The 110,171-nt window shown below is 59.5% G+C and carries 116 protein-coding genes and 7 tRNA genes (2 of these 123 only partly in view); 78 read left to right on the forward strand and 45 right to left on the reverse strand.

All coding sequences use genetic code 11. The features are described 5' to 3' along the window. A protein-coding gene (locus tag ACJ8IM_RS04020; protein ID WP_072145088.1) for a YfcZ/YiiS family protein crosses the window boundary here: on the reverse strand, positions 1 to 247 show its 5' portion. It extends 50 nt beyond the left edge of the window; 247 of the gene's 297 nt are visible here — the first part of the coding sequence; the start codon lies at positions 245 to 247; its stop codon lies off the left edge, out of view. A gap of 405 nt (positions 248 to 652) precedes the next feature. Here ACJ8IM_RS04020 and fadL point away from each other — a divergent pair, with 405 nt between their 5' ends. Further along, positions 653 to 1,975, forward strand: coding sequence for a long-chain fatty acid transporter FadL (gene fadL, locus ACJ8IM_RS04025; protein ID WP_033653728.1), 1,323 nt, complete (start codon positions 653 to 655; stop codon positions 1,973 to 1,975). Positions 1,976 to 2,092: 117 nt separating this feature from the next. Here fadL and mlaA read toward each other — a convergent pair whose 3' ends face one another. From mlaA to ccmA, 10 genes are all read right to left on the reverse strand, one after another. After that, positions 2,093 to 2,851 (reverse strand): phospholipid-binding lipoprotein MlaA, encoded by a 759-nt coding sequence (gene mlaA, locus ACJ8IM_RS04030; RefSeq protein WP_033635394.1) that lies wholly within the window; start codon positions 2,849 to 2,851, stop codon positions 2,093 to 2,095. 28 nt (positions 2,852 to 2,879) lie between these two features. Further along, positions 2,880 to 4,094 carry a c-type cytochrome biogenesis protein CcmI gene (gene ccmI, locus ACJ8IM_RS04035; RefSeq protein WP_033653727.1) on the reverse strand — a complete coding sequence of 405 codons (1,215 nt, stop codon included), beginning with the start codon at positions 4,092 to 4,094 and terminating at the stop codon, positions 2,880 to 2,882. Next, entirely contained in the window at positions 4,094 to 4,561 is a 468-nt protein-coding gene (locus ACJ8IM_RS04040; protein WP_033635396.1) for a cytochrome c-type biogenesis protein, read from the reverse strand. Before ACJ8IM_RS04040 ends, ccmI begins: the two co-directional genes overlap by 1 nt. Further along, entirely contained in the window at positions 4,558 to 5,109 is a 552-nt protein-coding gene (locus ACJ8IM_RS04045) for a DsbE family thiol:disulfide interchange protein (protein ID WP_033653726.1), read from the reverse strand. Before ACJ8IM_RS04045 ends, ACJ8IM_RS04040 begins: the two co-directional genes overlap by 4 nt. Further along, positions 5,106 to 7,076 (reverse strand): heme lyase CcmF/NrfE family subunit, encoded by a 1,971-nt coding sequence (locus ACJ8IM_RS04050; RefSeq protein WP_033653725.1) that lies wholly within the window; start codon positions 7,074 to 7,076, stop codon positions 5,106 to 5,108. Before ACJ8IM_RS04050 ends, ACJ8IM_RS04045 begins: the two co-directional genes overlap by 4 nt. Continuing rightward, complete coding sequence (ccmE, locus tag ACJ8IM_RS04055) at positions 7,073 to 7,567, reverse strand: cytochrome c maturation protein CcmE (protein ID WP_033653724.1); 495 nt, start codon at positions 7,565 to 7,567, stop codon at positions 7,073 to 7,075. Before ccmE ends, ACJ8IM_RS04050 begins: the two co-directional genes overlap by 4 nt. Continuing rightward, positions 7,564 to 7,800, reverse strand: coding sequence for a heme exporter protein CcmD (gene ccmD / locus ACJ8IM_RS04060; protein WP_033653723.1), 237 nt, complete (start codon positions 7,798 to 7,800; stop codon positions 7,564 to 7,566). Before ccmD ends, ccmE begins: the two co-directional genes overlap by 4 nt. Then, the gene (locus tag ACJ8IM_RS04065) at positions 7,797 to 8,534 is read right to left on the reverse strand and encodes a heme ABC transporter permease (protein ID WP_033653722.1); all 738 of its coding nucleotides are present in this window, start codon (positions 8,532 to 8,534) and stop codon (positions 7,797 to 7,799) included. The genes ccmD and ACJ8IM_RS04065 overlap by 4 nt, the downstream gene beginning before the upstream one ends. A gap of 120 nt (positions 8,535 to 8,654) precedes the next feature. After that, on the reverse strand, positions 8,655 to 9,314 hold the full coding sequence (gene ccmB, locus ACJ8IM_RS04070) for a heme exporter protein CcmB (protein WP_025303731.1): 660 nt from the start codon (positions 9,312 to 9,314) through the stop codon (positions 8,655 to 8,657). Next, positions 9,314 to 9,946 carry a cytochrome c biogenesis heme-transporting ATPase CcmA gene (gene ccmA / locus ACJ8IM_RS04075; protein ID WP_033653721.1) on the reverse strand — a complete coding sequence of 211 codons (633 nt, stop codon included), beginning with the start codon at positions 9,944 to 9,946 and terminating at the stop codon, positions 9,314 to 9,316. The genes ccmB and ccmA overlap by 1 nt, the downstream gene beginning before the upstream one ends. A gap of 220 nt (positions 9,947 to 10,166) precedes the next feature. On the opposite strand from ccmA, the gene ACJ8IM_RS04080 reads away from it, so the two are divergent. Beyond that, positions 10,167 to 11,093 carry a formate/nitrite transporter family protein gene (locus tag ACJ8IM_RS04080; protein WP_033653720.1) on the forward strand — a complete coding sequence of 309 codons (927 nt, stop codon included), beginning with the start codon at positions 10,167 to 10,169 and terminating at the stop codon, positions 11,091 to 11,093. A gap of 129 nt (positions 11,094 to 11,222) precedes the next feature. Next, positions 11,223 to 11,297, forward strand: a tRNA-Arg gene (locus ACJ8IM_RS04085). A gap of 94 nt (positions 11,298 to 11,391) precedes the next feature. Here the strand turns inward: ACJ8IM_RS04085 and ACJ8IM_RS04090 are convergent. The 4 genes from ACJ8IM_RS04090 to ACJ8IM_RS04105 form a co-directional block, all read right to left on the reverse strand. After that, positions 11,392 to 12,666 (reverse strand): lactonase family protein, encoded by a 1,275-nt coding sequence (locus tag ACJ8IM_RS04090; protein WP_229601700.1) that lies wholly within the window; start codon positions 12,664 to 12,666, stop codon positions 11,392 to 11,394. Positions 12,667 to 12,686: 20 nt separating this feature from the next. Next, positions 12,687 to 13,487 (reverse strand): helix-turn-helix domain-containing protein, encoded by an 801-nt coding sequence (locus tag ACJ8IM_RS04095; protein WP_033635401.1) that lies wholly within the window; start codon positions 13,485 to 13,487, stop codon positions 12,687 to 12,689. A gap of 704 nt (positions 13,488 to 14,191) precedes the next feature. After that, positions 14,192 to 14,413 (reverse strand): hypothetical protein, encoded by a 222-nt coding sequence (locus ACJ8IM_RS04100; RefSeq protein WP_004936288.1) that lies wholly within the window; start codon positions 14,411 to 14,413, stop codon positions 14,192 to 14,194. Between the two features lies 1 nt (position 14,414). Further along, positions 14,415 to 15,383 carry a TIGR04086 family membrane protein gene (locus ACJ8IM_RS04105; RefSeq protein ID WP_101455542.1) on the reverse strand — a complete coding sequence of 323 codons (969 nt, stop codon included), beginning with the start codon at positions 15,381 to 15,383 and terminating at the stop codon, positions 14,415 to 14,417. Positions 15,384 to 15,610: 227 nt separating this feature from the next. On the opposite strand from ACJ8IM_RS04105, the gene ACJ8IM_RS04110 reads away from it, so the two are divergent. The 3 genes from ACJ8IM_RS04110 (at position 15,611) to dsdC (ending at position 18,892) form a co-directional block, all read left to right on the forward strand. After that, positions 15,611 to 17,107, forward strand: a complete 1,497-nt coding sequence (locus tag ACJ8IM_RS04110) for a helix-turn-helix transcriptional regulator (protein WP_033653717.1) — start codon at positions 15,611 to 15,613, stop codon at positions 17,105 to 17,107. A gap of 134 nt (positions 17,108 to 17,241) precedes the next feature. Next, positions 17,242 to 17,493 (forward strand): CsbD family protein, encoded by a 252-nt coding sequence (locus tag ACJ8IM_RS04115; protein WP_033648096.1) that lies wholly within the window; start codon positions 17,242 to 17,244, stop codon positions 17,491 to 17,493. Between the two features lie 469 nt (positions 17,494 to 17,962). After that, positions 17,963 to 18,892 (forward strand): DNA-binding transcriptional regulator DsdC, encoded by a 930-nt coding sequence (gene dsdC, locus ACJ8IM_RS04120; protein WP_033653716.1) that lies wholly within the window; start codon positions 17,963 to 17,965, stop codon positions 18,890 to 18,892. Between the two features lie 11 nt (positions 18,893 to 18,903). On the opposite strand, the gene ACJ8IM_RS04125 is transcribed toward dsdC, so the two are convergent. Then, entirely contained in the window at positions 18,904 to 19,206 is a 303-nt protein-coding gene (locus ACJ8IM_RS04125; RefSeq protein WP_033653715.1) for a hypothetical protein, read from the reverse strand. A gap of 213 nt (positions 19,207 to 19,419) precedes the next feature. Next, positions 19,420 to 19,710, reverse strand: coding sequence for a hypothetical protein (locus ACJ8IM_RS04130; protein ID WP_015378635.1), 291 nt, complete (start codon positions 19,708 to 19,710; stop codon positions 19,420 to 19,422). Positions 19,711 to 20,106: 396 nt separating this feature from the next. On the opposite strand from ACJ8IM_RS04130, the gene ACJ8IM_RS04135 reads away from it, so the two are divergent. Further along, positions 20,107 to 21,258 carry a porin gene (locus ACJ8IM_RS04135; protein ID WP_033635409.1) on the forward strand — a complete coding sequence of 384 codons (1,152 nt, stop codon included), beginning with the start codon at positions 20,107 to 20,109 and terminating at the stop codon, positions 21,256 to 21,258. Positions 21,259 to 21,314: 56 nt separating this feature from the next. Here the strand turns inward: ACJ8IM_RS04135 and mltB are convergent, their stop codons facing one another. After that, positions 21,315 to 22,403, reverse strand: coding sequence for a lytic murein transglycosylase B (mltB, locus tag ACJ8IM_RS04140; protein WP_033648101.1), 1,089 nt, complete (start codon positions 22,401 to 22,403; stop codon positions 21,315 to 21,317). 279 nt (positions 22,404 to 22,682) lie between these two features. On the opposite strand from mltB, the gene ACJ8IM_RS04145 reads away from it, so the two are divergent. Beyond that, entirely contained in the window at positions 22,683 to 22,826 is a 144-nt protein-coding gene (locus ACJ8IM_RS04145) for a hypothetical protein (protein WP_308317432.1), read from the forward strand. A 210-nt stretch (positions 22,827 to 23,036) separates the two neighbouring features. On the opposite strand, the gene ACJ8IM_RS04150 is transcribed toward ACJ8IM_RS04145, so the two are convergent. Next, positions 23,037 to 23,828, reverse strand: coding sequence for an XRE family transcriptional regulator (locus ACJ8IM_RS04150; RefSeq protein WP_072270396.1), 792 nt, complete (start codon positions 23,826 to 23,828; stop codon positions 23,037 to 23,039). 157 nt (positions 23,829 to 23,985) lie between these two features. Between ACJ8IM_RS04150 and ACJ8IM_RS04155 the strand changes: the two genes are divergently transcribed. The 46 genes from ACJ8IM_RS04155 (at position 23,986) to ACJ8IM_RS04380 (ending at position 58,767) form a co-directional block, all read left to right on the forward strand. Next, positions 23,986 to 24,282: a helix-turn-helix domain-containing protein gene (locus ACJ8IM_RS04155; protein WP_052463103.1), complete on the forward strand. Its 297-nt coding sequence runs from the start codon at positions 23,986 to 23,988 to the stop codon at positions 24,280 to 24,282. A 4-nt stretch (positions 24,283 to 24,286) separates the two neighbouring features. Next, complete coding sequence (locus tag ACJ8IM_RS04160) at positions 24,287 to 26,353, forward strand: Mu transposase C-terminal domain-containing protein (RefSeq protein WP_080437599.1); 2,067 nt, start codon at positions 24,287 to 24,289, stop codon at positions 26,351 to 26,353. A 12-nt stretch (positions 26,354 to 26,365) separates the two neighbouring features. Next, complete coding sequence (locus tag ACJ8IM_RS04165) at positions 26,366 to 27,262, forward strand: AAA family ATPase (RefSeq protein ID WP_060423247.1); 897 nt, start codon at positions 26,366 to 26,368, stop codon at positions 27,260 to 27,262. Positions 27,263 to 27,277: 15 nt separating this feature from the next. Then, entirely contained in the window at positions 27,278 to 27,550 is a 273-nt protein-coding gene (locus tag ACJ8IM_RS04170; RefSeq protein WP_060423244.1) for a hypothetical protein, read from the forward strand. Further along, positions 27,550 to 27,786 carry a hypothetical protein gene (locus tag ACJ8IM_RS04175; RefSeq protein WP_230202067.1) on the forward strand — a complete coding sequence of 79 codons (237 nt, stop codon included), beginning with the start codon at positions 27,550 to 27,552 and terminating at the stop codon, positions 27,784 to 27,786. The genes ACJ8IM_RS04170 and ACJ8IM_RS04175 overlap by 1 nt, the downstream gene beginning before the upstream one ends. 38 nt (positions 27,787 to 27,824) lie before the next feature. Continuing rightward, on the forward strand, positions 27,825 to 28,454 hold the full coding sequence (locus ACJ8IM_RS04180) for a DUF3164 family protein (protein WP_040175229.1): 630 nt from the start codon (positions 27,825 to 27,827) through the stop codon (positions 28,452 to 28,454). A gap of 1 nt (position 28,455) precedes the next feature. Beyond that, the gene (locus ACJ8IM_RS04185) at positions 28,456 to 28,653 is read left to right on the forward strand and encodes a hypothetical protein (RefSeq protein ID WP_060423238.1); all 198 of its coding nucleotides are present in this window, start codon (positions 28,456 to 28,458) and stop codon (positions 28,651 to 28,653) included. Between the two features lie 215 nt (positions 28,654 to 28,868). After that, positions 28,869 to 29,246, forward strand: coding sequence for a hypothetical protein (locus ACJ8IM_RS04190; RefSeq protein WP_154640435.1), 378 nt, complete (start codon positions 28,869 to 28,871; stop codon positions 29,244 to 29,246). Further along, entirely contained in the window at positions 29,243 to 29,461 is a 219-nt protein-coding gene (locus ACJ8IM_RS04195) for a hypothetical protein (protein ID WP_072270395.1), read from the forward strand. Before ACJ8IM_RS04190 ends, ACJ8IM_RS04195 begins: the two co-directional genes overlap by 4 nt. Beyond that, a complete protein-coding gene (locus tag ACJ8IM_RS04200; RefSeq protein ID WP_072270394.1) occupies positions 29,458 to 29,688 on the forward strand; it encodes a hypothetical protein in 231 nt (76 codons plus the stop codon). Before ACJ8IM_RS04195 ends, ACJ8IM_RS04200 begins: the two co-directional genes overlap by 4 nt. Next, positions 29,685 to 30,224 carry a hypothetical protein gene (locus ACJ8IM_RS04205; protein WP_308317433.1) on the forward strand — a complete coding sequence of 180 codons (540 nt, stop codon included), beginning with the start codon at positions 29,685 to 29,687 and terminating at the stop codon, positions 30,222 to 30,224. Before ACJ8IM_RS04200 ends, ACJ8IM_RS04205 begins: the two co-directional genes overlap by 4 nt. Before the next feature lie 176 nt (positions 30,225 to 30,400). Beyond that, on the forward strand, positions 30,401 to 31,027 hold the full coding sequence (locus tag ACJ8IM_RS04210) for an HD family hydrolase (RefSeq protein ID WP_230202068.1): 627 nt from the start codon (positions 30,401 to 30,403) through the stop codon (positions 31,025 to 31,027). Beyond that, complete coding sequence (locus ACJ8IM_RS04215; protein WP_060417735.1) at positions 31,024 to 31,272, forward strand: hypothetical protein; 249 nt, start codon at positions 31,024 to 31,026, stop codon at positions 31,270 to 31,272. The genes ACJ8IM_RS04210 and ACJ8IM_RS04215 overlap by 4 nt, the downstream gene beginning before the upstream one ends. Before the next feature lie 46 nt (positions 31,273 to 31,318). Continuing rightward, positions 31,319 to 31,441, forward strand: coding sequence for a hypothetical protein (locus ACJ8IM_RS04220; protein WP_268257841.1), 123 nt, complete (start codon positions 31,319 to 31,321; stop codon positions 31,439 to 31,441). Beyond that, positions 31,438 to 31,860, forward strand: a complete 423-nt coding sequence (locus tag ACJ8IM_RS04225) for a gp16 family protein (protein WP_040175216.1) — start codon at positions 31,438 to 31,440, stop codon at positions 31,858 to 31,860. Before ACJ8IM_RS04220 ends, ACJ8IM_RS04225 begins: the two co-directional genes overlap by 4 nt. Further along, positions 31,857 to 32,306: a Mor transcription activator family protein gene (locus ACJ8IM_RS04230; protein WP_040175214.1), complete on the forward strand. Its 450-nt coding sequence runs from the start codon at positions 31,857 to 31,859 to the stop codon at positions 32,304 to 32,306. The genes ACJ8IM_RS04225 and ACJ8IM_RS04230 overlap by 4 nt, the downstream gene beginning before the upstream one ends. A 100-nt stretch (positions 32,307 to 32,406) precedes the next feature. Next, positions 32,407 to 33,057, forward strand: a complete 651-nt coding sequence (locus ACJ8IM_RS04235) for a glycoside hydrolase family 19 protein (RefSeq protein WP_282677133.1) — start codon at positions 32,407 to 32,409, stop codon at positions 33,055 to 33,057. After that, the gene (locus ACJ8IM_RS04240; protein ID WP_060417809.1) at positions 33,045 to 33,329 is read left to right on the forward strand and encodes a hypothetical protein; all 285 of its coding nucleotides are present in this window, start codon (positions 33,045 to 33,047) and stop codon (positions 33,327 to 33,329) included. Before ACJ8IM_RS04235 ends, ACJ8IM_RS04240 begins: the two co-directional genes overlap by 13 nt. After that, on the forward strand, positions 33,301 to 33,921 hold the full coding sequence (locus tag ACJ8IM_RS04245) for a hypothetical protein (RefSeq protein WP_308317434.1): 621 nt from the start codon (positions 33,301 to 33,303) through the stop codon (positions 33,919 to 33,921). Before ACJ8IM_RS04240 ends, ACJ8IM_RS04245 begins: the two co-directional genes overlap by 29 nt. Next, positions 33,918 to 34,166, forward strand: coding sequence for a hypothetical protein (locus tag ACJ8IM_RS04250; RefSeq protein ID WP_060435865.1), 249 nt, complete (start codon positions 33,918 to 33,920; stop codon positions 34,164 to 34,166). The genes ACJ8IM_RS04245 and ACJ8IM_RS04250 overlap by 4 nt, the downstream gene beginning before the upstream one ends. A gap of 2 nt (positions 34,167 to 34,168) precedes the next feature. Beyond that, the gene (locus ACJ8IM_RS04255) at positions 34,169 to 34,396 is read left to right on the forward strand and encodes a hypothetical protein (RefSeq protein ID WP_040175205.1); all 228 of its coding nucleotides are present in this window, start codon (positions 34,169 to 34,171) and stop codon (positions 34,394 to 34,396) included. Continuing rightward, positions 34,396 to 34,899: a DUF1804 family protein gene (locus tag ACJ8IM_RS04260; RefSeq protein ID WP_040175202.1), complete on the forward strand. Its 504-nt coding sequence runs from the start codon at positions 34,396 to 34,398 to the stop codon at positions 34,897 to 34,899. The genes ACJ8IM_RS04255 and ACJ8IM_RS04260 overlap by 1 nt, the downstream gene beginning before the upstream one ends. Before the next feature lies 1 nt (position 34,900). Further along, positions 34,901 to 35,122, forward strand: coding sequence for a hypothetical protein (locus tag ACJ8IM_RS04265; RefSeq protein ID WP_308317435.1), 222 nt, complete (start codon positions 34,901 to 34,903; stop codon positions 35,120 to 35,122). After that, positions 35,115 to 35,336 carry a hypothetical protein gene (locus ACJ8IM_RS04270; RefSeq protein ID WP_308317436.1) on the forward strand — a complete coding sequence of 74 codons (222 nt, stop codon included), beginning with the start codon at positions 35,115 to 35,117 and terminating at the stop codon, positions 35,334 to 35,336. The genes ACJ8IM_RS04265 and ACJ8IM_RS04270 overlap by 8 nt, the downstream gene beginning before the upstream one ends. A 232-nt stretch (positions 35,337 to 35,568) precedes the next feature. Continuing rightward, positions 35,569 to 37,353, forward strand: a complete 1,785-nt coding sequence (locus ACJ8IM_RS04275) for a hypothetical protein (RefSeq protein ID WP_308317437.1) — start codon at positions 35,569 to 35,571, stop codon at positions 37,351 to 37,353. Positions 37,354 to 37,358: 5 nt separating this feature from the next. Then, positions 37,359 to 38,867 carry a DUF935 domain-containing protein gene (locus ACJ8IM_RS04280; protein WP_308317438.1) on the forward strand — a complete coding sequence of 503 codons (1,509 nt, stop codon included), beginning with the start codon at positions 37,359 to 37,361 and terminating at the stop codon, positions 38,865 to 38,867. Next, on the forward strand, positions 38,867 to 40,102 hold the full coding sequence (locus tag ACJ8IM_RS04285; RefSeq protein ID WP_308317439.1) for a phage head morphogenesis protein: 1,236 nt from the start codon (positions 38,867 to 38,869) through the stop codon (positions 40,100 to 40,102). The genes ACJ8IM_RS04280 and ACJ8IM_RS04285 overlap by 1 nt, the downstream gene beginning before the upstream one ends. Further along, positions 40,102 to 40,683, forward strand: coding sequence for a phage virion morphogenesis protein (locus ACJ8IM_RS04290; protein ID WP_308317440.1), 582 nt, complete (start codon positions 40,102 to 40,104; stop codon positions 40,681 to 40,683). The genes ACJ8IM_RS04285 and ACJ8IM_RS04290 overlap by 1 nt, the downstream gene beginning before the upstream one ends. A 207-nt stretch (positions 40,684 to 40,890) precedes the next feature. Further along, a complete protein-coding gene (locus tag ACJ8IM_RS04295; protein WP_308317441.1) occupies positions 40,891 to 42,027 on the forward strand; it encodes a phage protease in 1,137 nt (378 codons plus the stop codon). Then, complete coding sequence (locus tag ACJ8IM_RS04300; protein ID WP_094859841.1) at positions 42,027 to 42,953, forward strand: Mu-like prophage major head subunit gpT family protein; 927 nt, start codon at positions 42,027 to 42,029, stop codon at positions 42,951 to 42,953. The genes ACJ8IM_RS04295 and ACJ8IM_RS04300 overlap by 1 nt, the downstream gene beginning before the upstream one ends. Before the next feature lie 59 nt (positions 42,954 to 43,012). Continuing rightward, on the forward strand, positions 43,013 to 43,468 hold the full coding sequence (locus ACJ8IM_RS04305) for a hypothetical protein (protein ID WP_308317442.1): 456 nt from the start codon (positions 43,013 to 43,015) through the stop codon (positions 43,466 to 43,468). Positions 43,469 to 43,470: 2 nt separating this feature from the next. After that, complete coding sequence (locus tag ACJ8IM_RS04310; RefSeq protein WP_308317443.1) at positions 43,471 to 43,893, forward strand: gp436 family protein; 423 nt, start codon at positions 43,471 to 43,473, stop codon at positions 43,891 to 43,893. Continuing rightward, positions 43,887 to 44,354 carry a phage tail terminator protein gene (locus ACJ8IM_RS04315; RefSeq protein ID WP_308317444.1) on the forward strand — a complete coding sequence of 156 codons (468 nt, stop codon included), beginning with the start codon at positions 43,887 to 43,889 and terminating at the stop codon, positions 44,352 to 44,354. Before ACJ8IM_RS04310 ends, ACJ8IM_RS04315 begins: the two co-directional genes overlap by 7 nt. After that, positions 44,351 to 44,548, forward strand: a complete 198-nt coding sequence (locus tag ACJ8IM_RS04320; protein ID WP_060417720.1) for a DUF7210 family protein — start codon at positions 44,351 to 44,353, stop codon at positions 44,546 to 44,548. Before ACJ8IM_RS04315 ends, ACJ8IM_RS04320 begins: the two co-directional genes overlap by 4 nt. Continuing rightward, positions 44,545 to 45,291 carry a hypothetical protein gene (locus tag ACJ8IM_RS04325; protein WP_308317445.1) on the forward strand — a complete coding sequence of 249 codons (747 nt, stop codon included), beginning with the start codon at positions 44,545 to 44,547 and terminating at the stop codon, positions 45,289 to 45,291. Before ACJ8IM_RS04320 ends, ACJ8IM_RS04325 begins: the two co-directional genes overlap by 4 nt. After that, positions 45,291 to 45,764, forward strand: coding sequence for a DUF6631 family protein (locus tag ACJ8IM_RS04330; RefSeq protein WP_308317446.1), 474 nt, complete (start codon positions 45,291 to 45,293; stop codon positions 45,762 to 45,764). Before ACJ8IM_RS04325 ends, ACJ8IM_RS04330 begins: the two co-directional genes overlap by 1 nt. A 199-nt stretch (positions 45,765 to 45,963) precedes the next feature. Next, positions 45,964 to 49,680 (forward strand): tape measure protein, encoded by a 3,717-nt coding sequence (locus ACJ8IM_RS04335; RefSeq protein ID WP_308317447.1) that lies wholly within the window; start codon positions 45,964 to 45,966, stop codon positions 49,678 to 49,680. Beyond that, on the forward strand, positions 49,677 to 50,852 hold the full coding sequence (locus ACJ8IM_RS04340) for a hypothetical protein (RefSeq protein ID WP_308317448.1): 1,176 nt from the start codon (positions 49,677 to 49,679) through the stop codon (positions 50,850 to 50,852). The genes ACJ8IM_RS04335 and ACJ8IM_RS04340 overlap by 4 nt, the downstream gene beginning before the upstream one ends. Continuing rightward, positions 50,839 to 51,654: a phage BR0599 family protein gene (locus ACJ8IM_RS04345; RefSeq protein ID WP_060423175.1), complete on the forward strand. Its 816-nt coding sequence runs from the start codon at positions 50,839 to 50,841 to the stop codon at positions 51,652 to 51,654. Before ACJ8IM_RS04340 ends, ACJ8IM_RS04345 begins: the two co-directional genes overlap by 14 nt. A 9-nt stretch (positions 51,655 to 51,663) precedes the next feature. After that, positions 51,664 to 51,897: a hypothetical protein gene (locus tag ACJ8IM_RS04350; RefSeq protein ID WP_060423172.1), complete on the forward strand. Its 234-nt coding sequence runs from the start codon at positions 51,664 to 51,666 to the stop codon at positions 51,895 to 51,897. A gap of 10 nt (positions 51,898 to 51,907) precedes the next feature. Next, positions 51,908 to 52,111, forward strand: coding sequence for a hypothetical protein (locus tag ACJ8IM_RS04355; protein ID WP_308317449.1), 204 nt, complete (start codon positions 51,908 to 51,910; stop codon positions 52,109 to 52,111). Next, a complete protein-coding gene (locus ACJ8IM_RS04360; RefSeq protein ID WP_308317450.1) occupies positions 52,111 to 54,396 on the forward strand; it encodes a hypothetical protein in 2,286 nt (761 codons plus the stop codon). The genes ACJ8IM_RS04355 and ACJ8IM_RS04360 overlap by 1 nt, the downstream gene beginning before the upstream one ends. Positions 54,397 to 54,407: 11 nt before the next feature. Further along, positions 54,408 to 55,205 carry a hypothetical protein gene (locus tag ACJ8IM_RS04365; RefSeq protein WP_308317451.1) on the forward strand — a complete coding sequence of 266 codons (798 nt, stop codon included), beginning with the start codon at positions 54,408 to 54,410 and terminating at the stop codon, positions 55,203 to 55,205. A gap of 1 nt (position 55,206) precedes the next feature. Next, positions 55,207 to 57,381, forward strand: a complete 2,175-nt coding sequence (locus tag ACJ8IM_RS04370) for a hypothetical protein (RefSeq protein WP_308317452.1) — start codon at positions 55,207 to 55,209, stop codon at positions 57,379 to 57,381. Between the two features lie 10 nt (positions 57,382 to 57,391). Then, positions 57,392 to 58,336 carry a hypothetical protein gene (locus tag ACJ8IM_RS04375; RefSeq protein ID WP_308317453.1) on the forward strand — a complete coding sequence of 315 codons (945 nt, stop codon included), beginning with the start codon at positions 57,392 to 57,394 and terminating at the stop codon, positions 58,334 to 58,336. A gap of 155 nt (positions 58,337 to 58,491) precedes the next feature. Further along, positions 58,492 to 58,767, forward strand: a complete 276-nt coding sequence (locus tag ACJ8IM_RS04380; RefSeq protein ID WP_308317454.1) for a hypothetical protein — start codon at positions 58,492 to 58,494, stop codon at positions 58,765 to 58,767. Here the strand turns inward: ACJ8IM_RS04380 and pgaD are convergent. The 4 genes from pgaD to pgaA are packed head-to-tail and all read right to left on the reverse strand — an operon-like array spanning position 58,764 to position 65,005. Further along, the gene (pgaD, locus tag ACJ8IM_RS04385; protein WP_015378639.1) at positions 58,764 to 59,204 is read right to left on the reverse strand and encodes a poly-beta-1,6-N-acetyl-D-glucosamine biosynthesis protein PgaD; all 441 of its coding nucleotides are present in this window, start codon (positions 59,202 to 59,204) and stop codon (positions 58,764 to 58,766) included. The two genes, ACJ8IM_RS04380 and pgaD, sit on opposite strands and share 4 nt — an antisense overlap. Further along, positions 59,201 to 60,535: a poly-beta-1,6-N-acetyl-D-glucosamine synthase gene (gene pgaC / locus ACJ8IM_RS04390; protein ID WP_033653713.1), complete on the reverse strand. Its 1,335-nt coding sequence runs from the start codon at positions 60,533 to 60,535 to the stop codon at positions 59,201 to 59,203. The genes pgaD and pgaC overlap by 4 nt, the downstream gene beginning before the upstream one ends. After that, entirely contained in the window at positions 60,532 to 62,538 is a 2,007-nt protein-coding gene (pgaB, locus tag ACJ8IM_RS04395) for a poly-beta-1,6-N-acetyl-D-glucosamine N-deacetylase PgaB (RefSeq protein ID WP_033653711.1), read from the reverse strand. The genes pgaC and pgaB overlap by 4 nt, the downstream gene beginning before the upstream one ends. Before the next feature lie 10 nt (positions 62,539 to 62,548). After that, on the reverse strand, positions 62,549 to 65,005 hold the full coding sequence (pgaA, locus tag ACJ8IM_RS04400; RefSeq protein ID WP_072008403.1) for a poly-beta-1,6 N-acetyl-D-glucosamine export porin PgaA: 2,457 nt from the start codon (positions 65,003 to 65,005) through the stop codon (positions 62,549 to 62,551). A gap of 581 nt (positions 65,006 to 65,586) precedes the next feature. Between pgaA and ACJ8IM_RS04405 the strand changes: the two genes are divergently transcribed. Both ACJ8IM_RS04405 and ypdK read left to right on the forward strand, forming a co-directional pair. Then, entirely contained in the window at positions 65,587 to 66,024 is a 438-nt protein-coding gene (locus ACJ8IM_RS04405) for an antitoxin HicB (RefSeq protein WP_033648105.1), read from the forward strand. Between the two features lie 557 nt (positions 66,025 to 66,581). After that, positions 66,582 to 66,656, forward strand: coding sequence for a membrane protein YpdK (gene ypdK, locus ACJ8IM_RS04410; protein ID WP_099782600.1), 75 nt, complete (start codon positions 66,582 to 66,584; stop codon positions 66,654 to 66,656). 55 nt (positions 66,657 to 66,711) lie between these two features. On the opposite strand, the gene ACJ8IM_RS04415 is transcribed toward ypdK, so the two are convergent. From ACJ8IM_RS04415 to ACJ8IM_RS04425, 3 genes are all read right to left on the reverse strand, one after another. Then, complete coding sequence (locus ACJ8IM_RS04415) at positions 66,712 to 67,236, reverse strand: cytochrome b (RefSeq protein ID WP_033653709.1); 525 nt, start codon at positions 67,234 to 67,236, stop codon at positions 66,712 to 66,714. Positions 67,237 to 67,346: 110 nt separating this feature from the next. Beyond that, on the reverse strand, positions 67,347 to 68,576 hold the full coding sequence (gene alaC, locus ACJ8IM_RS04420) for an alanine transaminase (protein WP_033648107.1): 1,230 nt from the start codon (positions 68,574 to 68,576) through the stop codon (positions 67,347 to 67,349). Between the two features lie 119 nt (positions 68,577 to 68,695). Then, positions 68,696 to 69,235 carry a GNAT family N-acetyltransferase gene (locus tag ACJ8IM_RS04425; RefSeq protein WP_033648108.1) on the reverse strand — a complete coding sequence of 180 codons (540 nt, stop codon included), beginning with the start codon at positions 69,233 to 69,235 and terminating at the stop codon, positions 68,696 to 68,698. Between the two features lie 168 nt (positions 69,236 to 69,403). Between ACJ8IM_RS04425 and ACJ8IM_RS04430 the strand changes: the two genes are divergently transcribed. The 3 genes from ACJ8IM_RS04430 (at position 69,404) to ACJ8IM_RS04440 (ending at position 73,170) form a co-directional block, all read left to right on the forward strand. Then, a complete protein-coding gene (locus ACJ8IM_RS04430; RefSeq protein ID WP_033648109.1) occupies positions 69,404 to 70,648 on the forward strand; it encodes a DUF1479 domain-containing protein in 1,245 nt (414 codons plus the stop codon). Between the two features lie 99 nt (positions 70,649 to 70,747). After that, on the forward strand, positions 70,748 to 72,439 hold the full coding sequence (locus ACJ8IM_RS04435) for a sensor histidine kinase (protein WP_033635418.1): 1,692 nt from the start codon (positions 70,748 to 70,750) through the stop codon (positions 72,437 to 72,439). Next, positions 72,436 to 73,170 carry a LytR/AlgR family response regulator transcription factor gene (locus tag ACJ8IM_RS04440; protein ID WP_033653705.1) on the forward strand — a complete coding sequence of 245 codons (735 nt, stop codon included), beginning with the start codon at positions 72,436 to 72,438 and terminating at the stop codon, positions 73,168 to 73,170. The genes ACJ8IM_RS04435 and ACJ8IM_RS04440 overlap by 4 nt, the downstream gene beginning before the upstream one ends. Positions 73,171 to 73,174: 4 nt before the next feature. On the opposite strand, the gene ACJ8IM_RS04445 is transcribed toward ACJ8IM_RS04440, so the two are convergent. Then, positions 73,175 to 73,507, reverse strand: coding sequence for a DUF2502 domain-containing protein (locus ACJ8IM_RS04445; RefSeq protein ID WP_033653704.1), 333 nt, complete (start codon positions 73,505 to 73,507; stop codon positions 73,175 to 73,177). A 397-nt stretch (positions 73,508 to 73,904) separates the two neighbouring features. On the opposite strand from ACJ8IM_RS04445, the gene ACJ8IM_RS04450 reads away from it, so the two are divergent. Next, positions 73,905 to 75,134, forward strand: coding sequence for an L-lactate MFS transporter (locus ACJ8IM_RS04450; RefSeq protein WP_033653703.1), 1,230 nt, complete (start codon positions 73,905 to 73,907; stop codon positions 75,132 to 75,134). A 71-nt stretch (positions 75,135 to 75,205) separates the two neighbouring features. Here ACJ8IM_RS04450 and glk read toward each other — a convergent pair whose 3' ends face one another. Next, on the reverse strand, positions 75,206 to 76,168 hold the full coding sequence (gene glk, locus ACJ8IM_RS04455) for a glucokinase (protein WP_033653702.1): 963 nt from the start codon (positions 76,166 to 76,168) through the stop codon (positions 75,206 to 75,208). A gap of 310 nt (positions 76,169 to 76,478) precedes the next feature. On the opposite strand from glk, the gene ACJ8IM_RS04460 reads away from it, so the two are divergent. Then, the gene (locus ACJ8IM_RS04460) at positions 76,479 to 77,726 is read left to right on the forward strand and encodes an ion channel protein (protein ID WP_033648113.1); all 1,248 of its coding nucleotides are present in this window, start codon (positions 76,479 to 76,481) and stop codon (positions 77,724 to 77,726) included. On the opposite strand, the gene ACJ8IM_RS04465 is transcribed toward ACJ8IM_RS04460, so the two are convergent. Both ACJ8IM_RS04465 and ACJ8IM_RS04470 read right to left on the reverse strand, forming a co-directional pair. Then, positions 77,723 to 78,415 carry an aspartate/glutamate racemase family protein gene (locus ACJ8IM_RS04465; protein ID WP_033653701.1) on the reverse strand — a complete coding sequence of 231 codons (693 nt, stop codon included), beginning with the start codon at positions 78,413 to 78,415 and terminating at the stop codon, positions 77,723 to 77,725. The two genes, ACJ8IM_RS04460 and ACJ8IM_RS04465, sit on opposite strands and share 4 nt — an antisense overlap. A gap of 67 nt (positions 78,416 to 78,482) precedes the next feature. After that, positions 78,483 to 78,935 (reverse strand): multidrug/biocide efflux PACE transporter, encoded by a 453-nt coding sequence (locus ACJ8IM_RS04470; protein WP_033635424.1) that lies wholly within the window; start codon positions 78,933 to 78,935, stop codon positions 78,483 to 78,485. 99 nt (positions 78,936 to 79,034) lie between these two features. Here ACJ8IM_RS04470 and ACJ8IM_RS04475 point away from each other — a divergent pair, with 99 nt between their 5' ends. Then, positions 79,035 to 79,904, forward strand: a complete 870-nt coding sequence (locus ACJ8IM_RS04475; protein WP_033653700.1) for a LysR family transcriptional regulator — start codon at positions 79,035 to 79,037, stop codon at positions 79,902 to 79,904. On the opposite strand, the gene ACJ8IM_RS04480 is transcribed toward ACJ8IM_RS04475, so the two are convergent. After that, positions 79,901 to 81,562, reverse strand: coding sequence for an alpha-keto acid decarboxylase family protein (locus tag ACJ8IM_RS04480; protein ID WP_033653819.1), 1,662 nt, complete (start codon positions 81,560 to 81,562; stop codon positions 79,901 to 79,903). The two genes, ACJ8IM_RS04475 and ACJ8IM_RS04480, sit on opposite strands and share 4 nt — an antisense overlap. Before the next feature lie 189 nt (positions 81,563 to 81,751). Between ACJ8IM_RS04480 and mgrA the strand changes: the two genes are divergently transcribed. Together mgrA and ACJ8IM_RS04490 are read left to right on the forward strand one after the other, a co-directional pair. Further along, positions 81,752 to 82,741 carry an L-glyceraldehyde 3-phosphate reductase gene (gene mgrA / locus ACJ8IM_RS04485; RefSeq protein ID WP_033653699.1) on the forward strand — a complete coding sequence of 330 codons (990 nt, stop codon included), beginning with the start codon at positions 81,752 to 81,754 and terminating at the stop codon, positions 82,739 to 82,741. 224 nt (positions 82,742 to 82,965) lie between these two features. Then, positions 82,966 to 83,376, forward strand: a complete 411-nt coding sequence (locus ACJ8IM_RS04490; protein ID WP_049195598.1) for a DUF2502 domain-containing protein — start codon at positions 82,966 to 82,968, stop codon at positions 83,374 to 83,376. A gap of 41 nt (positions 83,377 to 83,417) precedes the next feature. Here the strand turns inward: ACJ8IM_RS04490 and ACJ8IM_RS04495 are convergent, their stop codons facing one another. Next, positions 83,418 to 84,653, reverse strand: coding sequence for an Nramp family divalent metal transporter (locus tag ACJ8IM_RS04495; RefSeq protein WP_033635427.1), 1,236 nt, complete (start codon positions 84,651 to 84,653; stop codon positions 83,418 to 83,420). 377 nt (positions 84,654 to 85,030) lie between these two features. On the opposite strand from ACJ8IM_RS04495, the gene ACJ8IM_RS04500 reads away from it, so the two are divergent. Next, positions 85,031 to 86,218: a NupC/NupG family nucleoside CNT transporter gene (locus ACJ8IM_RS04500; protein ID WP_004936373.1), complete on the forward strand. Its 1,188-nt coding sequence runs from the start codon at positions 85,031 to 85,033 to the stop codon at positions 86,216 to 86,218. Positions 86,219 to 86,336: 118 nt separating this feature from the next. On the opposite strand, the gene ACJ8IM_RS04505 is transcribed toward ACJ8IM_RS04500, so the two are convergent. The 4 genes from ACJ8IM_RS04505 to gltX form a co-directional block, all read right to left on the reverse strand. After that, positions 86,337 to 86,412 (reverse strand) — tRNA-Ala (locus tag ACJ8IM_RS04505). Positions 86,413 to 86,472: 60 nt separating this feature from the next. Continuing rightward, positions 86,473 to 86,548: transfer RNA gene (locus ACJ8IM_RS04510), tRNA-Ala, on the reverse strand. Between the two features lie 169 nt (positions 86,549 to 86,717). Further along, positions 86,718 to 87,071: a GNAT family N-acetyltransferase gene (locus ACJ8IM_RS04515; RefSeq protein WP_197413420.1), complete on the reverse strand. Its 354-nt coding sequence runs from the start codon at positions 87,069 to 87,071 to the stop codon at positions 86,718 to 86,720. A 149-nt stretch (positions 87,072 to 87,220) separates the two neighbouring features. Further along, positions 87,221 to 88,636, reverse strand: coding sequence for a glutamate--tRNA ligase (gene gltX, locus ACJ8IM_RS04520; protein WP_015378659.1), 1,416 nt, complete (start codon positions 88,634 to 88,636; stop codon positions 87,221 to 87,223). Between the two features lie 294 nt (positions 88,637 to 88,930). On the opposite strand from gltX, the gene ACJ8IM_RS04525 reads away from it, so the two are divergent. From ACJ8IM_RS04525 to ACJ8IM_RS04560, 8 genes are all read left to right on the forward strand, one after another. Further along, positions 88,931 to 89,006: transfer RNA gene (locus ACJ8IM_RS04525), tRNA-Val, on the forward strand. Between the two features lie 28 nt (positions 89,007 to 89,034). Further along, positions 89,035 to 89,110: transfer RNA gene (locus ACJ8IM_RS04530), tRNA-Val, on the forward strand. A gap of 38 nt (positions 89,111 to 89,148) precedes the next feature. After that, positions 89,149 to 89,224: transfer RNA gene (locus tag ACJ8IM_RS04535), tRNA-Val, on the forward strand. A gap of 7 nt (positions 89,225 to 89,231) precedes the next feature. Next, positions 89,232 to 89,307 (forward strand) — tRNA-Lys (locus tag ACJ8IM_RS04540). Between the two features lie 195 nt (positions 89,308 to 89,502). Beyond that, positions 89,503 to 90,510, forward strand: coding sequence for a Fe2+-enterobactin ABC transporter substrate-binding protein (fepB, locus tag ACJ8IM_RS04545; RefSeq protein WP_033649828.1), 1,008 nt, complete (start codon positions 89,503 to 89,505; stop codon positions 90,508 to 90,510). A 214-nt stretch (positions 90,511 to 90,724) separates the two neighbouring features. After that, a complete protein-coding gene (gene fepD, locus ACJ8IM_RS04550; protein WP_033635435.1) occupies positions 90,725 to 91,780 on the forward strand; it encodes a Fe(3+)-siderophore ABC transporter permease in 1,056 nt (351 codons plus the stop codon). Continuing rightward, positions 91,780 to 92,817 (forward strand): iron-enterobactin ABC transporter permease, encoded by a 1,038-nt coding sequence (gene fepG / locus ACJ8IM_RS04555; RefSeq protein ID WP_033635436.1) that lies wholly within the window; start codon positions 91,780 to 91,782, stop codon positions 92,815 to 92,817. Before fepD ends, fepG begins: the two co-directional genes overlap by 1 nt. Before the next feature lie 17 nt (positions 92,818 to 92,834). Continuing rightward, the gene (locus ACJ8IM_RS04560) at positions 92,835 to 93,641 is read left to right on the forward strand and encodes an ABC transporter ATP-binding protein (RefSeq protein WP_033655005.1); all 807 of its coding nucleotides are present in this window, start codon (positions 92,835 to 92,837) and stop codon (positions 93,639 to 93,641) included. A gap of 37 nt (positions 93,642 to 93,678) precedes the next feature. On the opposite strand, the gene fes is transcribed toward ACJ8IM_RS04560, so the two are convergent. After that, entirely contained in the window at positions 93,679 to 94,962 is a 1,284-nt protein-coding gene (gene fes, locus ACJ8IM_RS04565) for an enterochelin esterase (protein WP_033654979.1), read from the reverse strand. Between the two features lie 277 nt (positions 94,963 to 95,239). On the opposite strand from fes, the gene ACJ8IM_RS04570 reads away from it, so the two are divergent. Beyond that, positions 95,240 to 97,402: a TonB-dependent siderophore receptor gene (locus tag ACJ8IM_RS04570; protein ID WP_033654980.1), complete on the forward strand. Its 2,163-nt coding sequence runs from the start codon at positions 95,240 to 95,242 to the stop codon at positions 97,400 to 97,402. Positions 97,403 to 97,437: 35 nt separating this feature from the next. Here ACJ8IM_RS04570 and ACJ8IM_RS04575 read toward each other — a convergent pair whose 3' ends face one another. The 3 genes from ACJ8IM_RS04575 to budA all read right to left on the reverse strand — a co-directional run bounded on the left by ACJ8IM_RS04575 (position 97,438) and on the right by budA (position 101,664). Continuing rightward, positions 97,438 to 99,024: an ABC transporter substrate-binding protein gene (locus ACJ8IM_RS04575; protein ID WP_033654981.1), complete on the reverse strand. Its 1,587-nt coding sequence runs from the start codon at positions 99,022 to 99,024 to the stop codon at positions 97,438 to 97,440. Positions 99,025 to 99,166: 142 nt separating this feature from the next. Beyond that, positions 99,167 to 100,852: an acetolactate synthase AlsS gene (gene alsS, locus ACJ8IM_RS04580; RefSeq protein ID WP_033635442.1), complete on the reverse strand. Its 1,686-nt coding sequence runs from the start codon at positions 100,850 to 100,852 to the stop codon at positions 99,167 to 99,169. Positions 100,853 to 100,884: 32 nt separating this feature from the next. Then, a complete protein-coding gene (gene budA, locus ACJ8IM_RS04585) occupies positions 100,885 to 101,664 on the reverse strand; it encodes an acetolactate decarboxylase (protein WP_033635443.1) in 780 nt (259 codons plus the stop codon). A 451-nt stretch (positions 101,665 to 102,115) separates the two neighbouring features. Between budA and ACJ8IM_RS04590 the strand changes: the two genes are divergently transcribed. Further along, positions 102,116 to 103,018 (forward strand): LysR family transcriptional regulator, encoded by a 903-nt coding sequence (locus ACJ8IM_RS04590; RefSeq protein WP_033654982.1) that lies wholly within the window; start codon positions 102,116 to 102,118, stop codon positions 103,016 to 103,018. Here the strand turns inward: ACJ8IM_RS04590 and eutC are convergent. Together eutC and ACJ8IM_RS04600 are read right to left on the reverse strand one after the other, a co-directional pair. Next, the gene (gene eutC / locus ACJ8IM_RS04595; protein WP_033654983.1) at positions 102,997 to 103,788 is read right to left on the reverse strand and encodes an ethanolamine ammonia-lyase subunit EutC; all 792 of its coding nucleotides are present in this window, start codon (positions 103,786 to 103,788) and stop codon (positions 102,997 to 102,999) included. The two genes, ACJ8IM_RS04590 and eutC, sit on opposite strands and share 22 nt — an antisense overlap. Next, the gene (locus ACJ8IM_RS04600; protein ID WP_033654984.1) at positions 103,785 to 105,170 is read right to left on the reverse strand and encodes an ethanolamine ammonia-lyase subunit EutB; all 1,386 of its coding nucleotides are present in this window, start codon (positions 105,168 to 105,170) and stop codon (positions 103,785 to 103,787) included. Before ACJ8IM_RS04600 ends, eutC begins: the two co-directional genes overlap by 4 nt. Before the next feature lie 159 nt (positions 105,171 to 105,329). On the opposite strand from ACJ8IM_RS04600, the gene ACJ8IM_RS04605 reads away from it, so the two are divergent. Together ACJ8IM_RS04605 and ACJ8IM_RS04610 are read left to right on the forward strand one after the other, a co-directional pair. After that, positions 105,330 to 105,878: a nucleotidyltransferase family protein gene (locus ACJ8IM_RS04605; RefSeq protein ID WP_033654985.1), complete on the forward strand. Its 549-nt coding sequence runs from the start codon at positions 105,330 to 105,332 to the stop codon at positions 105,876 to 105,878. 52 nt (positions 105,879 to 105,930) lie between these two features. After that, positions 105,931 to 106,398 carry a FlxA-like family protein gene (locus ACJ8IM_RS04610; protein WP_033649835.1) on the forward strand — a complete coding sequence of 156 codons (468 nt, stop codon included), beginning with the start codon at positions 105,931 to 105,933 and terminating at the stop codon, positions 106,396 to 106,398. 1 nt (position 106,399) lies between these two features. On the opposite strand, the gene ACJ8IM_RS04615 is transcribed toward ACJ8IM_RS04610, so the two are convergent. Next, a complete protein-coding gene (locus ACJ8IM_RS04615) occupies positions 106,400 to 107,320 on the reverse strand; it encodes a LysR family transcriptional regulator (RefSeq protein ID WP_033654986.1) in 921 nt (306 codons plus the stop codon). 96 nt (positions 107,321 to 107,416) lie between these two features. On the opposite strand from ACJ8IM_RS04615, the gene ACJ8IM_RS04620 reads away from it, so the two are divergent. After that, positions 107,417 to 108,415: a bile acid:sodium symporter family protein gene (locus tag ACJ8IM_RS04620; RefSeq protein WP_033654987.1), complete on the forward strand. Its 999-nt coding sequence runs from the start codon at positions 107,417 to 107,419 to the stop codon at positions 108,413 to 108,415. A gap of 26 nt (positions 108,416 to 108,441) precedes the next feature. On the opposite strand, the gene ACJ8IM_RS04625 is transcribed toward ACJ8IM_RS04620, so the two are convergent. Then, positions 108,442 to 108,657: a DUF3820 family protein gene (locus ACJ8IM_RS04625; protein ID WP_033654988.1), complete on the reverse strand. Its 216-nt coding sequence runs from the start codon at positions 108,655 to 108,657 to the stop codon at positions 108,442 to 108,444. Beyond that, positions 108,657 to 110,171 carry the 3' portion of an NAD-dependent DNA ligase LigA gene (gene ligA, locus ACJ8IM_RS04630; RefSeq protein ID WP_033654989.1) on the reverse strand. 507 nt of this gene lie beyond the right edge of the window, so 1,515 of the gene's 2,022 nt are visible here — the last part of the coding sequence; its start codon lies beyond the right edge, outside the window; its stop codon occupies positions 108,657 to 108,659. Before ligA ends, ACJ8IM_RS04625 begins: the two co-directional genes overlap by 1 nt.

Genomic DNA, 110,171 nt, shown 5'->3' on the forward strand with positions numbered 1-110,171 from the left:
TAAAATCGGCCTCCAACTGCACGCCGCCGTCAACCGGTTTAATGCTACTGCTGATGTCACAAGGGTCGGATTCGACCGCGCGTGCCTTTTCGCTCAGGGCGGCCAGCATCGCCTCCGCATCTTGTTGATTGCTGAACACCTGGCTGTAGGACGCGGTGCAATCGGTGTTATCCATCACGGTGCCGACATCCACACAGCAACACGCGGCGGTTTCCTGGGCGCTGCATTTATTAATTGCATCTGACATGATTGGTTCTCCTCAAAGGCCTCGGTTATCAGCCCAAATTGCCGTTTTACTCACCGGCACAAAGCTACAAAATTCTGCAGGTATTTTACGCTTCCACGCCGGCAATCACTAGCACTTACTTTTAATGGGTGTTTTAAGTGATGGAAATCACAAATAAAAATGAGCGCCTGCTAAGGAATGGTAAGAATTTTGTTATTTACCGCTGGCGTTTTGTTAAGCAGATCTCTTTTTTGATATCAGGTTGGAAATATTTCAAAAACAAACTTGCAACATTTTCACAGGTCAGACCTATACTTCAGCCACTGGTCTGATTTGTCTGAACGATAACGGACCCTACAATCCCGCGCTCCTTGTTACCTCGTGTAACAATAGTTTAAATAATAAACACATAATGAGGTTTTGGTCATGAGCCAGAAAAACCTATTGACTAAATCAGCTCTCGCAGCTGCAGTGGCAATTATCTCTTCAAACGTGTCTGCCGCAGGATTCCAGCTGAATGAGTTCTCATCAGCTGGTTTAGGACGTTCGTATTCTGGCGAAGGCGCCATGGCGGATACGGCGGCCTCGGCAAGCCGCAACCCGGCGTTGCTGATGATGTATACCCGCCCGGAACTTTCTTTCGGCGCGGTCTTCATCGACCCGGACGTTGACATTACCGGTCAATCCCCTTCCGGCGCCAGTTTGGATTCGAAAAACATCGCGCCGACCGCCTGGGTGCCGAACCTGCATTATGTTCACCCGATTAACGATCAGTTCGCCTTAGGCGGCTCGGTCACCAGCAACTACGGTCTGGCGACAGAATTCAACGACGGCTATACCGCCGGCGCTTACGGCGGCAAGACCGATCTGACCACCCTCAACCTGAACCTCAGCGGCGCATACCGTCTGAATCAACACTTCAGCTTCGGTCTGGGCTTCGATGCGGTGTACGCCAAAGCCAAACTGGAACGTTACGCCGGTGAACTGCCGAAGCTCATCGCCGGTTCCGGCCAATTACCGCCGCAGCTAGCCGGCCCTGTTTCGCAGATCCCGGCAGATACCCAGATTTCGCACCTGAAAGGCGACGAATGGGGCTTCGGTTGGAACGCCGGTATTCTGTACGAAGTGGATGAAAACAACCGTTACGGCCTCACCTACCGCTCTGAAGTGAAAATCGACTTCGACGGTGACTACAAGAGCAGCCTGCCTTCAGCCTTCAACCCGCTGCTGGCCTCTCAAGGTCTTCCGTGGGGCACCAACGGCAACACCATTCCGGGTTCTCTGAGCCTGCACCTGCCGGAAATGTGGGAGCTGTCTGGTTACAACAAAGTGGCGCCGCAGTGGGCCATTCACTACAGCCTGGCCTACACCAGCTGGAGCCAGTTCCAGGAGCTGAGAGCCACCGGCAACAACGGCCAAACGCTGTTCGAGAAGCATGAAGGCTTCAAAGACGCTTACCGCATCGCGCTGGGTACCACCTACTTCTACGACGACAACTGGACCTTCCGTACCGGTATCGCCTTCGATGACAGCCCAGTGCCGGCACAGAACCGTTCGATTTCCATTCCGGATCAGGATCGCTTCTGGCTGAGTGCCGGTACCACCTATGCGTTCAACAAAGACGCGTCGGTCGACGTCGGCGTTTCCTACATGCACGGCCAGAAAGTCACCATCAAAGAAGGCCCTTACACCTTCAACTCTGAAGGTAAAGCCTGGCTGTATGGCGCCAACTTCAACTACCGCTTCTAATCTCGCCTGAGATGGATGCCAAAGCGCCCCGCGGGGCGCTTTTTCTTTGCCTGCCGCGTGCCGCCGGCATAAAAAACCCGCCTGCCGGCGGGTTTTTCATTGGCGTGACGCCCGTGATTACTGCGAGTCGATCTCGTCCAGTTCGCCCTGAATCGCCTTGGCGTTCGGGTTCTCTTCCGGCTTGAGCGAGCCGCCGTTGGCGATGAAGTCGTGGCGCTGGAAGTAAGCTTCGCGCACCATGATGTAAGGATCGGAGGAGTTGCGCAGCAGGCCGTCGGAATCCAGCAGCTGGGCGCGGGTTTCGATCCCCTCGACCACCCATTTGCCCGCCGACATCCAGAAGGTAAGGTAGCTAAGCATCGGATACAGCGTATCCGCAAAGTCGCCGCCGTCTTCACGCAGGGTGAAGCTGCCGTAGCCCGGCAGCATCACGTACGGGCCGTAACCCACATCGTAATGCCCCAACGTGCTGCCGAAGCGGTTCGGCTCTTCGCGCGCCAGTTTCGGGTTGGCCATGCCGGCCACGTCGATCAGGCCGCCCATCCCGAGCAGGGTGTTCAGGAAGAAGCGGTTGAAGTGAATCATCCCGCGGTAAGGGTCGCCCTTGAGGAAGGCGTTGACCATGCTGGCCGGCTCTTCCAGGTTGGAGGTGAAGTTGCTGATGCCGTTACGCGCCGGCATCGGCACGTAGTCACGCCAGGCCACCGCGACCGGACGCAGGATATAGGGATCCAGGACGTTGTAGTTGAAGTCGAACATCGTCCGGTTGAATCCTTCCAGAGGATCGGAACGCCCTTGCGGATCGTTGTCTGGCGCGCTGGCACAGCCCACCAGTAATACCGTTGCGAATGCCACCCCAGTCAGGCGAAAGTTCATATTTTTCTCCATAAAAACACGTTCGGTCTTATTTTTCAGTGACCTGCTTGTTTATCTGAACGCTAACCTGCTCTTTACCGCTGAATGTCTGCAGCGAGCTTTCGCCGAACCAGTCCCCCGGCTGCGGCGTGGCCAATCCGTCCTGTGAGAGGCGCACACGCACCTGCACCTGATGCTGCGCCGAGAGCAGACGCTCGGGCATCATGGCGTTGCCGTCATCCAGTGAGAAAGACAGCGGAAAACGGCTCAGCGGCAATTGTTTTACCGCCACCGGCACCGGGCTGACGCCGTCAGTGACCGAAATGACCAGCGTCCCCTGCGGCGGCAAGGCTTTCGCCGCCTGCGGTGACAGCGAAACGGTCACATTCAGTTTAACATTTTCTCCGCCTGCCTGGGCTTTTGCTTGTGCAATGCTGCGCTTTATCACTTCCGCGCGCGGATCGTTGGCCGGCAGCAGCTGCAGCATCACCTGCCAGGCGCCGATCGCCTGCTTGAAATCGCCCTGTTCGAAGGCATTGAACGCCAACAGGCTCAGCACCCGCGGATCGCCGTGGTTTTCCGCGATCATGCGCCGCAGCAGCTGCGTCGCCTGCTTGTTATCCTCCGGATCGTTGGAGCGCGTCAAGACCTCGGCATAGCCGAGCCGCACTTCCAGACTATTCGGATCCAATTGATAAGCATGAGCAAACGCCTGCGTGGCGGTGGTGGCGTTGTTCAACGCCATGCCGACGCGCCCCAGCATCATCCAGTCGTTGATGTTGCGATCGTCCTGCTGCAGCGCGGTGCGCAGCCCCAGCCCGAGGCGGGCGATCTCTTCCATGCTCAGCGGTTTGGCGCGCTCATTGGCAACGCGCTCGCGCAATTCCGGCATTTGCGCCTGCACCAGACGCCAGTCCAGCACCTGCGCCAATCCGCCGGTTTTCAGATAAAAGCCAACGGTCACCGCCAGCAATAACAGCACGCCCGGCACCAGCGCCCAACGATTGATCGGTTTCGCCTGCGCCGCTTGCTCGGCCGGGATGTCGTTCAACAGGTTCTGTTGCAGCTCTTTCACCAGCTCCGGACGCTCGGCCACCACGCCCTGCTGCTCGTCCTGCTCCAGCTCGCTGAGACGATCCTGATAAAAAGCCTTGTTCAACGCATCGCGCGTGGCGGCGCTCTGCTTGCCGTGGCGCATTGCCGGCACCACCAGCAACGCGGCGGCGCCGGCCAGCAACACGCAAATAATCAGCCAAAAAGCCATTAGGGTTTCTTCCTGTCAGTCTCTTGCAACAGCGCCGCCAGGCGCTGCCGTTCCCGTTCGGAGAATGCATCGTCCACCGCCGCGCCAGGCCGGCGCCGGGCGCGCAGGATCACCACCGCCCCGCCGATCAGCACGAACAGCAGCGGGCCGATCCACAAGATCAGCGTCGCCGGCGTTACCGGCGGCTCGTAGGTGACGAAATTGCCGTAGCGCGCCACCATGTAATCAATGATCTGCTGCTTGCTTTGCCCCTGCATCATCAGCTCGTACACCTTGGTGCGCATGTCGGCGGCGATGATGGCGTTGGAATCGGCAATGCTGTTGTTTTGGCATTTCGGGCAACGCAGTTGTTCGGTCAACTCGCGATACTGCTGCTCCTGCTCGACGGAGTTGAAGCGATAGGTATCGATCGCCGCGGCGGCGCTCCAGCTCAGCAGCGCGGCGCACAGCAGGACAATCAGCCTCATGCCTCACCTCCGTACTTTTTATACAGCGGCAGCACTTCCTGCTGCCAGACGCGCTCGTTCATATCGCCGGCGTGGCGATAGCGAATAATCCCCTGGCCGTCGATGAGAAAGGTCTCCGGCGCGCCGTAGACCCCGAGATCCAACCCCAGCATGCCGTCGCCGTCGTATAGGCTGAGGGCATAGGGATTGCCGAGGGAATTCAGCCAGGTCACCGCCTTGGCGCGATCGTCTTTATAGTTCAGGCCAACCACCCGCACGCCGCGCGCCGCCAGCGTATTGAGATACTGGTGTTCCGCGCGGCAGGTCGGGCACCAGGTGGCCCAGACGTTAAGCAATATCGGCTTGCCGTCGCGCAGCACCGCCTGATCGTAGGTTTTGCCGGGCTGATCCAGCGATTCCAGCCTGAAGGTCGGCACCGGTTTGCCGATCAGCGCCGATTCCAGCATGGTCGGATCTTCGCCGCCGGCGTTGCGCGTCAGTTGCACCATCAGCGCCGCCACCAGCAGCAGGAAGAGTACCAACGGGATAAACAGCAGCTTACGATTCATGGTTGCGCCTCCAGCTTGCCTTCGCGCTTGAGTTTTTTGCTCATGCGGTAACGCGGGTCGAGGATGCACAGCAGGCCGCCGATCGCCATAAAGACGCCGCCGAACCAGATCCAGCGCACAAAGGGCTTGTAATACAGGCGCACCGCCCAGGAACCGTCCTCCAGCTCTTCGCCCAGCGCCGCATACAGATCGCGGCTGAAACCGCCGTCGATCGCCGCCTCGGTCATCATGCTGCGCGCCACGCTGTAATAGCGTTTCTCCGCGCGCAGCGTCGCCTCCGGCTTGCCGTTGCGCGTGACGTCGATGATGCCGACGCCGCCGCTGTAGTTCGGGCCGCGAATGTCGTGCACGTCGCGGAACACGAAGTGATAGTTGTGGATATCCACGCTGTCGCCGGCCTTCATCCGCACGTCGCGCTCCACGCTGTAGTTCTGGCTGAAGGCGATGCCGATCACCGTCACCGCCACGCCGAGGTGGCCGAGCACCATGCCCCAGTGGCTGCGGGACAGCTGGCGCAGCCCGCGCCAGAAACCGTGACGGTGGGTGGCACGCTCATGCAGCTCCATCAGCGTCAGGATGATCACCCACAGCGCCATGATCAGGCCCACCACCGTCATGCCGGCGATGCTGTCCTGCAGCAGCCACGGCAGCAGAATCGACAGCGCCAGCGTCGCCAACAGCGCCACGCCGAGGCGGCGCCACAGCTTGCTCGGCTCATCGCGGCGCCAGCGCACCAGCGGGCCGATGCCCAACAGAAGCGCCAACGGCGCCATCAGCCAGGTGAACATGGTGTTGAAGAACGGCTCGCCGATCGAGATGCTGCCCAGCCCCAGCTGTTTGTGCACCAGCGGCAGCAGCGTGCCCAACAGCACCACCAGCATGGCGGCGATCAGCAGCACGTTGTTGCCCAGCAGGAAGGTCTCGCGCGAGAAGGTCTCGTGCTGCACCCGGCTGCGCACCTGGCCGCCCTTGACCGCGTACAGCAGCAGCGAACCGCCGATCACGATCACCAGATAGGCGAGGATAAACATGCCGCGCGCCGGATCGGAGGCGAAGGAGTGCACCGAGACCAGCACGCCGGAACGCACCAGGAAGGTGCCCAGCAGGCACAGCGAAAAGGCGGTGATCGCCAGCAGCACCGTCCAGGCTTTGAACGTGCCGCGTTTTTCGGTCACCGCCAGCGAATGCATCAGCGCAGTGCCGGCCAACCACGGCATAAAGGAGGCGTTTTCCACCGGATCCCAGAACCACCAGCCGCCCCAGCCCAGCTCATAGTAGGCCCAGGCCGATCCGAGCACAATGCCCAGCGTGAGAAACACCCAAGCGGCGGTGGTCCACGGGCGCGACCAGCGCGCCCAGGCGGTGTCGAGCCGGCCGGCCATCAGCGAGGCGATGGCGAAGGCGAAGGCGACCGAGAAGCCGACATAGCCCATATACAGCAGCGGCGGGTGGAAGATCAGGCCGATATCCTGTAGCAGCGGGTTGAGATCGCTGCCGTCGATCGGGAAATTCGGCAGCGTGCGGGTGAACGGATTGGAGGTCATGATGATGAACAGCAGGAAACCGGCGGTGATCATCCCCATCACCGACAGCACCCGCGCCACCGCATCCTGCGGCATCGCCCGACTGCACAACGCCACCGCCAGCGACCAGCAGCTCAGCAGCAGCACCCACAGCAGCAGCGAACCTTCATGCGCCCCCCAGGTGGCGGCGATGCGGTAATACACCGGCAGTTGGGTATTGGAGTTGGTGGCCACGTAGGCGACGGTAAAATCGTTGACCACGAAGGCGTGCACCAGGCACAGAAACGCCAGCGCTATCGCGGCGAACATGCCGTAGGTCAGCGGCCGGGCCACCGCCATCATGCGGCTGTCCTGCCGCGCCGCGCCCCACTGCGGGTAAATGCTCAGCAGCAGCGCGATCGCCAGCGCCAGGCACAGCAGAAAACTGCCCAGTTCCGGCATCATGACTTGGCGCCCTCCGCCTGCGGCGCGTTATACGCTTCCGCCGGGCCTTTGTGGTTCTCTTTCATCGCGTCGGCCACTTCCGGCGGGGTGTATTTCTCGTCGTGTTTGGCCAGCACCTCGCGCGCGTTGACCACGTTGCCCTCACCCAGCACGCCCTGCGCCACCACGCCCTGCCCTTCGCGGAACAGGTCCGGCAGAATGCCAGTGTAGGTCACGCCGATCGCGCCGCGCGCGTCGTAAATCTTGAAGCTGACCTGCAGCGTATTGGGATCGCGTTTCACCGAGCCGGGCATCACCATGCCGCCGATGCGCAGCCGCTGGCCGACCTCGGGCTTCTCATTATTTTCGCCCTTGCCCTGCAGGATCTCACCCGGGGTATAGAACAGATCGATATTGGAGCGCAGCGCGTACAGCATCAGGGTCGCGGTCAGCGCGATGCCGATCAGCACAACGATCGCCAGATAAAGGCGGCTTTTACGACGTGGATTCACAATGATTTCTCCCGCGGTGCGGCGGATTTTTGTTTTGATTGTTGCGCATGGCGAATGCGCCGCTCGCGTGCCTGACGGCGGCCGATCTCGGCGAGCAACTGCCGCCGTTGCCAGATGGTGTGCGCCACCAGCCCCAACAGCGAAATCAGCGTGGCGGCGACCGCCAGCCAAACATAGAAGGCGTAACCGCCCATGGCGAAAAACGCCGACCAGGAATCGAATGCGGCGTTCATGACTGACGCTCCTTATTCACCAGCCCGGCGACCCACGGGCGCTGGCGCTCCTGGAACAGGATCAGATTGCGCAGGCGCATCAGCGTCAGCGTGACGAACAGCAGCAGGTAACCGAGGATCGCCCAGCGCAGCGGGGTGCGCATGCTGGGCGCGATAGATTGCTGCATATTGGTCGAGCCCTGATGCAGCGTATTCCACCATTCGACCGAAAAATGGATGATCGGGATATTCACCACGCCCACCAGCACCAGAATCCCGGCGGCGCGGCCCGCCAGACGGCGGTCTTCAAAGGCGTTGTACAGCGCGATGACGCCCATATAAAGGAACAGCAGCACCAGCTCGGAGGTCAGACGCGCATCCCACACCCACCAGGTGCCCCACATCGGCTTGCCCCAGGCGGAGCCGGTCACCAGCGCGATAAAGGTGAACACCGCGCCGATCGGCGCCATCGCCGCCACCACGGTATCGGACATTTTCATCTGCCACACCAGGCCGATAAACGCAGCCACCGCCATCGAGGCGTAGATGCCCATCGACCACATGGCCGCCGGCACGTGAATATAAATGATGCGGAAGCTGTCGCCCTGCTGATAATCCTTCGGCGCGAAACCAAAGCCCCATGCCCAGCCAAGCAGCAGGCAAGCCGCCGCCGCCAGCCCCAGCCAGGGGACAAAGCGGCCGCAGACGTGATACAGCCGTTCAGGCCGCGCCAGTTGATGTAACCATTTCCACATTGTCGTCAGTGCTCACGGTAATTTTTATGCGTCGGCCGCCCCGAGCGATCGAAACGGCGAAAATCTTCTGCGGGGTACGCTCTTCTCGGCCTTGCCCCGTCTGTTCATTCAATACGTTAGCTAGTGCACGCTCACTCGCAGCGCCGCCGCGGTGGCAAACGGTGCCAATGTCACGCTGCCCGCCAGCATCGCGCCCAGTATCGCCAGGTAACCGTCGATCGGCATGCCCATCGAGGCGGCGTCGATCGCCCCGGTGGCGAAGATCAGCACCGGAATATACAGCGGCAGCACCAGCAGGCTGAGCAGCACGCCCCCTTTGCGCAGGCCGACGGTCAACCCCACACCGATAGCGCCGATCAGGCTCAGCGTCGGCGTGCCGAGCAGCAGCGTCCCCGCCACCGCCAGCCAGGTCTGCATATCGAGCGACAGCAGCAGCGCCACCAGCGGCGACAGGATCAGCAGCGGCAGACCCGTCACGACCCAGTGAGCACACACTTTGCCCAGCACCGTCATCGGCAGCGGCGTCGGCAGCAGCAACAGCTGCTCCAGCGAGCCATCGAGGAAATCATCGCGAAACAGCCGCTCCAGCGACAGCAGCGAGGCCAGCAGCGCCGCCACCCACACGATGCCCGGCGCAATGCGCGCCAGCAGCTGCGGCTCCGGGCCAATCCCCAACGGGAACAACGTGATCACTATCAGGAAAAACCACAGCGGGTTGACGATCTCCGAGCCTTTACGGCAGGCGATCTTCAGTTCGCGGCGCACCAGAGTCAAAAACATCACAAACTCCCCGCGTCGTGTTCCGCCAAACGAACTTTGCCCACCGTTTGGCCGACGCCGGCCAAATCCTGATGGGTGGTCAACAATACCATGCCGCCCCGCTGCGCATGTTGTTCAAAAAGGCTAATCAACTCGGCCACGCCCTGTTTGTCGATCGCCGTCAGCGGTTCATCGAGGATCCACAGCGGCGCCGCGCTGAGCCACAGCCGCGCCAGCGCCACGCGCCGCTGCTGCCCGGCGGAAAGCTGCGCCACCGGCAGATCTTCGTAACCCACCAGCCCCACCTGCTCCAGCGCGCGCCAGATGGCCTGATGCTCGGCCGCGCCGCGCACCGCCTGATAAAACTGCAGATTTTCGAAGGGCGTCAATACGGCTTTGATGCCGGGCTGATGGCCGATAAACAGCAAATCTTGCTGGTAATTCGCGCGATCGCGCAGCGTGTTGCGCCCGCGCCAGCACACCTCGCCGCCGTCCGGCCGCGCCAGGCCGGCGAGAATGCGCAGTAAACTGGTCTTGCCCGCGCCGTTCGGCCCTTCTACCTGAATGATATCGCCCGGCTGAACTGAAAAGCTTAGCTCGCTAAACAGGATGCGCTCATCGCGCACGCAACTCAGACTTTTGGCTTCCAGCATCGGGGAACTCATATTTTTCTTTGGGATAGCGAATCATAGCATAAGCCTTTCCCCGCACGCAGCCCGCGGCGGGCGCGCCGACGGGCCAATATGGCGAGCAGGATCAAGAATGCGTGGAAAAAATCGGCGGATCTTAACTCTTGTTACCTTTTTCTGTATTTCGCCGCATTTAACTACGCTTAATGACGTGAACTCACCCTTATGAAGCAGGAGCGACAGCATGAACGAACAGCGACGCCAGGAGCACGAGCCGGATGAGACGATGCAGGTAGAGAGCGAAGAACAGGAACAGGGCAAGCGCGAAATCGAAGTCAGGGAAGAAAATCTGCCTTCGCGTGCGGCGGCGGTGCATGAACAGATCCGGATGGAAGGCGAAAAAGAGCTGGAGCGCGACTGGCTGGCATTGCTGTGGTCGGCGATCGCCGCCGGGCTGTCGATGGGCGCCTCGCTGGCGGCAAAGGGCATTTTCCACGCCCGCCTGCCGGACGATCCCAGCCGCTTTTTCATCGAGAACCTCGGCTACACCTTCGGTTTCATCATTGTCATCATGGCGCGCCAGCAGCTGTTTACCGAAAATACCGTCACGGCGGTATTGCCAATCATGCATAAACCCACGCCGCGCAACCTGCTGATCCTGCTGCGCCTGTGGGGCGTGGTGCTGCTCGGCAACCTGATCGGCACCGGGCTGGCGGCGCTGGCGTTTACCCATATGCCGCTGTTCGACGCCGAGACGCGCGGCGCCTTCATCAGCCTGGGCGAAGAGGTGATGCGCCATACGCCGGGAGAAATGTTCGCCAACGGCATCCTGGCCGGCTGGATCATCGCCACCATGGTGTGGATGTTCCCGGCCGCCGGCGCGGCGAAAATCTGGGTGATCGTGCTGATGACCTACCTGGTGGCGATTTGCGATCTGACCCATATCGTGGTCGGTTCGGTCGAGATCCTCTATCTGGCGTTCAACGGCGCGATTGAATGGCAAGAATTCATTTACCCGTTCGCCCTGCCGACGCTGGCGGGCAACATCATCGGCGGCACCTTTATCTTTGCGCTGATAAGCCACGCGCAGATCCGCAACGATTTGAGCGCCAAAAATCGGGCGGCGCGCCTGCAAGAGGAAAAACGGCGCCACGGCGGGGAAAAACCGTGATCGCCGTCGGTTAGCCGAGGAAATTTCGGCATGAACTGGCGAGGTATTGAGCAAACGCGCCGCTAAGCGCTTATTCTGCGGGTAAAAAAAGGTATAATGCCCCGGCAGCTTCGGTTGCCGGCCCGCAGCGTCCCCGTAGTTAAACGGATATAACAAGCCCCTCCTAAGGGCTAGTTACTGGTTCGATTCCAGTCGGGGACGCCATTCTTTCTCATCCAGCCATTCCCCGTCATCTGCACGCGCAATCCGCCCTTTTCCCCCGTTCAGATTCGATTTCCCCCGAGCGTTATGATTGGCATTAATTAAAAAACTTAATATCCGTCGGAGTAGAAACCGTCGTCGCCTGCCCTCTGGCCTGCAACTCGCCCTTTTCATCATCGAAATCGAACAACATAACGGTATTGGTAAACACATTCGTCACATAGAGGTGGTTGCCGCCGCCATCGAAAGCGAGCGCACGCGGCTCAATGCCGCCGGCCTCATAGCGCGTCGGTGCGCCCGGCAGCCCATCCTCGCCAATTTTTAATACCAGCAGGTGGTTATCGGCACCGCGATTGGTGGCAATAAGATATCTGCCGCTCGGGCTGAGGATTATTGCCCCACCGCTTTTCGCCTCCGCTGAATCCTGCCCGCCGTTCAGTTTCACCTTCCCTTGCCGCGTCAATCGATGGTCGCTGACGGCAAACACCTCGATTTCACTCGCCATTTCAGTGATGACGTAGGCGTATTCCCCTTCTGGCGAGAACGCCATGTGCCGTGGGCCGGCGCCGGGTGCGAAGGCGACATCGCGCGAAGCATCCGCTTGCAAAGGCTGCGCGTTGTCCGAGCGATAGCGGTAGGCGCGCAGCTTGTCCCCGCCGAGATCCGCCGCGTACAGGTATTGGCCATCGCGGCTGAAGGTGGTGGAGTGCGCATGGCCCCCTTCCTGGCGCCCCTGCACGACGCCGGAGCCGGGCGTGAACGGAAAATGCTGCACCCGTTCCCCCAGTTTGCCGTCGCCGCCAATCGGTAATACCGTCACCCCCGCGCCGCCTTTGGCGACGGAGTAGTTGGCGACAAACAGAAACTTGCCATCCGGGCTGAGGGTGGCATGCGTCGGCTGCCGGCCCGCGCTGCTCACCGTATTCAGCACCCGCACGGCGCCGTCTTTGTCTATCGCCAAGGCAGTGACCGTTCCCGCGTTCTCCTCATTGGTGACATAGGCGAAACGGCCATCGCGAGATTTTACGATCCATGACGGGCTTTTCATTTTAATCACGTCGAGCAGCGTTAATGTGCCGTCGCCATTAACCGCCAGACGATAGAGGCCTTCACTGGGGTGCGCCGGTTTCTGCACCGCAGGCGCATCCGGAATATGGGTCCAGGTGCCGACTAACGCTATTTGCTGATGCTCCCGATTATTTGCCATCGCATTTCCTGAAAACATGAAAAGAGTTAATGCCAACGCGAATTGAATGGCCTGCCTGGCTAAACCGGCCACGCTCGCTCCGCCAGACACAGACAATGTCAAAGGTAGCATACGGCGCGCATAATGACGCTTATTCATCGAATCGGGGGATTTCTCTATACTCATGATGTTTCCTTTTCTCAACGCTACGCTACAGGAATAAGTATATCGACATTGACGACGCGACTGTGTAAATGCTCATGTCTATATAGTTCGATAAAAAAACTTTCTCTCACCTTGACATTGATAGCCGGCAGATAGGCGTCATAGATATCTGCAAAAAAATCAATGTACTCAGACAACTCACCCATAAAGGGGATGACAATATATTTCCCTCTGGGTATGTAGAAATTGAAGATAGAATGAAAAACCTCTTGCTCCTTACCGTTTGAATGCCATTTTCCCGCTCTGTTGTTTTCCGCACGATAAGCCTTCCCATGCTTGCTTAACCATTTCTCATTAGTCTGCGTAATGTCACCGGCATCTCTGTATTTCCTTATGGAGTGGAAGATCAATGCCTTGTACTGCTTTAACAGCTCGATATCATCCGGCATGACCGTGTGATAAAAATAGGGTTTCTTGTCAATGCCATACGGTGGGATCTGGGTGGAAAAATCCCATCCCCGGCTGTTCCTAAAGCTATTGGGCGTTTCGCCAAAGAAACGTTTAAACGCCCGCGTGTAACATTGCTGAGAGGCAAAGCCCGATGCCAAGGCGACATCCAATATGTTCCCTTGATGTTGTTTAAGCAAGATTGCGGATCGGCTCAGTTTTCTGTTTCTGATATAAGTCCCTAACGTAATGCCAAAATAATGTTTAAACAGCCGCTGTAAATGCCATTTAGAGTAACCCGAGATAATAGACACTTTCTCAACGGAAAGTCCCTCTATAATATTCTTCTCCATATACTCTAACACCTGTAAAAGAATATCTTTTCGATAGTCCATGCGCGCTCCTTGCTTTTATAAAAATCGTGTCCTTTTCATTAAAATCGTTAACCAACCAAATCAAGTCATTAAGATTAATCCTAAAAAAAATCACCCTGACAACGCCATTTTTACGGCATGGGAAAAGTCATCATATAAATAACTGAAAATGATCATGTTATATAAATACGCTTGCGAAAAACACGCGAATAAAAAATGCGCCACGCAAAGTGCATCCATTAAAGATGCATTTGCCCCGCCGGGGCAAATCACACTTTATGTTAATTGTTTTATCTTAAAGTGTTTTTTTGCATCCCAATTGCATGACCAAATAGGAATTTCATCATTGCAAATTAAAATGCATTTTATAATCAGGCTGACTGATAAAACGTATTGAGGCTAATGAATAAAAGCATGAACAGCGTTTGAAAAGAAGATAGGGACAGGCTCATTTTCTGAACATCGGGCCAGAAAATCACAGATCGTAATAGGGAGCTTCTTTTATCTTTTTCCTGCGCTGAGAAGAACCGATATTTTAACACATCTTGCTCGATGCCCTATTTTACCCTCCACGCCAATTGGGGCGCTACTTTGCCCACCGTGAACCGCCGGCCCTCCAACGTAAAAGCCTCATGCCGACTCGCACCGTGCGTTGTTGCCAGAATAGCCTGATTGCCCAGTAAAAAGCCCAGCCTATAAGGCCGGGCCTTTCATTAACGGCCTGATTAATCAGCCAGGTTGTCGATCTCTGCAGATCTGTGCTTGCGCAACAGATACAGCAGCAAAGATACCCGCCGCTCGGTGCGTTCCGGGGTATCCGGCGGCAGGTTGTAGCGCAGGGTGTAGCGCTCGTTATTCTCGTTGCAAAAATCGATGACGAGCACGGGCGCAGAGGCCCCCGCTACTTTTCGATAATTCAGCGAGATGCACGACAGGTTTTTTTTCATCTCAACTTACCGCGACAGTGCGGCGGGTTGATTCGGCAATCCGCCCCACGCCGGCGCTCAGCGCGGCGCCCAACAGCAGCATCAACAGCGAACCCCAAGCGGCGCGCGACAGCTGTTTGGCCGCTTCGTCGGCCGCTTCACGCGCTTTCTGCTCGGCCTCGGCCTTGAGTTTTTCCACTTTCTGCACCGCCTGCTGGTAAGCCTGAGCATAGTTATCGACGATTTGGCTCGCTTCATCGCGGCTTTTGCCGGTGCGCGCCGCAACGATATTCACCAGCGCATCCTTGTCGGCGGCGCTCAACGTCGGCTCACCGGACTGCTTGATACGGTCGAACCACTGCTTGAGCTCGGAGGCGGCCTGCGCCGGATCGGCAGCCGCGTCCATGGCCGATTGCTTGCCGTCGGCGGTCGCCCTATCGGCCTTCTGTTCCAACCGAGCCGGATCCAGTTCCGGCTTGCCGGTCTGCTTGAGCGTGGCGTTCAACTGGTTTTCCAGGCTTCCCCAGTCAAGGCTGATGCCCTTTTTATCCAGCTGTTGCTTGAGGCCTTCGCCCACGTTTGGCGCCGCCGCCAGGCCGCTGCCCGCCAGCGAAAGCCCTTTGCCCACCGCGCTGCCCGCCAGCCCCACCACGCCACTCGCCAATGAAACCACCAGCCAGGTGGTCAGCAAGGTGGTGATCGCCCAGCTCAGCAGGCCATGCAAGCCGCCGCGGTTCGGTGCGGTGCGGCCGGCGACGAACGCGCCTGCGGCCAGCGACGCCAGCGTTGAAACCAGCAGCCAGATCCCGGTGCCGGTGCCAAAGCCGCTCAGCGGGTTACCCTTTTGCATCATATCCACGGCCTGGGCGCCGATAGCCGTGCCCAGCACGCTGAAGATCAGATAAGTCACCAGCGCCACGGCACTCCCGGCCAATATCGAGCCCCATGACACCTGAAACGCAAAGCGATTTGATTCATAGACAGTGGTCATCGTTGTTCCTTATATTTTCTGGACAAGTGATTGCACGCACGGCGGATAACCGCGCAGACAGATGCAGTCTGCCGCGTGGCGTCGTCGGCCGTCCCGGTTCATTTGCGCCAGAATGACTAGTGCATTCACACCCTGCGAATACGCACGTTATGCACTAAGCTGCTCAGCGAGTAGCGTAACCCGCGGCCCCGGTCAGAGGCCGCTCCCTTCTGTCTAGCGGAGAACACATGAGCCAATCCGTCCTGGCCAGCGAAACCCACCGCGGCCACCTGCAGCAAATCATCTCCGGCTTGTCCGACGGCGTGATCCTGACGGATACCGATCGAACGCTGCTCTGGGCCAACGAGGCCGCGTTGGCCATGCATGGCGTGAGTCATCAGAAAGCTCTGGGGGCCAATGCCGGCGAGTACGCGGCGCGTTTTGCCCTGCGCTATCGCAACAATCATCCGCTGGCTTTGGAACAGTATCCGCTGAACCGGGTTGCCGATGGCGAGACCTTCACCGATGTGGTGGTGGAGGTTCGGCAGGCCGACGATCCGGACAGCTTCTGGGTGCACCGCCTGCGGAGCCTGATTATCACCGATGCGCAGGGGCAACCGGAGCTGCTGGCGCTGATCCTGAGCGACGCGACGGAGTGGGCCAGCGCCGAACAGCGCTTTGAAAAAACCTTCAACGCCAATCCGGCGCCGGCGGTCATTTGTCGGCTAAGCGACCTGCGCTACGTCAAGGTCAACCAGGGGTTCCTCGATATGACCGGTTACCAGCGTGAACAGGTCATGGGCCGTTCGGTTTATGAACTCGACGTTTTGGAACAGGCGGAGCACAAAGATCTGGCGATACAGCGCCTGGGGGAAGGCGCCACCATTCCGCAAATGGAGGCCGAGCTGAAACTGCCCGGTGGCGGAAGCAAGCTGGTGGTGGTTGCCGGCCAACCGCTGGACATCAATGAAGACGACTGCATGCTGTTCACTTTTACCGATCTCGAACCCCGGCGCCAGGCGGAATCGGCGCTGCGGGAAAGTGAAGAGCGGTTCGCCAAGGCATTTCGCCTGAGCCCGGTGCCGACGTTGCTGTGTACCGCGCACGAGCGGCGCGTGCTGGACGTCAACGAAGCCTTTACCCGCACCACCGAGTACGACGCCGAAGCCTTGATCGGCAAGACGATCGATGAGATCCCGTTTATTGACGATCCCGAGGCGAACCGCCGTTTGTTTGCCGCGCTGGAAAAAAGCGGCAACGTCGAAGGGCTGGACATCCGGGTGCGCAAGAAAGGGAGCGAGTCGATCGACTGCGTGGCCTCGGCGGATGCCGTCAGCATCCACAATGCGCCCTGCTACCTGCTGGTGCTCATGGACATTACCGAACGCAAACGCTCGGAGCTGGAGCTGGTCAGCGCCATCGAAGAAGTGATGCAGGACGCCTCCTGGTTCAGCCAAACCCTGATTGAAAAACTGGCCAACGTGAAAAGCATCAACCGGCCCGACCAGGCCGGATTGACCGCCAGCGATCTCACGCCGCGCGAGCGCGATGTGCTGGAATTGATTTGCGAGGGGCTGCCGGACAAGAAAATCGCGGCGCGTCTCAATCTGGCGCTCAACACCATTCGCAACCATGTCGCGACGGTCTATTCCAAACTTGGCGTGCACAGCCGCAGCGAAGCCATCGTCTGGGCCAGAGAACGCGGGCTGTTTACCGGCGGGCTGGCCGCCAGGAACGGAAAGTAGCCTGCAAATGCACTATCCGCACCGATGCAAACGCCCCTTATAGGCTCAAAGTGAAGTGCATAACATGGAGGTGCAAATGCAGGCTTTCGCCCTGTGCGGAAGCCTAACGGATCGAACCTTAGGAGCGCATCACAATGAACAGCGAAAAAGCCAATGGCATGATGGAAAAAGTGGCGGGCAAGGCGCAGGAAATGGCGGGCGACGTCACCGGAAACCCACGTTTGCAGGCCGAAGGCGCCACGCGCTATGCAGCGGGCGCGCTGCAAGAAAAATACGGCGACGCCCTGAGCTGCGCCGGCAGCATGATGAAGAAAAACCCCCTCGCCGCATTAGCCCTCATTGCCGGCGCTGGCCTGTTGACCGGCCTGCTGCTGCGCCGCCGTTGATACGCGCCGGCGAGCAAACCGCTTTTCCCTGAACGCCGCGCCCGGTTAACGACAACCGGGCGCGGTGCTATCGGCCAACGGGCAATGCCGTGCGGGCATATGGCCTTTTCGATTTATTCATCCGTTACGCCGACAATGATGATTAACGGCTATTCAGCGGCATCGGATTATTATGGCGAAACGGCGATATCCCTCATGGAATAGGCGGCATTCTTTTTCATACCGTCGCACGCCGCCTTTACTCACTGCTTAACGACAGCCATTTTATTTTCCTCGCGTATTCCTGATTTTTATCGTCTTCTCAACCCAAACCCCTCGGCGGTTATTTACGGTCTTGGTGCAATAAATCGTCTTACCCTCAACATCATTAAAACCATCAGGTTAAAATTCGACTCCATTCGTCAACCTGGGTTTATCCTCCTCTCCATTAAATGTTAAGATCGCTGTATTGCGCGCACGGAGAAATAGCATGTTCCCCACTAAAAAACATTCACAGCGGGCCACCCCGCTGACCAGCTATCAATTTTCCCGGCTGCATACTTTCGAATGCGTCGCCCGTCATTTATCTTTTGCGCTGGCGGCGCAAGAATTGTCGATCACCCCCAGCGCCGTAAGCCACCGCATTAATTTGCTCGAAAAGGAGTTGGGTTTTCTGCTATTCCAACGCTTTCATCGCAGAATTACCCTGACGCCGGAGGGCGAGCGCATGCAATGGGCGCTGGACAGCTCCTTCCACACGCTGAATCAGGAAATTCTGGACATCAAAAATCGCGAGCTGACGGGGACATTGACCCTCTATTCGCACCCGTCTCTGGTGCAATGCCTGCTGCTGCCGCGCATCGGCGATTTTATCGCCCAGCACCCCACCATTCACCTCAACATTCTGACCGGGCAGGAGATCATCAACCTGGCCAACCGCGGCGTGGATTTGGCGATGTACTTCGGCAAACTGCCCTCGGGGCGGCATCTGGACGAGGCCTTTATGCAGGAATCGATGGTGCCGATCTGTACGCCGCAGTACGCCGCCGCACATAGCCTGTACGATGCGCCGGAAAATTTGGCCCACTGCACGCTGCTGCACGATCGCTACAACTCCGGCGAAGACGAGTGGCAAACCTGGTCGCAACACTTTGCGCTGGGGCTGGATACCGACAGCAAAAGCATGGAGTTCGACCGTTCCGATCTCGCGGTGCTGGCCGCCACGCGACACCTTGGCGTCGCCATGGGGCGGCTCAATCTGGTGCAGGACTGGATCAAAAGCGGCGAGCTGATCATTCCCTTCACCGACATGACCGTGCCCTGCGAGCACTGCTATTTTACCTCGACCATCTCCGAGCGGCAGTGGCCGAAAATCCTCGCGTTTAAGCAGTGGATCATGAAAATCGCCCCTCTGGTCTGATGGCCGGAGGGCTAGCGCGTTATTTTAGGGGAATAAGAAAAATTCAGCGCGCAGGCGTAGAGCCGGCCGGCCTTTGAATAAGAGATATATTTGCGGTTTTTATCCCAGGCCAGCAGGGAGTTATTGGTAAAATAATAAACCTCCAATTGCATCCCATTAGCCAACCTCGACCAGCCTCGGCTTCGTATCACGGTAAAATCACCGTTATCGCCGAGCGTAATCAGCGGCACGCCCCAGGCATAGCGGGATATTTGCAGCTGAATAATTAATTGGCTTTCGCAGCTTATTTGGTAGTTCTGTACATCAACATCCATAATTTATATTTTTGGTGCCACCCTTCGGTAAAAATAAATAAGATAAGAACAACTCACCACGCTTAACACCAGCGCGATCAGCAAACAGGCGCACAGCGTGGCGCGATCCCAAGTGAAGCGCTGGCCGCGGCGGCAGCCCTGCCGTCGATTCCGATTCTCGCATTCATAATAGGGTTCTCGCCGCCGCGAGAATAATAACAGGCTACCGTCGCGTTATTCTTTGTACACCACGATTTCCTGATAAAGCTTAATCACCTCACCATCGCTGTCGACGGAGTCGGTATATTCGGTTTGCTGCGCCAAATGAATCACCTTCCATCCTTTGCGTGCTAATTCGGGGATCGTCAGGCGCCCCACGCCGCGGCAGGAAAACAGGGTGTCGTCAGACAACCTGAGCTTGCTAACCTCTGCATAATCATAGGCTTGAGAATGGCAAACGTGCGACTCCGCCGCCATCGCCGGCAGTGAAAACAGCCCCACTAACAACATTAACAGGTTTCTCATGGCGACCTCCCAATCGCTTATTCATGCCGGCCGATTACGCAGACAAAGGCTGACGTTAATACGCCGGCGAAAGGCTCGAATTAATTCTCTCTTGCACGGCTGAAATTACAGGCTGGCGCCGGTGACTGACAAATGAAAAATATAAACCTTGGCGTTAGATGAATTCATCCGAATCGCCAGACATGCGCAACGGCCCTTTTCACCGCACAAAATGGTTAAAAACCGGTCGATAATTAGCAAGAAAAGTAATTCTTTATGTCACTGTTTATGTTACAAATGCCGCCCGCCGCTAACACACCAAAAAAACCGTCAAAATGCGTGAAAACGCAGCGTTTTGCGCAAAACATCGGCATGGCGGCGCTGATGGGGCGGTCATACATAAAACAGGGATAACACATGGCAATCAAATTGCGCGTATTGACTCAAGCGGTGGCGCTGGGTCTGGCGATCGGCAGCGCGTCGTTCGCCGCTCAGGCGGAAATCACCCTGCTGAAGCAGGATCCGCAGGCCGGCGATCCGCTCAGCCGCCTGAACTTCACCGTTGGCGGCAGCATCCGTCCACAGTTCAACAACATGACGGGCGACGGCGACAAGGGCTCCTACAAGCGTAACGGCTTCGACGGCGGCACCCGCTTCCGTTTCGCGGCGGACTACTACCTGTTCGACGATATCAGCTGGATCAGCTACTACGAGCTGGGCGTGAACATTCCGGCGCTGTTCGACTGGGATCACCACTATGCCGACGGCGCGAGAAACACCAGCCGCCGCATGCTGTACACCGGCCTGAAAAGCAACACCTGGGGCCAGATGACCTTCGGCCAGCAGAACAGCGTTTACTATGACGTGGTGGGCGCCAAGACCGATATCTGGGACTACGACATGCTGGCCCAGGCGCCGGGCAACGGCATCAACGGCGACTACGACGGTTCTTACCGTTCACGCAAGATGCTGAAGTACAAGAACCGCTTCGGCGATGCGGACGTTTATGCCTCGTACCTGTTCAGCGACAGCGACTACCTGCCGGGCAACGGCCTGCGCTATAAGCGCAAAGGCGGCGGCTCACTGGGCGTGGATTACCACATCACGCAGGATCTGACCTGGGGCACCGCCTGGAACTACACCCGCGCCGAAATGCGCAATCCGTCCACCAGCGGCAGCAAGAGCTACGATCAGCACATCGTCGGCACCGCCCTCAGCTGGAAACCGGACAACTGGACGCTGACTTTCGGCGGCGGTTACTACCACGACTTCCTGACCACCAAGAAAACCGACATCAATAATTACTTCGCCGGCGATGCCTGGGGTATCGAATACCTGGCCGGTTATACCGTGCCGGTGGGACAGTACGCGGTGAAATCGGTGATGCCGTACTTTATGGGCGATCGCCTGGAATACATCAGCGGCCGCAACTACCAGCGCATCGACAACGGCCTTGGGGTTACCGTGCAGTTTGACTACGGCTTCCGCGTTGACGTAGAGCACGTGCTGACATCGAGCACCGACAACCTCGGCGATATGACCGTGGTGCGTCTACGCTACGATTTCTGATTGTTCCGCACGTAAAAAAGGCCGCGCAAGCGGCCTTTTTCGTTATTGAAGCAGCGTCAGAAGCCGCCGCGCGCCGAGCGCCCTACCGCTTCGCCCAGCTGCCATACCGCCATGGCGTAGTGGGTGCTGTGGTTATAGCGGGTGATGACGTAGAAGTTCGGCAGGCCGTACCAATACTGGTAGCCGGTGCCGACGTCCAGCCGCAGCAGGCTGGCTTCCTGATTGTCGCCGAGCGAACCCTGCGGGCTTAGGCCGGCTTCCGCCAGCGCGGCGACCGAGTAGCGGGTCTTGAAGCCGTTTTCCAACCCCGGCGCCTGGCCGTTGGCCTGAATCGCGACCGGCTCGCCTTTGGACCAACCGTGCGCCTTGAAGTAATTGGCCACGCTGCCGATGGCATCGACCGGATCCCACAGGTTGATATGACCATCGCCGTTGAAGTCGACCGCATAGCTCTTGAAGGAAGACGGCATGAACTGCCCATAGCCCATCGCGCCGGCGAAGGAGCCGCGCAGTTCGAGCGGATCGTCGCCCTCGGTGCGCGACATCAGCAGGAAGGTTTCCAGCTCGCCGGCGAAGTAATCGGCGCGGCGCGGGTAGTTGAAGGCCAGCGTCGCCAGTGCATCGATAATGCGGGTTTTACCCATTACGCGGCCCCAGCGGGTCTCCACGCCGATAATCCCCACGATGATCTCCGGCGGCACGCCGTACACCTGCCAGGCCCGCTGCAGCGCATCCTGATATTGATTCCAGAACACCACGCCGTTTTGCACGTTATCCGGCGTGATGAACTTGTTGCGGTAGCGCAGCCAGGAACCGTTCGGGCCGGTAGGCCCCTGGGTAGACGGTTTCGGCGCCTGCCTGTCCATCAGCCGCAGCACCGAATCCAGGCGCCGAGCCTGCGCCAGCACGTCGTGCAGCTGCTGTCGATCAAAGCCGTGTTCCCGCACCATCTTATCGATAAAGCGTGCGGTATTCGGGTTATTGGCGAAATCTCCACCCAGCGGCGCGCCGCTGTGCGCCGGGCTCAGCAAAAAGCCGCCCTTTACCGGGGTGCCCTGCGGCGTAGCGGTGGTACTGGGTTTCGGCGTGCTGCTACAGGCAGCAAGCAAGGTAATCAGCGGTAAAAGCGCAACCAGGTGACGCATCGGATATCCATATAGCCATGCAAGAGATAAGTGGGAGTTATGTTAATGCATTGTTCAACGCGAACAAACAGGATTATGCCGCCAATTACCGCGCCAGGTAGCCAAACGTGCCAAATTGTGACGTTTTGCACGGTGAGATTCCGCCCGGCGCGGCCGCGCGGAATCTCAACCGCGACTAAATGAGAAAAATTATCACCTTGACGCTCCCTTTTACCCCGATAAAATGCCCGGCTGCTTGCCACCCGGCTATCGCCGCAATGATCACGACAATGGACTGTGATGGAATCTCTCGGACAACTCGCCAAAGACCTGTACCGTGGGCGCATCTCGCGCAAACCCTTTATTTTCTCGCTGGCGATCTTCGCCGTTGGCATCGTGCTGCTGTCGTTTCTGTCGACCTACCTGGACAATGTGGGGGGGTGATTAATTCTGGACACTCGGAGAAGACCTCAGATAGGCTGCGATGCCTTGTGGGGAGCGGTTCTAAGCGGTATTTATCGATTCTGGGCTATCGAGCGAGAAATGGAAAAAAACGGCGAAAAAACGCGATAATTTTTGGATAGCTTTGATCGCCGATTGATCCGTTTTAATTAGAGTTTAAGAAGCTTTTAACACAGCCAAGACGTAACGGCGTTAACATAATGATTTGGCAAGCCATTCAACCTTCGCTTCAATGATTGAAGGGCTGAACTTCTCCTTTTCAATGTGAATTGTTTGGTAAACAGGGTTGTCTGCCGTGATAAAGATGCCTCCAAGCGGGTCAAGCTGAACCCTTCTGACCTGGCTATGCGCTCCTGCGCGGACTAGGTACAGCCCATCTTTAATCACCTCATAAGATTTATCATCATGCGGATCTAGACCTGTTCTGAAAGTCGTTCTAGACCTCCCATCAACAACGACTTCTTCCCTGTAATGAAAGGTCGAAAGCAGTACTATATCCCCCGTTGAAAGTAATGGAGCCATACTCTCATCCTTTATCTCTGATATGCATAGCGACTTTGCATCCAACTTCTTCTTTTCTAACCAATCTTTTCTGAAGGCAAGCTTTCTTGATTCAACAAGCTGCATGTCAGCCTCTGGCAGAATTCTGAGCTGACCAATTAACTCATAAACATCATTTTTTTCTATATACCCCTCGGTAACCGATTGATCTTTAGTCAGCTTTGCTCCTTTCCCTGTCATTAGCCATTCAATATGCACACCTGCAAGGGATGACAGACTAACAAGGAACGAGGCGCTGGGTTCTCTTGTGCCGTTTTCATAATTCTGGATAGTTGAGCGCCCCACTTTAAGACTCTTCGCTAATACATCCCTTGAGCAGTCTATAACCTCAGTTCGAATATGATAGATACGTTCGTGTATACCTCTGATTGACATTTCAACCTCATTTGAGTTGGTTGAAAGATTATTTTCAAGTTTCATCATAGCTTTAATCCTGTCATAAATGCTTGATAGATAATTAAAAAGTAAGCTTTTGCATTTTTTAATCAACTCATTCGTGGTTGAAATTGCATTTTCATAATTGATTTCAACTCAAATGGAGTTATACTCACCACAAGTGTGATACATGAAGGGTGTACAAATGAGTGACAACGGAATTTCTAAGAATACCACAGCTAAAGACTGGCATCGCGCGGATATCATTGCGGCTCTCCACAAATGTGGCTGGTCTGTCCGCCAACTGGCTTTCAGTCATGGGTACAAAAGCGGCACTGTATTGAAGAGCGCACTGGATCGTCCATGGCCCAAAGGTGAAAAAATTATTGCGGATGCTCTAGGCCTTTCCCCGGAAATTATCTGGCCCGAGCGTTATCACCAAAGGAGGCTAAAGAAGTTCGCTCCTGGATTCTTAGCTAAAAGGGTAACTGACTGGGAGTGATAAAATGAGTTCCACGAATATCTATTTCAGCGCCAAACAAATTGCATCAATGAAAATAAACATGCTCCCAACAACACCTCAAGGCGTGTCCCTGAGAGCAAAGAAGGAATGTTGGGTTTTCCGGCCTCGTGCAGCGTCTGGCGGAGGGGTTGAATATGCCTTGGAATCCCTCCCTGCCAATATACGCGAACAAATCCTCAAAAAGTACTATGCAGACTTGCTACATCAGGCTCCGTCTCACTCTGTAGAGGTTGGAGAGGTCAAAGCTAAAATCGGTATAAAACCACGCGGCGAGCTGGAAGTGATGCGCAAATGTCCTGCCCTGCTGGAGCGCAAGACCAACGCGCTCACCACCGGGCAGAAAGAGATTGCCGACGCGCGCATGGTGCTGGTTGTCGAGGTGATGCGACTTATGGATGGTGGCATGTCCCGCAAAGGGGCGGTCGAATTGGTCGCGAAGGAGTCGCAGGCCAGCTCGTTGCCGCCAACCCTCCAGAAGGCTGCCGATAAGGCCAATGCTCGTAAGGGGTCGACCCGCCGTGGCGTCGGCAAAAGCAGCTTACACCAGTGGCTGTCGGACTACATGGCGGCGGACAACGCCAGCGAGCGGCTGGCTACGCTGGCACCCGGTAAGATCCAGGTCAAGCAACCGGAAACTATCGGCTGGTTGCCCGACTTCCTGGCTATCTACCGCGACCCGCGCGGGTTCAATATTTCCGAGGCTTACCGCCGCTTCGAGAAATGGTGGGCGCAAGAGTTCGCCGATCAGGAGGATGTACTGGAAGCCATGCCGTCAATGGATGCCGTGCGCCGCGCCATGAAAAAACTGCCGGTTGTGGTCTCGCAAAAATACCGCGTCACCGGTTCTGCCTGGCGTTCGCTCAATCCGTTCATTCGCCGTGATTGGGAGCAGGTGCCGGTTAACGGGGTCTGGGTGGGTGATGGTCACAACATGAAGCTGGACGTGCAGCACCCTGTCCATGGTCGGCCGTTCAGTCCAGAGATCACCATGGTTATTGATGCCCGGACGCGCTTTATTGTTGGTTGGAGCCTGGCGCTTTCGGAGAACGTGATCGCTGTTGCCGATGCCATTCGCCACGGTGTGCAGCAGCACGGTCTGTTCGGGATTTACTACTCGGATAACGGCCCTGGCCAGACCGGCAAAACGCTGGATGCCGATGTAACGGGGATTCTGGCGCGGTTGGGCATCGAAGATGGCGGCGTTGAACACCGTACCGGTATCCCCGGCAACCCGCAAGGGCGCGGTATTATCGAACGTCCCAACAAGGGTATCCCAAAATACGCAGCGCAATCCTTTGATTCTTATCACGGTAAGGATGCGGATAAGGAGACCGTCAGGGTAAGAAAACGCATCGCGCAATCTGCTATTAACGCCGTTCGCCAGGGGCGCGAGTTGACCAACAAGCAAGCGGCCGCGTTGCGAATGATACCGACCTGGCAGCAACTGCTGGACGTGATCGAGGAAGAGGTCAACTGGTACAACACCCGACATCATCACAGCAGTCTGCCGAAGGCACCGGACGGCAAGCACTACACCCCGGCGGCCTACCGTCGTCACCTGCTGGAAGTGGAAGAAACCGTGATCGCCTATCCGTCGGCGGTCGAGCTGCGCGATATGTTCCGGCCACAGCAAAAGCGCACGGTCAGTCGTTGCGAGGTGCAGATATTCGGCAACCTGTATTTCTCCATGGGGTTGCTGAACCACCATGGCGAGGAAGTGATCGTCAGCTACGACATTCACGACCCGCAGACGGTGATTATTCGCAGTCTGGACGGAACCTTTATTTGTGATGCGGTATGGGACGGCAACAAGAAAGCGCCGTTTGCCATTTCGGCGAAAGACCACAGCCAGAATCAACGTACCAAAGGCATCATCAAACGTGCTGAGGAAAAAATCGCGGTGGCCAAAGAGGAAAACAGTCTGGTTATTGAAGGCGAACGTCCTAATTTCGGCGGGCTGTTAATCGAGCCGGAGCCGCAAGATAAAGAGCCTTTATTCCTGCTGGAAACCGAACGCGAAGAATATTTTAAGAAAGTCAACTCCCGGTAATTGGAGAATATAATGTCAAATATCAGTGTACAACTTGACGAACTGATGACCCGCAAGGGATACACGCAATCCCACGTGGCGCGCGCCATTGGCCGCAGCCCGGCGGCGATCAGCACTTTCCTGAGCGGAAAATACAGCGGTGATATTAAAACCCTGGAATCCGAGCTGTCCGGCTTTATTCAGCGCGAGTCGGATAAAGACCGGCTGCACCACCTGAATATTGATTTCGTTCCGACAGTCACCGCCAAGAGCGGCCTTGAGGTCATTCGTATGGCGCACCTGGAAAACGATATCAACGTGATCTTCGGTGCCGCCGGCCTTGGCAAGACCATGATGCTGAAAGAGTACGCACGCCGCTATCGCGATGCCATCCTGATTGAGGCCGACCCCGGTTATACCGCGCTGGTGCTTCTGCAGGAACTGTGCGAGAGCCTGGGCCTTGGTAAGCGTGGCACCATCCATGAGTTGAGCGAGAGCTGCATTACCGCGCTGCGCGGCACTGGCCGGGCCGTACTGATTGATGAAGCCGAGAACCTGCCCTATCGCGCGCTGGAAGTGATACGGCGTATCCACGACAAGGCGGGCGTTGGCGTTGTTCTGGCGGGTATGCCGCGTTTGATCATCAACCTGAAAGGTAAGCGCGGCGAGTATGCGCAGCTTTACAGTCGCGTCGGCTTTGCACTCGACCTGCAGGAGAAACTGCCCCAGGCAGACCTGCAGCAGATCCTCACCAATATGGTCGAGGAAGCTGGCAGCGAAAGTGTTTTTTCCGCCTTTTACAAGGCATCAAAAGGTAACGCGCGCCGGTTGTTTAAATTGGCACGTGGCACCATCCGCGCCAGCGAAATCAACGCCACGCCGATTGATGAGGCAATGGTTAATAAAGTCGCCGGTATGTTGATTAGCTGAAATTAGGGGCTGGATATGACTCTTAATGCTGAAATTCAGGCTCTGAGACGCATACAGGAGCAAGGGCCGGGGCGTGGCGTAATCACCCAACATATCATTAGCACCAAGCCGGGTTGTCTGATTTTTGATGTGTATTCATGGGAGCACCAAGGGAAATGCATCGTCTGGGATGTGGATGCTTTCTCCAGGGAGATGATTATTCTCGATTTCAACAGCAAAGCCTCGTTTAAAAAAGCCTACGGTTTAGCGCGGCTTTTACGTGGTAAAGGTCAGTTAAAGAGGATGTGATGATGGGTAATTTATCTGTGAGCGATAAGAAGGTTATGTCGAAGTTGAATTATCTGGCGCGTGTAGGGTTAAAGGTTGTTGAGTGCCATGTTAATTTTCGCCGCCCGGTTATTGAAGTTGAAGCACCACTGCAAGATTGGGTAAAGGGTGCCGTGGAAATCACGGAAACACGAAACGGAATTAAGCGCACTGTCAAAATGACGATATGGCATGGCGCACACATTATCTGGTGTTAATTGCGTTTTATTCTGGACTGTTAAGAGAGAGAATTTATATGACCACTGAAATTGCAAAAAATAACGGCGTTCCTGAAGGCTATATGAAAGACCGCAAAGGCCGCCTGGTGCCAATTGAGCAGGTATCTCCTTTTGATATCGAAATGGACGCCTTTGTTCGCGCCCAGGTCAAAGAGGCTGAGGAAGAGAGCCAGCGCATCAAGGCCTTTAAAAATAAGTCCTTTGACAATTGTTATGCCTATCTCGATCTGGTGGCGGAGAAATACGGGCGTCAGCGCGGTGGCCTGAAAGGCAACGTCACGTTCCCATCGTTCGACGGTAGCCAACAAATCAGCATTGCCGTGCAGGACTCGCTGACATTCGGGCCGGAGCTGCAGGTGGCCAAGGACATTATCGATGAGTGCCTGAGCGAGTGGTCAGAGGGTGCTAACAAAAACCTGAAAGCCATCGTGAATGATGCGTTCGCCGTTGACCAGGAAGGCAAGCTCAACACCGGACGCATCTTATCGCTGCGTCGCATCAAGATTGATGATCCACGCTGGATTAAAGCCATGGATTGTATTTCCGAGTCTCTGCAGGTGGCGGTCAGCAAGACCTATATTCGTTTCCTGAAAAAGGACGAGTCCGGCAAGATGACCAGCATCCCGATTAATATCGCGGCGGTGTGATATGGGTTCCAAAGCAAAGTTGTTTAACCAGCAGCACAAAATAGGCAGCACGTTTATTTATCAGCCTAACCGGGCGCTACGCGGTGGCCCGGTGGTCAGGACTGTGGAAGCAGCCCGAGACCTTAAATCGGCAACGGTTGTGGAAATCAATGTTGCACCGTATTTCGTCAATATTGAATCGCTAACGCCGACCGACTGAATTTAAACGTAAATAACTCAACTTTAATTATGGCGTAAACCCGCAGGGGCGCGCTTACGCCTAAATCATGAGGTTTGCATGATGGATAAGAAATCAATCGTGAATGCATGTGCAAAAGATATCTGGGCGACCATATTTTGGGGATGTGCAGTTTTTTGGGTTCTGCTTATCTCTGGCAGTGTTGGCATTTACTTTCTCTTTAAGGGGTAAGCGAAATGAAACGGTTTACCCCAGATTGTTCAATGCATATGTCACACGAAATGGCGTTTATGCGTGAAACACCCGACGGCGCATATATGGAATATCAAGACCACCTCGCCGTAAAAACGCAGCGGGATAATTTGGCTGCGCGGGTTACCGAGTTGGAATTGGTGCTTCAAGGGTTGCCGCAGGCAGCTATTGATGGCAGTTGGACGGCAAAAGGTATCAGCGATTATGCCCAATTATTGGAGGCCAGGCTGGCTGTGCCAGTGCGGTTGCCAACAGTCTATCTTGTCAGCGACGGCAAGTTATCCGACAAGATGATAAAGGCTGATGAGGCCGTCGAAGCCATCCAAGCCGCTGGTTTTACCGTAGTGAGGGATGGCCAATGATATTCCCCAAACGTAAACCATTAAAGCCATCAGCCATTGCCAATAAATACCTTTTCGCGCGGGCTTTCTTTAAGAACGTGCGGCCAGGAATTGAAATTAGCGTGTTGGCCGGGCGAGAGGAAGTGCGTAAGTACATGTCCGGTGCTTGGTGGAACAATGACCCGATTAAAGCTGCCGGTAATATTCATCGTAATTGGGGAGGGATTGGCGCATGACACTAACAACCTTTTTGTCGGTTTCTGGCTGCCAACATCAGGATGATGGTGCCAAGCGTATTTATCACCTGACCAATAAAGCCACGGTGATCGAATATCCGCGTTTGCCTGTACGTTCGCGCTTTCAGTTCTATGACCCACGCGGCAACAAGGTTCACACCAATGGTGAGCGTGTCGCGATGAAACAGGCAGTGGAACGCCATAAAAAACTCTGGAGGTTCCAATGAACATTCCTCAAACGCGTTATATATACAAACGCGAGGCGCATCCATGGATGATGTATAAGGTAAAAATCAAACAATGGCATCCAATCCGAGTTGCTCTTTTGTTCAGGCTTGGACCCAAAATTCCCGCACCAAAATTGGCGGCGCTGCTGCAATGCCACGTCAGCACGTTAAGAAGAAAGGCCATTAAGTACGGAGTTGAACTTTATCAATGCCACAAAAAATTTGAAGAGTGGGAAATTAAGTTCATGCGGGATAAAAGACAAGTAATGTCGCAAAGGGAAATCGCTGAGTTTTTGGGGAGAACGGAAGATACCATTCGCACAACTATGCGCAGCAATGGAATACAACCGGGCCGTCCTTTCGGTGAGCGACACTTATTTTGCCGATATGGGAAGGACGAGGTTGAGCTGGCAAGAAAACTATCTGACGTTGGGCTGACGTCAAAAATGATAGCCGAAAAATTAGAACTCAATGACAGAACAGTTCGCAGTTGGGTGAGTTTCGAAAAAAGAAAACATTATGAGGGGGGATTGTGAACTCGAAGTTAATGCACTCTATATCCGGAGAACTACCGATGAAAAATGAAACCCTGAACATTCGCCAGCAATTCGCCAGAGCAGCTATGCAGGCGCTGGTGATTAGCGGCCTGAATACCGGAGCCTGGGCCGATTATGCCGATATGGCTAAATCAGCCTACAACATGGCCGATGCCATGCTGGATGCCGATCTGCTGACGAACTGCGTCGAGATCAAGCTGCAGTCGGCCAAATACCCGTATATCCGCACTCACAGCGGCCACCATTTTTATTATCAAGCCATCAGCCAGGATGCGATTGAGATCGACGACATCGCGCAAGCGCTGTCGAACATCTGCCGCTTTGCCGGTCATTTGGATGATTTCTACAGCGTGGCGCAGCATTCCGTTCTGGTCAGTCGCCTGGTGCCGCCGGAATTGGCGCTGGAGGCTCTGCTGCACGATGCCTCAGAAGCCTACTGCCAGGATATCCCGGCACCGCTCAAGGAACTGCTGCCGGACTACCGCGACATTGAGGCATCGGTCGATAACGTAATCCGCTCTTTGTTTGGGCTGCCGCTGGAGCATAGCCCCGAGGTTAAGCACGCGGATCTGGTCATGCTGGCGACCGAACGGCGCGACCTGGGCATTGATGATGGCGACAAGTGGGAGATTTTGGACGGCATCGCGCCGACTGATGAGTTTGCCATCCACCCACTTAACCCACGCCAGGCACGCCAACTGTTCATTGCCCGATTTAATGAGCTGTGGCGCATCCGGGTTGAGCAACGCCGGCAAGAGATATTTGGGGATGCAACACCATGAAAAATGTCCTGCGTAAAACCAGCGCCAAAGACTTTAACCGGCGTTTTCCAGTGGGTTCGCGGTTTCGCTACTACCCCGTTGTCGGCGTGCCTGACTGCGAAGAAGTGGTGACGCGCTCGGTGGCCTGGCACCTGCAGAACGGTAAGACCGTGGTGCGGGTCGAGGGCAAGATTGGCGGCGTTTCCGTCTACCGTCTGGAGCCGCTGGAGGCCTTCCATGAAGTACCCCAAGGGCAGCGTGGTTAAGTTGCCACCCCGGCCAGGCCGGGGCGTTGTTCTCAACGTGTTTCCAATGCCGGATGAGCGATTTCGTTACGGCGTGCAGTGGGACAGCGGCTCTTACCAGGTCTACGACGAGAAAGAGATCCAGTGGGCGACGGTTGACCGCCCCAAAGTGTACGGGAGTTTGGTATGACACCTAATGCGAAAGGCCTCATCGGGGCCATCAAAGCCGGCCAGGCGTTCCTCGGGATGGATGACGACACCTATCGCCAGATGATTGCCAGGGTCACCGACGGTAAAACCTCATGCCGGCAGTGCTCGCTGGATGAGCTGCAACGCGTCCGCGAGTACCTGCATCAGCAGGGGTTCCCCCGCAAAACCGCCCGTCACGGACGCCGGCCGAAGGTTGCCCGCTCACGCGAAGCCATTCTGGCCAAGATTGAGGCGCTGCTGGCCGAGGCCAAGCGCCCCTGGAACTACGCCGAGGGGCTGGCGGCGCACATGTACCAGCAGCATGTGCTGGAGTGGCTGACCGTCGAGCAGCTGTCTGCGGTAATGAAGGCGCTGATCATCGACGCCAAACGCCGCAAAAACAGGAGTAAGCCATCATGAAATTTAACGAGATCAAGCCCGATTTAAGCCAGGTTGAAGCGCTGTTGCCGTCGGTGGTCATTGAGCTGATCTCACTGATTGGCTACGCCAAGACCGAGGAAATGATAAGCCATCTGGGCGGCATCACCTTCAAGGTCGGCAAGTCCGTGCGTAAAAAGGGCAACCGGCGCGGCGAGCTGCTGGTCGAACTCTTGGGAAAGGAGACGGCAAAGGTGATTGAAAAACACTTTGGCAGCGAACCGCTGTACATTCCGCGCTGTGACAGCGCGTTGCGCGAGTGGCGTAACCGTCGTTTCATCGACGAGCACAACGCCCTGGTGGCGGCTGGTGAAAGCTCCCGCTTTGCGCGGATTACGCTTTGCCCCAAATACGGCGTGACCGACCGCTGGGCGCAAAAGCTGTTGGCTGAGCGACAGGTATCGTCACAGCAATTAGATCTGTTATAGTAAATTTGCCTGATATCAAAGGGTGACGAACACCGTCCCCGCTTTGAAAAACTCCGTTTTAATCATACTGGCACCATCTTTCACCGGATGGTGCTTTTTTATGATTACCCCCGAACAGTTACGCCGTGCAGCCAGGTTAACCCCCGCCAATGTGTCACGCTGGCACGCGCCTATCACGTCAGCGATGGCTGAGTTTGGCATTGATACCCCCAAACGCCAGGCGGCGTTTCTGGCGCAGGTTGGCCATGAGAGCAACAGTTTCACTTCGCTGTCCGAAAGCCTCTACTACACCGACGCCCGCCGTATTGCGACCCTCTTTCGCACCGGCTTTGATCTCGATGGCGACGGCGTAGTTGATCCGGACGAAATCGAGTTTGCACGCGGCTACGTTCGCCGCCCGGAGAAGCTGGCCAACCGTGCCTACGCCAACCGGGGCGGCAATGGCCCGGAGTCATCCGGGGACGGCTGGCGCTATCGTGGCCGTGGGCTGATTCAAACCACCTTCAAGAACAATTACCGCGCCGCCGGCAATGCCCTGGGGCTTGATCTGCTCGGTAGTCCTGACTTGCTGCTGCAGCCGCTGCCTGCGGCCCGCTCTGCCGCGTTCTTCTGGTGGTCGAACAATCTCAACAACTACGCCGATAGCGGTGATTTCAAGGGGCTGACGCGCCGGATCAACAGCGGGATGTTGGGGATGGATGACCGCCTGGCCCGTCTGAAAGATGCCGAGGCCGCCTTATGTCCGCGCTGATAAGCACGCTGTTGCGCCGCCTGGGCGAACTCATCACCAATCCGGCCACCGGCCGCTTGTCCACCTCGGACACCATGGTGTTGGGTGCGTTCCTGGTGGCATCGTTCGTGATTGTCTGGGTTACGGTGACCGGTCACTTGGAAGAGTGGCACCTGGCCGCCTACCTGGGCGCGTTCGTTTTCCAGTCTCAGGCGTCGAAATTCGCCGCCATCAAGCGAGACAAGGCCAAGCTGGAGGTGGGCGATGCTGTTAACCCTCAGACTGGTGCTTAGTCACCTGCAAACCCATTTTCTCTCCTATCTGCTGGCGCTCGGCGTCGGCGTTGGTGCGTATTACCTGGGGCAATCTGCCGGCCGCGCTCAACTGCAGGGCGACCTGACGAAAGCCCACAACACCATCGGCCAGTTGGCTGCGGATAAGTCTGCGCTGAATGAAACGCTGCGCCAGAAGGCCGAGCAGCACGCCCTGGCCATGGCTAAAGCGCTGCGTGAGCTGCAGGCGGCGCAGCAGCTCGGCGCCAAGCTCTCCCGTGAACTGCAGCAGAGCCAATCTCACCTGCAGGCAACGAAAGACAAACTCAAGAAGGCGATCGACGATGCGGTTAAAAACGATGTGGGCTTTACCGGCATTGGCCCTCGCGGGCTGTGCCTCTACAACGCCGCCCTCGGCTATGCCGATTGTGGTCAACAGTTGCCCAACCCCGCCGGCGGCCTTGCTGACCATTCCACCGAAGCCTCCAGCCGCGCAGGCGGACTCTCCGCCGGTGGTCTCATCCGGCACAGCGCCGACTATGGCGCCTGGTGTCAGTCCTTAGAGGCTCAGCTGCAGCAACTTAACCAATGGTACGCCGGGAGGGAACAATGACCCTTGAAATGGCGTTTAACATCGCAATGACCCTGTTGATGGGGCTGTTCGGTTTTCTTTTTAAATATCTGTTTGCCGAGCTGAAAGACCTGCGTAATGGCCTCCAGGCCATCCGCACGGAATACCAGCGCCGGGACGATGCACAGCGAAACAATGACCAGTTACTGGACTTGTTGAAGGATGTAAAACGCAGCGTCGAGCACATCGACCAGAAACTAGACCGCAAAGCGGATAAAAGGAGCTAATCATGGGCCGACGCGCATCGCGCTACCGCCGGGGGCCGGCAACGTCTGCCGAAATGGCGTTGCTGTCTGAAATCAATCAGCGCCTGGCGCGAATGGAGAGCAGCCTGGATGACGTCAAGTCCTCGGCCATCCGCCAGGGTGCTATCGCCGGTGCGATCACCGGCAGCGTCAGCGGCGGCCTCGTGTACACCACGATTATGTTGATCAAGGCAAAACTGGGGGTTGGCTGATGGCATACCCGCCAGAGACGCGCGACCGGTTACGCCGGGCCTATGTATTCGACGGCCTCTCACTGGAGGTGGCGGCCGTGCAGTGCGGTGTCTCTTACGGGACGGCGCAACGCTGGAAGAACGACAGCAAAGCCGCCGGCGACGATTGGGAGACGCTGCGCGGCGCGCGTATGCTCGCCGGCGGCGGCCTGGAGGAGCTAACCCTGGCCATGTTCACCGGCCTGGTGGTGCAGTTCAAAACCACCATGGACAAGCTGGCCTATGACGATGTGGACATTAAGCCGGAAGACCGCGTGAAGCTGCTGGCCAGCCTGTCGGATGCCTTCAACAAGGCTGTCGCCAGCAGCAAGCGAGCCATGCCGGAGGTGTCCCGCCTGGCCATCGCGCTGGAAGTGATCCAACTGCTGGCCGCGTACATCAAAGACAATCACCCCCAGCAGTTGCAGCCGTTCGGCGACCTGCTGGAGGGGTTCGGCAAAGAGATAGAGAGGATTTATGGCTAGGATGATCCGCCTGGCAAGCGACCATTACGTTGCCTACAGCGCAATTGACGACATGCACATTGACAGTAATCGCCAGGTCAAAGTGCTGTTGAGTGACGGGCGCATTGCGTTGGCTGAACAGAGTCACGGACAGACCGCCTGGGCGCGCCTGGCGCAGTTGGTGGATGAGGTAAATATCGCCAGTGCCGCCGACACTTCGCAACGAGAGGTCAATCATGGGTAACGACAAAGGCAATATCGTGAAACACCTGCAGGAAAAAGATGCATTGGCGCGTAAGGTCGTTGATTTAATCCGTTCAGGATTGAGTGATGAAGAGCTGTATTTGCTTATTCAAGGCGATGCTATGTGGCTGGTTATGCAGATGATTTGCAGCCCCAGAGGGGCCGCAAATTGTGTTAATCAGTCTTCGGTTAATTGCGCTTTTAATCGATTATAAAGGGCATCAAACACATCGATTATTGGGGGATATAAAACATCGGTTGCTTCAGATATTCCCTCGTAGCATCGGTTAGACGAAGAATGTTGCATAGCTTTAAGCAGTTCGACAGCAAGTTGAGCAATTTCAATATTCTGTTCCGTTTTAGACATAGTTTTGGCTCCGGTGTGATAAGTGATGTTGTGGCAAACGGATCTTAGCACTTACCGGAGCCTTTCCACCAAGAGGCAATATGAGCCAATTAAGCGGGCGTGACTTTCTCAAAGAGCTGGCAATGCTCAAGCACGCATTGCGGGCCGATATCCAGGCGCACAGCACTGGGCTTGACACCTCGCCGGAGGCCATCAACGCCCGCCGGCGCAGGGTGCTGTCCGGCGACTTCACGTTTTTTGCCTACACCTATTTCCCGCATCACATCCGGGGCGAGCAATCCCTGTTCCATGCGCATTTTTGCACGCGCTTTCCGCAACTGCTGACGCGCCCCGGCGGCGCAGTCGAATGGTGGATTGCCCCGCGTGGTGAAGCCAAATCCTCGCTGCTGACCAAAATCGGCCCGGTCTGGTGTGCCGTTCAGGGGTTGCATCAGCATGACGACGTTCGCGCGGCGCTCGGCTTCACCGACGAGCGGCCGGCCTTCATCGACTACATCATCTTGCTCGGCGCGGAGACCAAACTGCCGACCAAGCTGCTGGAGGTGGTCAAAACCGAATTGACCATGAATGCGGCGCTGATGCTGGATTTCCCGGAGGTCTGCGGCCGCAGCGGACAATGGAAGATTGGCGAGTTCACTACCCGCACCGGCGTGAAGGTCGAGGCGTTCGGTGCCGAGCAGGCTATCCGTGGTACGTTCCACGGGGCCAGCCGCCCCAAATTGCTGCTGGGCGATGACCTGATCACCGATGCCGAGGCCAAATCCCCGACCGAGCGCGAAAACCGCTGGAACTGGATTTCAAAGGCCATCGAATACCTGGGGCCGCCGGACGGCTCTGTAAAATACCTGGGCGTCGGCACCGTGCTTAACAAAGACGACCCTATCAGCCGAGCCAAGCGCACCATTGGCCATGTGGTTCACCACTTCCGCGCCATCGTGACGCTGCCCACGCACATGGATTTGTGGGAACAGTGCCAGGAGAAGATGCTCAACGACGACAAGCGCGCCGAGGAACAGGCGGCCGAGCTGGGCCTTGATCTTCCCCAGGACAAGCTGCCGTCTTACAAGTTCTACCTGGCGCATCAGGTGCAGATGGATGATGGCGCGGTCACCAGCTGGCCGGCGGTGCGTACCCTCTACTGGTTGATGCGTCAGCGCGCCAAGAACGGCAAGGCATTTGCCACCGAAATGCAGGGCGACCCGCGCACGGACGAAGACCGGACGTTTATCAACATCCAGTTCTTTACCCAGCGCTGGCGCGACTGGCTGATTTTCGGTGCCTGTGACCCCTCTATGGGCCAGGGTGAGACCAGCGACCCCTCGGCAATTCTTGTGGGTGGCTGGGACAAGCAGCGCAGCCGGCTGCATGTGATGGAAGCGGAGATCAAGCGACGTGTACCGTCCAAACTGGAAGCCGATCTGATAGCGATGCAGCGGCAATTCAGGTGCCTGGCCATCGGCTTTGAGAACAACAACGCCTACGAGCACTCGCGCTCGACGTTCATCAAAAATGCGCTGCGCCAGAGCGTGGCGCTGCCGCTCGTGGGTGTGACGGCCAAAGTGCCGCTGGAAGTGCGCGTCGAAGGGCTGGAGCCGTACATCAACGACCAGCTCAACCCCTCTATTTTGTTCAACCCAGGTCTGACGCTGTTGCTGTCGGAGCTGGAGACCTGGCCAGAGCCGCAGACCGGTCACCACTATGACGGCCTGTCGGCGCTGCAGCTACTTTGGATGATTGCCGTTAGCCGCGGCGCAGGTTCGTTCGCCTGGGAGCCGATACCGCGCCGGGAGGCGTCCCGGTACGGCGGCGATCATTTTCTTGATGATGACGACGAGCCGGACTACGGCGGTCGCGGTTTATGGTGAAAAAAATGGTTCAAATTGTCGATGTCAACGGGAAACCGATCCGCCGCGATGTGCTGCGTGAGCCGCAGTCCTCCCACGTGGCTGCACTGGCCGGTCTGTATGCCGAGCACCCCAGCCAGCGGTTGACGCCCCAACGCCTGGAGCAAATTCTCAACGAGGCCGAGCTGGGCAACCTGCAGGCCCAGGCCGACCTGTTCACCGATATGGAAGAACGGGACGCCCATTTGTTTGCCGAGATGCAAAAGCGCAAGCGCGCGCTGCTGACCATTCCGCACGAAATCACGCCGCCGCCCAATGCCACACCGGCAGAGCAAGCGGATGCGGCCTGGCTGGCGGAGTACATCACCGAGCAAGACGGCTGGGAGGATTTGATCATCGATATGCTCGACGCCATCGGCCAGGGGTTCAGCAATATCGAGATTGAATGGCAACAGCTTGGCCGCGAGTGGTTCCCGAAGGCGTTTAACCACCGGCCGGCGTCCTGGTTCGAACTAGCGCGGGACAATCAGGATCAGCTGCTGCTGCGAACCGATGACGGCATGGGCGCGCCGTTGCAGCCGTTCGGCTGGATACAGCACCGCCACAAGTCGCGCAGCGGCTATGTTGCGCGTGCGGGGCTGTTGCGTACCCTGTCCTGGCCGTATGTGTGCCGCAACTTCGGCACTCAGAGCCTGGCGGAGCTGCTGGAGATCTACGGTATCCCGCTGCGTATCGGTAAATATCCGGAGGGCATCGGCAAGAAAGAGAAAAACGAGCTGATGCGGGCCGTCACCGAGCTGGGACGCTATGCCGGCGGTATTATCCCCAAGGAGATGGAAATCACCCTGCATCAGGCGTCGAACAGCTCGCATGAGCCGTTTATGGCGTTGGCAGAGTGGGCGGAAAAGTCCATGTCCAAGGCCATTCTGGGCGGTACGCTGACCACGCAGGCCGACGGCAAGACATCAACCAATGCGCTGGGCGTGATCCACAACGAAGTGCGTCACGATCTTCTTTCGTCAGACAGCCGTCAGTTAGCCATGACGCTACGCAGCGACCTATTCTGGCCGCTGCTGGTGCTCAACCGCCGGGCAAACGCCGACCCGCGCCGCACACCGCGCATCAAGTTCAATGTGCCTGAACCCCAGGCACCCGAACCTGTCGGGGCAAGTCGCACCGTGCAGGTTAATTTGGGCGCGCCGGCAGCGCCGACGCCAGCACGCAGTTATAATTCCCAGGTCATTGCCGCGTTAGTGGCCGCGTTGACCCGCAAACCCGGTGCGGATGACACGCAAACCGGGATTGATGAGGCATTAACGGCACTGTTAAGCGGCAATAAACCCGTTGAGGGTCTGATTGCCATGTTGCAGCCGGCTATCGCTGCGTTGTCCGGGGAATTGGACGAGCAAAGCCTGCTGGGTGCGCTGGCTGATGCGTTCCCTCAACTCGATCCGACCTTACTGCAGGCTAACCTCGGTGATACGCAGACCATCGCGCGCCTGATTGGCCTGTATGCCCAGCAGGAGGGGCAGTAATGCCAATATCAAAGGCAGAAATCAGCGCGCTGTTCGGCATGAAGCCAGAAGCCGCGCTGCGTTACTTGGAGAACAAGGGGCTACGCATCCGAACTGATGCCGACGCCATGCAAGCAGTGGATCATGCGCACGCATTCGGCTTTGCCAATCTGGCCCGCCTGGATATTGCCCAGGATTTGGTGAACGGGTTACGCGAAGGCCTGGCCGCCGGCCAGACGCCGGAATGGTTCGTCAAGAATCTGGAGCCGGTACTGCGTAAAAAGGGTTGGTGGGGCAGCGAGGAAAATATCGACACCGATACCGGCGAAATCACCACACGCCAGCTCGGCAACCCGGCCCGGCTCAATACCATCTACCGCACCAACACCCAGGCGGCCTACATGTCGGCGCGCCATGAGTCCATGCTGGCCAACGCCGAATACCGCCCCTACTGGCGATATGTGGCGGTCATGGATGCAAAGACCCGTCCCAGCCATGCCCGGCTGCATAACCGTGTCTTCCATTACCTCGATCCGATTTGGCAGTACATCTTCCCGCCGAACGGCTTTAACTGCCGCTGCCGCGCTGAAGCGCTGACCGAGCAAGAAGTAAAACAACGGGGCTATGTGATTTCGCGCACCGACAGTGAAGTTGTCCAGCAGGTGATGACCGGCGAGGACGAGAACGGGCGCCCAACCTTCACCCCGGTGAACGGTGTGCGTTTCAGCGGCCCGGATGGCCAGTCGGTGACCTTCTTCCCCGACGTGGGCTTTGATATCAACCCTGGCAAAGAGGTGTGGAAAGCCAACCTGGACAAGTACGATGTGGAGCTGTCGCGCCCCTATGTCAGCGCGGGATTGGCCGGCCCGGAGTTGACTCATATGCTGAGCGATGTCGCTCAGGGCAACCGCACCGGCGAGATACTGGCCGCCGGCGTGCTGGATGCCGGCGAGATGGCGACGCTGGGCACCGCTGGCCGTACTGCCTGGCTGGCTGAGCACCAGCTTGCCGCCCAGGCCGGTGCCGGCACGTTGCCGACTCAGCAGCAATGGGCCAGCGTGCAGACGGTTATCGAGTCATCCACCGTCGCGGTGCGTGCCGGCGAGCTGCTGCACCTTTTCCGCCAGCTCGATGAGGGACAATGGTGGCTGGCGACGCTGGATGCGGGTCTGGTGGTCAACACCTTTGCGCCTGTGAAGGCGTCAACCCTCGATGCCACAATCCGCCGTGGCACGGTCTTGAAGGATGCACGCTGATGGCCAATATCAAAGTCACCGTCGATGACAAAGCGGTAAGCCAACGTCTGCAGCAGCTGCTGCAGGTGGTCGAGAAGCCCCGCCCCCTGATGCTGCGGGTTGCCGAAACGCTCCATGCCCAAAGCATGGAGATGTTTGAGCAGCAGGGTTTTCCCGCCAACAGCTGGCCCTCACTCAGGCCCAGCACCATCCGCTCACGTTCCCGCGCCGGCCACTGGCCAGGGAAAATCCTGCAGGTGACCGGCCGCCTGGCGGCATCGGTCACGCCGGCCTCCGGTGACGACTTTGCCCAGATTGGCTCCAACCTGGTCTACGCCGCCATTCAGCACCTGGGCGGCACCATCAAGCGCCAGGGCCAGGTGCGGCTGCGCACCGACCGCCAGGGTAATCTGGTGAAGCGCGGCAACCTGGCGACGTTCGCCAGGCGCAGCCACAAGCAAGCCGTCGCGCGTGCCGTCAATTACAGCATCGTGATCCGTCCGCGTCCGTTCCTGCCGGTGACCGATAATCAGCAGCTCAACAAGCCGGCCTTTGAAGCGGTGATGGGCGTGCTGAATGATGCCTTTATGAAGTCCCGCTAAAAACGCCTCAGCGGCTTTTTGCGGGCCGTTCACTGATTGAGGTGCAACGGCTCGCAAAAAAATCCCTAACAGCGCCAGAAGGTTTTTAAAAGGGGTCTAAAAAGGGTTGCATTGGTGTATGATGCCTAGACCGCTTTTCCCCTTCAAAAACAGTGTGACGAACCCCGTCCCCTGAATCCGTTTTTCCCATCCCGTTACATTGGCAGCATGAAACGAAACGTTGCTGTCGCATCCCTGGCCTTTGAGCTGAACCTGACCGGAAACACGATCCAGTTGTTCCCGGCCGGCGAGTTCCGCGCAAATGATGGCCGCCCCGCAGAATGTGCCAACTGGGTACTCAACGAGAGCCTGGCGCGCCAGGTCATCGAGCACCTGTCGTCACGCCAAAACAAAATCGTCATCGACTACGAACACCAGACCCTGCGGACTGAAAGCAACGGTCAACCGGCACCCGCTGCCGGTTGGTGGAAAGGCAGCGATACCGTCTGGACGGATGCGGGCATGTTCGCCCAAAACGTCGAATGGACGGAAACCGCCCGCAAAATGATTGCCGGCGGTGAGTATCGCTATATCAGCCCCGTCTTTGCCTACGACAAGAAAACCGGTGCGGTGCTGCAGGTGTTGAATGCAGCGCTCACCAATAACCCCGCCCTGGACGGCATGAATCAAGTCGCCCTGGCGGCCGCCTCTCGTCTCATCGTGCAGGCATCAACTCAACCCTCCCCGGAGAAGACCATGAACGAAGAGCTGTTAAAGCTGCTGCGCAAGCTGCTTGGCCTTGCCGATGATGCAACCGAGGCCGATATCCTGGCCGCGCTGCAGCAGGCGGCCGGCGATATGCCGAAAGAAAATGAAGGTGATGCGGCCGCCGCAAGCCTCAGTAAGTTGTTGGCGATGTTTACCGCCCTGTCGGCGTCGGTCAAAGGCAAGGACGACAAAATCGCCGCGCTGACGGTCGCCGCCACCGCCAACAAAGGCACCACTGTTGATCCGACCAAGTATGTGCCGATCGCCGTGGTCAACGACCTGACGACCCAGTTAGCCGCGCTGACCGCGCGCGTTGATGGCGGCGACCTGGACGGCTTGATCACCGAGGCGCTGTCCTCCGGGAAGCTGCTGCCGACGATGGAAGAATGGGCGCGTGAGATGGGCAAGAAAGACATTGCTGCTCTGCGTAACTACATCAAGGCAGCTGCGCCGATCGCGGCACTGACCACTCAGCAATCCGGTGGTAAACCGCCTGCCGGCGAAACTCACGGGTTAACCGCAACTGAGCTTGAAGTTGCTGCGTTGACTGGCTTCACCCCGGCTGAATACGCCGCCGCCAAGAAGGAAATGCAATAATGGCTATCGTCACTCCTGCGCTGGTGAAATCGCTTTTTGTCAGCTTTAACAAGGCATTCCAGGACGGCCTGAAAGTCGCCGATTCTGACTACACCAAAATCGCCACGGTCATCAAATCGACCACGGCAACCAACATTTACGCCTGGTTGGGTCAATTCCCGCAAATGCGTGAATGGGTCGGCGCTCGCATCATCAAGGACATGAAAACCGACGGTTACGGCATCACCAACAAGCTGTATGAAGCCACCGTGGGTGTGCCTCGCACGGCGATTGAAGATGACAGCGTTGGCGTCTATCTGCCTGTGATGACCGAAGCCGGCCGGTCAGCAGGTGTTTACCCGGATGAGCATATCTTTGCGCTGCTCAAGGCTGGTGAGACCTCGCTCTGTTACGACGGCCAAAACTTCTTTGATACCGAGCACCCAGTTGCGGCGAACGTGGACGGCACCGGCACGATCACCCCGGTCAGCAACCTGCTGAAACCGGCAGGCACCGACCCGGCCAGTCCGGCCCCGTGGTATCTGATGTGCACCAAGCGCGCATTGAAGCCGCTGATTTTCCAGGAGCGCATCAAGCCCGACCTCAAGGCCAAAACCAGTGACGACACCAGCGATCATGTCTTCATGAACGATGAGTTCCTGTATGGCGTGCGTGCGCGGTCGGCCGTGGGCTTCGGTTTCTGGCAGTTCTGCGTCAAGTCCACCAAGCCGTTGACGGCGGAGAACTACCAGGAAGCCTATACGCTGCTGCGCAACATGGTGGCTGATGGCGGTCGCCCGCTGAACATCAAAGGCGATCTTCTCGTTGTGCCGCCGACCCTGGCGGAAGCGGCGCGCAAGATTGTTGGCGTGGCCACTATCAACGGCGGCGAAGACAACCCGAACTACAAGCTGTCCGACATCCTGGACACGGCCTGGCTGATTTAAGCCGATCGTCACTCACTGATAGCGCTACGCCCTACGGGGCGTAGCGGGAGAATGTTGTTATGGCTACCCCAACCAAAAAGAAAGCGGAAGAAAAATACGTCAAGGACGATACAAAAAAGCCAGGTGACGGCACCGAAAACGGCGCAGGTTCCGCTGTAGGCGATGGCACCGAGACCGGCACGGGTTCCGCTGCTGGCAATGGCACCGAGACCGGCACGGGTTCCGCTGTAGGCGATGGCACCGAGACCGGCACGGGTTCCGCTGCAGGCGATGGCACCGAGACCGGCGCGGGTTCCGCTGTAGGTGATGACACCGAAACCGGCACCGATGCGAAACCCCATTGGTTTACCGTGCAGGTGGTGCGCTCGCCGAGCGGGCGGCGTTTCCGTGCCGGCGTTGAGTTCACCTCCGAGCCAAAACCCTACGACTTCTCGCTGTTTAGCGATGAGCAGCTCAAGGCACTGGCCGCCGATCCGTTCTTGCGCATCAAGCCATTTACCCCGGCTGAGGAGTAATCATGGGGTACTGCACGCAGGCTGACCTGGTGAACGATTTCGGCGAGCAGGAAATCATCCGCATCTCCGACCGCGCCCGCCCGGCAACGGGGCAAATTGACCCGGCCGTTGTGGAGAAGGCGATCGCGGATGCGGACGCCGAAATCAACATGTACCTGGAGGGGCGCGGCCTGCTGCCGCTCCCCAGCGTGCCGGACACGTTGCGGCGTATCGCCAGCGATATCACCCGCTATTACCTGTATCAGAACCCCAGGGACGATTCACCGGTGACCACCCGTTACAACCAGCGCATCCGCCAGCTCGAAAAAGTGGCGTCTGGCCGGTTATCGCTGGGGCTGGACAACGCCGGCCAGGTACTGGAGCCAGACGACAGCGTGGTATTTGTGCCAGGGCGCAACATGTTCCGGAGGGATGGGCTGTGGTAACCGACTATCTCTTTTGCGAGCCGCTGCTGATTGGCCGGCTGCGTGATGCCGTACCCGACTTTGTCGAGGTGACCGGCGTCGCCGGGCTGTCTCAGATGAACGATGACAACCCGGTATGCCCGATGGCGTATGTGATGTACCTGGGCGATACCGTCAACACCTCGACGGCCGCCACCGGTGGCAGCCAGCGCCGGCTGCAGTACGTGACGCAGCTCTGGGCTGTGGTGATCTGCGTGTATTTCGCCGACGGTCGCGGCCTCGGCGCAGATATCAGCACCGAAGCCGGCCCGCTGATGTTGAAAACCGTCGAAGCACTGGCTGGGTGGTCACCGCTCGAAGGGGTTACCCGGCCGCTGGCCAGGAGCAATCAGAGCCTGCCGGCACAGTACGAGTCCGGCTATGGCTATTACCCCCTGGTGTTTCATGTGGAGGTTCCCGCCGCGATTGGAGGCTATCGATGACCAGGCGAATTGTACTGACCGGCCCGCACACCCATCAGGGCGTGGCGCTTGCTGCCGGCACTGAGATGGAAGTGGACGACGCAACGGCACAGTGGCTGATTGAGCACGCCGGCGCGAAAAAAGCGGGCGTGAACCGCAAAACCAAAACCGAGACCGGCTCCGCCGACTCACCGACCGAGGAACAGGAACAATGACCCCAGAAACTTACTACTACGGCCAGGGCAAAGTGTTCCTCGGCCGTCGCAATGCGCAGGGCCAGGCGGTATCGCTGCGCTGGATTGGTGATGTGGGCGAGCTGCAGATTGCGCTCACCACGGACTCATTCACGCACAAAGAGTCCTACACCGGCCAACGCGCGCCCGTGCGCCGCATCAGCACTGGCAAGGATGGCACTGTCACGGCCACCTGGTATGAGCATTCGCCGGACAACCTGGCCATTTTGCTGTACGGCGAGAAAGTGGCAGTCCCGGCCGGCACCATCACCGGCGAAGCGCTGCCGTCAGGCATTCAGGCTGGCGACCGTGTCACGCTGAACCATCAGAACGTCAGCGCCGTGACGATCGCCGATTTGGTCGAGGGGACGGATTACAAGCTCGACGCCAAGTTTGGCGCGCTGGAGTTCCTGACCACGCCGGCCACGCAGCCGCTTAGCGTCAACTATACGCACGCCAGCAGCGTTAACACCTCGGTATTCACCCAAACGCCCGATGAATTGTTCCTGCGCTACGAAGGGATCAACCTGGCAGAGAACGGCGCGGCCGTCGTCGTTGAGCTGTATCGCGTGCAATACGACCCGGCGTCGGCGTTGAGCCTCATCAATACCGACACCTCGTTGCCTGGGCTGGAAACCACCGCGACCGTGCTGTTGGACACTGAGCGGCCGGATGATGCCCAGTTTGGCCGCTATGGGCGCGTGATCCACGTTGGGAGCGTCTGATGACGGATGAGCTGAACATCCTGATACCTGACCGGACGCTGACTGTCTGCGGCGTCCAAGTCACGGTGCATGAGTACACGCTGGCCGAGCAGCTGCAGCACCGTCAACCGCTCAAGGCAATCAGCGAAGGGTTCATGGATGCGATGAACGCCAAGCCGGATGCCGATGTGTCGATTGATGAGCTGTATGACGTACTCGGGGCGAACTGGGATGCGGTGCTGCAGGCGGTAGCGGTCTCCTGTGGCCGCAGCGTCGAATGGGTCGCCGGTTTGACTGGGGACGATAGCGAAAGCCTGCTGCTCACCTGGTGGGGCGTCAATGCGGCTTTTTTTACCCGCAACGCCATTCGCCCGGCGCTCACCAGGCTGGTGCAGCAGCTGCAAAACCCGCCCCCTGGGGAGAGGTCTTCGGCTGCCTCATCGACCACGGCCACCGATTCGGCGATCTGCGGCACTACACCGCCCGCCAGTTGAAGCTGTTCCATGAGCAGGCACTCAAGCGCGAGCTGACGGAGCGAATGCACCACACCCTTGACGGCAGCGCCAGTTTCGCGGGGGGAAAGACGTTAAAGGGGTATATCGACAAGTTTAAACAGGCTTTAAAACGGCGTTAATTTCCCTCCTTCCACCCCGCTGACCGGCGGGGTTTTACTCATACCGACGGTGATCAAGCATGGCAAGCGGAAACGGCAACCTGGAATTGCGCCTGCGTATTCAGGCGGATTTAAAAAGCGCCCAGGCCTCCCTCAAGCAACTGCAGTCCTCCCTGGACAGCGCCAGCCAAAGCGGCACCCGGTTGGGCAATGCCGGCGGCTCGGCAGCATCCGGTCTCGATCGTGTCGGTGGTGCTGCAGACAGCGCCAACCGAAAGCTCGATAAAACCGCCGCTAACGTCGATGGCCTGAGCAACCAACTGACCCGGCTCAAGCCGCTGGCGGCGGCCATCGGCATTGCCCTGGGCGGTGGTCTGATAGCCAACCTGGCCAGCACGTCAGATGAATACACCAACCTGGCGGCGCGTATTCGCCTGGTCTCCACGTCCAACGAACAGGCGGCAACGACCTTTAAATCGGTTATCGGTGTGGCAAATGAAACCGGTCAACGCATCGCCTCGACCGCCGAACTGTATACCCGCATGGCCCGGTCGCTTAAAGGCAGCGCAACCCAGACCGAACTGCTGCAGGTGACGAGCACCATCAACAAGGCCGCGATCGTCTCCGGTGCGACGGCCGAAGAGTCCACGAACGCCATCATCCAGCTGAGTCAGGGGTTGGCGTCCGGCACCTTACGCGGGGAAGAATTCAACTCGGTGTCCGAACAGATGCTGCGCATCATGGAGATGCTGGAGAAATCCCTGGGCAAAACCCGTGGCGAACTGCGCGCGATGGCTGAGCAAGGAATGCTCACCACGCAGGTGGTCTTCAAGGCGCTGAAAGACGGTGCCGGCGACGTTGACCGGGAATTTGCGCAGATGCCGCTGACCATCGGCCACGCCGCCACGGAAATGGCCAACGCCTGGGTCGAGTTTGTCGGCGGCACCAACGATGCGCTGGGCGCGTCCAAGGCGATTGCGGCCGTCATTTCCGGTCTGGCCAGCAACATGTCCACGTTGACCACTGCCGCCATTGCCCTGGCGGTGGTGATGGGCGGCCGTAAGGTTGCCGCGCTGGTTGCAGCGACCACGGCCGCGCGTGCCGACCGCATCGAGACGCTGCAGCTTGCCGAGGCTGAATATGCCGAAGCCAAGGCCGCCGTGGCAGCCGCGCAGGCGCAGGCCGCCCGCGCGAAAGTCTCCGGCATCACCGCACCAGGCGCACGCGCCAAAGCGGAAGATCTGGTGACCGCGTCGCTGGTTCGTCAAACTGCAGCAGAGAAAGCGCTGGGCGTTGCGCGCGCCTCTGCCTCGACCTTTGGTCGCCTGGGGACGGGATTGATGGGGCTGCTGGGTGGCCCGATGGGGCTGGCCATCACTGGCGTGACGCTGGCTGTCGGCGGCCTGAGCGCCGCCTATGCGGCCAACCAGGAGCATGAAGCCGCGCTGGCGCAGCAGCATCAGCAGACCATCCAGACGCTGGAAGACCAGCGTCAGAAGACCGAGGCGCTGATAAGCGCCCAGGGCCGCCTGAAAGATTCGGTCAGCACGGGCGATGCGCTGACGCAGCAGCGCACCAACGCCGATGTGCTCACCCAGGACAGCAAGAAACTCAGCGACCTGCAGAGCCAGGCGGCATCGCTTAAGCTGCAGATTGACGGCCTGCTGAGCAGCCCGGCCCCGAGCGGTATCGGCATCGTTTACCTAACCGACAAACTGGCCGAGGTGCAAAAGCAAATCGATGCGCTGACGCCGAGGTTTGACAACCTCAGCGACGTGCAAGACAAGCTGTCCGATGAGCTTGAAAACCGCCTGGCACGCGCGATGGATGCGCCGACCGCCAGCGGCAAGACGCTGCGTGATGTGTTGACCGATCTGCAGAACGCCGGCCCCATTCGCTGGATGGATGAGGCCGTGGCGCAGATGGCGCAAAGCGAGGCGTCCTTCACCGCGCTGAGCGCCGAAGCCGACAAGCTGCGGCCGAAGCTGGAGAAAGAGCTGGCCGATGCGACCTACACGGCCGCCCAGCAGTTGGAGCAGCTGCGTGACAAAACCATTGCGGCGGCGCTGGCGGCCGGCAAGGCGCCGGAGGATATCGACAAACTGCGTGAAAGTCTGGAAAAACTGATCAACCTGCAGAAGCAAACCGACCAGGCCAAGGAGAACAAGAAAAACTCAGACGCGGCTGCGCGTTCGGCCAAATCGGCCGCCTCGGCCAACGAGACCTACGTCAAAGGGCTGGAGAAACAAGCCTTTGCCGTCGGCAAGACCAAATCGCAGGTCGCGGCTTACGAGCTGGCGGAAAAAGGCCTGTCCGGGGCGCTGAAAGCGCGAGCCGAGGCGGCGCTGGCAGTTATCGCTGCCGGCGAGCAGAAAGAGAAATCGGACGCCAACGCCACCAAGAACGCCCAGTTGCAGGCGCAATATCTGAAAGCCACCGGCGACGTGCTCGGCGGCGGCCTGGCGGAAGTGCGGGCCAACATCGCCGAGATGCGCAAGGAATTCACCCAGACCGGCAACACCGAGGGGCTGGCCTGGCTGGATAAGCTGCTGCCGGTGCAGGAAGCCAAGGTGCGCGCCGATGCGCTCAAAAAGAGCCTGGATGACCTGCAGACCTACCGCAGCCAGAAAGAGAGCAGCATCCAGGCGCAGGTGCAAGCGGGCCTCATCTCAGAACTGCAGGGCCGCCGGCAACTGGTCGCATTGCATCAGGAAGTCGGCAGCAAAATCACCGAGAGCCTGCCGCAACTGCGTGAAATGGCGGCATTGCCTGGCGAAGCCGGCGAGCAGATGCGCGACCTGCTGGCCAACCTGGAAAACGAGCTGATAACGCTGAAATCCACCACGGACGACCTGACGGCCGCGTTTAAAGACGGGCTGCAGGATGGCATGGAAAGCACGCTCAACGGGCTGGCCGATGGCACGCTAAACCTCAGTGATGCAGTGTTAAACCTGGCTAAATCGGTCGCCAATGCCATGGCGCAAGTCGCATCACGCAACCTGGCCGGCATGGCGATGGAAGGCCTTGGCAGCGTGACCGACAGCCTCAAGGGGCTGCTAGGTCTCGGGGCCAGTACGGCCGGTAGTGCTGCAGGCAGCGCTGTTAATGCGGCCACCGATACCGCGACCGATGCCGCCGGTGCGACCACCTACGCGACGGCCATCACCACCGCTTCCACGGCGGGGGCCACAGCCATGGGCACCTCAATCACAGCCGGCAGCACGGCGCTGACGGGCGGGTTCACCACGGCGCTGACCACCGGCATCACGGCACTCACCACGGCGCTGACGACTGCATTCACGACCGGCGCGGCAACGCTGGCCTCGGCCATTGCGTCCGCCAGCGCCGCCGGCAGCGCGTCATCCGGCCTGGGTGCGGCTGCCAGCGTGGCGGCCGCGACCGGTGGCCAGATCACCGGCCCTGGCACCGGCACCTCAGACAGCATCGCGGCTCGCCTGTCCAACGGGGAGTTTGTGATGAAGACTGCCGCTGTACAGCGCTATGGCGTGGACTTCATGCACGCGGTTAACCAGGGCCGGCTTGGCGCGTTCGCGGATGGCGGGCTGGTCTCCGACCCCGGCTTTAGTCGCGCGGCCGGCGTGAATCAATCCGTTAACCCTGATGCACCGGGTGCGCAAGGTGCCGGCGGCAGTATGACCAACCTGCAGCAGTACCTGGTGCTCGATCCAAACGAGATGCTGGATAGAGCCGTGAAAAGTGCGCCAGGTAACCGCGTCATGATGACCTGGGTCAAGGCCAATACTGCGACGCTCAAGCAGCTGCTGGGGGGGAAATGATGGCCGTTCGTCTCCCGTGGTTGATGGAGCCTGATTGGGCCGAGGGTGTCAGTGAAACTCTGTCCTGGAAAACGGACGTCCTGATCTCCCCGTCCGGGGCAGAACAGCGCATTGCCCGACGTCTGTCGCCGCGCCGGCTGTATGAGTTTACCGTGCTTGCCGGCAATGCCGACGCCCGCGCGTTGGAGACCCAGCTTTTTCATGCCGGCGGCGTCACCTGGGATATGCCGGTGTTTCCTGACGTTGCGGTTTTGTCGGCCCCCATCGCGGCCGGCAGCCAGGTTATCGCGCTGCCAGCGGCCGGCCGTGATTTTGTCGTGGGCGATAACCTGCTGCTTAAACAGGGCTTCGGGATGTTGGCCAACCAGGCCGTCGCGCAGATCCAGAGTATCGATGCCGGCAGCGTCACCGTCACGACCCCGTTAGGCGCGTGGCCAGCCGGCACATGGGTTTATCCGCTAAGGCCGGCCGTCTTTACCGATACGCCGGCAATCACCCGTCACAGTGACAGCCTGATGCGTCTGCAGCTGCGCTTTCGCCTGGCGGCGCATAACCCGTTTGCGCCGGCGATGAATGCCGTCCTCTATCGCGGGCACCCCGTGCTTGAACAAGACGCTGACTGGGTTGATGACCTGACGGCAGAGTATCAGCGCCAGCTCCTGGAGCTGGACAACGAGGTGGGCATTCCCTACCGCACCGACACCGCCGGCCGGGCCTTTATCATGCAGCAGCATGTGTGGTCTGAAATCGGCCGTCAGGCCCAGGCAAGGCTACGCGGCCAGCTCTATTACCTGCGCGGTCGCCAGCATGCGATTTGGGTCGCCAGCCAGGCGCAGGACTTTATCCCCGTGCGGACTATCGGCAATGCGCTGGTTGTGGCGGTTGCCGGCTTTAGTGAGTTCGGTGTGGTGCCTGGACGGCGTGACCTGCGTCTGCAGTTGGTCGACGGCACCCGCGTTTACCGCCGTATCCTCACCGCCACGCGCCTGAGTGATTACGAGCTGCTGGTGCTGGACGGTGACGTTCCGCCGGCGGATTCCATCAGCCAGGTGTCATTGATGGCGCTTTGCCGCCAGAACACTGACGACATCACCTGGGAACACACGACCGATGCGGACGGGTTTGCCCAGGTATCAACCACATTCCGAGGGCTACGCGATGAGCTGGAGTGATTTTGAGTATTCCACCGCCAACGGCCAGCCGGTCACGCTCTATGAGTTCGTGCGGGGCGATACGCAGTTTTTCCGCTACACCAACGCCGATCAGGATATCACCGCCGCTGGTGCCGTCTGGCAGCAGCAGGCGATCAGTGATGGCGGTCTGAGCGTCGGTGCCGGCGACAGCATGGACATTACGCTGCCTACCACCAACCCGGTGGCCATGCTCTTTCGCGGTCTGCCACCGTCCCAGCCGGTGCGCGTTCGTATTCATCGCTGGCACGTCGGCGACAGCCAGGGGGAGTTCCGCACCGTCTGGATCGGCTCCATTACCGAGGTCAAGCGCGAGGCGATAGACCGCACTCGGCTGGTCACCGCCAGTCTGGCCAGCACATTCACCCGCAGCGGCCTGCGCCTGACCTGGGGGCGCGCCTGTCCGTATTCGCTGTATGACCACAATTGCAAGGTATCGCCGGCGGCGTTTGGCGTCGGCGGTCTGGTCATCAGCGCGCTCGATGGCGTGAGTATCACCGTCAATCTGCCGGCCGGCTCGCCCGACGGCTGGTTTTCCGGTGGGTATCTGGAATGGCTGGCGGATGGCGTGACAGAACGGCGCGGGCTACGCGCGCAGAGTGGCAACGTGCTGGGGCTGTTCGGCGGCTCGGCCGGGCTAAGCGTTGGCCAGGTGGTGGCGGTTTTTCCAGGATGCGATCGCACCATCGCGACCTGTAACGACAAGTTTAACAACGTCCTGAACTACGGCGGCCAGCCTCATATGCCGGGCAAGTCGCCGTATCAGATCATCAAACTGTTTTGAGGAAACGCTATGTGGTGGGCTGTTGCGAAATTCGTTGCGGTGATTGTGGCGTCCTACGTGCTGAATACGGCGTTGGCTCCACGTCAGAAGAACAACACGCCGGAAGCGGCGACGGAGGATGACTGGAACCTGCCTCAGCCGACCGAAGGCACGCCGCAATGCATCTTCTTTGGCGATTGCTGGAGCGAGGACTGGTTTGTTCTTGCCTATGGCAATTACCGCTATGACGCCATCAAAAAGTAAGGAGAATGCCATGTTGATCACGATGGAAGATATCCGCGCCGGCGGCGGCTGTGCACCTGGTTTGCGCGCCTTCTTTGCCCGCTATGGGCTAGACCTGAAAGCCTTCATTCGCGATGGCGGTATCGATGCCGAGCTGCTGGCCGGCACCGGGGATGCGCTGGCGATCAAGATTGTGCGCCTGGCACGGGCCAAATCTGAGCCGGAGGCTAACTGATGGGCGGCGGTGGCAAGGGGTCGAAGAAAGTCACGGTGGGCTACAGATACTCGTGGGATATCCAGGCCGGCATTGGCCGTGGCCCAGTCAATGAGATTGTGGCCATCAGCGCCGATAAGAAAACGGTGTTTGCCGGCACACCTGGTCAGATTACCGGCAACACGTCGCTGTATATCGATAAGCCGAACCTGTTCGGGGGGGAAGACACCGGCGGTGAAGGCGGCATTCAGGGAACTCTGGAGGTGATGATGGGCGGCCCCGACCAGGTGCCGTCTCCTTCATTATTGACGTTGCTGACGGGGTTAGTGCCGGGTTTTCGGGGGCTGGTCACCACCTTCTTTAGCGGGTTGGTCAGCTGCTACAGCGCTTCACCTAAGCCGTGGTCTTACCGCGTTCGCCGCAGCACGCAAGGCTGGGATGGGCCGGTGTGGTATTCGGAGAAGGCGCTTATTCTGCTGCAGAACACCGAGGGGCAGCTTGATGACGAGGCCGACCTGACCGCTGAACAGATTGCCAACCTGCGTGCGATCCACGCCATGAACCCGGCGCACATCCTGGTTGAGTGCGCGCTCAATCGTGACTGGGGACGCGGGCTGGTGCTGGGCGACCTGGACATTGACAGCTACCGCATCGCGGCTGACAGACTCTATGACGAAGGATTTGGCTTGTGCTTTCGCTACAACCGCCAGGACGACCTCAATACGTTTGTGCAGCAAGTTTTGGATCACATCGGCGCAGCCCAATACGGTGACCTGAGCACCGGCAAACTGACGCTCAAGCTGCTACGCGACGATTACGACCCCAATACCTTGCCGCTGTTTACCTACGACAACGGCATCGTAGGTGTGCAGGATGACGACAGCACCAGCGCCGACGCGGCCCCAAATGAAATTGTGGTGACGTACCGCGACCCAGTGACCAACAGCGAAGGCGAAGTGCGCGCGCAGAACCTGGGGGCGATCCAGAACGTGGGGCTGATATCGGAGAGCGTCGAATACAAAGCAGTGCCGACCCATGCGCTGGGCGCGAGGTTGGCACAACGTGACCTCGAAACCCGCGCTGCGGGGTTGACCAGGCTGATAATCAATTTCGACCGACGCGGCGGCGTACTGACGCCGGCCGGCGTTTTTCGCATTAGCCTGCCAGAGCGCAACATCGGCAACATGGTGATGCGGGTTGGCAAGATTGAAGAACAGGACACTGGTGAGTTGAAGGTGACGGCCATTCAGGATGTGTTCGGGATGCCGAGCACGTCGTACAGCAGTGGCGAGCAAGGCAGCACCTGGTCACCGCCGGACAAGACGGCACGTCCCGTTACTGATAGCCAGCTCCTTGAACTGCCCTATATCGTCCTCGCTGCCACCGTCGGGCCGGCGGAGCTGGCAGCCATTCCCCAGGAGGCCGGTTACCTGGGCGTGATGGCCAGTGCGCCCAGCAGTGCCGCCATCAACTACCTGCTGCAGACGCGCGCCGACGGCGTGAACTGGCGCGGTAATCTTAACGGTGACTGGACGCCGGCCGTCACGCTAACACAGCCAGCAGGTCGCTTTGATACCACCTTTAAGGCGTCATTAACCACGCTGCCGGCAGTGGGTGCTGGGGCGATTATCGGTGATGAGATTGTTCGTATCGATGCCGCCGATCTGGCGACCGGGACGTTGACCGTCGGGCGTGGCTGTGCCGATACGCTGCCGGCTGGCCATCTGACCGGCGCGCGGCTGCGTTTCTTCCAGGATGCGATTGAAAGTGATGGGTTGGAATATCTGGAGGGAGAAACGATAGACGTTCGTTTGTTGACGCGAACGGCACAAGAAACACTCGCTGCCGGCGCTGCACCTGTTAACCATTTGACGCTACAGGCCCGCCAGGCAAAACCCTATTTGCCGGCAAATATTCGTTTAAATGACGAACCTTATCCCCTCGTTGCAGAACCGGCAGCGGAATATATTTTAACCTGGTCACACCGTGACAGGCAATTACAAGCTGACCGGTTAATTGATTATCTCGATAGCAGTATTGGCCCTGAGTCGGGGGTGGTTTATGTAATTACACTCGTTCGCCCTGATACCGGGGATACTGTCTGGACGACAAATACCGTTGAAGCGACATTGACGCTGCCGTATTCGTCCGCAACCTCCCCATTAAATCGGGTTCACACGGTCAGTATAGAAGCCCGGCGCGGCGATATTGCATCGCTGAGCAATTGGGTCATCACATTACCAACAGGCCACTATGTTGAACCAACCCCGGAGCCGGAGCCGCCACCGGAAGAACCGACGGCATAAGGCGGTAACCAATGAGTGATTTTTATTACGGTCAAGGGAAACTTTACCTGGCTCGCCGGAATGCGGCGGGCCAGGCTTTATCGTGGCGATGGGTCGGCGATGTGTCTGCATTGTCCCTCGAACTAGAATTTGATGAGAAGAAATCGAAGGCGTCTATCGGTGGACAGCTGGTTGACTCAACGCGTTATGTTTCTGCAATCAATGGAAAAGTAACCTCAACCTGGCACGAATATTCAAAAGAGAATTTAGAGCTTCTGCTTTATTCAAACATTATCAACAAGACGCCTAACATAGTGAAAGGCGAGATTTTACCATTAGGAATTAAAGCCGGTGACAATATCAGCTTGCGTTACCCAAATGTGTTTGGGGTTTCAGTCGCTTCACTCACCGTAGGCGATGATTACATCGTTGACCCTCTGTGGGGAGTGATTACTTTTTTAAAAACGCCTATGCAACAACCTGTTGTTGATTATGCGTATGTTGGCCACGTTTCTTTACCATTGATTAATTCGTCAAGTACAGAATTCTCATTGCGTTACGAGGGTGTCAATCTAGCAGAACAACAGTCCCACATACTGGTTGAGTTGTATCGTGTCAGTTTTGACTTGATTTCTAATTTGTCACTAATAAACAACGACTCCAATCTAAGCGAGTTGGAAACCTCATCTGTTATTTTACATGACGCTACCAAATTATCTGATTCAGAATTGGGGCAATTTGGGCGAATTATGAAGTTTAATCGCCTAAACGGATTAACACACAACGGGGCCATTAACCATGATGGCCGTTATCTGCACGGTGGGAACTAACATGGCCAAATCATTACCTGAGTCCCCAGTATGGGAAGATTCAATTTTCCAGCTAGAGACTGATACACCAGTACTCGGTGGGGCCGATGGGCCGGATAACTGGCAGGCTCAGCAGTTGGCAAATCGAACCCAATATCTCAAGCAATACATCGAGGCGCTCTCGTCCGGAGAGACTCCGTATACCAACGAAGCAGCGGCGCAGCAGGCAATATCGGCTGGTAAAATTTCTGAGGGCGCAAAATTCTCCGTCCGCAGCGACGACACCTTTATTTGGGTGCTCGAATATCAAAATATTTCCGGCACAGCAACACCAACGGGAAAATCGTTGCCCTCGTCTGAATTTGTCATGCTGGTTGCACAAGGACTGAATCTGGCCAATGCTGACATTGTCAAGATTTTAAATAGAATAACGCCATTAGATACACTGATTTCCGATAAAATCGACCTGGCATTTACCAGTTCTGCAGGGCCTGTCGAATCAGCGATGGCTCTGGATAAAAACTGGGGGCTGATGTTAGCAGGGCTAGAAAAGCCATTGCAGGATTATGTGATAGGCGTTATTCCGGATAGCCTGAAGAATCGCTTTCCTGGTGTCCTTTGGGGGGTTATTCATCTCCAGACACGGCAAGGCCTTATACTCTTGATGGAAAACGGTGATCTTCTCATCCCTGGTGTTGATGGGCCTCTGCAAGACGCACTGGGTCTAAGTGCCGCAACCATCAAAATGGTTGACGGCAAGCCTGCGTTGTTCTGGCATGGGCAGCGCGTGTGGAACGAGCATTATGTTACCAGCGCCACGCCGGTATCGGACAGCGGCGTATTGTTTAATTATGAGCAATCAGATGGCAGTGGTCATAGCGGGCTAATGTTTATTCCTAGCCTGCGTGAGGTGCCTGTTACGACTGCGTACATATTAATCTATATTTGCCTCGGGCAGTCGCTCGGTGCAGCATTCGATAAACCAGGACAAAATATTAAGGTCTGGGGGGCGGAGGCTGAATTTCGCGGACGCTGCATGTCGCCGTCAGGTCGCGCCGATGGTAATAGTGCGCCATATAATCCAACCGACCTCGACCGAATCACTGACAATAACTACAATTTTGACCGTCAGGGCCACAACCTCCCACTGCAGAACTGCCTCATGTATGACATGAAGTCTGAAGGTTTAGACCTGCCATCAATCATTAATGCGCCTTGTAACGCAGGCGGACAGCCATTATCTGGCATTTCAAAAGGTACTTTTTCGTACACAAAGAGCCTGAAATATATTGAGCGCTCGGTTCAATTTGCTCAGGGTATCGGCAAGCCTTACCAGGCCGACTTTATTTTGTTCGAGCATGGCGAGACTGACAATGATAACGGGAACTGCCGTAATCCTGGAGATTATAGAACGTTGTTGGCTCCATATTTTACTGACTGTTTCCATGATTTTAAAAACATACTCAGTCAGCAAAAAAATCCGACGATTGTTATCGGTCAGGTGGGTAGCCGCATTAATACCAAAGCCGGTTCAGTAGACCCGGAAGGGAACCCCACCGGTGAGTCGGAAATTGTGCAACCGTATTCAGTGACGGCAACGGATCAGCTGGACTATGTCAGACAGCACTCTACTGATGCGATTATGTACGGTTCAAAATACGTTCTGAATCATCTTTATAACGATGGTTCGCTGTCGCACTTAAATCAATTCGGCAAAGTGCTGCAAGGTGAATATGCAGAGCAGGCCATTTTTTGGCATATCTATGACCCAGTGAAAAAAGGTACATGGCGAAGCAACCGCGTTAAGAGCATTACTGTTTCAGGGAATGTCATTACCTATACACGGCATGTTCCGTACCCTCCACTGGTGCTGGATTCCGAGTTTATCGGAGATTGTCCTGGTAAGGGACATTCGCTTGAGCTTGGTTCAGCCACGGTTGAACTCGTTGAGTTGGTGGGGGCTGATACGGTCAAAATAACGTTGGATCAGGCACCATCTCAGACTGACCATCTCTTAATCGGATTCACAAACACGACACCGGCAAATAACGGAAATATTTACCCCGTGGTTTGCATTCGCGATTCATCAACGAAAGTGTCTCGTAAAGTTGTGCGGAATGGTGCAGCGTTTCCGCTTTATAACTGGGCTGTTTTAGAGCGCGTTGCTCTCGACGGTTCATTCACTGACACCCTGTGAGGATGTAATAATGGGACAAATTATCGGTCTGTCAGAACCCTACCGTGGTTGGCGCTCTCCTGTAGATTTGACGGGGAAATACATCGACCCCGAAACGATTTTTTCAAATTTTAAATCTCGCGTTCTCGCGGACGGTGGGGTTATTCATGATGAAAACGGATTGAAGGAGCGAATCAATCTGTTAATTGACCATAACATGTTAAATAAAATCGTTGTGGCTGCATCCCCGAGATTCGGTGTCAAGGTAGATGCAGATGGCGTATCAGTTCGCAAAGTCTATGGGCTGAATGGGCAGGATTTTATCGCTGTACAACAACAATATCAGCAGCCTCCTGCGCTACCGCTGCCCATTTACAACCCTACTGCAGGGAGCGTTCGGGTCAAAGTGGCTTCATACTCGGGCGGCTATCTGCGAACTGAAAATCTGGTGTCAGTCATTACAGGCTCTGCAACGACCTACGCTATTCAAGCCCTGGCGAACGATACAGACCCAATGGATCAGGTCGGCCTAACCCTCGGACTGTCGCTCTCAAATTTGGGGCTGGCCTATATGCGCACTATCGCAAGTCCATACTCGACAGGCACTCGCGAGGCATGGCGCTATGGTACCCGCGATGGAAATTATACCGGGGCAAGCAGTGGTTCTGGTGCCGGGGGAGCGGTACTGGTTAAGCGGGAACCCTATGAAGCATATGTGCCAAGCGCTGCGTTTTTTGACGTTAATAATGGCGTCATAACAGCCTATGAGAATGGACGTAAGCACTCAGATGTGACAACCCCAGTTGGTAAGCTGGCAAATGTGACTGCACCTGGTTATGTCATCATCGGCAGCCCAACTTTTGACAGTGTCGGCGGTGGCTCTTATATGCAAACGTGCGACGGTTCGTTTAAAGACCTCATTATTCTGCGCGATCCTCTTCCCATCCAGGCTCAGATATTATCTACATTCTCCTAGCTATTGCGTTTTATTTCGGACTGTCCAAATTTGTTTTTTTTACCATGTTTAGACAGTCCGATTTTTGTTGCAAAACAGTCCGGAATTTTTCGCCGCGCTACAACAAAAACCATTTTCGCGCCCATGCGCACGGCGATACCGAGGAATTCGTCTCGGTGCTGCTGTATCTGCTGTGCATTATGGTCTGGGCGCTGTTCTGTTTCGGCCTGGTGGCGTGGTTCATGGCCAAAACCGCGTTCCGGCTCAACGATATCGGCCTGCCCGGCTGGGCGCTGGCCGCAGCGTGCTATGTTTGCTCGGTGCTCAACAACTACTCCCCCGGCCCGGTGGCGCGCTGGCTGCCGCTTTTCAGCCTGGCCGTCATGATCTGCGCTCTGCTGTTGCCGCCGGGCGGGCTGCGCCGCAGGCCGGGCGGCGACGCTGACGACTAACGCAGCTGCACCACCTTGTTCGCGGCCGGTTCGGCCGCCGTCAGCCTGCCGCTGACCTGGCTGATGCCGCCGCCGCTGTTATGGGACACCACGGCGATCGGCAAACGCCGCAGCTGCCGGGTCAGCTCGGGCGTGATATAGCCGATGTGGGTGTTCTGTTGCTGTTTCCGCCAGCGGTCGGCCGCCCTGCGACGGGAGAAATACTGGTTGTATTTGGCCCAGGCGATCAGCGTGACGGCATTGAACAACGCCACAATGATGTACAGCGAGATCACTTCCAGCAGCGACAGGGCGGAGCCCACCCCGTGCTGATCCATCACCGACATCAGGCCGCGGCTGAACAGATAAAGGAAGCCGCACCAGGCGAAAAGCGTCAGCAGGCTGTCTACCACGCGCGGCAACAGGCCGCGTTCGGAATAAATCAGGACGTCCGTCATTCTTTGATCCTCCCAATGCCCCGGTCGGGGCTGATCCAGCGCGCACGCCCGCGCCGAGCTTTCAACATCACTTTGGAAAACGCCACCAGCGTGGTCAGCAGGCTGAGCAGCCAATACACCAGCGGATACCAGATGATCCAGAACAGCGAGCGGCCGAAGCCCTTCTCATAGCGCTTCTCCAGCAGCAGGCTGACGGTGAACTGCAGCAGGCACACCACGCCCAGCACCAGGCCGGTAAACGCCGGCGTCAGCAACGAGTGAATGCGGATGCCCTCCGGCAGCGGCACCGCCAGCCCGACCAGGAAAATCAGCACGCTGACCAGGTAAGTGAACGCCCACAACGTGGAGAGGCAATACTCGGCGAACAGCAGCCACATATGCCGGTGCTCCCAGGCCCACAGGTTGCGCAGATTCTTTAAAAACACCTCGGCGCCGCCCTGCGCCCAGCGCAGGCGCTGCTTCCACAGCCCGCGCAGGGTCTCCGGCATCAGGATCCAGCACAGCGCCCGCGGTTCGAAGAAGATAGCCCAGTGCTTGAGCTGCAGTTTCCAGCTGATGTCGATGTCTTCGGTGATCATGTCCTGGCTCCAGTAACCGACATCGGTAAGCGCTTGCTTACGAAACGCGGCCACCACGCCGGAGATGGTGAACAGGCGGCCATAAACGCGCTGCGTGCGCTTGATAAGGCCGATGATCGACGAAAACTCACCGACCTGGATGCGGCCGATCAGCGTGGAGCGCGTGCGGATGCGCGGGTTGCCGGTCACCGCGCCGACGTGCGGATTGGCCAACAGCGGCGCCACCAAATAGGCCGCCGCATCGCGATCCAGCAGCGCATCGCCGTCGATGCACACCAGATACTCGCTGCGCGCCGCCGCCGCGCCCGCCTGCAGCGCGATCGCTTTGCCCTGATTTTGCGCCAGATGGATCACCCGCAGCCGGGGGAACTCCAGCGTCAACTGATCCAGCACCTCGGCGGTGTCATCGCTGGAGCCGTCGTTGATGGCGATCACTTCGATATTTTCATAGCGCTGCGCCATCGCTGCCGAAATGGTTTCACGCGCGTTCAACCCTTCGTTGAAACAGGGGATCAGCACGCTGATCGACGGGTTGCCCGGCAGCACCGGCGCGGGCATGTCCGGGCTCCAGCGCCAGTGGCGCTCGCGGTGCAGCCAGAAATAGATGCCGCCGGCGATCCAGATACCGGACATGAACAGCGGCCAGAAAAACACGAAGTTGAGCAGCACTTCGCCGGTAAACAGCAGGACGATGCCGAAAGGCACGCTCAACACCAGACACAGGATGAATAAGGCAATTAAACGATCGGTCATGGCAGTGGGAACCAGGCTGAGGACAACACCGGGCGAACGGCATCCAGCTTAGGCCGATCGTCGAGGAAGTTGTCGGGGTAATAACCAAAGCTCTGAGCGCCATTGCGCTGCAGGCGACGCATCCATTCGGCCAGCAGTTGACCGTCATCCAGGCTGATCCGGCGCTCCTTGCGCCAGTCGACGGCCTGCAACTCAAACACCGTTTTATCGAGCGCGCCGGGGTAAGCGGCCACTTTGCCCACCAGTTGATCCAGCCAGCGGCCGCTGTCGGCGCGCGGCACGTTTTCCATCAGCGGCATCGCCATCGGCGCCACCCAGTCGTAGGCCTGCAGGAAATCCGCCAGATTCTGGCCGAACCAGGCTTCGCTGGCGGGATCGAGCACCGGCATCGCATAGATGTTGCGCGCGGTTTGCACCTGCGGGCCGCGGATCGCCCGCACCCGCTCGGTCAGCGACTGGGTAAATTCGATCAGCGCCCGGCTCTTGAAGCGCGTCCAGCGCGCCATCGCCTGCGGATCCTGGCGTATCGCCGCCACCGAATCGGCGAAGCCGGCCTGGCGGTAGGCCGCAGCGGCGTCGGGGCCGGCATCTTCGAAGTCCGACAGCAGGGCATCGTCGTGGAACAGGATCCCTTTGAAGGTGGCGTGAGCCGCCAGATCCTCGTAGATCTCACCGATGCGCTGGCGCGCCACCGGGCTGAACGGCGACAGGCGGCGGTACTGCTTGTCGTCTACCGACAGCTGCCCGTTTTGCGGATCGAGGCGCTGTACGCGCGGCACGTCAGATCCCAGCTCGAACGCCAACACCGGCATCCAGGCATACACGGCCACGCCGGTGCGCGAAGAGAGCTGCCAGGAGACCCGGTTGAACAGGTCGGCCTTCATCGGCAGCCAGCGGTTGGGAAAATAGAGCTCGCGCACGTTGCCGTCGCCTTTTGGATCGGCGAACGCCTGCAGGAAAACGGTATTGATGCGCAGGTCGTAGATGCGCTGGATCAGCTTGTCGAGGTTTTTGGCCTGCTGCTGCGGATCGGGATCGTAAAGGTAGTCGAGATCGACGTGCGCCACCCGCATGATCTGCCGGTTCTGTATCTGCGTCAGCTGCTGGGCGAAGCTCGTCAGCGACGGGTTGCCGGCCACCAGCATGCGCGGCACGTTCTCAGGCGCGTTGACGTCTGCCAGCCCGTTCTCCAGCGTCAGCGCCATGCGGTAACCGTGCTTGCGCGCGATGTCCAGCGCCACGCCGCCGGCCGCGCCGTACGGCCAGACCCAGACGCGCGGCGCCTTGCCGGTGGCGGCGGTGATGCGCTGGGTGATCAACGCCACGTCCTTCTCGATGCGTTGGCGATATTCCGCCTCGCTTTCGTAACGGCCCTGTTTGGCGTCATACAACCGATTGGCAACCGCCGGTTCGGTATTGCCCTGCGGGTTGGCGATGCCGCCGTAATGCGAAGCGTAGGTGTGCGCGCCGATCTCCACCAAGCCGGAGTCCGACACTTCCCGCACCTGCTGCCAGGTGAGGAAGCGATCGCGCGGCGTCATCAGGCCGCCGAAATCGACCGGCTTGTCGGCCGGCGCATCCAGCCAGACGCCGACCGGCGCCAGCACCGCCGGCCAGTTGTAGGCCTTCAGCAGCGGGAAGACCCGGCTGTAGAAGCTGCGGTAGCCGTCGTCGAAGGTCAGCAGCACCGCCTTGTTCGGCAACGCCGGGCCGCCGTTTTGCGCCTGCAGGATCTGCTCGACCGACACCGGCTGGTAGCCGTTTTGCTTCAGCCAGGCGAACTGTTCATTGAGCGCGCTGGTGCGCACCGACATGTAGCGCTGGTCCGCCGCGCCGTCTTCCACGTCGTGATACGCCAGCACCGCGTAACGGTTGGCCGGCCACGGGCGTTCCATCGGCCCCACGGGCCGCTCCGCCGGCGGCGTGAAGCGCGGCACGTCCGCCTGGCTGCAGGCGGTGGTCAGCAACGCGGCCAACACGAAAAGCGAAGATCGAATAAGCATGATTATTCCTTTAAAAACGATAATTCAGATCAAACGTCACGCCGATGTTCCGCTCGCGCTTGCCGTCGTAAGGATGCTTCTCAAACTGCAGCATCGCGCCGGCGTCCAGCACCCCGTTCCAACTGATGCGCTGGCCGTAACCCAGCTGGGTGATCGGCTTGCGCGCATAGTCCCGCTGCCAATAGCTGCCGGCGCCGGCCTGGAACTGCTGGCTCCACTCGGTCTGATAATGGCGATACAGGGTGTGATCGAGCGTTAACGACGGCAGCAGCGTGAAGTCGCGCTTCGGGTTGTAATACGGCACGTTCTCCTGGCTGTTGCGGCTGCCGGACAGCGTCAGGTTCATGTCCAGCCGATAACGGGCGCCGGCGAGCAGCCGTTGCCGCCCTTCCAGGCCGTATTCCAGCCGGTTGTTGCCGTCCGAGAAGTGCGAAGGCGCCACGCTGGCGCGCAGCTCGCGGCTTTCGTTCTGCTGCCAACGTAGCCACAGGTTGCCGCCGTTGGCGCTGATGCCGTTGGTCAACGCGCGCAGCGGCGTCTCGGCCGACAGGCGCGCCACCGAACCGCCGAGGCGCCATTGATCATTCAGGTCATACCAGGATGAAAGGCGCAGGCCGAGCTCATTGCCGTGGCCGTAGTTGCGGTTGGCCACCTCGGCTTCCAGCCACAGATCGCGCGAGCGCCACTCGGCGCCGGCGCTGAGATCGCGGTTGATGCCCTTGCCCTCGTCGAACTGGCCGGTGTTGAATCCCCAGCCGGTGAACAGCCGCCAGTTGTCGTCGATCGGCGGTGAATAGAGCGCGGCGTGAATGCCGAAATCGTGGCTGCCGCTGACCGGCCCGTCGGAATCGATGCCCTGATTGCCGCTGATGCGCAGTTCAGACATGTGGTGAATGCGGCGCGAACGCTCGAGCTGCTGAGCGGCGACGCTTTCCGGCGCACGTTGGATGACGTCGTCGACCAGCAAATCCAGCTGCCGCCACTCCTGCAATTCTTGCGCGACATAGCCCTGCTGGATCTCCAACGGCAGGCTGCGCGGCTCCAGCCCTTCCACCTGCTTCAACTCGTCCTCGGCGCGGCGCGGCCAGCCGCGCGCCAAATAAACGCTGGCCAATGAGATGCGCAGCCCCTGATTGCCCGGCGCCGTGCGCGCCAGATGGGTCAGCTGCCGTTCGGCCTCGGCCAGATCGCGTTGATAAACCCGTGACTGCGCCAGCAGCGATTGGCCGACCAGCCAGTCATCGTTGTAGGCCAGCGTCGGCAGCTGGTACAGGCGGGTCGCGTAGGGATAGCGCTGGCTGACGCGCTGCGCCAGCAACGCCGCCCGATCGATGCGTTCGTCCTCCGCCTGCGCGTAAAACAGATCGGTTTCGTCTTCGGCGGTCACCGCCTGCGGCGCGGCGGCGTTCAGGCGGCTGAAAATGGCCTGCGCCTTATCCGGCTGCTGCAGGTAGAGGTAGGCGGACGCCGCCCAGCGCTGGGCATAATCCGGCACCGTGCGCCCTTCCGCCTGCAAGGTTTGATACTCGCTCACCACGTCGGCCATGCGATAACGCGCCAGCAGCGCGCCCAGGCGATCGATACGCGCCTGCTGGTAGCTGTCCTGCGCCTCCGGCAGCGGCCGCCACTGCGTCAGCAGTTGGTCATAGCGCGCCAGCGCGCGGTCGGCGATGACGAAGCGTTCCTGTTCGCCACGAGCATCGATAAACGACAGCCGCACCAGTTCGGCGGCTTCATCCGCCTGCAGGCGCCGCTGCTGCGCGGGCGGCAATGCCAGCCCCTGGCTTGCACGCAGCGCCGGATCCGCGACCCGGTTCGCCGCCAGCAGCGTCACGTAATAAGCCTGAATGCCGGCGTCGGACGGCGCCAGCGCACGGGCGCGGGTCACGTTTTCCAACGCCGCCCAGCTGCGGCCGGCGGCCTGATCCACATAGGCGCGCGTCAGATACCACGTCGCCGGTTCCAGTAACTTCTCCGCTTTGGCCGCTTCCGTTTGCGCCTGCGCATCCCGCCCGGCATCCGCCAGCGTCATCACGTAGCCACGCTGCAGGCCGCCGTCGGCGGGAGCGAGCTGCAACGCCGCCCGCCACAGGCGCAGCGATGGTTGCCACTGCTTAAGATTGCGGTAGGCGCGGGCCGCCGTCGCCAGGCTGGCGCTATCCCGCTGCAGCGCGGCGCCGTCGGCACGCCAGAGTGCGACCACCTCTTCGTCATGGCCGGCCCAACCGGCCACCTGGATATAATCGGCTCGCTGCTGCAGGCTCAACCCCTCGCGAGCGCGCCGCTGCGATAAATATGCCAGCACCGGCGCGGTATCGCCCGATCTGGCCTGACGAATCAGCGCGTCATAGCGTTCATCCGCCAGCGCGGCGGCCGGCAGGGATAAACCGATAAACAGCAATGACGCCGCATATTTGGTGACGTGGCGTTCGGTAAAGCGTAATGAACGCGAGTTAACTTTAGGCACGAGGTATTCCTTTAATCCGTGAGCTGCTGTCCTGGCAGAGCGCAAATGCGAGCAGGCACCCGAAAAGTCGGCTAGAGCCGTCGGGTAATAAGCATGGAGTAATGAATATTTCTGTCTGGCGCAGACATAAAGAGAATCGAATGCGCCTTTGCCTAAAAAGAGTATTTTATAAAGCTGCCGGTGAATACCGCAGCCAGGTGATATCTGCCTGAAACTGGAATTTCACAATTGTTAATAAGTGAAATAATAAAAATTAAACCACCACAAATCAAACACATGAACTTTTATCATGATCAATATTCTTATTTTCATCCTTCCGTGTGAAATTGTATAAAAACCGGCGTGATATTTGATTTTAATTCTCATTATCACCCATCAGCAGGGATATTAATCCAAACACCTAATTAAATAATCTTTCTTCCCGGAAAAAATAATAAGAATATTGCTCACAATGAAATTAAATTTGCCTGCTAATAATTATTACTTTCAATTTAAATTCCCCCACGGCTGGGTTCATGCTGGCTATCTCCCGGGCATGCCGTCACAATAGCGTCTCATTCAGGCCTCAATCAGGGATTGCCATGTACAGCCACTACCCCGCCCATTACACCTTCGATCGCGACAGCGACGCCTGGCAGATCGGTTTTCACGACTTCCCCGAGTGGCAATCTGCCTGCTATAAACGCGAAGACATCGAGCTGGAAGCGCAGGAAAGCCTGCTGGCCGCCATCGCCGCCGCGATGGACGAAGGGCTGCCCCTGCCCGCCCCTTCCCCTGTGCAAACCGATGATCTGAGAGTACATCTGCCGGCGCTGGTGGCGCTGAAGATCGAGCTGCACAACGCCATGCTGCGCAAAAACACCGGCAAAGCGGCGCTGGCGCGCAAGCTGGGGTTCAACGGCGGGCAAATGGAGCGGTTGCTGGATATCGGCTACGCCTCGAAGGTTGAGGCGTTGGAGCAGGCGCTGTATCTGCTGGGCTACGAAGTGCGCGTGACAATAAGCGAAGTTTGCCAATAGGTTAGCGGCAGGTAAGCGAAATATTATCCAACGGGGCTAAATTTTCCCCGTTTTGCGCCGATATGATCGCTACCTAATCACTTGTCGCAACAACGAAGGCTAAAAATGGAGTGGAGTCGCCGTCATATTTGGGCCGTTATTCTGCTGTCTTGTCTCGTTTTTTGGGTCATTTTGGCGACCGGCATCAACGCCGTCGCCTGAGCGCCTGCCGCCGCATTGCAATACCTCGATTTTATAGCCCGCTGCGGCGGGCTACTTCCTGGCGCTTGCCCATAAAAAGCGTTATAAAACAGCCCTCACTGTGCAAAAAACAGCCAAAAATTGTGATCAAAAACACAGTATTGAAATCAGACCAGTATTGAGAGTACATTAGCGCCGATCCTGTCGCGGTTCGGATTTTACCTCACAGAGCATGAGGCGCGACAACCGGACAACCCGCGCTCGAGGACGTTGTTCTTTCGCTTGGAAGAATCCGCCCGACAAGCAGGTTGCCCATAAAATACTCAGCACAACAATCGGGATCATTGCTGGCGAGGACTCCAGACAGGAGTTGTTCAGTGAAATATTTTTTGATGGGCGTGTCATTCATGCTGGTTGCCTGGGTTGGCACCTTCATGTTGATGGTTGCCTGACCGGGAACACAGACAAAGGGACGCGCAAGCGTCCCTTTGGCGTTTCGGCTAGCGATCATTTGCCCGGCATCATGCGGCGCAGGGTGTCGTCCTTGCGCAGATAGTGATGATACAGCGCCGCCAGCGCATGCGCGCCAATGATAAAGTAGCCAACGTTTGCCAGCGTCTCATGCACCGTTTTGACCAGCCGGCGCATCACCGGATCCGGCGTCATCCACTGCGGCACCGGCCAGCCCAGCAAAGACCACGATTTGCCGCCGTAGGCCAGGGTTAACATACCCAGCAGCGGCAACATCAGGAAGACCACGTACAGCAGCCAATGGAAGATCTTGGCGCCCACTTCCTGCCATTCCTCCAGCGGGGGCGTGATCGGCGGCGCAGCGTGGAAAGCGCGCACCGCCAACCGAATCAGCATCAGGGCAAAGACCGATACCCCGAAATTAAAGTGCAGATTTTTGACCACCGGCCCCCACGCCTCCGGCATCGAATCCTTCAGCAACATCGCCGAATAGGTGAGGATCACCAGCAGCAGCGTCAGCCAATGTAAAACGATTTGCGATCGCGCGTAGCGGTTGCTCATACACTCAATCCAAAAAATAAAACTCAGCGTAGTCGAGCATAATGGGGAAATGATGAAGAAAACCTTGGGACGGAAAAAATAAGGCCGGGCGAACGCTCGGCCTGACAGGATTATTTGGCGCTGCCCGCCTTGCCCGGCTTCAACAGCCCGTCCGCGCGGAACATCGCCTTGATGCCGCGCACCGCCTGGCGGATACGGTCCTGGTTCTCGATCAGCGCGAAGCGCACGTGGGTATCGCCGTAGTCGCCGAAGCCGATGCCCGGCGAGACGCAGACCTTGGCTTCCGCCAGCAGGCGTTTGGCGAACTCCAGCGAACCGAGGTGGGCATAAGGCTCGGGAATTTTCGCCCACACGTACATCGACGCCTTCGGATTTTCCACCATCCAGCCGGCCTCATGCAGCCCCTTCACCAGCACGTTGCGGCGCTGCCGATACTGCTCGGCGATATCGCGCACGCACTGCTGATCGCCCTCCAGCGCGGCGATGGCCGCCACCTGCAGCGGCGTAAAGGTGCCGTAATCGTGATAACTCTTGATGCGCGCCAGCGCGCTGACCAGTTCAGGATTACCGACCATGAAACCGATGCGCCAGCCGGCCATGTTGTAGCTTTTCGACAGGGTGAAGAACTCCACCGCAATGTCTTTCGCTCCCGGCACCTGCATGATCGACGGCGCTTGCCAGCCGTCATAGACGATGTCGGCATAGGCCAGATCGTGGATCACCAGCACGTTGTACTGCTTGGCCAGCGCCACCACCCGCTCGAAGAAATCCAGCTCCACGCACTGCGCGGTCGGGTTGGACGGGAAGCCGAGGATCATCATTTTCGGGCGCGGAATGGTTTCCCGAATGGCGCGCTCCAGCTCACCGAAGAAATCCACGCCGTCCACCAGCGGCACCGAACGCACCTGGGCGCCGGCGATCACCGCGCCGTAAATGTGGATCGGGTAGCTGGGGTTCGGCACCAGCACGGTATCGCCGTGATCGAGGGTCGCCAGCATCAGGTGCGCCAGCCCCTCTTTCGAACCGATGGTGACGATGGCTTCGCTTTCCGGATCGATATCCACCTGATAACGGTCGGCATACCAGCGCGAAATGGCGCGACGCAGGCGCGGAATGCCGCGCGAGGTGGAATAACCGTGGGTGTCGTCGCGCTGGGCGACGGCGCACAGTTTTTCCACGATGTGCGGCGGCGTCGGGCCGTCGGGGTTACCCATGCTGAAGTCGATAATATCCTCGCCGCGACGGCGCGCGGCCATCTTCAGTTCGGCGGTGATGTTGAATACGTAAGGGGGAAGGCGTTCAATGCGCGTGAAACGGCGCTGCGGACTGTTATCAGCCATAGGGGATTCCTCGATAGACGTTAGCGCCCGGACCGTCCGAGCGACGCTGGCCAGCGAACTGACCGAATATCGAACATAGCGCAGCGCCGACGAGCTTGTCGATACCTGGCGCGATATTTTTATTTGCCGCCCTGAAACTCCGCCGCCAGCAGCCCGAACAGCCAGTCGTCGCACCACTGCCCCGCCAGACGGTAGTTGTCGCGCAGCGTGCCTTCCAGCTGAAAACCGCACGACTCCAGCAGGCCGCGCGAAGCGAGGTTGCCCGCGGTCACGGTGGCGGTCAGCTTGTGAAAACCGCAGGCGTTCACCGCAAAATCCAGCACCGCCCGCAGCGACTCCTTGCCATAGCCCTTGCCCTGGCCGGCAGGCAAACTCCCGTATCCCACTTCCGCCTGCCGATACGGCACCCACTGCGGGCGAAAGCCGGTAACGCCCACCGCCTCCCCGCTGTGCTTCTCACGCATCACCAGGCACAGCCACTGCTCACCGTGTTTGTCCCAGGCCGGCAGCCGCTCCTCGAACCGGGCGCGGATCTCCGCTTCGCTGCGCGGATCGGAGATGTAACGGATCACCTCGGGATCTTGGTACAGGCGCAAAAACAGCGGCCAATCCTCGGCGGTTATCGACTGTAAGTGCAGACGTTCAGTGACCAGCTTCATAAAATCTCCGAAAAACGAAAAAGAGGAACTTACGAATGAAAGATATCTCTTTATTTTCCCCGATTGGTTGCCGATAATCATTCACGTTAAAACCACAAAACCATAACGTCTTGCCCGATTCCCTACAACCGCTCGCCGCAGTCACTCACGCGGCACCAGGAGAACACCATGGCCTCTTTAGTCATCGACGATATTCCGCAGACGATCGTTAACGTCAAGCGCCAGCTGCGCCAGGCATTGCCGAACTACCGCGACGTATTTCTGGCGCTGGAAGAGAACATCCGCGGCCAGGTCGAACAGATCCGGCGCGAGCTGGCCGCCGGCCACAATCCGGTGCCGCAGATCGACGCGGAAGATATCCTGCAGCAGCGCGTCAGCGAGCAGCAGATAGCGCTGATCAAACAGCGCGGCGCCTGCGCCATTCGCGGCGTGTTTCCCCGCGCCAAGGCCGAGGGCTGGAACCGGGAAATCGGCGACTACCTCGAGCGCAACAACTTCGTCGAGCGGTTGAAAAACGCCGCCGAAGACAACTATTTCGGCAAGCTGGCCGCCAGCAAACCGCAGATCTACGGCATCTATTGGTCGAAACCGCAGGTCGAGGCGCGGCAGGATGCGCGCATGCATGCGGTGCAGGTGTTCCTCAATAGCCTGTGGGCCACCGAGAGCAACGGCAAACAGCATTTCGATCCGACCCGCGTCGCCACCTATGCCGATCGTACCCGCCGCCGCCCGCCGAACTCCTCGTCGCTGGGTCTGTCGCCGCACGTCGACAGCGGCACCATCGAGCGCTGGCTGGACGAAAACTTCCGCTATGTGTATCGCCACGTTTTCTCCGGCGACTGGCAGCAGTACGATCCCTTCGCCGCCGACGGCCGCACCGAGGTGCGCGAGATAGCCTCGCCGGCGGTCTGTTCGATGTTCCGCACCTTCCAGGGTTGGACGGCGCTGACGCCGCAGCGCACCAATGCCGGCACGCTGAACCTGGTGCCGATCGCCAATGCCATGGCCTATGTGCTGCTGCGCGCGCTGCAGGACGACGTCGCCGACGACGATCTGTGCGATGCGGCGCCGGGCCGCGCGCTGTCGATCTCGGAAAAATGGCATCCCCTTTTATTAAGTGGGATTTCCCCTATTCCCGATCTGGAGCCGGGCGACACGGTATTTTGGCACTGCGACGTGATCCACGCGGTGGAGAACGAGCATAACGGTGAGTTCGACAGCAACGTGATGTACATCGCCGCCGCGCCGGGCTGCGAGAAAAACGACGCCTATCTGCAGCGCCAGCTGCCGAGCTTTATCGACGGCAGAACGCCGCCGGACTTCGCCCCCGACGACTTCGAGGTGGATTTCGACGGCCGCGCCACCGCCGACCTGCTGACGCCGCTGGGCAAAGCGCAGCTCGGCATGGGCTGATCCCCCGCCCGTGGCGCGCGCCACGGGCCCCTTTCGCTGTGGTATACTGCCGCCATCCGTAGGCCGCAGCGAGAACCCGTCGTGCACCCTTTTTTTGAAATGCTGTTGGCGGTGTTTGATCGCGCCGCGCTGATGTTGATCTGTCTGTTTTTCCTGACCCGCACCCGGCTGTTCCGCCAACTGCTGCAAAAAGAAGACCATACGCCGCTCGAGCTCGGCATCGTCACGGCGATCTTCTCGCTGTTCGCGCTGTTCAGCACCTACTCCGGCATCAACGTCGAAGGGTCGCTGGTCAACGTGCGCGTCATCGCCATCATGGCCGGCGGCATCCTGTTCGGCCCCTGGGTGGGCATCGTCACCGGCATCGTCGCCGGGGTGCACCGCTATCTGATCGACATCGGCGGCATCACCTCGGTGCCTTGCCTTATCACCAGCATCATCGCCGGCATCAGCGCCGGCTACATCAACCTCAAGGTGAAAAAAGAGCAGCGCTGGCGCGCCGGCATCGTCGGCGGCATGCTGTGCGAATCCCTCACCATGCTGCTGATCGTGCTGTGGGCCAAGCCGACCGAGCTTGGGTTGGACATCGTGTCGCAGATTGCCCTGCCGATGATCCTCGGCACGGTGTGCATCGGCCTGATCGTGCTGCTGGTGCAGAGCGTCGAGGATGAAAAAGAGGTGATCGCCGCGCGCCAGGCCAAGCTGGCGCTGGATATCGCCCACAAGACGCTGCCCTATTTCCGCAACATCAACAGCGAATCGCTGGCCACCATCTGCGATATCATCCGCCAGGACATCCGCGCCGACGCGGTGGCGATCACCGATACCCATCAGGTGCTGGCCTACGTCGGCGTAGGGCGCGAAGCCTACCCGATCGGCCGCGAAGGGCTGAGCCGCGTCACCCGAGAAAGCATTCGCCACGGCAAAATCATCATCAAGAACAACCTGGAAAACCCGGCCGCGCCGCAGATCCATTCGCAGCTGGTGGTGCCGCTGTGGGAAAAAGGCGAAGTGACCGGCGCGCTGAAAATTTACTACTGCCACGCCCACCAGATCACCAACACGCTGAAGGTGATGGCGGTCGGGCTGTCGCAGATCATCTCCACGCAGATCGAGGTTTCCCGCATCGAGCATCTGCGCCAGATGGCGGACAAAGCCGAAATGCGCGCGCTGCAGAGCAAGATCAACCCGCACTTCCTGTTCAACGCGCTGAACGCCATCTCTTCCTCTATTCGCCTGAATCCGGACACCGCGCGCCAGCTGATCATCAATCTGTCGCGCTACCTGCGCTACAACCTGGAGCTAAACGACGAACTGATCGATATCCGCAAGGAGCTGCATCAGATTCAGGACTATATCGCCATCGAACAGGCGCGCTTCGGCGCCAAGCTGACGGTGATTTACGACATCGACGACGATGTCTCGGTGCGCATTCCCAGCCTGCTGATCCAGCCGCTGGTGGAAAACGCCATCGTGCACGGCATCCAGCCCTGCAAGGGTAAAGGGGTGGTGGTGATCGCGGTGAAAGATCAGGGCGATCGGGTGAAGATTTCGGTGAAGGATACCGGCCACGGCATCAATCAGGAAACCATCGACCGGGTGGCGCGCAACGAGATGCCGGGCCACAATATCGGCCTGCTCAACGTGCACCACCGCGTGTCGCTGCTGTATGGTGAAGGGCTGCATATCCGCCGCCTGGAGCCGGGCACCGAAATCGCGTTCTACATCAGCAAAAACGGCGGCAAGCTGCATCAGGAACCGAGCGCGCCGCCGGTCGGGGAGGCCTCATGAAAGCCATCATCGTGGAAGACGAATTCCTCGCGCAGGAAGAACTCAGCTACCTGATCAAGAAACACAGCAATATCGATATCGTCGCCAGCTTCGAGGACGGGCTCGACGTCCTGAAATACCTGCAAACCCACCAGGTCGACGCCATTTTCCTCGACATCAATATCCCGTCGCTGGACGGCGTGCTGCTGGCGCAAAACATCAGCAAGTTCGCGCATCGCCCGTCGATCGTGTTCATCACCGCCTATAAAGAGCACGCGGTGGAAGCGTTCGAGATCGAGGCGTTCGACTATATCCTCAAGCCCTATCACGAAGCGCGCATCGTCACCATGCTGCAAAAGCTGGAGGCGCTGCACCAGCGCCCCGCCGGTGGGGCGGAACCGGCCAGCGCGCCGAGCCGCGGCAGCCACAGCATCAACCTGATCAAAGACGAGCGGATCATCGTTACCGACATCAACGACATCTACTACGCCGCCGCCGATGAAAAGGTGACGCGGGTCTATACCCGCCGTGAAGAGTTCGTGATGCCGATGAACATCACCGAGTTTTACGGCCGGCTGCCGGAAGCGCATTTCTTCCGCTGCCACCGCTCTTACTGCGTTAACCTGGCGAAGATCCGCGAGATCGTGCCCTGGTTCAACAATACCTACATTCTGCGGCTGAGCGATCTTGAGTTTGAAGTGCCGGTCAGCCGCAGCAAGGTGAAAGAGTTTCGCCAGCTGATGCGCCTGTAAGCGCTTACCAGCGCGGGCCCGGACGGTAGTAATAGCCGGGCGGCGGCGGTGGCGACATGCGGTAATGCGGCCGGTCTCGCCAGTCGCGCCGCGGCGGCCCGTAGTAAATCACCCGTGGCGGCGGGCCATAATAGTACCCGCGCGGGCGTTCATACCGGTGGTGATCGGCCCACCAGCGCGGATCGCGCCAGCGATAGCCGTCCCAGTAGTGGCCGCGATTATCGCGATCGCCGATATGCAACGACAGGCCCGGCACGTTCACGCCGATGGACACGTCGGCCTGGCTCGCCAGCGGCAGCGCCAGCAGCGCGGCCAGTAACAACAGCGTTTTTTTCATTTCATGGACTCCTGCAGAGCGGACCTCGTCCGATCGCAGATAACATAGTCCCGCGCTCATCGCCGCTCTATAGGCGCAATGCCGATTTACGCCATTCAGACGCATCCTTCACAATTTCACCACAATCGTTCACCGGCAGTTAACAATAAATCGTTGATATCTTTGATGTAGATCACGTGTCACCCACGGCATTTCACGCGCTTTTCGGCGCAAAAACGGCAACTCACGCCGCATAACATGCATTTCATTCCTTCCGCCGTGCAACTCATTCCCGATCCGCCGCCCGCCGGGGGGGCCAGCCATATAATAAGCCCATACCGCGGGAACACAGCTTCACCCCGCAAATTTCAGCCAGCGGCTCACGCCCGGCAACGCACACACAGGAAGGAGACCGGCCATGAACACCAAACCGGCAAATCGCAGCTTAATCGTTCTCGGCACCATCATCTGTCAGATGGGCCTGGGCACCATCTACACCTGGAGCCTGTTCAACCAGCCGCTGGTCGACAAGTTCCACTGGGGGCTGGCGGACGTCGCCACCACCTTCTCCATCACCAGCTTCTTCCTGGCCTTCGCCACGCTGTTCGCCGGCAAGCTGCAAGAACGCTTCGGCATCCGCAATCTGACGCTGTGTTCCGGCATCCTGGTCGGCCTGGGCCTGATCGCCAGCGCCCACGTCAGCTCGCTCGACATGATCTACCTGCTGGCCGGCGTGGTGGTGGGCTTTGCGGTCGGTATCGCCTACATCTCCACCCTGTCCAACCTGATTAAGTGGTTCCCGGCCAATAAAGGCCTGATTTCCGGCATCTCCGTCGGCGCCTTCGGCAGCGGCAGCCTGCTGTTCAAATACGTCAACGCCGCCCTGATCGCCGACGTCGGCGTTTCCGGCGCCTTCTTCTACTGGGGCGCCATCGTGATGGGCCTGATCGTCGTCGGCTCCCTGTTGCTGAAAGAGCCGGTGCTGGCGACCAACGCCGCGCAGCAAGGCGCCAACGGTCTGGGCAACGACTTCAGCGTGCGCCAGATGTTGGCCACCAAAGAAGCCTACCTGCTGTTCACCATCTTCTTCGCGGCCTGCATGAGCGGTCTGTACCTGATTGGCATCGTGAAAGACATGGGCGTTCAACTGGCCGGGATGGATTTGGCCACCGCCGCCAACACCGTGTCCGCCGTCGCCATCTTCAACACCGCCGGCCGCATCATCCTGGGTACGCTGTCCGATAAAGTGGGCCGCATGCGCGTCATCAGCTTCACCATGCTGGTTACCGTGCTGGCGATTGTCGCCCTGAGCTTCATGACCCTGAACCACACGCTGTTCTTTATCTGCGTCGGCGCGGTGGCCTTCTGCTTCGGCGGCAACATCACCGTGTTCCCGGCGATTGTCGGCGACTTCTTCGGCCTGAAAAACCACAGCAAGAACTACGGCATCATCTACCAGGGTTTCGGCCTGGGCGCGCTGGCCGGTTCGTTCGTCGCCAAATACTTCGGCGGCTTCCACGCCACCTTCATGGTGATTGGCGTCCTGTCCGCCGCCTCCCTGCTGATTACGCTGTTCATCAAAGCGCCGAAAGCGGTGGAAGCGGAAACGGCAGAAACCGCCCAGACGGCGGAGCTGGCCAAAGCCTGATCCCCCGCGAAAACGACAAGGGGCGCAACCTGCGGGTTGCGCCCCCTTTTTTTATCGTGCTGCCGCGTTGCTTACAGCTGCATGCCCAGCGTCTGGCGCAGATGCGCGCCGGCCCCCAGCAGGCCCGGCTGGCCGTGCGTTATCATGAACACCGGGATGTCTCGCACATAGTCGCGGAAGCGCCCCTTGTCTTCGAAGGCGGCGCGGAAGCCCGAGGCCTTGAAGAATTCCATAAAGCGCGGCACGATGCCGCCGGCGATGTACACGCCGCCAAAGGTGCCCAGATTCAGCGCCAGGTTGCCGCCGAAGCGCCCCATGATCACGCAAAACAGCGACAGCGCGCGGCGGCAATCGATGCAGCTGTCGGCCAGCGCCCGCTCGGTGATGTCCTTCGGCTCCCATTTTTCCGGCAGGCGGTTGTCCGCCTTGACGATGGCGCGATACAGATTGACCAGGCCCGGCCCGGATAGCACGCGCTCGGCGGAAACGTGCCCCACTTCACCGCGCAGCACCTCCAGAATGATGTCCTCTTCTTCGCTGTTCGGCGCGAAATCGACATGGCCGCCCTCGCCCGGCAGGCTGACCCAGCGGCGATCGACGTGCACCAGGTGGGCGACGCCCAGCCCTGTGCCGGCGCCGTACACCGCGATCGGTTTGCCCGGCTGCGCATCGCCGCCGCCAAACTGCAGCACATCGTCCGGCGAAAGCATCGGGATCGCCATCGAGACGGCGGTGAAATCGTTGATCACTTCCAGGTGGCTCAGCCCCAGACTGGCCTTCATTTCTTTGATCGAGAACGCCCAGCTGTGGTTGGTCATCGCCACCCAGTCTTCGGTCACCGGGCAGGCGATCGCGATACAGGCGTCCTGCACCTCGATATCGCACGCTTTCAGGTATTGGCGGATCACCGCCTCCAGGCTGTCGAACTCCAGGCCGGAATAGGTTTTCGCCTGGGTAATTTCACCCGTCGCAACAGTGCACAACGCCAGGCGGGCATTGGTGCCGCCAACATCACCCACGAGGGCATAGGTCATTGATTTCGTCTCCGCAAAATGAAAAATAAAAAGCTGCCCACACTGTAAAATCCTGCTGCGAAAACAACAATCACCCGCCCCGGATCTGCACCCCAATAGCGATCCGGATCACAAAAAACGGTTCAGCTTGCCCGCGACGCCGCGCCTTGAAACAAATTGCGGCAAAAAACGCCCCCCGGCGACTGTTAACCGTCATCGCCGCCGGGCAATATCAATGCGTGCCTGCGCGCCGATAGTCTGGCAAGCTGTGGCCACAGCCCAACCACCCGCTCTCCCTGCCCTGCAGGGAGGCATCGACAAGGGATTACCCATGCTGCATCCGCGCGCCAATGCCATGTTGGCCTTTGCTTTGCCTGCGCTGATTATCGGTTCCGCTTCCAGTCTGGTGCTGCTGCTGGTGATGAAAGTCGCCGCCGCGCTGCAGCAATTACTGTGGGTGACGCTGCCCGATGCGCTGAGCCTGGATGCCCAGTCCCCCTGGTGGCCGGTCGCGATGCTGACGCTGACCGGCGTGGCGGTGGGCCTTATCGTGCGCTATATGCCGGGCCACGCCGGGCCGGATCCGGCGACGGAATCGCTGATCGGCATGCCGCTGCCGCTCTCCGCCCTGCCGGGGCTGGGGTTGGCGCTGATCGTCGGCCTGGCCGGCGGCGTCAGCCTGGGGCCGGAGAACCCGATCACCGCCATCAATATCGCGCTGGTAGCGGCCGCCGGTGCGCGCCTGCTGCCGAAGGTGCCGCGCATGGACTGGATCATCCTGGCGGCCGCGGGCACCATCGGCGCGATGTTCGGCACGCCGGTCGCCGCCGCGCTGATCTTCTCGCAAACCCTGGCGGGCAATAACGAAACGCCGCTGTGGGATCGCCTGTTCGCCCCGCTGGTGGCCGCCGCCGCCGGCGCGGTCACCACCCAGATGTTCTTCGTGCCCAATTTCGCCCTGCAGCTCGACGCCTACGACGTGACGCGGCTGCCGGACATCTTCAGCGGCGCCATCGTGGCGCTGATCGCCATCGCGCTCGGCATGGTGGCGCTGTGGTGCTTCCCGCACGTTCACCGCCTGTTCCATTCGATGAAGAATCCGGTGTTGATGTTAGGGCTGGGGGGTTTTGTGCTGGGCCTGCTGGCGCTGGTGGGCGGAGAGATTACCCTGTTCAAAGGGCTGGATGAAATGAAGCGCCTCGCGCAAGACGACGGCTATTCGGTGCCGGCGCTGTTGGCCATTACCCTGACCAAGCTGGCGGCGCTGGTGATCGCCGCCGCCAGCGGCTTTCGCGGCGGGCGCATCTTCCCGGCGGTGTTCGTCGGCGTGGCGCTGGGGCTGATGCTGCACCAGCACGTTCCGGCGGTGCCGGCGGCGATCACCGTCTCCTGCGCCATCATGGGGCTGGTGCTGGTGGTGACGCGCGACGGCTGGCTCAGCCTGTTCATGGCGGTGGCGGTGGTGCCGGATCTGCACCTGCTGCCGGTCTTGTGCATCGTGATGCTGCCCGCCTGGCTGGCGCTGGCGGGCAAACCGCTGATGCTGGTGAACCGCCGGCAACCGCCGCACGACGATTAGGCCAGCGCGAACGCCGCGGCGGCGCGGGCGTGGATCGCGGTGGTGTCGAACACCGGCACCGAGGCATCCTGCTCGCTCACCAACAACCCTATCTCGGTGCAGCCGAAAATAATCCCCTGCGCGCCCTGCTGCTCCAGATCGCTGATGATCCGGCGATACTCGTCGCGCGAGGCGTCGCGAATTTTACCGAGGCACAGTTCGTCATAGATGATGCGGTGTACGATGTCGCGATCGGCGCTGACCGGCGTCACCACCTCAATGCCGTGCAATTCCTGCAGGCGGCCACGGTAGAAGGTCTGCTCCATGGTAAAGCGCGTGCCCAGCAGCCCGACGCGGCGAATGTTTTTTTCCCGCACCTGCAGCGCCGTGGCGTCGGCGATGTGGATCAGCGGCAGGCCGCTGGCCTGCTCGACCGCCTCCGCCACCTTGTGCATGGTGTTGGTGCAGATCACGATGGCTTCGGCGCCGGCGGCGCGCAACGCCACCGCGGCGGCGGCCAGCAATCGGCCGGCGCCGTCCCAATCGCCCTGATGCTGCAATCGCTCGATCTCCTGAAAATCGACGCTGTAGAGCACGATTTTGGCCGAATGCAGCCCGCCGAGGCGCGCCTTTACCTGCTCGTTGATGGTGCGGTAATACGGAATGGTGGATTCCCAGCTCATGCCACCCAGCAAGCCCAACACTTTCATTTTTCTTTCCTCAGCCTGTTGCGACAATCCTCTGACCTTACCTGAGAATCGCCGGGCTGACGACGCCTTATTCAGCGCCGGAATTGATCGGCTGGCGCGCTTCGAACCAGCGCTGGCGCAGCGTGTCGTACAGCCAGTTATAGGCCATGGTGTACGGCAGGAAGAACAGGAAGAAACCGATCTCCAGCATAAAGGCCTGCAATACGGAAATATTCAGCATCCAGGCGGCGATCGGCACGCCGATCAGGATAAAACCGGCTTCAAAGCCGACGGCGTGCAGCACACGCACCTTCAGGTTGCGGACGACCCGGCTGACCGGCCACAGACGGTCGAACACCGTGTTGTAAACCATATTCCAGACCATGGCGATGGTCGCCAAGGCCACCGCCAATGCGCCGATTTGCACCATCGAACGATTAAGCAGCCATGCCCCCAGCGGAGAAACGATCATCACGGCAATCACCTCGAAACCAACGGCGTGGACGATACGTTCAATGAGAGACTTGTTTTGCAGTTGCATACATCACCTTTTTTCCGACAGTTGTTGCGAAAGTCAGGTGATTATCATCGCTTTTTTGGGTAGATTAAAAATAGATACCATCGATAAAGTAGATAGTTTATGCACTATTCCCCGGAAGCGCTGCACGCGTTTGTCGAAGCCGCCGCCCTCGGCTCGTTTTCCGCCGCCGCGCGCAAGCTGCGCAAAAGCCAATCCACCATCAGCACCGCCATCGCCAATCTGGAGGCCGACCTGGCGCTGACGCTGTTCGATCGCAGCGCGCGCCAGCCGGTGCTCACCGCCGCCGGCCGCAAAGTGCTGGGGCATGTGCAGGCGATCCTCGCCGCCAGCGAGCGGCTCGACGCGCTGAGCATTCAACTGGCGGGCGAGGTCGAACCGCGCCTGAGCATGGTGTTCTCCGATACCTATCAACCCAAGCATCACGATCAATTGATGCAACAATTCGAACTGCGTTACCCGGAGATTGAGCTGGAGTGGATGATCGCCGAAGATGGCGACGTTATTGATCTGCTGCAAAGCGGCCGCGCGCATTTGGGCATGGTGGAAGTGCAAAAAAGCTACCCGCCGGATATCGCCTTCTCTCGTTTGCCGGAACAAACCGACATGGGGCTGTTCGTCGCCCACCAGCATCCGCTGGCGCAGGCCGCCGCGCCGACGCCAGAGCAGTTGTCCAGCACCCGACAGCTGATCCTGAACACCTACACCGGCGCCGAAGCGGCCAGACAAGGCGGCCTGGTTTGGTCGGCGCCCAGCTATCTGCTGCTGCTGGAGATGGCGGAACAGGGGTTCGGCTGGGCGGTGTTGCCGCACTGGCTGGTGCAACAATACGGCCACAATATGCTGACCGAGCTGCGGCCGCGCGGCTGGCCGAAAATGATCTCGGTGGATGCGGTATGGTCAAAACTGACCCCGCCGGGCCCGGCGGGGTTCTGGGTGCTGAAGCGCCTGCTGGGCGATTCCCTGCCTTAAGCGGCGGCGTTGCGCGCCTGGATGGCGCGCGAAACGGTGTCGAGCAGCTCGGGAATGTCCATCTTCGGCAGCATCACTTCAATGAAGGCCAGCCGATCGCCGTCGGCTACCTCGCGCAGCGCCTGGCGCAAGCCGTCCGAATCGCTGACCCGCAGCGCCTTCACCGGCCGCTCGCCAGCCAGCGCAGGCGGCAGCTGCGTCCAGTTCCAGCGCGCGATGTCGTTATAACGTTGCTCCGGCCCGTGGATGGCGCGCTCGACGGTATATCCCTGATTATTCAGCACGAAGATCACCGGTTTAAGTCCGTCGCGCAACATCGAACCCAGCTCCTGCACGGTCAGCTGCGCGGCGCCGTCGCCAATCAGCAGCACTGCCCGGCGCTGCGGTTCGGCGGTCTGCACGCCGAACGTCGCCGGCAGGGTATAGCCGATCGATCCCCAGAGCGACTGCACGATCAACCGGCAGCCGCGCGGCAACGTCAGCGCCGCCGCACCAAAACAGGCGGTGCCCTGATCGGCCAGCACGATATCCCCGGGCCGCAGGAAATCCTGCATCTGCCGCCAGAAGGCGTGCTGATCCAGCCCTTCCCCATCGCCTTCCGGCAGCGCCGGGCGGACGATCGGCGGCAACGGCCAACGCGACGCCAGCGACAGGCTCAGGCGATGTAGCGCCCGCACCGCGTCGCGCATCGGAATGCGGCTAAAGCGCTGCCGCCCGACCCAGGCTTCGAACGGCTGAATGTCGATGCATTTTTCCACCGGCAGATGATGCGTGAAACCGGCGGTAATGGTGTCGGTCAAACGCACGCCGACGTTGATCACCACATCGGCGTTTTCGATAAGCTGTTTCACCGCCGGATCGCTGGCACCGCCGCAGTAGGTACCGACAAAACCGGCGCGGTTCTCATCCAGCACGCCTTTGCCGAGCAGCAGCGTAGCGTGCGGAATGTTGACCTCCTGCAGCCACTCGTCCAGCGCCGCTTCGGCACCGAAGCGATCGGCCAGGAAGTCCGCCAGCAGCGATACCCGCCGCGCCGACAGCAGCTTTTCGCGCGCCGCGGCGATAAACGCCTGCAATGCGCTGCGCGACAGTTTGGCCTGGCGCAGCATCAGCGGCGCCGGTTTACTCGGCAGCGGCGCCTGCGCGACGTCGCTGGGCAACATCAGGTAAACCGGGCGATGCTCCAGCAAGGCGGCGCAGATCAGGCGGTCGATCTCCTCTGCGGCGTTGTCGGCGGTCAGGTCGGCCTGCGCGACGGTTACCTCTTTGGCTATCCGGGCGAAGTGGGTGAAGTCGCCATCCCCCAGCGAATGGTGCAGCAAATCACCGGCGCGCTGAGCGCGCTGCGCCGGCGTGCCGACCACGTGGATCACCGGCAGGTATTCGGCGTAGCTGCCGGCCACCCCGTTCAACGCACTCAGCTCGCCGACGCCAAAGGTGGTGAGCAGCGCGGCCGCCGGTTTGCAGCGCGCATAGCCGTCGGCGGCGTAGGCGGCGTTCAGTTCGTTGGCGCAGCCTACCCAGGTGATTTGCGGATGGGCGAGGACGTGATCGAGGAATTGCAGGTTGTAATCCCCCGGCACGCCGAAGAAATGACGGATGCCGATTTGGGCCAGACGATCGAGCAGATAATCGGCCACCGTATAGGTCTGAGTCATGATCATCACCTGTCTGCAGCTGGAGCGATTACCTTTAAGTATCGAAGATGCTGTTCAAATTTCGAACAAGGATTCCTGCATCGATCGGCAACCTGGCGTTACATGCCGGCGCTGTGATCGCTCCCCCGGCAGCGCGGTGTGAAAGCGTATACACTCAAAACACTTCACCTCTCGCCGACAAGGATAACTATGTCCTACCCCGCCTCCCCCTCACGTTATCAAGACATGGAATACCGGCGCTGCGGCCGCAGCGGGCTGAAGCTGCCCGCCGTCTCGCTCGGACTGTGGCACAATTTCGGCGACACCACGCTGTACGACAACGCCCGCGGCCTGATCCGCTGCGCCTTCGATCGCGGCATTACTCATTTCGATCTGGCCAATAACTACGGCCCGCCGCCCGGCGCCGCCGAGGAGAACTTTGGCCGCATACTCAACGCCGATCTGCGGGCCTGGCGCGATGAGCTGATCGTCTCATCCAAAGCCGGTTACACCATGTGGCCCGGCCCCTACGGTGATTGGGGCTCGAAAAAGTACCTGGTCGCCAGCCTCGATCAGAGCCTGAAGCGCATGGGGCTGGAGTATGTGGATATCTTTTATCATCATCGGCCGGATCCGGAGACGCCGCTGGAAGAAACCATGGCGGCGCTGGATTTGTTGGTGCGCCAGGGCAAAGCGCTGTATGTCGGCCTGTCCAACTACCCGGCCGAGCGCGCGCGGCAGGCATTCGACATTCTGCAGCGGCTCGGCACGCCGTGCGTGATCCACCAACCGAAGTATTCGATGTTGGAACGCGGGCCGGAGACGGCGCTGCTGGATACGCTGGCGGAGCATGGTGTCGGCTCGATCGCCTTCTCGCCGCTGGCGGGCGGCCTGCTGACCGACCGCTACCTGCACGGCGTTCCGCAAGATTCCCGCGCCGCCAGCGGCAGCCGCTTCCTGCAGCCGGAGCAGTTGACCGCCGAGCGGCTGGACAAGGTGCGCCGCCTCGATGCGCTGGCGCGGCAACGCGGGCAGAAGCTGTCGCAAATGGCGCTGGCCTGGGTGCTGCGCGGCGATCGCGTTACCTCGGTGCTGATCGGCGCCAGCAAGAATGCGCAGATAGAAGACGCGGTGGGCATGCTGGCCAATCGCCACTTCAGTGAAGAAGAACTCGCGCAGATCGAGAAAATCTTATTGTAATCGCTTACAAATTCCGCCGCTCAATCGAGCGGCGATACCCCAGAAAAATCTCAAATCTTGGCCTTTGTCGCCGTTTTCAGAGTGGCTCTCAGATTCAACCCTATGCGCCGGCGCTATGATGCCGATATTGCAGCAAAAATAACGATAAGGCCGCTTTTTTAAACTGATGAACGCGCTTCATAAAGTGACAAACGGCCAGGCCGCGCAAGCGGAAAGGAGAAGTCATGTTTAAACCTCTGCTCTTGGCCGCCATCTTGGCGGCGACGGTACTGCCCGCCGCACAGCAGGCGCACGCCGAAGGGATCAGCATCGATCTGATGCCGGGCGTTTCACTGCGCATCGGCGATCGGGACAATCGCGGCCGTTACTGGGACGGTTACGACTGGCGCGATCGCGACTGGTGGCAAGGCCATCAGGGGCGCTATCTCGGCGACCGCAGCCGCCGCGGTTACTACTGGGACGGCTATCGCTGGCGCGACCGCGACTACTGGCGCAAACACTATTACTATCATGAAGGACGCTATCGTAAATACGACAGGCATTACGATAAGCACCACTGGAAGAAAGAGAAAAAGCACCACCACGATCATGACCGCGATCGCTGGCGCCGCCACGGCGATGACGACCGCGATTAACGACGACGGGCCGGCGCAATGCCGGCCCGCGCTATTTTCGCCTACAGCACGCTGCCGATCAGCAGGTAGCCGTTCAATCCCACCACCACCAGCACGATCAGCTTGCCCAGGTTTTGCACCACAGGGCCGTTGACCATCTCCCCCATCAGCGCCCGATTGCCGGTGAAAGCCAGCAGCGGCACCAGCGCCAGCGCAATGCCGAAGCTGAGCAGCACCTGGCTCAGCACCAGAATGCGCGTGGCGTCCATCCCCAGCATGATGACGATAAACGACGGCAGCATGGTCACCGCACGCCGCAGCCACAGCGGAATATGGAAATGCACGAACCCCTGCATCACCACCTGCCCCGCCAGCGTGCCCACCACGGTAGAGGAGAGGCCGGCGGCCACCAGGCTCAGGCCAAACACGGTGGCGGCGGCTTGCCCGAGCAGCGGTTGCAGCGTCAGGTAGGCCACGTCGAGATCGGCGATGCCGCTGTGGCCGCTGAAATGAAACGCGGCGGCGGCGGTGGCCATCATCGCCAGGTTAACAAAACCGGCAATGGTCATGGCCACGGCGACGTCGACTTTGGTGGCGGCATAGCGCTCCGCCTTGTCGTGCTCGCCGCCGATTTGGGTGAGCGACGAATGCAGGTAGATCACATGCGGCATGATGGTGGCGCCCAATACCCCGGCGGCCAGAAATACCGCATCGCCGTTAGGCAGATCGGGCAGCGCCATGCCCTTCAGCAGCGGCGCGAGCTGCGGCTGGGAGAACGCCAGCTCGACGATATAAGCGGCGGCGACGAACAGCAGCAGGCCGCCAATCACCAGCTCCAGCGGTTTTTGCCCGCGCTTTTGCAGCATCAAGATTAAAAAGGTGGCGATGCCGGTCAGCACTGCGCCCTGCAACAGGGAAACGCCGAGCAGCAGCTTGAAGCCGATCGCCGCGCCGATAAACTCGGCCAGATCGGTCGCCATGGCGATGATCTCCGCCTGTACCCAATAGGCCCACACTGCCGGCCGCGGAAAGCGATCGCGAATATGCTCGGCCAGGTTTTTCCCGGTGGCGATACCCAGCTTGGCGGACAACAGCTGGATCAGCATCGCCATCACGTTGGCCCAAACCACCACCCACAGCAGGCTGTAGCCGAACGAGGCGCCGGCCTGGATGTTGGTGGCGAAGTTACCGGGATCGATATAGCCGATAGCGGCGATGAAGGCGGGCCCCATCAGCGAGAGTTTGATTTTTCTGGCGGAGCGACCGGAGGTGGTTTCAACCACGCGACTGTTCAGCATATGTTGAACCCTTACTGAAATTACGTTTATCTCCACTCTATATAAATGATAATAATTATCAAGCGCATTTAGAGCGGTAAAACTTATCTCTGTAATAGCCAACATTAACGGTTTTATCGAAGGGTTCAGCGCGGAGCTTGCCGATTTCCGTGCTTTTCTGATGGGATTTTGGCTGCAATACCCCTGAAAGACAGGTTAGCACAAGAATACGAATTTCCTATTGCCGATTTAACGTCTTGATTTTTTATGCTTTTGCGCAACACTTTAGGAGAACTCCCGCTATGATTTTCCATATTTGCAATAGAAGTCTCGTTTTTAAACGTAGCGTTACATAAAATGACAGCCGAAATTCAGCCTGCCTCAAATTTGGAGCAAACATGTCCCATATTGCGCACTTTGCGTTGGCGATAGTGGTGGTGGCGATCCTGGCCCTGTTGGTGTGCCGCGATCGCAAAAGCATCCGCATTCGCTATGTTATTCAATTACTGGTTATCGAAGTACTGCTGGCCTACTTTTTCCTGCATTCGGAAGCGGGTTTGGGCTTCGTAAAAGGATTCGCCGCGCTGTTTGACAAACTGCTCGGGTTTGCGGGACAAGGGACTGATTTCGTGTTCGGCGGCATGGGCGACAAAGGCCTGGCGTTCTTCTTCCTGAAGGTGCTGTGCCCGATCGTCTTCATTTCGGCGCTGATCGGTATTCTGCAGTACATCAAGGTGCTGCCGTTCATCATCCGCATTATCGGTACCGTGCTGTCGAAAGTGAACGGCATGGGCAAGCTGGAGTCATTCAACGCCGTCAGTTCGCTGATCCTCGGCCAATCCGAAAACTTCATCGCCTACAAGGATATCCTGGGCAAGATGTCGGAAAAGCGCATGTACACCATGGCGGCGACCGCGATGTCTACGGTGTCCATGTCCATCGTCGGCGCCTACATGACCATGCTGGACGCCAAGTTCGTGGTGGCGGCGCTGGTATTGAACATGTTCAGCACCTTTATCGTGCTGTCGCTGGTCAACCCGTACGACACCAATAAAGAAGAAGAGCTGCACCTCGGCAACCTGCACGAAGGCCAGAGCTTCTTCGAAATGCTGGGTGAATATATCCTGGCCGGCTTCAAAGTAGCGATTATCGTTGCCGCGATGCTGATCGGCTTCATCGCCCTGATCGCCGCGCTCAACGGTGTGTTCAGCGCCATCTTCGGCCTGAGCTTCCAGGAAATCCTCGGCTACTTCTTCTATCCGTTCGCCTGGATCATGGGCATTCCTAAGCACGAAGCCCTGCAGGTTGGCAGCATCATGGCCACCAAGCTGGTTTCCAACGAGTTCGTGGCAATGATGGAGCTGCAGAAAGTGTCTGCCGAACTGTCGCCGCGCAGCCTGGGGATCCTGTCGGTGTTCCTGGTGTCCTTCGCCAACTTCTCTTCCATCGGTATCGTGGCCGGTGCGATCAAGGGCCTGAACGAACATCAGGGCAACGTGGTGTCGCGCTTTGGCCTGAAGCTGGTGTACGGCTCTACGCTGGTCAGCATCCTGTCCGCTTCGATCGCAGGCCTGGTGCTGGGCTAAGCCTCGAACCGACTGCGATAACAAGGCGCCTGCGGGCGCCTTTTTTGTTGGCCTGCATTCGGCGAAGGTGAAATGACGCAAAGCAAAAAGCCGACCCAAAGGTCGGCTTTTTAAATTGTGGTGGAGCTAGACGGGATCGAACCGTCGACCTCTTGCATGCCATGCAAGCGCTCTCCCAGCTGAGCTATAGCCCCACAAAAGTGGTACGCTTTGACCGGCGTTACGGTATTCCCCAACCTCTCTGAGAAGAAGGTTGGTGGAGCTAGACGGGATCGAACCGTCGACCTCTTGCATGCCATGCAAGCGCTCTCCCAGCTGAGCTATAGCCCCGTTCCACAATCACTTTGTGCTGTGAACGGGGCGCATAATATGAAACCCGCTCAAAGCTGTCAACGGCTAAATTGAATTCCTGAATCAAGCGTTGAAAAAGCCGCCAAATCAGCGCGTTTGCTACGAAATATTGCTCGTTTCGGGCAAAAATGCAGCGCCTGCGCCAACTCTACTTAACCAGGTACATACCTTCGCTGGCCGGGCGGCTGAGCTTGAAGCCAAACTTTTCATACAGCGACGGCACGTCGGCCATCAGGGTGATATAAGCACCCTGCGGTGCGGCCCGTTCCAGATATGCCATAATATGGCTCATGATCTGGCGCCCCAATCCTTTCCCCTGGTGTTCGGGATCGACCGCCACATCAACAATCTCGAAATTCAGCCCGCCATCCCCCACCACACGCCCCATGCCGACCACCAGCCCCGACAACGTGATTTGCACGCCGTACAGGCTGTTGGGCAACGCACGTTCGGCGCCCGCACGCGGCCGCGCCGACAGGCCGGCAACCTGCCGCAGCCGCATAAAATCGTCCACCGGCGCCACTTGCTGTTTCACGCTATACAAGATGCCTCCTTAATATTTCTCACCGTTTGCGTTCGCCCATTGAGTGTAGGCGGAAAAAAAGCCCCGGGATCGCTCCACGGGGCTTTTCTTTAAGGCGTATCAGCGAATCAGGCTTGCGCTTCGCGCTCGGCGATGTAAGCCAGCGCCATGTCGATGCGCTGCAGCGAACGCTTCTGGCCGATAGCATGCACGGTCACGTCCATGCCCGGCGACTGACCGGCGCCGGTCACCGCAACGCGCAGCGGCATGCCGACTTTACCCATGCCGACACCCAGCTCATCCGCCGTGCCCTGAATGGCGTCGTGCACGTTTTCCGGCGTCCAGACGGTGATGGCGGCCAGCTTGGCGCGCACCGCTTCCAGCGGCTGACGCGCAACCGGGCGCAGGTGCTTCTTGGCGGCGTCGGCATCGAACTCGCTGAAGTCTTCATAGAAGTAGCGGCAGGACTCCGCCATTTCTTTCAGCGTTTTGCAACGCTCGCCCAGCAGCTTGACGATATCTTTCAGTTCCGGGCCGTTGCGGGTTTCAAGGCCCAGTTGCTCAACGTGCCACGCCAGATGCACCGCCACTTCTTCCGCCGGCATATGGTTGATGTAGTGGTGGTTCAGCCACTGCAGCTTCTCGGTGTTGAACGCGCTTGCGGATTTGTTGATCGCTTCCAGCGTGAAGAACTCTTTCATCTCATCGATGGAGAAGATCTCCTGATCGCCGTGGGACCAGCCCAGACGCACCAGGTAGTTCAGCAGCGCCTGCGGCAGATAGCCGTCGTCGCGGTACTGCATAACGCCCACGGCGCCGTGACGCTTGGACAGCTTTTTACCATCGTCGCCGAGGATCATCGACACGTGCGCGTATTCCGGCACCGGCGCGCCCAGCGCTTTGAGAATGTTGATCTGGCGCGGGGTGTTGTTGATATGGTCTTCGCCGCGGATCACGTGGGTGATTTCCATGTCCCAGTCATCGACGACGACGCAGAAGTTATAGGTTGGCGAACCATCGGTACGGCGGATGATCAGATCGTCCAGCTCCTGGTTGCTGAATTCGATCGGGCCGCGAATTTTGTCGTCGAAGATCACCGAGCCTTCCTGCGGGTTGCGGAAGCGCACCACGTGCGGCTCGTCGTCGGTGTGGCTGCACTGGCTGTCGCGGCAGTGGCCGTCGTAGCGCGGCTTCTCGCCGTTTTCCATCTGCTTCTCGCGCAGCGCTTCCAGACGTTCCTTGGAGCAATAGCATTTATAGGCAGTGCCCTGCTCCAGCATCTCGTCGATGACCGCGTTGTAACGATCGAAACGCTTGGTCTGGAAATACGGGCCTTCATCCCAATCCAGGTTCAACCAGTTCATGCCATCCATAATTGCGTCGATCGCGTCCTGGGTGGAGCGTTCCAGATCGGTATCTTCGATACGCAGAACGAACTCACCGCCCGCATGGCGGCTGAACAACCAGGAATAAAGTGCGGTACGCGCGCCGCCGACGTGAAGATAGCCGGTCGGGCTCGGTGCAAAACGGGTTTTGATTTTCATTGGGTTCACTGCCTTATTACGCAACGCGTGTCGGCGGTTGCCGACGATTGCTCGGAATTGAAAAAAGAGTGGACGATATTGTATCACCACGCGCTAATTCCTCAACGCCGACACGATATTGCGCCGGTCGATTTCGCGCGTTTTGCGGCGAGTTTCGCATAGCGTTGCGCAAAGAATCGGCGCCGTTGGCGATAATTATCGCGCCCTGCCTAAATTTGCGGCGAACGATTGAAATCATTTTAAAAACCGTTGACTCACTTTGAACTATCCCTATAATGCGACTCCAACAAGACGGGGCGATTAGCTCAGTTGGTAGAGCATCTCCTTTACACGGAGGGGGTCGGCGGTTCGAGCCCGTCATCGCCCACCATCTTGTTGAGAAAAATGAGAACGAATGAGGGTGATTAGCTCAGTTGGTAGAGCATCTCCTTTACACGGAGGGGGTCGGCGGTTCGAGCCCGTCATCACCCACCATCATTCTCTCGTTTAGCAGTACCTGGAAGTCCTGAAGTGGGTGATTAGCTCAGTTGGTAGAGCATCTCCTTTACACGGAGGGGGTCGGCGGTTCGAGCCCGTCATCACCCACCACTTCTGCGGGTCGTTAGCTCAGTTGGTAGAGCAGTTGACTTTTAATCAATTGGTCGCAGGTTCGAATCCTGCACGACCCACCAATTCAGAAAAAAGCGCCTTTTGGCGCTTTTTTCGTTTCTGCCGCTCGATATCCCTTTCTTCTTCATTCACCACGCGCTGAGATACGAATGGTTATCATTTTGCCGGCTTGGATGGTAAATTAGCGGGCATCCACCACGCAGCCAATCCGCCGCCGGATTGATAAGCCTTAGTTCAAGGAAAGAAAGAGCCCGCTCATGACCCTATCCTTACGCCAGCTGTTCATTGCATTTATCGCCACTTCCAGCCTGCTGCTCAGCGGCTGCGGCCCGGACGACCAGAGCGACGGGCAGAAACCGTCCGCCCCCGCTGCCGACAGCAGTTGGCCGCGCACCATCGACAGCGTCAAAGGGAAATTCACGCTGGAAAAACCGCCGCAGCGCATCGTGTCCACCAGCGTCACCATCACCGGCACGCTGCTGGCTATCGACGCCCCGGTCGTCGCCAGCGCCGCCACCAGCCCAAATCCCCTGGTGGCCGATAAGCAAGGCTTCTTTACCCAGTGGAGCGAAGTGGCCAAACAGCGCCACGTCGAACGGCTGTACCAGGTGGAGCCCAATGCCGAAGCCGTCGCCGCCGCCGCACCGGATTTGATCGTCGTCGCCGCCACCGGCGGTGATTCGGCGTTGAAGCTGTATGACCAGCTGTCCGCCATTGCGCCGACGCTGGTGCTCGACTATGGCGACAAGAGCTGGCAGCAGCTGGCCAGCGAGCTCGGCGAGATCACCGGCCATGAAGCCGGCGCCAAACAGGCGGAGGATCGTTTCGAACAGCGCGTGGAGCAAGTGAAGCAGGCGATCGCGCTGCCGCCGCAGCCGACCACTCCGCTGGTGTATGCCGACAATGGCCGCGAGGCCATGCTGTGGACGCCGGGTTCCGCCCAGGGCAAGCTGCTGACGCAGCTCGGCTTCCAGCTGGCCACCCCGCCGGAAAGCGCCAAAGGCAACACCAGCATGGGTAAACGCCATGACATCATCCAGATCTCCGGCGAAAAAATGGCCGAGGGCCTGAACGGCAAAACGCTGATCCTGTTCGCCACCAACGAGCGCAAAGTGCAAGAGGTGCTGACCAACCCGTTCCTCAAACATCTGGAGCCGGTGGAACAGCGGCACGTCTATGCCGTCGGCAACGACACCTTCCGCCTCGATTACTACAGCGCCACCAACATGCTGAACCAAATCGAACGGCTGTTCAAAAAGCCCTGAACCACGCCGTCGGCGGGTCAGCCTCCTGCCGACGTTTGCCATAAACAGGGCAACCGTTCACATTCAATCAATTGAAATATCAATAGTTATTAACATCGTCAACGCACCTGCGCCACCAACCGGCGGGTGCATGCGGGCGTAAACTCGTGCTACTATTAGCGCCCGCATGAACGCAAATAACAATGAGAATAAAAATCATACAGGAGTTACCGGTGTGAACGTACCCACTCCGACTGAGCGGACGCTTTCGTCCGCACCGCACGCAGCTTACGCCAGTGGCTTCAAACGCATCGCCGGGTTCGGTATCGGCTTGGCGCTGTTGCTGCTGTGCATCATTGCCAGCCTGATGCTGGGTTCCAAAGCCATCCCCTTCCACACCGTCTGGCTCAGCCTGCAGGGCGCCGCGAGCGGTTCCGACAGCACCATCATTCTCAACGCCCGGGTGCCCCGTACGCTGGCGGGCATCTTGGCCGGCATGGCGCTCGGCGCCGCCGGCGCGCTGATTCAGGCCTTGACGCGCAATCCGTTGGCCGATCCCGGCGTGCTCGGCATCAACGCCGGCGCCAGCTTCGCCGTGGTCATCGGCATCATGTTTTTCGGCGCCGCCACCACCGAAAGCTATATGGCCTACGCCTTTGTCGGCGCCGCCCTCACCACTCTGCTGGTCTACCTGATCGGCACGCTGGCGGGCGGGCGCATCAACCCGGTGCGGCTGACGCTGGCCGGCGTGGCGATCGGCGCGGTGCTGCTCGGCATCACCACCGGGCTGTCGCTGATCGATCCGCAAACCTTCGATCAACTGCGCTTCTGGCAGGCCGGCACGCTGGATATCCGCACGCTGTCCACGCTGCCGGTCACCGCCCCCGCCATTTTGCTCGGCTGCCTGCTGACGCTGCTCATCGCCCGGCCGCTGAATACCATCGGCATGGGGGAAGATCTGGCTATCGCGCTCGGCGCGCGCGTGGTGCTGACTCAGGTCATCGCGGTGATCGCCATCACGCTGCTGTGCGGCGCGGCAACCGCCACCGTCGGCCCAATCAGCTTTATCGGCCTGATGGTGCCGCACATCGCCCGCTGGTGGGTCGGCCCCGACCAGCGCTGGATCCTGCCCTACTCCATGCTGCTGGCGCCGATTTTACTGCTGTGCGCCGACGTGGTCGGCCGTCTGCTGGCGGCCGGTGAGCTGCGGGTTTCCATCGTGGCGGCCTTCATCGGCGCGCCGGTGCTGATCTGGCTGGTGCGCCGCAAGAAAACGCTGGGGGGGCTGTGATGAGTCTGCCCCACACGTTGCATATCGGCCGCCCGGACGGCGTCATCAACTGGCGCATGCCGCTGCGCCTGCTGCTGGTCAACCTTTCGCTGCTGGCGTTGTGCCTGGCGATGGCCGTTGCCGCGCTGTGCTACGGCACGCTGCAGCTCTCGCTGGAGCAGGTCTTTGCCGCGCTCAGCGGCGAGGCGCCGAAAAATCTGGTCACCGTGGTCACCCAATGGCGCTTGCCGCGTATCGCCATGGCGCTGCTGTTAGGCGCCGCGCTCGGCATGAGCGGCGCCATTTTCCAGTCGATTATCCGCAACCCGCTCGGCAGCCCGGACGTGATTGGCTTTAACATGGGGGCTTACACCGGCGCGCTGATCGCCATCACCCTGTTCAACGGCGGCTATTACTACATCGCCGGCGGCGCGCTGGCCGGCGGCATTCTCGCTGCGCTGGCCATCTACCTGCTGGCCTGGCGGCAAGGCATCGCCGGCTTCCGGCTGATCATCGTCGGCATCGCCATCAGCGCGGTATTGGTCTCCACCAATACCTGGCTGATCATCACCGCCTCGCTGGAGCGCGCCATGGACGCCGCCATGTGGCAGGCCGGTTCGCTCAACGGCATGACCTGGCAGAAAGCCCAACCCGCCACGGCGTTCATCGTGCTGGCGGCCGCGGCCGCGCTGCTGATGGGCAAACGGCTGCAGCTGCTGGAAATGGGCGACGACACGGCGCGCGCGCTGGGCGTGAACGCCGAAGGCAGCCGGCTGTGGCTGATGCTGTTCGGCGTCACCCTCACCGCCGCCGTCACCGCCACCGCCGGGCCGATTTCCTTTATCGCGCTGGCGGCGCCGCAGATCGCCCGCCGCCTGGCCGGCCAATCCTCGGTCACCCTGACGTCCTCGGCGCTGATGGGTGCGGCGCTGCTGCTCGGCGCCGACGTAGTGTCCCAACATCTTTTCGCACCGATCCAACTGCCGGTCGGGGTCGTGACCGTCTGCATCGGCGGCCTGTACCTGATTTGGCTGCTCATCCGTGAGGCCCGCAGATAATGAAGAATGACAATGCCATGAGCCACCGCCTGCACGCCTCGCATCTGAAGCTGGGCTACGACAATAAAATCATCGCTGACGATCTGAGCGTGGCGATCCCCGACGGCGCCTTCACGGTGATCGTCGGGCCGAACGCCTGCGGCAAATCGACGCTGCTGCGCGCCCTGTGCCGCCTGCTGAAACCCAGCGCCGGCGAGGTGATGCTGGACGGCAAGAACATCAGCAACTTCGCCACCAAGGCGCTGGCGCGCGAGCTTGGGCTGCTGCCGCAAACCTCGATCGCACCGGACAGCATTACCGTGGCGGATCTGGTGTCGCGCGGCCGCTACCCGCACCAGAGCCTGCTGAAACAGTGGACGCAGGCCGACAAACAGGCGGTGGAAGCCGCCATGGCGGCCACCAACGTCGGCCAGCTGGCGGACCGCAGCGTCGACGAGCTGTCCGGCGGGCAGCGCCAGCGCGTCTGGGTGGCGATGGCGTTGGCGCAGCAAACGCCGCTGCTGCTGCTGGATGAACCGACCACCTATCTGGACATCGCGCATCAGATCGAGCTGCTGGATCTGTTCCGCCAGCTCAACCGCGAGCACGGCCAAACCCTCATCGCGGTGCTGCACGATCTCAACCACGCCTGCCGCTATGCCGATCACATCATCGCTATGCGCGACGGCAAGATCGTGGCGGAGGGGAAACCGGCGGAGATCATCACCGCCGAGCTGGTTGAGCGGGTATTCGGCATGCCGTGCATGATCATCGACGATCCGCTGTCCCACACGCCGCTGGTGATCCCGCGCGGCCGCTACCACTGCGACACGCCGCAGGCATGAAAAAGGCCGGGTTAACCCGGCCTTCGTTTATCCATGACTAGGGAGCCAACAGCGCCCGCAATCCGTCGAGCAAACCGCCGCGCCAGCAGACGGCATCATGCCCGCCGGCGAACACGCGATAATCGACCCGATGCCCCGCCTCCACCAGCGCCCGATGCATTTGGCGATTGACCTGATGAATATCCCTCTCCCCTTCACCGGCTTCCTGAAAGACGCGCAGCGGCGTCGCGGCGCACAAGCCCCGCCGCACCTGTTCAGTCAACCAGCCGACGTCGGCGTCATACTCCTCAGCCGGGTTAATCATCGCTTCAATATGCGGCCACCAGAAAGAACCCGACTGGGTCAATACGCAGCCGAAACGCTGCGGCCAATGCAACCCGGCATACAACGCCGCCAACCCGCCGTAACTCTGCCCCGCCACCACCGTGCGCTGCGGATCGTCGCTGTAAGGCGTACGCGCCGCCACCTGCGGCAGCAGCTCCTCTTGCACCGCCCGCCAGAAAGCCGCATTGCAGGCCAATTCTTCCGCACGCCGCGCCATGTCTATCACGTCGATAAACAGATAAAGCGCCGACGGCAGCCTTCCGTTAAGCGTCTCGGCGTCCAGTGCGGAAAAAATCGGTATGCCATGCAGCCAAAATTGCCCGTCCAGCAGTACGACTAACGGGCGGTCTTCCCCTGCGCCGGTGGCGTACAGCCAGATGTTGCGTCGGTTAGCCAATCGTTCGCTGTGCCAAAAGAAGTGCTGCAAACGCCCAGACGCGGCGGGCAATGCTTGCCCGGCGTCCAACGCCCGCCACGCTGATTGATCCGGCGCCGCCGGCAAATGTATCGCAGACAACGGGAAGCCGCGGCTGCTGCAGTGCGGCGCCACCGGATTGAGCGGATCATGGCGCATCAACGGAAACAACGAACACCACCACTGACGCTGCTGCTGCCGACGCTGAGCCGCATCGCCGGTAAAAGCGGGCGGCAGTTGCGCCGTCTCAATGGGTATAAAACTGTAACTGCCTCGCCAATCTTCGCGAACAGTGAACTGCCACCACCAAATATCGCTACCCGGCCGGCGTTCCAGACTCTGTGGCGAAGGGCTGTGATGGTTGGTCACACAGTTGATATCGACATACACCTTTTTAATCGGCGAGCGCCGTTCATCGCCCCACGGGTCGCGCCAGAAAAAGGTAACGCGCACCTGCGCTGCGGGCAGCGATTCGACGAGCGGCGTTCCCAACTCCGCGACCTGACGCCACCAATCTTCTCCGCCGAGATCGGGCCTTTGCAGCAGGTTGAGCACCAGGCCATCGGCATGAAGCGAATGCATTTTTCCTTTTTCCCCTGTTCACCGCACCCGGCGTTTTTTATTTTCTTGAATAATGCAAATGGTATTGAGAATCATTTGTATTTTCAATAAAATGTAACCAATTATAAATCAACGCGCCTGGGGTCAACAAGGCCACTTCGAAGCGTGGCTCTGCAAAACGGTAAGCGATTCGTCCACCGTTCATTTATGGCAAGGAACTGCGCAGCCCTTCTCGGCGGCGCCAAATGAAAAAAGACAGCAATAGCTTGATATAAAATTGTTTTTTAAGGGATGAAAAATGTCAGAACACCCCCAAAATACCGCCAATCAACCTCTGCGTCACCCAGCCGCCAAGCTCTTGCTGACCTCAGCCATGCTGCTGGCGCCGGGCGTACAGGCCGGAACCGACAACGTTGAGCGTGATATCACCGTCGTCGCCGGCGCACAGGAAAACGTCACCGCGCCGCTGCAGGGCATCGTCGCCAAAGAAAGCGCGGCGGGAACCAAAAGCGCCGCGCCGTTGGTAAAAACGCCGCAGGCCATCACCGTCGTCACGCGCGATCAAATGGATCAGCAGGATGCGGCTTCCGTCGCTCAGGCGCTGCGATACTCCAGCGGCGTCGTGGCGGAATACCGCGGCACCTCTAACCGCAGCGACGAAGTGATCGTACGCGGCTTTCGTTACGCCCCAAAATATCTGGACGGCCTGAGCTATCAAAGCGGCCAGATCGACCCCTGGCTGCTTGAACGCGTTGAGGTGGTGCGCGGCCCGGCTTCTGTGCTGTACGGCCAGGCCAACCCGGGTGGGCTGGTGGCGATGACCAGCAAGCGGCCCGTCGCCCAGGCTATTCGCAAACTGCAATTGAGCGCGGGCAACCTGCATCAAGGAGAGGCCGCTTTCGACTTCGGCGGCGCATTGGACGAAGATGCAAAACTGCTGTATCGCCTTAACGGCATCGCCGGCACCAAAGAGACCGGTATCAAAGAGCACAAGGAAAAACGCTTCGCCATCGCACCGGCGCTGACCTATATCGCCAATGAAGACACGACGTTCACCCTGTTGACCAGCTATCAAAAGGAACCGGAGAACGGCTACCGCAACTTCTTGCCGACCTCCGGCGTGGCGATCAAAAGCAGCGCCGGCTATCTGCCGTATGATTTCAACGTCAGCGATCCCGGTTTCAATCAGGCTCGCCGCGAACAAACCTCGTTCGGCTATATCTTCGAGCACTATATTAACGACGTTTTCTCTTTCCAGCAGAACATGCGTTACACCACGGTGGATGAACGTTACAAATATCTGGTGTTCATGTCGCAAGCCAAAAACAGCACGCTGCTGCAGCGCCGTCCGCAAAAAGATATCGTCAAATCCCATGAGCTGGGGTTGGACAACCAACTGAAAGCGCAATTCAGCACCGGCGACGTCGAGCACAGCGTGTTGACCGGCCTTGACTACAAGTGGAGCAAGGTCAATACCCAAAACTGGCGCGGCGACAGCGCGGGCTATTTCCTCGACTGGACTCGGCCGGTTTACGGCATGCCGGTCAACGAAAGCGCATTGCCGAAGGTCACCGATAACCGCAAGGTGCTGGATCAACTCGGCGTTTATCTGCAGGATCAGATGAGCTACGGCGGTTGGAACTTGTTGTTGTCGCTGCGCAACGACTGGACCGAGCTGCGCACTCAGGACATGTTGAGATCCAGCGACAGTCAGCAAAACGACACCAAGCTGACTGGCCGCAGCGGCCTGCTGTACGCCTTTGACAACGGTATTGCCCCGTACATCAGCTACAGCACATCGTTTGAACCCAACCTCGATACCGGCGCGCCGGGCACCGATCCGTTCAAGCCCACCACCGGTGAACAAACCGAAATCGGCGTGAAATTCCAGCCGAAGAACAGCAACACGCTGCTGACGCTGGCGTTGTTCGATCTGACGCAGAAAAACGTCAGCTCCACCAACCCGGTAACCAAATACAAGGAGCAGATCGGCAAAGTGCGCTCCAAGGGGCTGGAAGCCGAAGTGCATTCACAGCTCACCCCGGCCATCGCGCTCATGGCGGCCTACACCTATACCGACATCGTTACCAAAGAAACCTATGTCGACGATCAGCGCGGCAAGACGCTGGTGATGGTGCCGACGCACGCCGCCTCCGCCTGGGGAACCTACAGCTTCCTGCAAGGGCCGCTGAAAGGCTTCTCCACCGGCGCTGGGGTACGCTACAACGGCGCCAGCCAAGGCGATGCGACCAACACCTACAAAGTGCCGGCCTTTACGCTGTATGACTGGATGGCGCGCTACGAATTGGCAGAAGTGGCTCCGAGCCTGGCAGGCGCCGCGCTGCAGGTTAACGTCAACAACCTGACCGACAAGCATTACGTTTCGTCCTGCGGCGGCATGGACGCCTGTTTCTACGGCAGCGGCCGCACCGTCACCGCCACGGTCAGCTACAGCTGGTAAAACCTTTGGGCGCCGCATTGCCGCGGCGCCCCGCTTTATTTCTCCAGCGACACCTGCTTGAAGATGTGTTTGCCGAACGGGTCTATCTCGTAGCCTTTCACTTCCTTGCGCACCGGTTCGAAGATGGTCGAGTGCGCGATCATCAGCGCCGGCATCTGATCGTGCATCATCACCTGCGCCTGCTGGTACATCGCCATCCGCTTGGCGTGATCGTTCTCCTCGCGCGCCTGCAGGATCAGCTGGTCGAACGGTTTATAGCACCATTTCGCCGAGTTCGAACCACCGAGCGAAGCGCAGGTGAACAGCGGCCCGAAGAAGTTGTCCGGATCGCCGTTGGCGGTGGTCCAGCCCATCAGCGCGGTCTGATGCTCGCCGTTTTTAATCCGCTGCAAATATTCGCCCCACTCGAAGGTGACGATTTTGGCGCGCACGCCGATCTTGGCCCAGTCGGCCTGGATCATCTCCGCCATGCGCTTGGCGTTGGGATTGTAGGGCCGCTGCACCGGCATCGCCCACAGATCGATGTCGAACCCCTGCCCCAGCCCAGCCTCCTGCAACAGCTGCTTCGCCCGCTCCGGCGAATACGGGTAATCTTCAAGCTGCGCGTTGCTGCCCCACTGGGTCGGCGGCAGCAGGTTCTTGGCCGGCTGGCCGGCGCCGTGGAACACCGCCTCGATGATCGCCGGCTTGTTGACCGCCAGCGCCAACGCCTGGCGCACCTTGACGTTATCCAACGGTTTCTTCTGGGTGTTGAACGCCAGGAAGCCGATATTCAAGCCGGATTTTTCCATCACCTGAAGGTTGCCGTCCTGCCGCATGCGCGCCAGATCCGCCGGATTGGGGAAAGGCATCACCTGACACTCGTTCTTTTGCAGCTTGGCGTAACGCACCGTCGCATCCGGCGTGATCGAAAACACCAGCCGGTCGATCTTCGGTTTGCCTTCCCAGTAACGATCGAACGCCTTGTAGAGGATTTTCGCGTCTTTCTGATACTGCACCAGTTGGAACGGCCCGGTGCCGATCGGATCGTTGTCCACCCGCTGCGGCGTGCCGGCCTTCAGCATCGCGTCGGCATATTCCGCCGAAAAAATGGTGGCGAAGTACATGCCCAGATCGGCGACGAACGGCGCCTCGGCGCGGGAGAGCTCAAAGCGCACGGTGTTGTCGTCCACCTTGACGATCCGGTCGATCAGCGTGCCGAACTCCATCGACTCGAAGTTGGTGTAGGCGCCGTTGGAGACCTTGTGATACGGGTTGTTGGCGTCCTTTTGCCGCATAAACGAGAAGATGACGTCATCGGCGTTGAAATCGCGGGTGGGCGTAAAATATTTATTGCTCTGGAATGCCACGCCCTTGCGCAGGTGGAAGGTATAGCGCTTGCCGTCCTCGCTCACCTCCCAGCTTTCCGCCAGGCTGGGTTGCAGCTCGACGGTGCCGGGTTTGAAGTCCACCAGCCGGTTGTAGATCGCCGCCGAACTGGCGTCCACCGTGGTGCCGGAGGTGAACAGCTGCGGGTTGAAGCCTTCCGGCGAGCCTTCGGAACAGTAGACCAGCGTATTGGCCCGCGCGCCGCCGGCAATCGCCAACGCCAGCAGCCCGATCGTTATTGCTTTTCTTTTCATTGCGCTATCCCCAGTGGTGAAAAAACAGCCCAACGGTTAGCAATAAATCATGCGGTTAGCGATGTAAAGGACAAATTCCGCGCATAAAAACGGGCAGGCGCGCATGCGGCCTGCCCGGTGAAACGGCGCGAGGATGATGAAATTAAATCATCTGGCTGAAGTTCATCTGCGCCATCAGCTTATAGTTGTCGGCGTAGTCGACCGGAATGGCCACCACCACCGGCCCCTGGATCGCCATCGCCTTGCGCAGCATCGGCCGCAGATCGTCCACCGACTGCACGGCGAAACCGACCGCGCCGCAGGATTCCGCGTAGGCTTTGAAGTCGATCGGCCCAAACTCCACGCCGGATTTGCGCTGGTATTTGTTCACTTCCTGCATCTCCACCATGTTGTAGGCGTTATCGACCCAGATGACGTGCACGATGTTGTTTTTCAGCCGCACCGCGGTCTCCAGCTCCATGCTCGACTGCATGAACCCGCCGTCGCCGGAGATCGACACCACTTTATCGCCAGGGCGCACCAGCGCCGCGCCGATGGCCCACGGCAACGCCACCCCCATGGTTTGCTGGCCATTGGAGATCAACAGCTGACGGGCGCGGAAGCTGTACAGGTAGCGGGCGATCCAGATATGGAAGCTGCCCATGTCCACGCACAGGGTTACGTCGTCGCTGACGATGTCCTGCAGCTCCTTGACGATGCGCAGCGGGTGGATCGGCATGCCGCCGCGGCGCGCGGCGCGCTCCGCCAGTTCCGTGCGTTGGCGGCCGAGATCGGTGAGGATCAGCTCCACCTCCGGCGGCACGCAGACCGCCTCAGTGAACGTTTCGGTCATCATGTTCAGCGTGGCGCTGATGTTGCCCACCAGCTCGACGTCCGGCCGATAGCAGGTGTCGATATCCGCCGGCAGCACGTCGATGTGCACCAGTTTCAGCCGCCCGTGGCTGTTCCACATGCAGGGATCGTATTCGATCGGATCATAGCCGACGCTCACCACCAGATCGGCCTTCTGCAACAGCTGATCGGCCGGCTGGTTGTTGAACAGGCCGACGCGGCCGGCGAAACGGGCGAAGTGGTTGACGTCGATCACCCCCGCCGCCTGATAGGTGCCGACCACCGGCATATGGGTGCGGTACAGCAGATGGCGCACCGCTTCGCTGTTCTCCGGCCGGCTGGCCTGCAGGCCGAGCAGCAATACCGGGCATTTGGCCTGGCGGATCAGTTTCACCGCCGCCTGAATGTCGTCCGCCGCGGCGGCCCCCATGCGCGGCAAGCGGCAGCCGGCCAGCACCGGCGCGCTCACCGGTTCATTGACGATATCCATCGGCAAGCTGACGAACGACGCCCCCGGCCGGCCGAACTCGGCGCGGCGAAAGGCGTTGGCGATCACTTCGGAAATCGCCGAACCGGCATGCACTTCGGCGCAATACTTGGTCACCGGCCGGAACATGCTGACGGTATCCATGCTCTGGTGCGTCTGCTTCAGGCTGTCGGCGCGCTTCACCGCCCCGCCGAAGGCCACCACCGCGTCCCCTTCCGAAGTGGCGGTGGCCAGCCCGGTTATCAGGTTGGAGCTGCCCGGCCCGGAGGTAACCAGCGCCACCCCGGCTTTGCCGGTCAGGCGGCCGACCGCCGCCGCCATAAAGGCCGCGTTGGCCTCATGCCGCACCACCACCGTTTCAATCGATGGCGCGTCCTCCAGCGAGTCGAACACCCGATCGATCTTGGCGCCCGGAATGCCGAAAACGTGTTTGACGCCCTGCGCTTCCAGGTTTTTCACCACCAAATCGGCGCCGCATTGCCAGTCATTGCCTGTTTTTTCCTGTGCCATGGTTCCACCTCCTAAGAAAACGATCGCCGGGGTTAGCCCTCGGCGGAACGAATCGCGCGATCCAAATCCTCTGGACAGAGGTTGGCGCGCAAGAAATCCGCATCATGCGGCAACTGAAGATTGAGACGCGTGATGACGCCGAACTGCAGACGGCCATGATCGAGCTGGTAGTCCAGCACGTGGCCGCCGCCGCTGCGGTCGTCGGTAACGAAGTGTTCGTGATAGCCGGCCACGCCGATGCCCTGCATGTAATCTGGCGAGCGGAAGCCGACCAGCGTGCCGCGCCGCTGATGGAACGAGAAGGTCGGCTGCTCTTCTATCGCCTCCAGCATCGGGCGGTAGGGCCGCTCCTGGCGCGGCACGGTGCGGGTTTCCACGTGGCTGAACTCACCGTCGACCCGCACCGCGCAAAACAGGTTCGGCGAAGCGACCTGCTCGTCGATGCACTGGTGCAGCTGCGCCTTGGTGATCGGCCGGTCGAACTGCTGGCTGACGCTGGGCTGGAAAAAGGTGACGACGGCGAAGGGGGTTTGCTGTTGCAGGCCGGCCGGCCGGGCGCTGCCGTCGGCGCGCAGCTGGTGTATTTCCTGGTCGAAAGCGATCAGTTCGCCGTCCAGGTGATTGAAGGTGCCGAGGCCGAAATCGCCGTGCTTGAGCAGCTCGGCAATAGTTGTTTCACCCTCGTAGACCCCGTCGATGAGCGCGCTCATCAGCGAGATTTGATAGATTTCGCCCTCCCCGGCGTTGATCGACTGCCTGGCAAAACCCTGCGCCAAATGGCGCGCACAGGCACACCCGTGTTTTTCGTTCATGACTGACTCCTCCACCAGCGCGAAACCGCGGTTCCGCGCGTTCAAAAGACCCACCGACGGTGAGCCAAGATGCCCCCCAAGGCGCGTTCATCAGTTGGAACGATTCAGCCTGAGGCGACAAAAAAACCGGCACGGCTGGCCGGCCGATAACCAGGCATCAGATCAGAATGAGATAAAGTAAAGGCTTACTAATCATTAAGACTGAACCGGTTATCAAATTGAACGGTTAATCTGGTGTTGGAGCGGCAATCAACTCCGCAGGCGGCTCACGCGGCCTGGGAAAAACATCTGCTATTTGGTGCTAAGCGCCGCGAGGTTTATGCGTTTTCTCTCTATGCGGCCGGGATGGGACGGCGCCGAAGCCCGTCATCAACCCGCAGCCAGAGTAGCCGCCGCGCCGTCGGCAGAGAAGCGGGTATTCATAAGAAACGCTTTTGCATATAATGCAAAAATGAATGACGCCCGCTATGTAGAACATCTGCCAATTTTTCTCGACGTCGCCCGCCTGGGCAGCTTTTCCGCCGCTGCGCGCCGGCTGGGCATGGTGCCCTCCTCGCTGGTGCGCCACATCGACGCTCTGGAAAGCGCGCTCGGCGCCGCGCTGTTCGTGCGCTCCACCCGTGGCCTGCTGCTGACCGACGCCGGCGAGCTGCTGCTGACGCGCGCCGCCGCGCTGATGACGGACATCACCGGCCTTCGCGCCGAGCTGAGCGCGCTGAACGAAACGCCGCAGGGCACGCTGCGCATCAGCTGCCTGCCAACCTTCGGCAAAACCTATGTGCTGCCGCTGCTGCCGACGCTGGCGGAACGCTACCCGCAGCTGTCGGTCGACCTCGATCTGACCGAACGCCAGACCGATCCGACGCAGGAGCGGCTCGACGCCGCCCTCCGCATCGGCGAACAGAAGGACAGCGCGCTATATGCCAGCCGCATCGCCACCCAACGCTGGGTGATGTGCGCCAGCCCCGCCTATGTCGCTCGCTATGGCCTGCCGGCCGATCTGGAAGCGCTGCCGCAGCATCGGCTGATCGCCCGCTACCACAAGCAGCAGCCGGCCTGCTGGGCGCAGATCCTCGACGCGGCGCTGATGAGCCGCTGCACCATGGCGCTGCGCTGCGACGACTTCACCGCGCAGCGTCAGGCGGCGCTGCTCGGGCTCGGCATCGCCTTTCTGCCCAACTGGGTGGTGGGGCCGGACGTGCAGCACGGGCAACTGGTGCAGATGCTCGAAGATCCGCGCCATGAGCAGCAAGGCATCTATCTGCTGCGCCCGATGGCGAAGGTGTCCGCCCGGCTGGCGGCCTTCACCGCCCTGCTGCAGCAAACCCTCGGTCAGCCGCCCAACTGGGGGTAAAGCGGCGTTACCCGGCCGCGCAGCGCCGGGTTGTCACTCTCGTCTTTCAGTTCGACGCCGGTCAGCCGGCGCTGGAACGCCTGCTCCAGCAGCCAGGCCAATTTGAACGCCGCCTGCGGGTAATCCAGCCCCTCGGGGCGCACGTTGGAGATGCAATTGCGCTCGGCGTCCGTTCTGCGCGCGTTCGGCCCCCAGGTCATATAGACACCCAGGCTGTCCGGCGACGACAGCCCCGGCCGTTCGCCGATCAGCACCGCCACCGCCCGGGCTTGCAGGCATTCGCCGATCTCATCCCCCAGCGCCACCCGCGCCTGATGCGCCAGCACCACCGGCGCAACGGTCAGCCCCAGCGTATCGAGATAGGGCCGCAGCGCCTGCAGCAGCGGCAGCGCCTGGCGGTGCACCGCCTTGGAGGAGAGGCCGTCCGCCACTATCAGCAGCAGATCGACGCGGCGCGATGGCGAACCGAGCAGCAGGCTGCGGCTATCCGACGCCAACCGCCGCCCCAGATCCGGCCGGCGCAGATAGGCGGCGCGGTCGGCGGCCTGGCTGTGCACCGCCAGCGTGGGCCAACCGGCATCGTGCAGATCCGCCGCCAGCCGCTCGCTGTCGAAAGGCTGATGCACCGCGTCGCGCGCCTGGGCATGAGCCAGGCCGAAGCGCAGCAGTTCGTCGGTCGGCAGGCTGGCGCCGGTGCGCCCCAGCGCGATGCGCGCATCGGTAAAGGCGCGCAGCGCGTCCCAGCTGTTGACGTGAACCGGTTTGCTCATGTGCGTTCTCCCTGCAGCGCCAGTAGCAGCGGATGATTGGCGGCGGCATCGCACAGCCGCCCGCGTTCGTCGGTGATGTTCATCGCCGCCAGCCAGGCGGCGAACTCCGGCGCGTGCTTCAGCCCCAGCAGCTCTCGGATATAGAGCGCGTCATGGAACGACGTGCTTTGGTAGTTGAGCATGATGTCGTCCGCGCCCGGCACGCCGATCAGGAACGTCAACCCGGCGGCGGCCAACAGCGTCAGCAGCGTGTCCATGTCGTCCTGATCGGCTTCGGCATGGTTGGTGTAGCAGACGTCGCAGCCCAGCGGCAGGCCGAGCAGCTTGCCGCAGAAGTGATCCTCCAGCCCGGCGCGGATAATTTGCTTGCCGTCATACAGGTATTCGGGGCCGATAAACCCTACCACGGTGTTGATCAGCAGCGGCGAGAAATGGCGCGCCACCGCATAGGCGCGCGCCTCGCAGGTTTGCTGATCGACGCCGTGATGGGCGTTGGCCGACAGGCAGCTGCCCTGCCCGGTTTCGAAATACATCACGTTGTCGCCCAGCGTGCCGCGCCTGAGGCTCAGCGCCGCCTGCTGCGCTTCCGCCAGCAGCGCCAGATTAATGCCGAAGCCGCGATTGGCCGCTTCGGTACCGGCGATCGACTGAAACACCAGATCCACCGGCGCGCCGCGCTCTATCAGCCGCAGCGTGTTGGTCACGTGGGTCAGCACGCAGGATTGGGTGGGAATGGCAAAGCGCTGGATCACGTCGTCCAGCATGTAGTTGAGCTTTTCCAGCAGCGGCAGGCTGTCGCTGGCCGGATTGATGCCGACCACCGCGTCGCCGCTGCCGTACAACAGGCCGTCCAGCATGCTGGCGGCGATGCCCTGCAGGCTGTCGGTCGGGTGATTGGGCTGCAGCCGCACGCTGAGGTGGCCCGGCAGGCCAATCGTATTGCGAAAGCGCGTCACCACCCGGCACTTCTTGGCCACCAAAATCAGATCCTGATTGCGCATGATCTTGCTCACCGCCGCCGCCATCTCCGGCGTGATGCCGGCCGCCACCTGCGCCAGCATGGCGCTGTCCGCCTGCTCGCTCAACAGCCAGTCGCGAAAATCGCCGACCGTGAGGTGCGAGATGGGCTCGAAGGCGGCGGCATCGTGGCCGTCGATAATCAGGCGCGTCACCTCGTCCTGTTCGTAGGGCACCAGCGCATGCTGCAGGAACGTCTTGAGCGGCAAGTCCGCCAGCGCGATGCGCGCCGCCATGCGCTCTTCGGCGCTGTGCGCCGCCACCTCCGCCAGATAATCGCCGGAACGCGCCGGCGAAGCCTTCGCCATCAGCTGACGCAGATCGCCGAAGCGATAGCCGCGTTGGCCCACCGTTGCCTGATACATAGCCCCCTCCCTTGCCCCGAGTGACGAGATAAAAGCCCTGCACCAAGTGTAGTCAGTGAGAGAAGAAAATTAATTTGCCTGCGATCGCCGTCATCGCGCTTCCCGCCATTTCACCCGCCGCCGCTTCGGGTTACAGTAGCCGCGAAAACAGGAGGGGTGATGGATCCGCAACGGCAAATTATCGACTGGCTGCAACAAGATGACGCGCGCATGGCCGCCCTGCGCACCGTGCGCCGGCTCGGCCTGAATGACTGGTGCCTCGGCGCCGGCTTCGTACGCAATCTGGTGTGGGATCGGCGCCACGGCTATGTGGAGCCCACGCCGCTCAACGATATCGACGTGATCCACTTCGATGCAGAGCGTGCGGACGCCGAGCGCGATCGCATGCTGGAGGCGCGGCTGCAGCAATGGCTGCCGCAGCCGTGGTCGGTCAAGAATCAGGCGCGCATGCATCTGCGCGGCGGCCGGGCGCCTTACCGCAACAGCGAAGAGGCCATCAGCTTCTGGACCGAAGTGGAAACGGCGATCGGCGCGCGCCTGAACGCCGACGACAGCCTCACGCTGGTTGCTCCCTTCGGGCTCGCGGCGCTGTTCGGCGACACCATCACCTTCAACGTGAAAAACGGCGATCGCGCCGCCTATGCCCAGCGCGTGCTCGACAAAGGCTGGCTGCAGCATTGGCCGCGCCTGCGGCAGGTAAAGATTTAGCCGCCGCTGCCGATACCCTGAACAGCGATATACCGACTCAGGGAGAGCATCCATGTCGACCAGCATCACCATGATCGTACCGATCAAAAATACCGTTCCCGGCGTCAGCAACGTCTTCAGCGCGCCGGGCCATCAGGGCGAATTGCTGATGGCCAAACCGGTCAACAACCAGCCGGAAGGCGGCAAGGCGAAGAAAAGCGAAGGCGCCAACGGCAATGACGAACCGGCAAATCTCAACGAAAGCCGCGCCTCGGCACGCATCAAGGCGCTGAACCGGCAGATTCAGGCTCTGCAGCAAAAGCTGGTGGAGCTGAAGGACTCCAGCGCCGATCCCAAAGAGATCGAGAAGCAGAAACAGCTGATCGAAGCGCAGATCAAGATGCTGCAGGCCGAGATCGCGCGCATCCAGAAAGAAGAAATGGAAAAGCAGCAGCAGGAGCAAATGGAAAAAGCCGCGGCGCAAGCCGGCGACGGCGTAAACCGCCCGACGCCGCTCAACGCGGTGGACGTCTATATCTGAGTCAATATTCCGCGTTTTCCTGCCGGCGCTGGTGCAGCAGCGCCGCCTGCTGACGCGCGACCTGCCAGATGGCCTCCGCCGCCGGCGTCAGCGAGCGATTTTTACGCCGCACCAGCATCAGCGCGCGATTGATCTCCGGCACCAGCCGCCGCACCCGGAGCCGCCCCCCTTCCGGCAGCGGCAGCGCCAACGCCGGGAAAATGCTGATGCCAATCCCTTCCGCCACCATCGGGAACAGCGTGGCCGGATGGCCGATTTCCTGCACCACCTGCGCCTCGACGCCCTGCTGCCTCAGCGCGCTGTCGATCAACGGCCGGCTACCCGACGCGTAATCCTGCAACACCAGGCGGCAGCCGTTTAACGCCGACCAACGCACCTCTTGCTGCGCAGCAAACGGGTGGTCGTCGCGGCACAGCAGCAGGAACGGTTCATGCAGCACCGCTTCGCACTCCAGATCCACCGCCTGCACCGGATCGACCACGATGCCGAAATCCACCTCGGCGTTGCGCACGCTGTGCAGCACCTGCTGCTGCGCCTGATCGCGCAGCATGATGCGGATCTCCGGGTATTCACGCTCGCCGGCGGCGATGCACTGCGGCATCAGGTGGGCGGAAATGGTCTGGCTGGTCGCCACCCGCACCGTGCCGCTGCGCTGTACGCCAAAGCTGCGCGCGTCCAGCAACGCGGCCTGCAGTTCGTCCAGCAGCCGTTCGACCCGGTTGGCCAGCCGCAGGCCGGCGTCGGTCAACACCACTTCACGCGTGGTGCGATCCAGCAGGCGCACGCCGACCTCCGCCTCCAGCTCTTTCACGCTGTGGCTGACCGCCGATTGCGTCAGGCCGATCGCCTCGCCGGCGCGGCTGAAGCTGCCGTGGCGGGCGACAGCGACGAACACCCGCAGCTGTTTGAGTGAGTAATTCATGTGTTTTATTCATATATAAATTAAATAAATCAATTTAATTATTATATGCCCACGCGGGAGAATAGCCCCATCGATTTTCTACCCGAGCGCATCGCCATGAGATTCCTGCCCGATCGTTTTACCCTGACGCTGATCGCCACCGTGCTGCTGGCTTCTTTCCTGCCGGCGCGCGGCGAGTTCGTCGGCTGGCTCAACGTCCTAACCATCGCCGCCATCGCCCTGCTGTTCTTCATGCACGGCGCCAAGCTGTCGCGCGAGGCCATCCTGGCCGGCAGCAATAACTGGCGGCTGCATCTGTGGGTGATGTTCAGCACCTTCATCATTTTTCCGGCGCTGGGGATGCTGTTCGCCTGGTGGGCGCCGATCGACGTCAGCCCCGAGCTGTACGCCGGTTTCATCTACCTGTGCATCCTGCCCGCCACCGTGCAATCGGCCATCGCCTTCACCTCGCTGGCGGGCGGCAACGTGGCGGCGGCGGTGTGCAGCGCCTCCGCCTCCAGCCTGCTGGGGATCTTCGTGTCGCCGCTGTTGGTTGGCCTGCTGATGAACGTGCACGGCGATACCGGCAGCCTGCGGCAGGTGGGCTCGATCGTGCTGCAACTGCTGGTGCCGTTCGTCGCCGGCCACCTGCTGCGGCCGCTGATCGGCGGCTGGATCGAGCGCCATCGCCCGCTGATCGGCAAAACCGACCAGACCTCGATTCTGCTGGTGGTGTACGCCGCCTTCAGCGAGGCGGTGACGCACGGCATCTGGCATCAGGTGGGGATCGGTTCGCTGGCGTTTATCGTCGGCGGCAGCATCGTGCTGCTGACGATCGTGCTGGTGGTGAACACCTACATGGCGCGCTGGCTGGGATTCAGCAAGGCGGACGAGATCACCATCGTGTTCTGCGGCTCGAAGAAGAGCCTGGCGAACGGCATTCCGATGGCCAATATCCTGTTCCCGGCGGCGACGGTGGGGATCATGGTGCTGCCGCTGATGGTGTTCCATCAGGTGCAGCTGATGACCTGTGCGGTGCTAGCGAAAAGGTATCAGCGCAAGCAGCAGGCGCAACAGGCGGTGCCCAACGCCAACGCGCAGGTGTCGCGCGGGTAAAAAAAGACGGGCCGGGGCCCGTCAGATCAGTTTTTCTTCAGCGGCTTGACCAGGTGGTCAAGCCCTTCGATTTTAATCGCCAGCGTCATCTCCATCAGCATGCCGAGCTTGCCTTTGGGAAATTCACCCTTGCGGGCGAACCACAGCAGGTACTCTTCAGGCAGATCGATCAGCACCCGTCCCTGGTACTTGCCGAACGGCATCACGGTATTGGCGATCTCCAGCAGGTTTTCCTTTTCCATCAGTCACCCAGCAGGCGGATCATCTCCGCTTCGTCGATCACGGCGATACCCAGCTCCTGCGCCTTCGCCAGCTTGGAGCCAGCCGCTTCGCCGGCGATCACCAAATCGGTTTTCTTCGACACGCTGCCGCTGACCTTGGCGCCCAGCGCCGTCAGGCGATCTTTGGCCTCGTCGCGCGACAGCTGGCTCAGCGAGCCGGTCAGCACCACGGTTTTGCCGGCGAACGGGCTGTCTATCTCTTCGGCGACCACCACCACCGGCGCCGGCCAGTGAATACCGATCTCGGCGCCCACCAGCTCGTTGATCACCTGCTGATTGAGCGCTTCATCAAGGAAATTGCGGGTGTGTTTGGCCACCACTTCGCCGACGTCCGGCACCTCTTTCAGCGCCTCGATATCGGCGGCGAACAGCTTCTCGAGCGATCCGAAATGCGCCGCCAGGTTGGCGGCGGTCGCCTCGCCAACCTCGCGAATGCCCAGCGCATACAGGAAACGGGCGAAGGTGGTCTGCTTGGATTTCTCCAGCGCATTGACCAGATTCTGCGCCGATTTCGGCCCCATGCGATCCAGGCCGGTCAGAATGCCGGCGGACAAGCGGAACAGATCGGCCGGGTTCTTCACGTACTCTTTGTCCACCAGCTGCTCGATGATCTTGTCGCCCATGCCTTCAACGTCCAGCGCGCGGCGGGAAACGAAGTGCTTCAACGCCTCTTTGCGCTGCGCGCCGCAGATAAGACCACCGGTGCAGCGCGCTACCGCCTCGCCTTCCACGCGCTCAACGTCGGAGCCGCACACCGGGCAATGCAGCGGGAACACCACTTCGCGCGCATCCTGTGGCCGGCGGTCTTCCAACACCCCCACCACCTGCGGGATCACGTCGCCGGCGCGGCGCACGATCACCGTATCGCCGATGCGCAGCCCCAGACGCTCAATTTCATCGGCGTTGTGCAAGGTGGCGTTGCTGACGGTCACCCCGGCCACCAGCACCGGCTCAAGGCGCGCCACCGGCGTAATCGCGCCGGTGCGGCCAACCTGAAACTCCACTTCGCGCACTACGGTGATCTGCTCCTGCGCCGGGAATTTGAACGCCGTCGCCCAGCGCGGCGCACGCGCCACGAAGCCCAGCGTTTCCTGCAGATCGATGTCGTCAATCTTGATCACCACGCCGTCGATGTCGAAACCGAGCTGCGCGCGGTCCTGCTCGACCTGGCGATAAAACGCCAGCACTTCCTCGCTGCCGGTGCGGCGCTGGGCGCGATCGCTGACCGGCAGGCCCCAGGCCTTGAACTGCATCAGGCGCTCAAAGTGGCTGCGCGGCAGTTCGCCGCCTTCCAGCAGGCCGACGCCGTAGCAGAAGAAGGTCAGCGGGCGTTTGGCGGTAATGCGCGGATCGAGCTGGCGCAGCGAGCCGGCGGCGGCGTTGCGCGGGTTGGCGAACACCTTGCCGTCTTTGCGCCGGGCTTCTTCGTTCATCTGTTCAAAACCGGCCTGCGGCATGAACACTTCCCCACGCAC

This window comes from Serratia sp. CY33525 (assembly GCF_052169115.1).
In the GTDB taxonomy this organism is placed as follows: Bacteria; Pseudomonadota; Gammaproteobacteria; order Enterobacterales; family Enterobacteriaceae; genus Serratia; species Serratia sarumanii.

Coding starts and splice junctions, on each gene's coding strand:
- fadL (WP_033653728.1), top strand. CDS start 653: ATGAGCCAGAAAAACCTATTGACTAAATCAGCTCTCGCAGCTGCAGTG.
- mlaA (WP_033635394.1), bottom strand. CDS start 2,851: ATGAACTTTCGCCTGACTGGGGTGGCATTCGCAACGGTATTACTGGTG.
- ccmI (WP_033653727.1), bottom strand. CDS start 4,094: ATGGCTTTTTGGCTGATTATTTGCGTGTTGCTGGCCGGCGCCGCCGCG.
- ACJ8IM_RS04040 (WP_033635396.1), bottom strand. CDS start 4,561: ATGAGGCTGATTGTCCTGCTGTGCGCCGCGCTGCTGAGCTGGAGCGCC.
- ACJ8IM_RS04045 (WP_033653726.1), bottom strand. CDS start 5,109: ATGAATCGTAAGCTGCTGTTTATCCCGTTGGTACTCTTCCTGCTGCTG.
- ACJ8IM_RS04050 (WP_033653725.1), bottom strand. CDS start 7,076: ATGATGCCGGAACTGGGCAGTTTTCTGCTGTGCCTGGCGCTGGCGATC.
- ccmD (WP_033653723.1), bottom strand. CDS start 7,800: ATGAACGCCGCATTCGATTCCTGGTCGGCGTTTTTCGCCATGGGCGGT.
- ACJ8IM_RS04065 (WP_033653722.1), bottom strand. CDS start 8,534: ATGTGGAAATGGTTACATCAACTGGCGCGGCCTGAACGGCTGTATCAC.
- ccmB (WP_025303731.1), bottom strand. CDS start 9,314: ATGTTTTTGACTCTGGTGCGCCGCGAACTGAAGATCGCCTGCCGTAAA.
- ccmA (WP_033653721.1), bottom strand. CDS start 9,946: ATGCTGGAAGCCAAAAGTCTGAGTTGCGTGCGCGATGAGCGCATCCTG.
- ACJ8IM_RS04080 (WP_033653720.1), top strand. CDS start 10,167: ATGAACGAACAGCGACGCCAGGAGCACGAGCCGGATGAGACGATGCAG.
- ACJ8IM_RS04090 (WP_229601700.1), bottom strand. CDS start 12,666: ATGAGTATAGAGAAATCCCCCGATTCGATGAATAAGCGTCATTATGCG.
- ACJ8IM_RS04095 (WP_033635401.1), bottom strand. CDS start 13,487: ATGGACTATCGAAAAGATATTCTTTTACAGGTGTTAGAGTATATGGAG.
- ACJ8IM_RS04100 (WP_004936288.1), bottom strand. CDS start 14,413: ATGAAAAAAAACCTGTCGTGCATCTCGCTGAATTATCGAAAAGTAGCG.
- ACJ8IM_RS04105 (WP_101455542.1), bottom strand. CDS start 15,383: ATGACCACTGTCTATGAATCAAATCGCTTTGCGTTTCAGGTGTCATGG.
- ACJ8IM_RS04110 (WP_033653717.1), top strand. CDS start 15,611: ATGAGCCAATCCGTCCTGGCCAGCGAAACCCACCGCGGCCACCTGCAG.
- ACJ8IM_RS04115 (WP_033648096.1), top strand. CDS start 17,242: ATGAACAGCGAAAAAGCCAATGGCATGATGGAAAAAGTGGCGGGCAAG.
- dsdC (WP_033653716.1), top strand. CDS start 17,963: ATGTTCCCCACTAAAAAACATTCACAGCGGGCCACCCCGCTGACCAGC.
- ACJ8IM_RS04125 (WP_033653715.1), bottom strand. CDS start 19,206: ATGGATGTTGATGTACAGAACTACCAAATAAGCTGCGAAAGCCAATTA.
- ACJ8IM_RS04130 (WP_015378635.1), bottom strand. CDS start 19,710: ATGAGAAACCTGTTAATGTTGTTAGTGGGGCTGTTTTCACTGCCGGCG.
- ACJ8IM_RS04135 (WP_033635409.1), top strand. CDS start 20,107: ATGGCAATCAAATTGCGCGTATTGACTCAAGCGGTGGCGCTGGGTCTG.
- mltB (WP_033648101.1), bottom strand. CDS start 22,403: ATGCGTCACCTGGTTGCGCTTTTACCGCTGATTACCTTGCTTGCTGCC.
- ACJ8IM_RS04145 (WP_308317432.1), top strand. CDS start 22,683: ATGGAATCTCTCGGACAACTCGCCAAAGACCTGTACCGTGGGCGCATC.
- ACJ8IM_RS04150 (WP_072270396.1), bottom strand. CDS start 23,828: ATGATGAAACTTGAAAATAATCTTTCAACCAACTCAAATGAGGTTGAA.
- ACJ8IM_RS04155 (WP_052463103.1), top strand. CDS start 23,986: ATGAGTGACAACGGAATTTCTAAGAATACCACAGCTAAAGACTGGCAT.
- ACJ8IM_RS04160 (WP_080437599.1), top strand. CDS start 24,287: ATGAGTTCCACGAATATCTATTTCAGCGCCAAACAAATTGCATCAATG.
- ACJ8IM_RS04165 (WP_060423247.1), top strand. CDS start 26,366: ATGTCAAATATCAGTGTACAACTTGACGAACTGATGACCCGCAAGGGA.
- ACJ8IM_RS04170 (WP_060423244.1), top strand. CDS start 27,278: ATGACTCTTAATGCTGAAATTCAGGCTCTGAGACGCATACAGGAGCAA.
- ACJ8IM_RS04175 (WP_230202067.1), top strand. CDS start 27,550: ATGATGGGTAATTTATCTGTGAGCGATAAGAAGGTTATGTCGAAGTTG.
- ACJ8IM_RS04180 (WP_040175229.1), top strand. CDS start 27,825: ATGACCACTGAAATTGCAAAAAATAACGGCGTTCCTGAAGGCTATATG.
- ACJ8IM_RS04185 (WP_060423238.1), top strand. CDS start 28,456: ATGGGTTCCAAAGCAAAGTTGTTTAACCAGCAGCACAAAATAGGCAGC.
- ACJ8IM_RS04190 (WP_154640435.1), top strand. CDS start 28,869: ATGAAACGGTTTACCCCAGATTGTTCAATGCATATGTCACACGAAATG.
- ACJ8IM_RS04195 (WP_072270395.1), top strand. CDS start 29,243: ATGATATTCCCCAAACGTAAACCATTAAAGCCATCAGCCATTGCCAAT.
- ACJ8IM_RS04200 (WP_072270394.1), top strand. CDS start 29,458: ATGACACTAACAACCTTTTTGTCGGTTTCTGGCTGCCAACATCAGGAT.
- ACJ8IM_RS04205 (WP_308317433.1), top strand. CDS start 29,685: ATGAACATTCCTCAAACGCGTTATATATACAAACGCGAGGCGCATCCA.
- ACJ8IM_RS04210 (WP_230202068.1), top strand. CDS start 30,401: ATGCTGGATGCCGATCTGCTGACGAACTGCGTCGAGATCAAGCTGCAG.
- ACJ8IM_RS04215 (WP_060417735.1), top strand. CDS start 31,024: ATGAAAAATGTCCTGCGTAAAACCAGCGCCAAAGACTTTAACCGGCGT.
- ACJ8IM_RS04220 (WP_268257841.1), top strand. CDS start 31,319: ATGCCGGATGAGCGATTTCGTTACGGCGTGCAGTGGGACAGCGGCTCT.
- ACJ8IM_RS04225 (WP_040175216.1), top strand. CDS start 31,438: ATGACACCTAATGCGAAAGGCCTCATCGGGGCCATCAAAGCCGGCCAG.
- ACJ8IM_RS04230 (WP_040175214.1), top strand. CDS start 31,857: ATGAAATTTAACGAGATCAAGCCCGATTTAAGCCAGGTTGAAGCGCTG.
- ACJ8IM_RS04235 (WP_282677133.1), top strand. CDS start 32,407: ATGATTACCCCCGAACAGTTACGCCGTGCAGCCAGGTTAACCCCCGCC.
- ACJ8IM_RS04240 (WP_060417809.1), top strand. CDS start 33,045: ATGTCCGCGCTGATAAGCACGCTGTTGCGCCGCCTGGGCGAACTCATC.
- ACJ8IM_RS04245 (WP_308317434.1), top strand. CDS start 33,301: ATGCTGTTAACCCTCAGACTGGTGCTTAGTCACCTGCAAACCCATTTT.
- ACJ8IM_RS04250 (WP_060435865.1), top strand. CDS start 33,918: ATGACCCTTGAAATGGCGTTTAACATCGCAATGACCCTGTTGATGGGG.
- ACJ8IM_RS04255 (WP_040175205.1), top strand. CDS start 34,169: ATGGGCCGACGCGCATCGCGCTACCGCCGGGGGCCGGCAACGTCTGCC.
- ACJ8IM_RS04260 (WP_040175202.1), top strand. CDS start 34,396: ATGGCATACCCGCCAGAGACGCGCGACCGGTTACGCCGGGCCTATGTA.
- ACJ8IM_RS04265 (WP_308317435.1), top strand. CDS start 34,901: ATGATCCGCCTGGCAAGCGACCATTACGTTGCCTACAGCGCAATTGAC.
- ACJ8IM_RS04270 (WP_308317436.1), top strand. CDS start 35,115: ATGGGTAACGACAAAGGCAATATCGTGAAACACCTGCAGGAAAAAGAT.
- ACJ8IM_RS04275 (WP_308317437.1), top strand. CDS start 35,569: ATGAGCCAATTAAGCGGGCGTGACTTTCTCAAAGAGCTGGCAATGCTC.
- ACJ8IM_RS04280 (WP_308317438.1), top strand. CDS start 37,359: ATGGTTCAAATTGTCGATGTCAACGGGAAACCGATCCGCCGCGATGTG.
- ACJ8IM_RS04285 (WP_308317439.1), top strand. CDS start 38,867: ATGCCAATATCAAAGGCAGAAATCAGCGCGCTGTTCGGCATGAAGCCA.
- ACJ8IM_RS04290 (WP_308317440.1), top strand. CDS start 40,102: ATGGCCAATATCAAAGTCACCGTCGATGACAAAGCGGTAAGCCAACGT.
- ACJ8IM_RS04295 (WP_308317441.1), top strand. CDS start 40,891: ATGAAACGAAACGTTGCTGTCGCATCCCTGGCCTTTGAGCTGAACCTG.
- ACJ8IM_RS04300 (WP_094859841.1), top strand. CDS start 42,027: ATGGCTATCGTCACTCCTGCGCTGGTGAAATCGCTTTTTGTCAGCTTT.
- ACJ8IM_RS04305 (WP_308317442.1), top strand. CDS start 43,013: ATGGCTACCCCAACCAAAAAGAAAGCGGAAGAAAAATACGTCAAGGAC.
- ACJ8IM_RS04310 (WP_308317443.1), top strand. CDS start 43,471: ATGGGGTACTGCACGCAGGCTGACCTGGTGAACGATTTCGGCGAGCAG.
- ACJ8IM_RS04320 (WP_060417720.1), top strand. CDS start 44,351: ATGACCAGGCGAATTGTACTGACCGGCCCGCACACCCATCAGGGCGTG.
- ACJ8IM_RS04325 (WP_308317445.1), top strand. CDS start 44,545: ATGACCCCAGAAACTTACTACTACGGCCAGGGCAAAGTGTTCCTCGGC.
- ACJ8IM_RS04330 (WP_308317446.1), top strand. CDS start 45,291: ATGACGGATGAGCTGAACATCCTGATACCTGACCGGACGCTGACTGTC.
- ACJ8IM_RS04335 (WP_308317447.1), top strand. CDS start 45,964: ATGGCAAGCGGAAACGGCAACCTGGAATTGCGCCTGCGTATTCAGGCG.
- ACJ8IM_RS04340 (WP_308317448.1), top strand. CDS start 49,677: ATGATGGCCGTTCGTCTCCCGTGGTTGATGGAGCCTGATTGGGCCGAG.
- ACJ8IM_RS04345 (WP_060423175.1), top strand. CDS start 50,839: ATGAGCTGGAGTGATTTTGAGTATTCCACCGCCAACGGCCAGCCGGTC.
- ACJ8IM_RS04350 (WP_060423172.1), top strand. CDS start 51,664: ATGTGGTGGGCTGTTGCGAAATTCGTTGCGGTGATTGTGGCGTCCTAC.
- ACJ8IM_RS04355 (WP_308317449.1), top strand. CDS start 51,908: ATGTTGATCACGATGGAAGATATCCGCGCCGGCGGCGGCTGTGCACCT.
- ACJ8IM_RS04360 (WP_308317450.1), top strand. CDS start 52,111: ATGGGCGGCGGTGGCAAGGGGTCGAAGAAAGTCACGGTGGGCTACAGA.
- ACJ8IM_RS04365 (WP_308317451.1), top strand. CDS start 54,408: ATGAGTGATTTTTATTACGGTCAAGGGAAACTTTACCTGGCTCGCCGG.
- ACJ8IM_RS04370 (WP_308317452.1), top strand. CDS start 55,207: ATGGCCAAATCATTACCTGAGTCCCCAGTATGGGAAGATTCAATTTTC.
- ACJ8IM_RS04375 (WP_308317453.1), top strand. CDS start 57,392: ATGGGACAAATTATCGGTCTGTCAGAACCCTACCGTGGTTGGCGCTCT.
- pgaD (WP_015378639.1), bottom strand. CDS start 59,204: ATGACGGACGTCCTGATTTATTCCGAACGCGGCCTGTTGCCGCGCGTG.
- pgaC (WP_033653713.1), bottom strand. CDS start 60,535: ATGACCGATCGTTTAATTGCCTTATTCATCCTGTGTCTGGTGTTGAGC.
- pgaB (WP_033653711.1), bottom strand. CDS start 62,538: ATGCTTATTCGATCTTCGCTTTTCGTGTTGGCCGCGTTGCTGACCACC.
- ACJ8IM_RS04405 (WP_033648105.1), top strand. CDS start 65,587: ATGTACAGCCACTACCCCGCCCATTACACCTTCGATCGCGACAGCGAC.
- ACJ8IM_RS04415 (WP_033653709.1), bottom strand. CDS start 67,236: ATGAGCAACCGCTACGCGCGATCGCAAATCGTTTTACATTGGCTGACG.
- alaC (WP_033648107.1), bottom strand. CDS start 68,576: ATGGCTGATAACAGTCCGCAGCGCCGTTTCACGCGCATTGAACGCCTT.
- ACJ8IM_RS04425 (WP_033648108.1), bottom strand. CDS start 69,235: ATGAAGCTGGTCACTGAACGTCTGCACTTACAGTCGATAACCGCCGAG.
- ACJ8IM_RS04430 (WP_033648109.1), top strand. CDS start 69,404: ATGGCCTCTTTAGTCATCGACGATATTCCGCAGACGATCGTTAACGTC.
- ACJ8IM_RS04435 (WP_033635418.1), top strand. CDS start 70,748: ATGCTGTTGGCGGTGTTTGATCGCGCCGCGCTGATGTTGATCTGTCTG.
- ACJ8IM_RS04440 (WP_033653705.1), top strand. CDS start 72,436: ATGAAAGCCATCATCGTGGAAGACGAATTCCTCGCGCAGGAAGAACTC.
- ACJ8IM_RS04445 (WP_033653704.1), bottom strand. CDS start 73,507: ATGAAAAAAACGCTGTTGTTACTGGCCGCGCTGCTGGCGCTGCCGCTG.
- ACJ8IM_RS04450 (WP_033653703.1), top strand. CDS start 73,905: ATGAACACCAAACCGGCAAATCGCAGCTTAATCGTTCTCGGCACCATC.
- glk (WP_033653702.1), bottom strand. CDS start 76,168: ATGACCTATGCCCTCGTGGGTGATGTTGGCGGCACCAATGCCCGCCTG.
- ACJ8IM_RS04460 (WP_033648113.1), top strand. CDS start 76,479: ATGCTGCATCCGCGCGCCAATGCCATGTTGGCCTTTGCTTTGCCTGCG.
- ACJ8IM_RS04465 (WP_033653701.1), bottom strand. CDS start 78,415: ATGAAAGTGTTGGGCTTGCTGGGTGGCATGAGCTGGGAATCCACCATT.
- ACJ8IM_RS04470 (WP_033635424.1), bottom strand. CDS start 78,935: ATGCAACTGCAAAACAAGTCTCTCATTGAACGTATCGTCCACGCCGTT.
- ACJ8IM_RS04475 (WP_033653700.1), top strand. CDS start 79,035: ATGCACTATTCCCCGGAAGCGCTGCACGCGTTTGTCGAAGCCGCCGCC.
- ACJ8IM_RS04480 (WP_033653819.1), bottom strand. CDS start 81,562: ATGACTCAGACCTATACGGTGGCCGATTATCTGCTCGATCGTCTGGCC.
- mgrA (WP_033653699.1), top strand. CDS start 81,752: ATGTCCTACCCCGCCTCCCCCTCACGTTATCAAGACATGGAATACCGG.
- ACJ8IM_RS04490 (WP_049195598.1), top strand. CDS start 82,966: ATGTTTAAACCTCTGCTCTTGGCCGCCATCTTGGCGGCGACGGTACTG.
- ACJ8IM_RS04495 (WP_033635427.1), bottom strand. CDS start 84,653: ATGCTGAACAGTCGCGTGGTTGAAACCACCTCCGGTCGCTCCGCCAGA.
- ACJ8IM_RS04500 (WP_004936373.1), top strand. CDS start 85,031: ATGTCCCATATTGCGCACTTTGCGTTGGCGATAGTGGTGGTGGCGATC.
- ACJ8IM_RS04515 (WP_197413420.1), bottom strand. CDS start 87,071: ATGCGGCTGCGGCAGGTTGCCGGCCTGTCGGCGCGGCCGCGTGCGGGC.
- gltX (WP_015378659.1), bottom strand. CDS start 88,636: ATGAAAATCAAAACCCGTTTTGCACCGAGCCCGACCGGCTATCTTCAC.
- fepB (WP_033649828.1), top strand. CDS start 89,503: ATGACCCTATCCTTACGCCAGCTGTTCATTGCATTTATCGCCACTTCC.
- fepG (WP_033635436.1), top strand. CDS start 91,780: ATGAGTCTGCCCCACACGTTGCATATCGGCCGCCCGGACGGCGTCATC.
- ACJ8IM_RS04560 (WP_033655005.1), top strand. CDS start 92,835: ATGAGCCACCGCCTGCACGCCTCGCATCTGAAGCTGGGCTACGACAAT.
- fes (WP_033654979.1), bottom strand. CDS start 94,962: ATGCATTCGCTTCATGCCGATGGCCTGGTGCTCAACCTGCTGCAAAGG.
- ACJ8IM_RS04570 (WP_033654980.1), top strand. CDS start 95,240: ATGTCAGAACACCCCCAAAATACCGCCAATCAACCTCTGCGTCACCCA.
- ACJ8IM_RS04575 (WP_033654981.1), bottom strand. CDS start 99,024: ATGAAAAGAAAAGCAATAACGATCGGGCTGCTGGCGTTGGCGATTGCC.
- alsS (WP_033635442.1), bottom strand. CDS start 100,852: ATGGCACAGGAAAAAACAGGCAATGACTGGCAATGCGGCGCCGATTTG.
- budA (WP_033635443.1), bottom strand. CDS start 101,664: ATGAACGAAAAACACGGGTGTGCCTGTGCGCGCCATTTGGCGCAGGGT.
- ACJ8IM_RS04590 (WP_033654982.1), top strand. CDS start 102,116: ATGAATGACGCCCGCTATGTAGAACATCTGCCAATTTTTCTCGACGTC.
- eutC (WP_033654983.1), bottom strand. CDS start 103,788: ATGAGCAAACCGGTTCACGTCAACAGCTGGGACGCGCTGCGCGCCTTT.
- ACJ8IM_RS04600 (WP_033654984.1), bottom strand. CDS start 105,170: ATGTATCAGGCAACGGTGGGCCAACGCGGCTATCGCTTCGGCGATCTG.
- ACJ8IM_RS04605 (WP_033654985.1), top strand. CDS start 105,330: ATGGATCCGCAACGGCAAATTATCGACTGGCTGCAACAAGATGACGCG.
- ACJ8IM_RS04610 (WP_033649835.1), top strand. CDS start 105,931: ATGTCGACCAGCATCACCATGATCGTACCGATCAAAAATACCGTTCCC.
- ACJ8IM_RS04615 (WP_033654986.1), bottom strand. CDS start 107,320: ATGAATTACTCACTCAAACAGCTGCGGGTGTTCGTCGCTGTCGCCCGC.
- ACJ8IM_RS04620 (WP_033654987.1), top strand. CDS start 107,417: ATGAGATTCCTGCCCGATCGTTTTACCCTGACGCTGATCGCCACCGTG.
- ACJ8IM_RS04625 (WP_033654988.1), bottom strand. CDS start 108,657: ATGGAAAAGGAAAACCTGCTGGAGATCGCCAATACCGTGATGCCGTTC.